The following is a 115,343-nucleotide window of genomic DNA, read 5'->3' as shown; positions in this document are numbered from 1 at the left end:
CGTCGACTCGTTGCGCACCTCGTGCACATGGTGCGGCCCGAAAGCCCGCCCCTTTCCGGCCTCCACGCTCCGTGAACGGTCGAGGTCCTCGGCGAGTTCCAGCGTCTTCCACCCCTCGGACGGCAGCCGGGCCGCCAGGGAGTCCTCCCTGAGCGTCCCGGCCGCCGTCGCGAAAGCGCCGTGGGAGCCGCCGTGGTCGTGCCAGCCGGTGCCGGTGCCAGGAGGCCAGCCGATCAGCCAGGCCTCGCTGCCGCCGGGGCCGTCGAGCCGGATCCAGGTCCTGCCCTGCGGATCGAGCGGCAGGGAGGCGACGAGCGAGGCGTCGGCGGCGGTGCGGCGGACGAAGTCGAGCAGGTCCGCCTGGCTCGGCGCACAAGGGGAAGCGGGTCCGGGCAGCGGGACGCGGGTGGAAGCGGGCGTGGTGGGGTGTGCGGAAGGTGACACGGGGGCCGTCCTGGGAGTTCGCGTGTGCGCGCGTACGCCGGACAGCGGCCCGGCGGCGCGAGGTAGGGAGGCGAATCAGCAGGACGGGCGACACACGCAGCCCGCGTAGCGGACGAGGTCCATATGGACCCTCCGCCACAGGCGCACATCGGTGTCGGTCACGTTCCGGAGTACACCATGTGCGTCCGTGCCGGTCAATTGATGTCCGCGGTGCGGTCCTCCACGCGCGCGTGGACGACGGGCCCGCCGCGCGCCGCGTCGGCCGCCGTGTACAACTCGCCCGGCCACACCCCGCCGAAGGCGGCGACCAGGTGGCCGTCGGGACGCACGAGCAGCACCGTGTGGGCGGCCGCTCCCGGGTACTCCTCGGCCACCAGCAGCTCGGCGTCGGCGGGCAGCGCGTTCACCGCGGCCGCCAGGCGCGGCATCACCCCGGCGGTCTGCCAGTGCCGCCGGTCCCAGACGCGGGTGCCGGGCGCGATCAGGACCACCAGGAGCCGCCCCCGGTCCAGCCGGTCGCGCAGAGCCACCGTGGACCCGTCCGGAGCCGTGACCGGCACGTCCTCGACGGGTGCGCCCGCTTCCGTGCCGACCGGCGCGTGCGCCTCGGCGGGTGGGGGCGCGAGGGGGGAGTGCGGGTAGGCGGCAGGCGCGCCGAGCGGGCCGTGCCCCAAGTGGCCGTCGGCGAGCAGCGCGTCGTGGCCGCGCGCGGCGCCCGGGATGTACGAGCGCAGTCCTCCGCCGCCCCGCAGGACCGGCATCGCCTGGTCGGCGGCGCGCAGCCGGGCGGCGACGCTCGCGCGGCGCTCCGTCTGATAGCTGTCGAGCAGCACCTCGGAGGCGCCGTGGTGCCAGGCCTGCGCCAGCTTCCAGGCCAGGTTCGAGGCGTCCCGCAGGCCCTCGTCGAGGCCCTGGATGCCCACCGCGCCCAGCAGATGGGCGGCGTCCCCGGCGAGGAAGGCGCGGCGCACCCGCCAGCGGCGGGCGAGGCGGTGGTGGAGCGTGTACACCCCGGTGTCCAGGAGCTCGTACGGCGGGGTCGTGCCGCACCACCCGGCCAGCGTGTCGCGCAGCCGGCCCAGCAGCGCGTCGGGGGTGACGAGTTCGGCGCGGGCGGGCAGCAGCCAGTCGATGCGCCAGGTCCCGTCGGGCAGCGGACGGGCCGTCACCTCCTCGCCGCCGGTGCGCCACGGCGGCAGCCGGTGCAGCAACGCCTCGCCGGGCCAGGGGAGTTCGGTGCGCAGGGCGACGACGGCATGGCGCTCCACCGCCGTACGCCCGGCGAAGCGGACGTCGAGGAGTTTGCGCACGGTGGAGCGCGCGCCGTCGCAGCCCACCAGATAGCTGCCGCGCCACCAGGTGGCGCCCGGGCCGCCGGTGTGGGCGGCGACGCCGCTGTCGTCCTGCTCCAGGGCGTCCAGACGGCCCCCGGGCGCCAGCTTCACCAGCCGGGAGGCGGCCGCCGCGTCCCGCAGGCCACGGGTGAGGGCGTGCTGGGGCAGATGGACCGGCGACGGGCCGCCGTCGAGACCGTCTCCGAAGGAGACCTGTCGTTGCGGGGTGCCGCGTCGCATGGCCCGCCAGCCCGTCCAGCGGGCGCCCTCGTCGCGTACCGCGGCGCAGCCCAGCCGTTCCGCGAAGGCGGCCGTGTCGGGCCGCAGGACGGCCGTACGGACCGGGCGGGGCTCCTCGACGCCGGACCCCTCGTCCAGGACGACGGAGGGCACCTTCTGGGCGGCGAGCGAGAGGGCGAGCGCGAGTCCGACCGGACCGGCGCCGACGACGATCACCGGGTCCACGACGTGGCTCCCTGGGCCCGGCGGGACGGCTGACAGGTGGCGCTGAGGACCCGGTGCACGATCACAGAACGTATGCAACCCACTGCGGGTGCTTGCGTCAAGTGACGGAGGCAGTGACGCGAGCGCCACTGCCTCATGGTTCGTCAGTTTGTCGTACCGCCAGGCCCGTCGGGCCCTTCGGCCCCGGCACCCACGACCGCACCTACCGGGTCGGCGGCGGTCACCGGGGCCGCTGCCGTGCCCATGGTGATGCCGGTCTTCGCGCGCCGGCCGCGCCGCTCGATCCAGGTGGCGAGCCCGGACAGCGCCAGGCACATCGCCACGTAGATGGCGCCGATGACAACGATCGTCGACACGTACGGGTACTGGCCGTTGACCTGGGTGTTGCTCGCGATCAGACGGGCCGTCTGGAGCAGCTCGGGGTAGAGGATGATGAAGCCGAGCGAGGTGTCCTTGAGGGTGACCACCAGCTGGCTGATGATCGTCGGCAGCATCGCCCGGACCGCCTGCGGCATCAGCACGCTGGTCATGACCTGGGTCTTGCTCATGCCGAGCGCGTACGCCGCCTCGCGCTGGCCCTTGGGCACGGAGTTGATGCCCGCGCGCAGCACCTCGGCCTGGACGCAGCCGTTGTAGATCGACAGGCCGAGCGCCAGCGCCCACATCGAGTAGTCGGTCAGGAAGCCGACCCAGACGGCGTAGATGGTGATCAGCAGCGGGATCGACCGGAAGAGCTCGATGAAGCCCGTCGCGGCCCAGCGGACCGGCTTGTGGTCGGAGAGCCGGGCGACCGCCAGGAGCACACCGAGGACCAGCGAGCCGACCGCCGCCAGGCCGAAGGCCTTCAGGGTGGCGACGACGCCGTCGGCGATGTTCTGCCGGATGCCCGAGTAGTTGAAGATGTCCCACATCTCGGGGGCCAGATGGCCCTTGTCCGACAGCCGCACGATGCTCACGGCGAGCAGCGCGAGGATGGCGAGCGAGCCGAGGACGGCGTAGATCCGGTTGCGTACGACGGCCTTGGGGCCCGGGGCGTCGTAGAGAACGCTGGCGCTCATCGGGCGACCTCCATACGGCTCTCCAGCAGGCGGAAGGCGCCGCTGATGGAGAAGGTGACGACCAGGTAGCCCAGGGCGACCCAGAGGAAGACGGGGACGATGTCGTAGCCCTGGTCGCTCATCAGCTTCTGCCAGCCGAAGAGTTCGGTGACGCTGAAGGCGCCCGCGATCGCCGAGTTCTTGGTGAGCGCGATGAAGATCGAGCTCAGCGGCGGGATGACGGTCCGGGTGGCCTGCGGAAGCACGATCAGGCGCAGGGTCTGCGTGAACGTCATGCCGATCGAGCGGGCGGCCTCGGCCTGGCCCAGCGGGACGGTGTTGATGCCGGACCTGACGGTCTCGCACACGAAGGAGGCGGTGTAGAAGCCCAGGGCGAGCGAGCCGAGCAGGAAGGGGCTCATCCCCGGGAAGAAGATCTCCGGGACGACGAAGAAGAAGACGAGGAACAGCAAGGTCAGCGGGGTGTTGCGCAGCAGCGTCACCCAGGCGGTGCCGAAGAAGCGCAGCGGCGGCACCGGCGAGACCCGGAATCCGGCCAGCAGCAGCCCGAGGACCAGGGCGATGACCGAACTGACGGCGGTGATCTCCACGGTTCCTATGAAGCCGTCACGGAATTCCGAGAAGTTGTCGAGCAGTACGTTCATGAGGTCTCCGCGTCGGCGGGCGGCTGGCTGGGCGGGCAGGGCCGGGAGCGCCCTCTACGCGCGCGTAGAGGGCGTCTCGCACGGGGGGGATCAGTAGCGCTGGACGGCCGGCGGGTCGACGTACCCGGCGCCGGACAGGCCGAGGGTCGCCTCGTAGATCTTCTTGTAGGTGCCGTCCTTGACGTGCTTCTCGATCGCGTCGTTGACGAAGTCGCGCAGCGCCTTGTCGTCCTTGTTCATGCCGACGCCGTACGGCTCCTGCGTGAAGGGGTGACCGGCGACCTTGAGCTTGCCGGAGTTGGCGGCCGCGTAGCCCTTGAGGATCGAGTCGTCGGTGGTGACCGCGTCGACCTGCTTGGTCAGCAGCTGCTGCACGCAGTCGGAGTACTTGGCGAGCTCGACGACCTTCGCGCCGTACTCCGGCTTCTTGATCTCCTGGAGCGGGGTGGAGCCGACGATCGAGCAGACCTTCTTGCCCTTGACCGTGCTCTTGTCGGTGATCGCGGTCTCGTCCTTGCGGACCAGCAGGTCGGCGCCCGCCTTGTAGTACGGACCAGCGAAGCCGACGAGCTTCTTGCGCTTGTCGTTGATCGTGTAGGTGCCCACGTAGTAGTCGACCTGGCCCTTGGAGATCGCGGTCTCCCGGACGCCGGAGTCGACGGTCTTCCACTCGATCTGGTCCTTGGTGAAGCCCAGGTCGGCGGCGATCATCCTGGCGAGCTCGATGTCGAAGCCGGAGCGCTCGTTGGTCGCCTGGTCCTGGAAGCCCAGGTACGGCTGGTCGGCCTTGGCGCCGATGATCAGCTTGCCGCGCGCCTTGGCGGCCTTGAACGTCGGGGAGTCGAGGGCGACGTCCTTGGCGACGGTGTACGTGGGCAGCTGCGGGGCGCCCGACTGGCCGGGCTTGGCGGCCTGCTTGTCACCCGCGGAACCCGACTTGCCGCCACAGGCGGTCGCGGTCAGCGCGAGCACAGCGATCGCCGCGAAGGCGGCGGACTGGCGGAGCTTCATGTGAACATCCCTCGTATCGCTTGAATCGCTCAGATGTGGGGCCGTCGGCCCGTCGGGGAGGAACGGCGCGGGGGCGGCCGTTCCGGGTCCTCGGCAGCCTCAGTGGTGAAGGATCTTCGACAGGAAGTCCTTGGCCCGGTCGCTGCGCGGGTTGCTGAAGAACTGGTCGGGCGTGGCCTCTTCGACGATCTTTCCGTCGGCCATGAAGACGACGCGGTTGGCGGCGGAGCGGGCGAAGCCCATCTCATGGGTGACGACGACCATCGTCATTCCGTCGCGCGCCAGCTGCTGCATGACTTCCAGGACCTCGTTGATCATCTCCGGGTCGAGCGCGGAGGTGGGCTCGTCGAAGAGCATGACCTTCGGGTCCATCGCCAACGCGCGCGCGATGGCGACGCGTTGCTGCTGTCCGCCGGAGAGCTGCGCGGGGTACTTGTCGGCCTGGGTGCCCACGCCGACCCGGTCGAGCAGGGCGCGGCCCTTCTCCTCGGCCTGCTTCCTGTCCGTCCTGCGGACCTTGGTCTGGCCCAGCATGACGTTCTCCAGCACGGTCTTGTGCGCGAAGAGGTTGAACGACTGGAAGACCATGCCGACGTCGGCGCGGAGCCGGGCCAGCTCGCGGCCCTCCTGCGGCAGCGGCTTCCCGTCGATCGTGATCGCCCCGGAGTCGATCGTCTCCAGGCGGTTGATGGTGCGGCACAGCGTGGACTTTCCGGACCCCGACGGTCCGATCACCACCACGACCTCGCCGCGCGCGATCGTCAGGTCGATGTCCTGGAGCACGTGCAGCGCGCCGAAGTGCTTGTTGACGTTGCTCAGCACGACCAGGTCGCCCGACGCGGGTGCCGCGTCCTCGGCGTCCTTGGTCACTGATACTCCGCTCATCGGCTTCCAGCTCCGCTCTTCCTCGGTTGGGGAGGAACGTAGTGCGCCGCTACGACCAGCGTCATTACATCTGAGCGGAAATTGAGCATCACGATCGGGTAGCGGCGTGGCACTCTCCGTTAAGGGGGCGCGTGGTGCAATACCGGCTGCGTAACGGATGCCGCGCTCCGCTGGGTGTCCCCTTGACGCACACCCGCGGCATGGGCGTGGATGCGGGAGTACATGCCTGGCGACGACTACGGAGGGGGGACGATGAGACTGCTGCTCGTCGAGGACGACGACCACGTCGCCGCGGCCCTGTCCGCCGTACTCGCCAAGCACGGCTTCGCCGTGGTGCACGCGCGCAACGGCGAGGAGGCGCTGCGGGCGCTGCTGCCCGACGACCGCGCCCCCAAGGAGCCCTTCGGGGTCGTCCTGCTCGACCTCGGACTGCCCGACCAGGACGGCTACGAGGTCTGCGGGAAGATCCGCAAGCGCACCGCCATCCCGGTGATCATGGTCACCGCGCGCGCGGACGTGCGCTCGCGCATCCACGGCCTGAACCTCGGCGCCGACGACTACGTGGTCAAGCCGTACGACACCGGCGAGCTGCTCGCGCGCATCCACGCGGTCAGTCGGCGCACCACGGCGGGCGAGGACAGCGGCGCCCTCCCGGCGGTCGCCCTGCGGCTGGGCCGCGTCCAGATCGAGCTGCCCACCCGCCGGGTCAGCGTCGACGGCGAGTGCGTCCAGCTCACCCGCAAGGAGTTCGACCTGCTCGCGCTGCTCGCCCAGCGGCCCGGCGTGGTCTTCCGGCGCGAGCAGATCATCAGCGAGGTGTGGCGGACCAGTTGGGAGGGCACGGGGCGCACCCTCGAAGTGCACGTCGCGTCCCTGCGCTCCAAACTGCGGATGCCGGCCCTGATCGAGACCGTGCGCGGCGTCGGCTACCGGCTCGTCGCACCGGCCGCGCTGTAAGGACCGACGCCCCCGGTGCGTACGCGACTCCTGCCGCTGCTGATCTTCCTGCTCGCCCTCGTGCTGATGGCGCTGGGCTTCCCGCTCGCGATCAGCGTCGCCTCCGCCCAGCAGCAGAAGGTGGTCGTCGACCGGATCGACGACACCGCGCGCTTCGCGGCGCTCGCCCAGTTCGTCACCGCCGCCGACGACAAGGACACCAGCAGCAGGGAGCGCCTGGCGACCCTGGAGGAGGAACTCGCCCGCTACCACGAGCTGTACGGGATCCGCGCGGGCGTCTTCTTCCGCAACGGCGCCGCCATGGCGAGCGCCCCCAGGGGCTGGGGCGTCCCGGACGACACCAAGGGCGGTGACGCCTTCCAGGAGGCGCTGGCGGGCCGCAGGAGTCACGATCCGCCCCAGGTGTGGCCGTGGCAGCGCGGACGGCTCGTGGTGGCCTCCCCGGTGGTGCGCGAGGGCGATGTGATCGCCGTGGTGGTCACCGACTCGCCCACCGGCCACATGCGTTCGAAGGTGCTGCGCGGCTGGCTGCTGATCGCGGCGGGCGAGGTGGCCGCGATGCTGCTCGCGGTCGGCGCGGCCTTCCGGCTGACCAGCTGGGTGCTGCGGCCCGTACGCGTCCTGGACGCGGCCACCCACGACATCGCGACCGGGCGCATGAAGTCACGTGTCGCGGTCGCCGGCGGACCCCCGGAACTCAGAAGGCTGGCCCGGTCGTTCAACGAGATGGCGGACAACGTCGAGGACGTGCTGGACCAGCAGCGCGCCTTCGTCGCCGACGCCTCCCACCAGTTGCGCAACCCGCTCTCCGCCCTGCTGTTGCGCATCGAACTCCTCGCGCTCGAACTGCCCGAAGGGAACGAGGAGATCGCCTCGGTGCGCGCCGAGGGAAAGCGCCTCGCCCAGGTGCTCGACGACCTGCTGGGCCTGGCGCTGGCCGAGCACGCCGAGGCGGACCTGCGGCTCACCGACATCGGCGCGCTGGCCGGCGAGCGGGTGGAGGCCTGGCGTCCGCTCGCCGAGGACAAGGGCGTGCGGCTCACCGAGCAGCGGGCCGCCGTCACCGCCTGGGCGGACCCCGTGGCGCTCTCCAGCGCCCTGGACGCCGTCATCGACAACGCACTGAAGTTCACTCCGGAGGGTGAGGAGGTCACGGTCGCCGTCGCCGCCGAGGGCGACTACTCGAGGATCACTGTGAGCGATCGCGGACCCGGCCTGACCGACGACGAACTGAGCCGGATCGGGGACCGGTTCTGGCGCTCGGGCCGGCACCAGAACATCAAGGGCTCGGGCCTGGGCCTGTCCATCTCGCGGACACTGCTGGCGGCGGGCGGCGGCACCATCGCGTACGCCCGCCACGAGCCGCACGGGCTGCGGGTGACGCTCCGGGTGCCGCGCAGCTCGCCGACGGGCTGAGGACGCCAGACCGCCGGTGGCCGCTCGTGGGTCAGGGCTTGGTCGAGAGGTAGTAGCGGCGCGCGCCGTCGTGCAGCGGCAGCGGTTCCGTGTAGATCGCGGTGCGCAGGTCCACCAGCTGCGCGGCGTGCACCTCGCGTCCGATGGCGTCCCTGCTGCGGATCACCGTGTGGGTGAACTCCTCGGTCAGGCCCGGGGCGGTCCGGTCCGTGGTGACCAGCAGGTTCGCCACCGCGATCGTCGGTACGGCGACGCCCCGCTGCGCCTGCGGATACGCGTCGGCGGGCATGGTCGCCGCCCGGTAGAAGCCGGTGAGGCCGTCCTCGGCGTGCAGCGCGGTGACCAGGTCGCCCAGTGGCACCAGACGGATCTGGTCCTGCTCCGACAGGCGCAGCACCGCCGTGGTGGGCAGCCCGCCCGACCAGAAGAACGCGTCGATCTTCCCGGTCCGCAGCAGCTCCGGCATGGTGTCGATGCCCGCCGACACCGGCGTGATGTCGTGTGCCGGATCCAGCTTGGCGGCCTTCATCAGCCGCTCCGCGAGCAGCCGCACCCCCGACCCGGGCTGGCCTATGCCGACGCGCTTGGAGCGCAGGTCCGCCGTCGTGCGCACGGACGAGTCGCGGGGCACCACCAGCTGGACGTAGTCGTCGTAGAGGCGGGCGCAGCCGCGCAGCCGGTCGGCCCCGACGGAGCCGTCGCGGAGGTATTTGGCCACCGCGTCGGCGGTCGCGATGGTGAAGTCGGCCTTGCCGGTGGCCACCCGCTGGAGGTTCTGCTGCGAGCCCTCGCTGGTCTGGAGCCGGACGTCCACCTCGGGCAGGTCGTCGGCCAGCGCCCGCTCCAGCAGCTCGCCGTACCGCTGGTAGACCCCGGTCCGTACGCCCGTACTGAACGTGATCGTCCCCGACGGCGGCGAGGCCCCCAGCGACAGCAGCCACCACAGCAGCAGCCCGAACACCACCAGGGCCGCGGCCGCACCCTGGAGGGCACGGCGGCGGCTGACACGGGGGAGGGCCTGGAGCATGGCGCGATCCTGCCAGCTCACTCCCCGTGATGGCCAGGCCCGGGGTCGGGGAAGGCGGGACGGTGTGCCGGTACGACCTCGTACCCTGGTGTACGAGATGAGCGAGGTAGAGGGTTTGAAAACGTACGAGGTGCGCACCTACGGGTGCCAGATGAACGTGCACGACTCCGAGCGGCTGTCCGGCCTCCTGGAGGGCGCGGGCTACGTACGCGCGCCCGAGGGCAGCGACGGCGACGCCGACGTCGTCGTCTTCAACACCTGCGCGGTGCGCGAGAACGCCGACAACAAGCTGTACGGCAATCTCGGTCGGCTCGCCCCGATGAAGACGAAGCGGCCCGGGATGCAGATCGCCGTCGGCGGCTGTCTGGCCCAGAAGGACCGCGACACCATCGTCCAGCGGGCGCCCTGGGTGGACGTCGTCTTCGGCACGCACAACATCGGCAAGCTGCCGGTGCTCCTCGAGCGCGCCCGCATCCAGGAAGAGGCGCAGGTCGAGATCGCGGAGTCGCTGGAGGCGTTCCCCTCGACGCTGCCGACCCGGCGCGAGTCCGCCTACGCGGCCTGGGTCTCCATCTCCGTCGGCTGCAACAACACCTGCACCTTCTGCATCGTCCCCGCGCTGCGCGGCAAGGAGAAGGACCGCCGCCCCGGCGACATCCTCGCCGAGGTCGAGGCGCTGGTCGCCGAGGGCGTCTCCGAGATCACCCTGCTCGGCCAGAACGTCAACGCGTACGGCTCGGACATCGGCGACCGCGAGGCCTTCTCCAAGCTGCTGCGCGCCTGCGGCACGATCGAGGGTCTGGAGCGGGTCCGCTTCACCTCGCCGCACCCGCGCGACTTCACGGACGACGTGATCGCCGCGATGGCCGAGACGCCGAACGTGATGCCGCAGCTCCACATGCCGCTGCAGTCCGGTTCGGACACCGTTCTGAAGGCGATGCGCCGCTCGTACCGGCAGGAGCGTTTCCTCGGGATCATCGAGAAGGTCCGCGCCGCCATTCCGCACGCGGCCATCTCCACCGACATCATCGTGGGCTTCCCCGGCGAGACCGAGGAGGACTTCGAGCAGACCATGCACGCGGTCCGCGAGGCCCGCTTCGCGAACGCCTTCACCTTCCAGTACTCCAAGCGCCCCGGCACCCCCGCGGCGACCATGGAAGGCCAGATCCCCAAGGAGGTCGTGCAGGCGCGGTACGAGCGTCTGGTGGCCCTCCAGGAGGAGATCTCCTGGGAGGAGAACAAGAAGCAGGTCGGCCGCACGCTGGAGGTCATGGTCGCCGAGGGCGAGGGCCGCAAGGACGGCAGCACGCACCGGCTCTCCGGCCGCGCCCCCGACAACCGTCTGGTGCACTTCACCAAGCCGGAGCAGGACGTGCGCCCCGGCGACGTGGTGACCGTCGAGATCACCTACGCCGCCCCGCACCACCTGCTGGCCGAGGGCCCCACGAACACCGTGCGCCGCACCCGCGCGGGCGACGCCTGGGAGAAGCGCAACGCGGCCCCGGCGCAGCCCGCCGGAGTGATGCTGGGCCTCCCGAAGATCGGCGTCCCGGAGCCGCTGCCGGCCGCCACGAGTGGGTGCAGCGTCGTCTGAGCCCATCACTGGGTTCCTTCACGTTCACGCGCGCGTAGGCGAAGCGAACACCCCCGCGCCGGCGGGAGAGCAGCGCCGGTTCCTTCACGCGCGCGTAGGCGAAGCCGCTTGCGGGCAGTCACCCACGCGCGCGTGGCAGTTCCGGCTCGCGTCGCGTTCGAGCTGCTCGTACGGGTTGGGCCCACCCGCGCGTGGCCGGCTCGGGGCGCCCGCGCCGCGCCGGGCCGCGGCGCGGCGCACCCACTACGCTGCGGATCATGCTCGTAGCCGCCGCCGTCTGCCCCTGTCCGCCGCTCCTGGTGCCCGCGGTCGCCTCCGGCGCCGCGCCGGAGCTCGCTGCCGCGCGGGAGGCCTGCGCCGACGCCGTGGGGCTGCTGGCCGCCTCCCGGCCCGATCTGCTCGTCGTGGTCGGGCCCGCCGACCAGGCGGCGCGCGGCCCGCACCCCCAGGGCACCCCGGGGTCCTTCGCGGCCTTCGGCGTGGACCTTCGGGTACGGCTCGGCGCGGCGCCGGCCGACACCGAGGGCGGCGAGCGCGAACTGCCGCCCTCGCTCGCCGTCGGCGCATGGCTGCTGGAACGGTTCGGCTGGTCGGACACCCCGGTCGAGGGGCTGGGAGTCGGCGAGCCGCTGGAGGCCGAACGCTGCGCCGAGGCGGGCCGGGGCCTGGGCTCCAGGACCGAGCGCGTCGCCCTCCTGGTGATGGGCGACGGCAGCGCCTGCCGCACCCTGAAGGCCCCCGGCTACCTCGACGAGCGCGCCGCCGACTTCGACGCGGGGGTGGCGAGGGCGCTGGGCGCCGCGGACACGCGCGCGTTGCTGGAGCTGGACGCGGAGCTCGCGTACGAGCTCAAGGCGGCAGGCCGGGCGTCCTGGCAGGTGCTGGCGGGCGCCGCCGAAGGGGCGGATCTCGCGGGCCGGCTGCTGTACGAGGACGCGCCGTACGGCGTGGGGTACTTCGTCGCTGTCTGGTCCTGAGCCGCGCCGCCGGGGTTCCGGGCCGGGGTTCCGGCCGCCCGCGCCGCATCACCGCGCGCGTGGCGGCAGGCACAGCCGTTACGTCACGCCATCACACGGGGACGGCCGCGGAGCTCGGTCGCTCCCCGGCCGTCCCCGAGGTGATCAGGCCGTCGGTGGCGGGGTGCCGCCGTCGTCCTTGTGCGAGATCCGGTCCAGGGCGTCCTTGGCCTTCCCCGTACCCGATTGGATCTTGTCGCTGTACTTGCCCTTGGTCTTTTCGTCGACCGTCTTGGCGACCTTGTCCAGCCCCTGTCCGATCTTGTCCTCGTGCTGCTGCGCGAAGTCGGACACCTTGTCCTTGGCGGGGGCCAGCTTGGCCTTCAGGTTGTCCAGGAAGCCCATGTGGTCACCTTCCCTCTGCCCTCATCCCGGCGCCTGCGCGCCGTTGACCAGGGAAACGTACGACATGCATGCGTACGCCACGCTATTTCCGCGCGCTCTCGCCCGCCTCGTTGTCCGCCGCTTCCTCCGCCGACTGCTGCTTGGGAATCTCCACGCCCTCCGCGGCGGCCGCCCCGACCTCCTCCGCCGCCGAGGCTTCCGGGGCGGGCCCTGACCCCTCCGACTCGGCGCCGGTCTCCGGCTCGCCCTCCACGGCCTCCTCGGCCGTCGGGGTGGCGGACTTCGCCTCCTCGGTTGACTCCGTCACGGCCTCCGCGGCCTTACGGCGAAACCTCGAAAAAACGCCCATATCTACTCCATAGCGTACTCGTGTGGGCGAAATCCCACCCCGTCCGGAGCGCCTCATTGCGTCGCCCGGGGGCACCGGTTCGGCAAACCGGCGGTCGGAACCTCGCAACAGGCAACGAACCCGGATGCACCCCGTCACGTAGCTCGTTCGGGGACGGCCGCCGAGGTTTGCGAGACTGTGACCGTGAGAACTGCAGCTCCCGCACCGCGGGTCATCGCCGTCGTCGGCCCGACAGCGGCCGGAAAGTCCGATCTGGGTGTCTTCCTGGCCCAGCAGCTCGGCGGCGAGGTCGTCAACGCCGACTCGATGCAGCTCTACCGGGGGATGGACATCGGCACCGCCAAGCTGACGCTCGACGAGCGCGGCGGGGTGCCCCACCACCTCCTCGACATCTGGGACGTGACCGAGCCCGCCAGCGTCGCCGAGTACCAGAGGCTCGCCCGCGCCGAGATCGACCGGCTGCTCGCCGAGGGCCGCACGCCCGTCCTGGTGGGCGGCTCCGGCCTCTACGTACGCGGCGCGATCGACGTGCTCGACTTCCCCGGCACCGACCCCGAGGTACGCGCGCGTCTGGAGCGCGAGCTGGAGCAGGACGGGCCCGGCGCGCTGCACCGGCTCCTGGCCGAGGCGGACCCCGAGGCGGCGCGCGCGATCCTCCCCAGCAACGGCCGCAGGATCGTGCGGGCCCTGGAGGTCATCGAGATCACCGGCAAGCCCTTCACGGCCAACCTGCCGGGCCATGACTCCGTGTACGACACCGTGCAGATCGGCGTCGACGTCGGCCGCCCCGAGCTCGACGAGCGGATCGCCGTCCGGGTCGACCGGATGTGGGAGGCGGGCCTGGTGGACGAGGTGCGCGCGCTGGAGGCCCAGGGGCTGCGGGAGGGGCGTACCGCATCGCGCGCGTTGGGCTACCAGCAGGTGCTCACCGCGCTGGCGGGGGAGTGCACCGAGGACGAGGCGCGCGCCGAGACCGTACGCGCCACCAAGCGCTTCGCGCGCCGCCAGGACTCCTGGTTCCGCCGGGACCCGCGCGTGCACTGGCTGAGCGGCGCGGCCGAGCACCGCGGGGAACTCCCGCAGCAGGCGCTGACGTTGGTCGAACGAGCGGTTACAGCCTGATCACGTGATGGCATCGGGACGCACCGCCGGTCATTGAGGCACCCGCGCGCGTGCCATCATCGACCTCGATCGACCAGTGGAGTCCGAGTTGGGAGGGCGCGTGGCGATGGAGGCCGGCCCTCGCGACAGAGAGCACGGAACGCGGGACGAGCCCGCGCAACCGGGTCCTTCGGAAGTGACGGCAGTGTCGGAAGGGCCGGACGTGAGCGACGCCGGACGGGAGTCCGCCCACCGCGACGCCCCGGAGCCGAGCCCCGCCGAGCTGAGCGTCGGCGCCCTGGGACTCGCCGTGCCGGGAGCCGTCGGGCTCACCCCCGACGGGCCGCAGGACGACGGCGTGCTCGCCGAGGGCGGCGAGGTCGAGGTCGAGATCCGCCCGCAGCGCAGACTGCGGATCTGGCAGCTCGCGCCGATCGTGATGCTCGCGGCCGTGGGCTCGCTGATGTTCGCCTTCCCGCTCGCCTTCGAGTTCGGCGACGGCGGCCCGGTCGTGGCCATGCTCGGCCTCCTGATCAGCTGCTGCGCGGCCGGCTGGGGCATGATGGCCGCCCGCCGGGTCGGCTACACCTGGCCGGGGCTGCCCGTGCGCGGCTCCGGCGAGCGCCCCGACTGGCGGGTGATCGGGCTGTACGTGGGCGGCCTGGCCGCGGCCGTGGCGCTGGCGGTCTGGCGCGTCGCCCGGCTGCGCTGAGCGCCGCGGGTCGGCGTGGCCCGGCAGAGTCCGGTGCCCGCCGACTCCGACGAGGCCCCGTCGACCTCGCCCACCCCCGCCCGGGGACCCATCGAGCCGGCCCACCCCCGCCCTGGACACGTCGTCCCGGAGCGTCCCGGCCCGTTGTCAGTGGGCACCCGTACGATTGACGGCGTGAACAACACCTCGCCGCTCACCTTCCTCAAGGGCCACGGGACCGAGAACGACTTCGTGATCCTCCCCGACCCGGACAACGCCCTCGACCTGCCCGCCTCCACGGTCGCCCGCCTCTGCGACCGCCGGGCCGGCATCGGCGGCGACGGGCTGCTGCACGTCGTGCGCAGCGCCGCGCACCCCGAGGCGAAGACCATGGCCGGCGAGGCCGAGTGGTTCATGGACTACCGCAACTCGGACGGCTCGATCGCCGAGATGTGCGGCAACGGCGTGCGCGTCTTCGCCGGGTACCTCCAGCGCGCCGGGCTCGTCGAAGAGGGCGACCTGGCCATCGCCACCCGGGGCGGGGTCAAGAAGGCGCACATCGCCAAGGGCGGCGACGTCACGGTCTCCATGGGCCGCGCCGTCCTGCCGGAAGAGGGCGTGACCGTCGAGCTCGACGGCCGCAGCTGGCCCGCCCGCAACGTCAACATGGGCAACCCGCACGCGGTCGCCTTCGTCGAGGACCTGGCCCACGCGGGCGAGCTGCGGTCGGTGCCGCCGTACAGCCCGGCCGCCGTCTACCCGGAGGGTGTCAACGTCGAGTTCGTCGTCGACCGCGGCCCCGGCCACGTGGCGATGCGGGTGTACGAGCGCGGCTCCGGCGAGACCCGCTCCTGCGGCACGGGCGCGTGCGCGGTCGCCGTCGCGGCGGCGCGCAGGGACGGCGCGGACCCCACCGTCACCGGCGCCCCCGTGACGTACACGGTGGACCTCCCGGGCGGGACCCTGGTGATCACGGAGTTCCCCGACGGCGAGATCGAGATGACCGGCCCGGCCGTGATCGTGGCCGAAGGCGTGATCGACCCGGTGCTCCTCGAAACAGTTGAAACGGCCATGGCCTGAACCTTCGCTCGAATGGGTGATCCGGTTCACGCTGAGCGAGAGCCGGACTGCTCCACGTGGTGGGGTCGGTAGCATCAAGCACCGGCCCGGAGGGCACGCCTGCCTTTCCACCGCCGGTCGATGCTGCCGGAGGTGCCCCATGAGTGCAGAGGCCACGAATCCTGACGCGCAGAGTCGCCGGCGCGGCCTTCCCAGGATCGACCTCCGCAGGCTGGGCCGGGCCGCCCTGCTGGGCCCCACCTCGCGCGACCGGCTGCCCGATGCCATCGGGCACGTCGCCGAGGCGCACCGGGCCCACCACCCCGACGCCGACCTGGCGGTGCTGCGGCGGGCGTACGTGCTCGCGGAAACGTCCCACCGGGGGCAGTTCCGCAAGAGCGGCGAGCCGTACATCACGCATCCGCTGGCCGTCACCCTGATCCTCGCCGAACTGGGCGCCGAGACCACCACGTTGACGGCCTCGCTGCTGCACGACACCGTCGAGGACACCGAGGTGACGCTCGATCAGGTCCGGGCGGAGTTCGGCGAGGAAGTCACCTATCTGGTCGACGGCGTCACCAAGTTGGAGAAGGTCGACTACGGGGCGGCGGCCGAGCCCGAGACCTTCCGCAAGATGCTCGTCGCCACCGGCAACGACGTACGCGTGATGTCGATCAAACTCGCCGACCGGCTGCACAACATGCGCACCCTGGGCGTGATGCGCCCGGAGAAGCAGGCGAGGATCGCCAAAGTCACCCGTGACGTGCTGATTCCGCTCGCCGAACGGCTGGGGGTGCAGGCCCTCAAGACCGAACTGGAGGATCTGGTTTTCGCCATCCTCCACCCCGAGGAGTACGAGCACACCCGGGCCCTGATCGCGGCCAACTCGGGCTCCGAGGACCCGCTGACCGCCATCGCGGACGGCGTCCGGGCCGTACTGCGCGAGGCGGGCATCAGCGCCGAAGTCCTCATCCGGCCACGGCACTTCGTCTCCGTCCACCGCGTCCAGCTCAAACGCGGCGAGCTGCGCGGCACCGACTTCGGGCGGCTGCTCGTCCTGGTCGCCGAGGACGCCGACTGTTACGCCGTCCTCGGCGAGCTGCACACCTGCTTCACCCCGGTGATCTCCGAGTTCAAGGACTTCATCGCCGCGCCCAAGTTCAACCTGTACCAGTCGCTGCACACGGCGGTGGCGAGCTCCGACGGCGCGGTCGCCGAAGTCCTCATCCGGACCCACCAGATGCACAAGGTCGCCGAGGCCGGCGTCATCGCCCTCGGCAACCCGTACGCCGGGGGCGGCCCCGGCGACGGTGCCGACCCGGCGGCCGACGAGCGCGAGGACCCCACCCGGCCCGGCTGGCTCTCCCGCCTCCTGGACTGGCAGCAGAGCGCGCCGGACCCCGACACCTTCTGGTCCTCCCTACGGGAGGAACTGGCGCAGGACCGCGAGATCACCGTCTTCGGCGCCGACGGCCACACCCTGGGCCTGCCGGCCGGCGCGAGCTGTGTGGACGCCGCGTACGCCCAGTACGGCGAGGCCGCCCACCGCTGTATCGGCGCGCGCGTCAACGGCCGTCTGGCGACGCTCAGTACGGTGCTGAGCGACGGCGACACCGTCCAGGTGCTGCTCGCCCAGGACGCCGCCTCCGGGCCGTCCCCGGACTGGCTCGACCACGCCAGGACCCCCGCCGCGCGGATCGCGATCACGGGCTGGCTCAACGCCCACCCCGAAGGGGTCAAGATCCCGGCGGCCGCGCCCCGCCCGCAGGTCACCTTCACCACCGACAGGCGCAGTGCCGCCAACGCCGTCACCGACCTGCCGGACGCGACGGTACGGCTCGCGGGGTGCTGTACGCCGGTGCCGCTGGACGCGGTCACCGGCTTCGCGGTGCGCGGCGGCGCCGTGACCGTCCACCGCGAGGAGTGCCCCGCCGTGGCCCGTATGACGGCCCTGGGGCGGGCCAGGGTCGGGGTGCGCTGGGGCGACACCGCCGCCTGCCGGGTCACGCTGGTCGCCGAGGCGTTCGGGCGCCCGCGCCTGCTCGCCGACGTCACCGAGGCCATCGCCACGGCGGGCGCCGCGATCGTCTCCGCCACCGTCGAGCCGCCCAGCGAGCAGCGTGTGCGGCACACCTACACGCTCCAGCTGGCCGATGCCGCCGAGCTGCCCGCCCTGATGCGCGTGATGCGCGATGTGCCGGGGGTGTACGACGTGACCCGCGCGCAGCACCCGGCCGCGGCCGGCTGAACCGACGGGCCGACGCTTGTTCGGGCCGACGCTCGTTCGGGTGGGGGTGGTGCGCGTCGGCCCCCGCCCTCGCACGGTGTGCTGGTAGCGGTAGGGCATGTTGCTCTCCTCGCGCCGTGTGCGTGCCGCTCTACTGGCCACCGCAGCCGCCTGTGTCCTGGCCGCCGTTCCGCCACCCGCCCCGGCCGGAATCGGCGATCCGCTCTTCCCGCGTCTGGGCAACCCCGGGTACGACGTCCTCTCGTACGACATCGGATTCACCTATCAGGGCGACAACAGCAAGCCGCTTGAGGCCGTCACCACCATCGATGCCCGCGCCACCGCCCGGCTCGACCGGATCAACCTGGACTTCGCGCGCGGCACCGTCCACAGCGTCGAAGTGAACGGGAAGCAGGCCGAGTTCGCGAGCGCCGACGAGGATCTGGTGATCACCCCGCGCCACCCGGTGTACGGAGGACAGAGGCTGCGGATCACCGTCCGGCACACCAGCGAACCGGGCGACGCCGAGGACGGCGGCTGGGTGCGCACCACCGACGGCCTGGTGATGGCCAACCAGGCCGACGCCGCGCACCGCGTGTTCCCGTGCAACGACCACCCCTCCGACAAGGCGATGTTCACCTTCCGGGTGGACGCCCCCAAGGAGTACACGGTCGTCGCCAACGGGCTGGAGACCGGCCGGACGCGGGCGGGCGGCCGGGCCGTCTCCAAGTACCGCACCGAGCACCCGATGGCGACCGAGCTCGCCCAGGTCTCCATCGGCCGCTCGGCCGTGGTACGCCGCCGGGGGCCGCACGGGCTGCCCGTGCGCGATGTCGTCCCGGCGGCCGACCGGCAGCAGCTGGAGCGCTGGCTGAAGAAGACGCCGGCCGAGATCGCGTGGATGGAGAAACAGGTCGGGCCGTACCCGTTCGAGACCTACGGCGTCCTGATCGCCGACGCGGACACCGGGTTCGAGCTGGAGACCCAGACACTGTCGCTCTTCGAGCGGTCGCTGTTCCTGCGCACCGGCTTCCCGGAGTGGTACGTGGACTCGGTGATGGTGCACGAGCTGGCGCACCACTGGTTCGGCGACAGCGTCTCCCCGCGCGCGTGGTCCGACCTCTGGCTCAACGAGGGGCACGCCACCTGGTACGAGGCGCTGTACGCGCAGGAGCACGGCAAGCTGCCGATGGAGACGCGGATGCGCGAGGCCTACCGCCAGTCCGACGGCTGGCGCGCCGCCGGCGGGCCGCCCGCGGCGCCCGAGCCGCCCGCCCCCGGCCAGAAGATCGGCATCTTCCGGCCGGTCGTCTACGACGGGAGCGCGCTGGTGCTGTTCGCGCTGCGGCAGGAGATCGGCACGGCGAGGTTCCGCGAACTGGAACGGCGCTGGGTGAGCGACCACAGGGACGGCACGGCCACCACCGCCAACTTCGTCGGCCTCGCCTCCAAGGTCGCCGGGCGGGACCTCGGAGGGTTCTTCCAGGGCTGGCTGTACGGGGCGAAGACACCGCCGATGCCCAGGCACAAGGACTGGCGCAGCGTCGCACCCCCGCGGGCCTAGGGGCGCGGCAGCCGTCCCCTGCCTCGGGCGCCGGAAAACCGGGGTGACGGCCCTGGTGGCACCGTGCGACCATCGTCGGGTCGGCGGCGCTGCCAGGGCCGGATTTCCCGTCGGGAATCTTTCGGGTCCACTACGCGTTGTGACCGACGTAACCGCAATTCCAACGACGTAAGGATCCAATGACCTCCTCTTCATCCCCTTCCCAGGACGAGCAGAGCTTCGCGGAGAAGAACCGCACGGAGAGCCTTCGGGCCGATGCCCTGATGGAAGAGGACGTCGCCTGGAGCCACGAGATCGACGGCGAGCGGGACGGCGAGCAGTTCGACCGCTCCGAGCGCGCCGCCCTGCGGCGCGTGGCGGGCCTCTCCACCGAGCTCGAAGACGTCACCGAGGTCGAGTACCGCCAGCTGCGGCTGGAGCGCGTCGTGCTGGTCGGCGTCTGGACCACGGGCACGCTGAAGGACGCGGAGAACTCCCTGGCGGAGCTCGCCGCACTCGCCGAGACGGCGGGCGCGATGGTGCTCGACGGCGTCTACCAGCGCCGTGACAAGCCCGACCCGGCCACCTACATCGGCTCCGGCAAGGCGCAGGAGCTGCGGGACATCGTCCTGGAGTCCGGCGCCGACACCGTGGTCTGTGACGGTGAGCTCAGCCCCGGCCAGCTCATCCATCTGGAAGACGTCGTCAAGGTCAAGGTGGTCGACCGGACCGCCCTGATCCTCGACATCTTCGCCCAGCACGCCAAGTCCCGAGAGGGCAAGGCCCAGGTCTCGCTGGCCCAGATGCAGTACATGCTGCCCAGGCTGCGCGGCTGGGGCCAGTCGCTCTCCCGGCAGATGGGTGGTGGCGGCTCCGGTTCGTCCGGCGGCGGCATGGCTACCCGTGGTCCCGGTGAGACCAAGATCGAGACGGACCGGCGGCGGATCCGCGAGAAGATGGCGAAGATGCGCCGGGAGATCGCGGAGATGAAGACCGGCCGCGAGATCAAGCGCCAGGAGCGCCGTCGCAACAAGGTCCCCTCGGTGGCCATCGCGGGGTACACCAACGCCGGCAAGTCCTCGCTGCTCAACCGCCTCACGGGCGCGGGCGTGCTGGTGGAGAACGCGCTGTTCGCCACCCTCGACCCGACCGTGCGCCGGGCCGAGACGCCCAGCGGCCGGCTGTACACGCTGGCCGACACCGTCGGGTTCGTCCGGCACCTGCCGCACCACCTGGTCGAGGCGTTCCGCTCCACCATGGAGGAGGTCGGCGACTCCGACCTCATCCTGCACGTGGTGGACGGCTCGCACCCCGCCCCGGAGGAGCAGCTGGCCGCCGTGCGCGAGGTGATCCGCGAGGTGGGCGCGGTCGACGTGCCCGAGATCGTGGTGATCAACAAGGCGGACGCGGCCGACCCGCTGGTCCTGCAGCGCCTGCTGCGGATCGAGAAGCACTCCATCGCGGTCTCCGCCCGTACGGGCATGGGCATCGAGCAGCTGCTCGGCATCATCGACGCCGAACTGCCGCGCCCCGAGGTCGAGATCGAGGCCCTCGTTCCGTACACGCACGGACAGCTGATCTCGCGGGCGCACGCCGAGGGCGAGGTGATCTCCGAGGAGCACACCCCGGAGGGCACGCTGCTCAAGGCGCGGGTGCACGAGGTGCTGGCGGCGGAGCTCGCTCCGTACGTACCGGCCAAGCACTGACCGCAGGCGCGGCCGGGCACTGACCGGCCCGCAGGTGCGAACAAGGCCCGCCCCCTCCGTACGAGGGGGCGGGCCTTGTCGTCGTCAGGTGTCAGCAGCCCTACCGGCCGCCGTACTTCTGGCTCATCTGCGTGAAGATCTGCTGCGCGCCGGCGCCCAGCTGGGGTCCGGCCAGCCAGCCCGAAGTGACCGGGCCGATCGAGGTGTTGGACACCAGCTCCGCCTTGCCGCTCGTGCCGGTGATGAACCAGCCGCCACCGGAGGAACCGCCGGTCATCGTGCAGCCGATGCGGTACATCGCGGGCGTGCCGGGGCTGACCGAGAGCCGGCCCGGACGGTCGACGCACTTGAACATCTTGAGGCCGTCGTACGGCGGCGCCGCCGGGTAGCCCCAGGCGCCCATCGCGGAGACGGAGTGCGCGGCGGGCGTCGAGAAGTTGACGGTCAGGGCGTTGCCGACGGTCTCCTCCAGCGACTTGCCGCCGTTCTCCGGCTTCACGTGCAGTACGGCGTAGTCGTACGGGGCGCCGGTGCCGCCGGTGGGGCCGCCACCGCTGATCCACTCGCCCGAGGTCGAGGCCCAGTCGGCCCAGTACGCGCCGTAGGGGGCGACCTCCTGCGGCTGCGCGTTCTGCAGCTGCGCCGCCGACTTGCCCTTGTCGTTGTAGGCCGGGACGAAGGCGATGTTGCGGTACCAGCCGCCGCCCGCGCCCGCGTGGACGCAGTGGCCCGCGGTCCAGACGAGGTTGGACTTGCCGGGGTGGGCGGGGTCCTTCACGACGGTGCCCGAGCACACCATGGAGCCCTTGGGGGAGTCGAAGAACACCTTGCCGACCGGGGCGGCGTAGTTGTGGTACGGCACGCTCTCGGCCTTGGCCTGCACCGGACGCGGCTCCGGGTCGCTGATGCCCGGGTCGCCGTTGACGTCACCGGCGGCCATAGTCTTCTGCGGGTCCTTGGCGGACTTCATCCGCTCGGGCTTCCACAGTCCGGCGATGACCGGGTTGACGAAGTCCTTGGCCTCGCGCAGCCACTTGGACTTGTCCCAGTTCTTCCAGTCGCCGCTCTTCCACTTGTCGAGGTCGACGCCGTGCTTCTTGAGGGCGCCGGCGACGTCGTCGGGAAGGGCTTGGCCGTCCTTGCCCTGGGCGGTGCTGGACGCGGACGGCTTGCTGTCCGCGTTGTCGTCGCCGGGGCCGCACGCGGTGGCCGTCAGCGCGAGTGCCGCCGCGAGGCCGGTGGAGGCCAGCAGCGGACGTATGGATCGCATGGAAACGATTCCCCCTGTGTTCTTGCTCGTACCTTGTTCAGTTGCGCGTGCCGGGCGGTACGCCGTGGGGTGTATTGCCATGGGCACGTCATTTCGCGAAACGGGGGCTTCCGGGACCGCTCGCTTCGCAGCCCCCCACTATGCCGGTAGCGCGTGGGGGTCTCGCACAGAGGTCCGGGAGCTCTCGTGGAGAGCTCCCGGACCCTGACAGGCCCTAGCGGCCCGCGTACTTGTTGCTGACCGAGTCGTACACGCCCTTGGCCTCCGGGCCCAGACGCGGGCCCGCCAGCCAGCCGGCCGTCACCGGGCCGATGGAGGTGTTGGAGACCAGCGCGGGCTTGCCGTCGGCGCCCGCGGCGATCCAGCCGCCGCCGGAGGAGCCGCCGGTCATGGTGCAGCCCAGGCGGTACATCGTCGGGGTGCTGGCGTCGAGCGAGAGCCGGCCCGGCTTGTCCTTGCACTGGTACAGCTTCTGGCCGTCGTACGGCGGCGCCGCCGGGTAGCCGTTCGCCGTCATGCTCGCGATCTTCGGCACGGCCGGGGCGTTGAAGTCCACCGGCAGGGCAGCGCCGACCGTCTCCTCCAGGGACTTGCCGCCCTTGCCCTTCTCGGCGGTGACGTGCAGCACCGCGAAGTCGTACGGAGCGCCCTGGCCGCCGGTCGGGCCGCCGCCCTGGATCCACTGCTGCGAGGTCTGCGCCCAGTCGGCCCAGTACACGCCGTACGGCGCGATCTGCTGCTTGGTCGCCTTCTGCAGCTGCGCGAGCGACATGTCGGCGTTGTTGTACGAGGGCACGAAGGCGATGTTGCGGTACCAGCCGCCCTTGGCGCCCGCGTGGACGCAGTGGCCCGCCGTCCACACCATGTTGGACTTGCCCGGGTGCGCCGGGTCCTTCACGACGGTCGCGGAGCAGACCATCGAGCCCTCGGGGCCGTCGAAGAAGAGCTTGCCGAGCTCCGGCAGGCTCTGGTGGTACGGGGCCTTCTGGGCCTTGGCCTTGACGGGCGCCGGGGTCGGGTCCGTCACGCCCTTGTCGCCCGAGATGTCGTTCGGGACGGGCTTCTGCGGAGGCTTGTCGGCCTTCCGCATCCGGTCCGGGTCCCACAGGTCCTGGATGATCGGGTTGACGAAGTCCTTGGCCTCACGCAGCCACTTGGACTTGTCCCAGTTCTTCCACTCGCCGTTCTTCCACTTGTCCGGGTCGATGCCGTGCTTCTTGAGCCGGTCCTTGATGTCGTCCGGGATCTGGAGGCCGTCGTCGCCGGTGGTCGCCGAAGCGGTCGGCTTGGCGTCGGCCTTGTCGTCGCCGCCCGGGCCGCACGCGGTGGCGGTCAGGGCGACAGCGGCCGCGAGGCCGAGCGCGGCCAGCACGGGGGAGGTCCGGCGATGTGCGCCCCTCCCACCACGAGCCGTTGAGTTCGGACGTGTCGGTCGCATGTTCTTGATCCCCCTGGGACTTCGGTACTGAAACTACTGGAACCACTGAAACTGCTGATGAGCGGCGCAGCCACGGTGCTTCACCACCGGTGCCTTGCTGCCTGCGGTTACTCAAGCGAAGCCGTCGGCTTGCTCGAAGCCGTCGGCTCACCTCGCTCCGGCCGAAAAGTACCGGCCGAAGCGCGGCCCCCACTATGCCGGTGCCGGTTGGGACGGTGTGCGGCAGGGCCGCGGTTCCGCTCCGTAAGGATCTTCACGGTTGCCCGTGATCCTCCGGCCCCGGCGTCGTTGGTACGTACGGGGGACGACACGCCAGCGTCCAGCCCCACCGTTCGCACCGGGCAACGGGCGTGCCACGGGACCGTCACAGGGTTCCGGCGCGGCTGGCACAGCAGGCACAGCGGAGCGCGCACCGTGGGAGGACCAGAACTCGTGGCCGTGACCGAATCCGCGCCGGTACCACCGCCGGCCGAGCTTCCGACCACATCGCCGCGGACACCCGGCCACGAGGGCATCCTGCGGCGGCAGTCCCTGCGCGAGTCCGCCGCACGGACGTACGCCCGCTCGTTGCCGATCGTGCCCGTGCGGGCCCGCGGGCTGACCATCGAGGGGGCGGACGGGCGGCGTTACCTCGACTGCCTCGCGGGCGCGGGCACCCTCGCCCTCGGGCACAACCACCCGGTTGTGCTCGAAGCCATCCGCAAAGTGCTCGACTCCGGCGCCCCGTTGCACGCGCTCGATCTGGCCACCCCGGTCAAGGACGCCTTCACCACGGAGCTGTTCACCACCCTCCCGCGCCTCCTGGCCGACCACGCGCGCATCCAGTTCTGCAGCCCGGCCGGGACCGACGCGGTCGAGGCCGCGCTGAAGCTGGTCCGCACCGCGACCGGCCGGAGTGGACTGCTCGCCTTCACCGGGGCGTACCACGGCATGACGGCGGGCGCCCTCGACGCCTCGGGCGGCGCCTCCCACGCCCGGGTGACGCGGCTGCCCTACCCACTCAACTACCGCTGCGCGTACGGCGTGGGAGGCGAACGCGGCGCCGAGCTCGCCGCCCGCTGGACCGAGAGCCTGCTCGACGACCCCAAGGGCGGGGTGCCCGCCCCGGCCGGGATGATCGTCGAGCCGGTGCAGGGCGAGGGCGGAGTGAACCCCGCGCCCGACTCCTGGATGCGGCGCATGCGCGAGATCACCGCGGCCCGCTCCATCCCGCTCATCGCCGACGAGGTGCAGACCGGCGTGGGGCGCACCGGCGCCTTCTGGGCCGTCGAGCACAGCGGGATCGTGCCGGACGTGATGGTCCTGTCCAAGGCCATCGGCGGCTCGCTGCCGCTCGCCGTGATCGTCTACCGCGACGACCTCGACGTCTGGCAGCCCGGCGCCCACGCGGGCACCTTCCGGGGCAACCAGCTCGCCATGGCCGCGGGCACGGCGACCCTCGCCTACGTACGCGAGAACCGGCTCGCCGAACGCGCCGCGGTGCTCGGCGGCCGCATGCTCGCCCGGCTCCAGGGCCTGGCCGCCGACCACCGCAGCATCGGTGACGTCCGCGGCCGGGGCCTGATGATCGGCGTCGAGCTCGTCGACCCCGAGCGCGAGGACCCCCGGACCGGCACCGTGGCCGCCGCGCCCGCGCTGGCCACCGCCGTCCAGCGCGAGTGTCTGCGCCGGGGGCTCATCGTCGAACTCGGCGGCCGCCACTCCAGCGTCGTGCGGCTGCTGCCTCCCCTCACGCTCACCGACGAACAGGCGGCCGCCGTCCTCGACCGGCTGGCCGACGCCCTGGCCGCCGCGGAGCGCGCGACCCGCCACCGGACCGACGCCGGGCCGTCCCACTGACCCGGTCCACGACACAAGGAAGCCCACCGTGAACCGCACCCCCGCACCCGACGCGCCCGACAGCCCCGGCCGCCCCACCGCCCCTTGCGGGCCCCTTGTGGCAGAGACGACGACGGTGCCGCGCCAGAAGGCGGGGATCCACGGCGACCGGCTGCCCGACGACGAACCGTCCGAGCGCGGCCAGGCCTCCTGGGACCAAGTCGACCTTGTGGCTCAGGGCCTTGTGGCTCAGGGCCCTGTGGCTCAGAACCTTCCGGACCGCGAGCTTCTGGACCACCCGGACCCGGAAGCCGCCGCCGAAGCCGCGGCCGTCGAGAACCTGCTCCGCTGCTGGGTACGGGAGAACGACCTCGCCGCGCCCGAAGGCCCCGTGCTGCGCATCCCGCTCCCCGCCAGCGGCACCGCACTGCTCGTCCCCGTCCGGTACTGGTCCGCCACCGGATGGCACCGCTTCGGCATGCCGGAGCTGGAGGGCGCCCCGCACGGCGCCCCGGCCGTCGACGCCGTCACCGTGGCCGCCCTCATCAACCGCGAGTCCGGCCGCAGCGAAGGCGCGGACCTGGTCGGCCGCGTGGCGGATTCGGTCCGGCGTACGGCCGAGTTCATCGCGGAGCGCCGCCGCCACCCCGGGCCTTCGGACGAGGCCGACCTCTTCCTCGCCGCCGAACAGTCCCTCCTCCTCGGTCACCCCCTCCACCCCACACCGAAGAGCCGCGAGGGACTCTCCGAGGCCGAAGTGCGCCGCTGTTCACCGGAGTTGTACGGCTCCTTCCCGCTCCACTGGATGGCCGTCGACCGCACCGTCCTCGCCGCCGACTCGGCGTGGACGGACGGCGGCCATCCCGTCACCGCCGACGAGCTCACCGCCCGGCTCTCCGCCGGACTCCACCTCCCGGCGAACACCGTGGCGCTGCCCCTGCACCCCTGGCAGGCGCGCGAGCTCGCCCACCAGCCGGCCGTCGTCGAACTGCTCGACGCCGGGCTCCTGCGCGACCTCGGCCCGCACGGCGACCCCTGGCACCCCACCTCCTCCGTCCGTACCGTGCACCGGCCCGGCGTCGACGCCATGCTCAAGCTCTCCCTCGGCCTGCGCATCACCAACTCCCGCCGGGAGAACCTCCGCAAGGAGCTCCACCGGGGCGTGGAGGTCCACCGGCTGTTGCGCACCGGCCTCGCCGAGCAGTGGCAGGCGGCGCACCCCGGGTTCGACATCGTCCGCGACCCGGCCTGGCTCGCCGTCGACGCCCTGGACGGCCGGCCGGTGCGCGGGCTCGACGTGATGATCCGGAACAACCCCTTCGGCCTCAGCGACGACGCCGTCTGCATCGCCGCGCTGACCGCGCCGCGCCCCCTGCCCGGCCGCCCCGACGCCACGATGTGCTCGCGGCTCGCGGACATCGTGGCCAAGCTCGCCGCCCGCACCGGCCGTCCGATCCCGGCCGTGGCCGCCGAGTGGTTCCTGCGCTACCTCGACCAGGTCGTCCGCCCTGTGCTCTGGCTGGACGCCACGGCGGGGATCGCGCTCGAAGCCCACCAGCAGAACACGCTGGTGCTGCTCGACCCCAACGGCTGGCCCGTCGGCGGCCGCTACCGCGACAACCAGGGCTACTACTTCCGCGAGTCGCACCGGGCCGCCCTCGAACGCCGACTGCCCGGAGTGGGTGCCCTCAGTGACACGTTCGTCTCCGACGCCGTCACCGACGAACGCTTCGCCTACTACCTCGGCATCAACAACGTCCTCGGCCTCGTCGGGGCCTTCGGCGCCCAGCGCCTGGCCGACGAGCGCGTACTCCTCGCCGCCCTGCGGCAGTTCCTGGCCAAGGCCACCGCGCTCGGCTCACCGCTGCCCACGTATCTGCTGGACAGCCCGACCCTGCGCTGCAAAGCCAACCTCATGACCCGGTTGCACGGCCTCGACGAACTCGTCGGCCCGGTCGACACCCAGTCCGTCTACGTCACCATCGCCAACCCCCTTCACGCCACCGGAACCTGATCCCCGACGAATTCCCCGTGAACAGCTGAATGACGAGAGAGGAGCGTCGCCGTGCCTCCCACCGATGCGAGCGCCGACGCGGACGCCGGAGCCGGTCCCTCCCCCCAGCCCGGCGGCGCCGAGGACACGCTGGACCTGCGGCTGCCCTACGAACTCATCGCGCTGTTCGGAGAGGCGAGGACCGGCAGGAGCGGCCGGCCCGGCAGGAAAGACAGGACCGGGGCGGCGGACCTGGGCGGTGGCGGCGGGGGTGAGTGCGGTGGGGGGGACGGCAGCCGGGGAGAGGGCAGTGGTGAGGACGGCGTCCCGGACACCGCCGTCGCGGGCGTCCGCACCCCGTCGCGCCTCCACCCCACGGCCGACCGCGCCGATGCGGCCCCCGGCAACGCACCCGGGCCGCTACTCGGGCCGCCCCCCGTCCCGCCCCCTGAGCGGGCGTCCGAGCGGGCATCCACGCAGCAGCTCGCAGCCCCGCCCGCCCAGCAGCCCCGGCAGCCCGCCGCCCAGCCCTCCGCGCGGCGGCCCCTGCAGCCGTCCGTCCCGTACGGCCCGGTCGGCGCGTCCGGCATCGACGCCCACATCACTTCCCGCGTCACCTCCCGCACCGCCTCCCACCCCGGCGAGGACGACCTGCTCGACTGCCCCGCGGCGTGGGGACCGGTCACCACACCCGTCGGCGTCTTCCAGCTCGTACCCGTCCGTGTCGCACGTGACCTCTCCCTTCTGAGTACCTGGATGAACGATCCCGCCGTGGCCGCCTTCTGGGAGCTGGCCGGGGACGAGTCGGTCACGGCGGCCCACCTCCGCCCTCAACTCGACGGCGACGGGCGGAGCGTGCCGTGCCTCGGCCTGCTCGACAACGCCCCCATGAGCTACTGGGAGATCTACCGGGCCGACCTCGACCCGCTGGCCCGGCACTATCCGGCCCGTCCGCACGACACCGGTATCCACCTCCTCATCGGCGGTGTCGCCGATCGCGGGCGCGGGGTCGGGACCGCGCTGCTCCGGGCCGTCGCCGATCTCGTACTCGACAACCGGCCGCTCTGCCCCCGTGTGGTCGCTGAACCCGATCTGCGCAACACCCCGTCCGTCTCCGCCTTTCTGAGCGCCGGATTCCGGTTCTCCGCGGAACTCGACCTTCCCGACAAGCGGGCCGCACTCATGGTTCGTGATCGCGCGCTCAGGAACCTGCTGTGAACCGCCCGCTGCCCTACATACACCGCTCGAACCGCATCGGTTCCACCCCGAGGAGTCGCCTTGCCGAACCCGTTTGTCCCCGATGATTCCGAGGAACGGGAGGAGCCGCCCACACCACCCGAGCTGCTCGCGCCACCCGAGCTGAACCGCGAAGCCTGGGACCGCGCGGCCCGCCGGCTGCTCGCCAAGATGCTCGCGGCCTTCGCGTACGAAGGGATCATCGAGCCGGTCACGCAGCGGGACGGCGGCGGCGAGGACTCCGAGCCGGAAGGCGGGTCCGGGCCCTGGCGGACAGCCGGGCCCCAGCGGCAGCACAGCACCTACACCCAGCCCCTGGACGACGGCTCCGCCCTCTCCTTCCGGGCCCGGCGCGGCGCGTACGACGACTGGCTCGTCGACGCCGACTCCGTCCGCCACGGCGGCCGGCCCTTCACCGACCCGCTCGCCTTCCTCGTGCGCGCCCGCCGCACGCTCGGGCTCGACGGCGCCACCTTCGGTCACCTCGTCGGCGAGCTCACGGCCACGCTCGCCGCCGACACCCGCCTCGACCACAGCGCGCTGCCGGCGGCCCGCCTCGCGGAGCTCGGGTACGCGGAGCTGGAAGGCCACCAGACCGGGCACCCCTGGCTCGTCCTGAACAAGGGGCGGGTCGGGTTCTCGGCCGTCGACGCCGCCCGATGGGCCCCCGAGGCCCGCAGGCCCGCCCGGCTGCCCTGGATCGCCGTCCGCACCGACCTCGCCCGCTACCGGGGCGTCGGCGCGCTCGCCACCCCCGACCGGCTCTACGCCCGGGAGCTCGACCCGGCGGTCCGCGAGGGCTTCGCCGCCGCGCTACGCGCGCGTGGTGTCGCCCCGGACGACTACCTCTACCTGCCGGTGCACCCCTGGCAGTGGGAGGAAGTGGTGCTGCCGCTCTTCGCCCCGGCCGTCGCCGACGGCGCGATCGTCCCGCTGCCGGGCGACACCGACCTCCGGCTGCCGCAGCAGTCGATCCGCACCTTCGTCAACACCTCGCGCCCCGACCGACACACCGTGAAGCTGCCGCTGTCCATCCTGAACACGCTGGTGTGGCGAGGGCTGCCGACAGAGCGCACGCTCGCCGCCCCGGCCGTCACGGCCTGGGTCCACGCCATGCGCGACGCCGATCCGTTCCTGCGCGACGAATGCGGGGTGATCCTGCTCGGAGAGGTGGCCTCCGTTGCGGTCGAGCACCCGCTGTACGACCGCCTCGCCGAGGTTCCGTACCAGTACAAAGAGCTGCTCGGGGCGATCTGGCGCGAGCCGCTGCAGACCCGCCTCGCGGTCGGCGAACGCGCGCGGACCCTCGCTTCGCTGCTCCACACCGATCCCCAGGGGCGTGCCTTCACCGCCGAACTCGTCGCCCGCTCGGGCCTGGCCCCCCAGGTCTGGCTGCGGCATCTGTTCCGGGCACTGCTGCCGCCGCTGTTGCGGTTCCTCTACCGCTACGGGACGGTCTTCTCGCCGCACGGTGAGAACGCGATTGTCGTCTTCGACGACCACGACGTACCCGTACGCCTGGCGATCAAGGACTTCGTGGACGACGTCAACATCAGCGCGGAGCCGCTGCCCGAGCACGACTCGATGCCCCAGGACGTCCGGGACGTCCTGCTGACCGAGCCGCCCTCCTTCCTCACCCAGTTCATCCACTCCGGGCTCTTCGTCGGCGTGTTCCGCTATCTGGCGCCGCTGTGCGAGGAGCAACTGGACGTTCCGGAGGGCGACTTCTGGGCGCTGGTGCGCGACGAGGTCCTGCGCCACCAGGCGCGGTTCCCCGAGCTCAAGGAGCGGTACGAGACGTTCGACCTGCTCACGCCGCGTATCGAGCGGCTCTGCCTCAACCGGAACCGGCTGCACCTGGACGGCTACCGGGACCGCCCCGAGCGCCCGCACGCGGCCGTCGCGGGCACCGTCCCGAACCCGCTCGCACCTCCGACGTGATCGGATTGTCAGTGGTGCCCCGTAGGGTGGACGGGCTATGACGAAGCCATCTCTCCCCGAGCTCCTGCACGCCGCCGTCGCCGCCGTCGGCGGTCTGGAGCGCCCCGGCCAGGTCACCATGGCCACCGCCGTCGCGGACGCCATCGACAGCGGTTCCCACCTGCTCGTCCAGGCCGGCACCGGCACCGGAAAGTCCCTGGGCTATCTGGTGCCGGCGCTGGCGCACGGCGAGCGCGTGGTGGTGGCCACCGCGACCCTGGCGCTTCAGCGACAGCTCGTGGAGCGCGACCTTCCGCGTACGGTCGACGCGCTGCACCCGCAGCTGCGCCGCCGCCCGGAGTTCGCCATGCTCAAGGGCCGCTCCAACTATCTCTGTCTGCACCGCCTCCACGAAGGCGTGCCGCAGGAAGAGGAGGAGGGCCTCTTCAACCAGTTCGAGGCGGCCGCGCCCACCAGCAAGCTCGGGCAGGACCTGCTGCGGATGCGGGACTGGGCGGACGAGACGGAGACGGGCGACCGGGACGACCTGACGCCCGGCGTCTCGGACCGTGCCTGGGGCCAGGTGTCCGTCTCCTCCCGGGAGTGCCTGGGCGCCTCGAAGTGCGCGTACGGGGCGGAGTGCTTCGCGGAGCTCGCCCGCGAGCGCGCCAAGCTGTCCGACGTGGTGGTCACCAACCACGCGCTGCTCGCCATCGACGCCATCGAGGGCGCCCCGGTGCTCCCGCAGCACGAAGTGCTGATCGTGGACGAGGCGCACGAGCTGGTCTCCCGGGTCACCGGCGTCGCCACCGGCGAGCTCACCCCGGGGCAGGTCAACCGGGCCGTGCGGCGAGCCGCCAAGCTCGTCAACGAGAAGGCGGCCGACCAGCTCCAGACCGCCGCCGAGGGCTTCGAGCGGCTGATGGAGCTGGCGCTGCCCGGTCGTCTGGAGGAGATCCCGGAGGACCTCGGGTACGCCCTGATGGCGCTGCGCGACGCGGCTCGTACGGTGATCTCGGCGCTCGGCTCCACCCGCGACAAGTCCGTCCAGGACGAGGACGCGGTACGCAAGCAGGCGCTGGCGGCGGTGGAGAACGTCCATAGCGTGGCGGAGCGGATCTCCAACGGGTCCGAGTACGACGTCGTCTGGTACGAGCGGCACGAGCCCCGCGGCGGAGCCGCATATCGGCCCAGTGGGGCGTCTCTGCGGGTCGCCCCGCTCTCCGTGTCGGGGCTGCTGCGGGAGAAGCTCTTCGCGGAGCGTTCGGTGGTGCTCACCTCGGCCACGCTCAAGCTCGGTGGGGACTTCAACGGCGTCGGCGCGTCGCTGGGCCTCGCGCCGGAGGGCACCGAGGGCGAGGACGTGCCGCAGTGGAAGGGCATCGACGTCGGCTCGCCTTTCGACTACCCCAAGCAGGGCATCCTCTACGTCGCCCGGCATCTGGCCACGCCGGGCCGTGAGGGCTCGCGCGGCGACATGATGGACGAGCTGGCGGAGCTGGTCGAGGCGGCCGGGGGCCGGACGCTGGGCCTCTTCTCCTCGATGCGGGCCGCCCAGGCCGCCGCCGAGGAGCTGCGCGGCCGGCTGGACAAGCCGATCCTGCTCCAGGGCGAGGACACGCTGGGCGAGCTGATCAAGACGTTCGCGGGTGACCCGGAGACCTGTCTGTTCGGCACGCTCTCCCTCTGGCAGGGCGTGGACGTGCCGGGGGCGAGCTGCCAGCTGGTGGTCATGGACCGGATCCCGTTCCCCCGGCCCGACGACCCGCTGATGAGCGCTCGCCAGAAGGCGGTGGAGGAGGGCGGCGGCAATGGCTTCATGGCGGTCGCCGCGACGCACGCCGCGCTGCTGATGGCCCAGGGGGCGGGCCGGCTGGTCCGGGCGACGGGGGACCGGGGCGTCGTCGCCGTCCTCGACCCCAGGCTGGCCAACGCGCGCTACGGCAGCTATCTGCGGGCCTCGCTGCCGGACTTCTGGTACACCACGGACCGCAATCAGGTACGGAGGTCGCTGGCCGCGATTGATGCGGTGGCCAAGGCGGAGGGTCGGTAGGGCGCGGTCTTCGGCCGCGGACCGTGGGTGGTCGAGCCCACGTGGCGGAGCCGCACGTTGTCGCAGCCCCGCGCCCCTTGCGCCGCGTTCGGCCGCGGACCATGGGTGGCTGGTCGCGCCCGCGCTGGGGAGCCGCACATTGTCACAGCCGCGCCCCTTGGAAGCCTAGGCACAGCAGGGCCCCGGGACCGGCGCAGGGGGTCCCGGGGCCGGTCCTCGCCGGCGGGTCGGTCAGACCCGCCGCAGCACTGCCACCACCTTGCCGAGGATGGTGGCCTCGTCGCCGGGGATGGGCTGGTACGCGGCGTTGTGCGGGAGCAGCCAGATGTGGTTGTCCTCGCGCTTGAACCGCTTCACCGTGGCTTCGCCGTCCAGCATCGCCGCGACGATGTCGCCGTTCTCCGCGACCGGCTGGCGGCGCACCGTGACCCAGTCGCCGTCGCAGATCGCGGCCTCGATCATCGAGTCACCCACGACCTTCAGGACGAAGAGCTCGCCGTCGCCGACCAGCTGGCGCGGGAGCGGGAAGACGTCCTCGACCGACTCCTCGGCGAGGATGGGGCCACCGGCGGCGATCCGGCCGACCAGCGGCACATAGGAGGCCGCGGGCTTGCCGGTGGTGTCGGTCGGCTGCGTGCTGGGCTGGTCCGAGCCGCGCACCTCGTACGCCCGCGGGCGGTGCGGGTCGCGGCGGAGGAAGCCCTTGCGCTCCAGGGCCATGAGCTGGTGGGCGACGGAGGACGTGCTGGAGAGACCCACCGCCTGACCGATCTCCCGCATCGACGGCGGGTACCCCCGCCGCTGGACGGAGTCCCGGATGACCTCGATGACCCGCCGCTGCCGGTCGGTGAGACCGGAGCTGTCCGCCCTGATGCCCGGAGGTCGGCCGGGCAGCGAGCGCGTGGCCCGCGCCGGGTCGCCGCCCTCCTGGTTCGTGACTGCGTCATTCATGGCATGCACCGGCTCAAGTCGGGTCTGGGAGCGGTCCTGGGCAGTGATGGTGGCACTGTCTGCGGTGGTGGTCACGTCGGCCCCTCTCGAAATGGTCTCCCTAGCTGGACAACGGTAGTTGCTTTCGAAAGGTTGCGCCAAACACACGTTCGAGTGAAAAATCGCAGAAAGCGTGACGTGATGATGGAGACGGGTGTATGCGGGCACCCTTGCCGGGGCCGGTGGGCAGGCAATTCGGTCGATTACGGTACCCTTCACCACTGGATACCGGAGCCCGAGGGCGCCGCCCGGGAGCGTCGCCGACGGCCGCCGGGCCGTGCGTACGTACGACCGCGACGCGATGGCCGGTACCGGCTCCCAGTCTGCCATCCGGTCGCCCGGAACCGGCGTCGGGCGCGCCCGGCGCGCGGCTCCGGGCCGGTGCTCCGTCGCCCTCCGGGCCCGCGTGGACACGGGCGGGAATCGCGCCCCTCGACTCTGTTCCCTGCGCGACCGCTCCGCGACACGCGGTAGTGGGCAGTTGGCGGCAAAACCCAAGATCTAGTGGTTGGATTGGCACCGCCACCCAGAAGTTGTGGTCGCTGGTCCCCCGGACCGCGGCCATCGCCTATGCTTGTGGCTGCTTCGCGGGGCCTGTTCAGGCCCGGCGGGGCTATTCAGTCGTGCTGCGAAGGAGGGTTGGGATCCATGCACTGCCCCTTCTGCAGGCACCCCGACAGCCGTGTCGTCGACAGCCGGACCACCGACGACGGCACGTCGATCCGCAGGCGCCGTCAGTGCCCCGACTGCTCCCGTCGCTTCACGACGGTGGAGACGGCCTCGCTGATGGTGATCAAGCGGTCGGGCGTCACCGAACCCTTCTCGCGCACCAAGGTCATCTCTGGCGTCCGCAAGGCGTGCCAGGGGCGGCCGGTCACCGAGGACGCCCTCGCCAAGCTCGGCCAGCGGGTCGAGGAGGCGGTGCGCGCCACCGGCAGCGCCGAGCTGACCACCCATGACGTGGGTCTGGCCATACTCGGCCCGTTGCAGGAGCTCGACCTCGTCGCGTACCTGCGCTTCGCGTCCGTGTACCGGGCGTTCGACACCCTTGACGACTTCGAGGCCGCCATCGCGGAACTGCGCGAACAACGGCCTCCCGCGGACGACGCGGACGCGCGCGTGGCCGGAGTGACCCCCGAGGTCCCCGTGCCCGCCACCGCCGCCGACTGACCGGCGCACCCCGGTCGCCGATCGGCGGCAATCCAGACCTGTCACGGGCGCTCTGCGCGGTGCCCGGGACACCAGACACACACCGTGCCACGGGAACATTCGGGCACTTTTGGGCGTTTTCGCCCGCGTATGGGAGGCGGCATGACAGAGACGACGAGCGGCCCGGCACGAGGATCCCGCACCAAGGGTTCCAAGGCGAGCAAGGGTCTGCGCATCGAGCGCATCCACACCACCCCCGGCGTGCACCCGTACGACGAGGTGGCCTGGGAGCGTCGTGACGTCGTCATGACCAACTGGCGCGACGGCTCGATCAACTTCGAGCAGCGTGGCGTCGAGTTCCCCGACTTCTGGTCGGTGAACGCGGTCAACATCGTCACCAGCAAGTACTTCCGCGGGGCCGTCGGCACCCCGCAGCGCGAGACCGGCCTCAGGCAGCTCATCGACCGGATCGTGAAGACGTACCGCAAGGCCGGGGAGGACCACGGCTACTTCGCCTCGCCCGCGGACGCCGAGATCTTCGAGCACGAGCTGGCGTACGCCCTCCTGCACCAGGTCTTCAGCTTCAACAGCCCCGTGTGGTTCAACGTGGGCACCCCGCAGCCCCAGCAGGTCTCCGCCTGCTTCATCCTGTCCGTCGACGACTCCATGGAGTCGATCCTCGACTGGTACAAGGAAGAGGGCATGATCTTCAAGGGCGGCTCCGGCGCCGGCCTGAACCTCTCCCGCATCCGCTCCTCCAAGGAGCTGCTGTCCTCCGGCGGCAACGCCTCCGGCCCGGTCTCCTTCATGCGCGGCGCGGACGCCTCCGCCGGCACCATCAAGTCGGGCGGCGCCACCCGCCGCGCGGCCAAGATGGTCATCCTCGACGTCGACCACCCCGACATCGAGAACTTCATCGAGACCAAGGTGAAGGAGGAGGAGAAGATCCGCGCGCTGCGCGACGCGGGCTTCGACATGGACCTGGGCGGCGACGACATCACGTCCGTCCAGTACCAGAACGCCAACAACTCCGTACGGGTGAACGACGAGTTCATGAAGGCCGTCGAGACCGGCGGCAAGTTCGGGCTGCGCGCCCGGATGACCGGTGACGTCATCGAGGAGGTCGACGCCAAGTCGCTCTTCCGCAAGATGGCCGAGGCGGCGTGGGCGTGTGCCGACCCGGGCATCCAGTACGACGACACGATCAACCACTGGCACACCTGCCCGGAGTCCGGCCGCATCAACGGCTCGAACCCCTGCAGCGAGTACATGCACCTGGACAACACGTCCTGCAACCTCGCCTCGCTGAACCTCATGAAGTTCCTCAAGGACGACGGCGAGGGCCACCAGTCCTTCGAGGTCGAGCGGTTCTCCAAGGTCGTCGAGCTGGTCATCACCGCGATGGACATCTCCATCTGCTTCGCGGACTTCCCGACGCAGAAGATCGGCGAGAACACCCGGGCCTTCCGCCAGCTGGGCATCGGCTACGCCAACCTCGGCGCCCTGCTGATGGCCACCGGCCACGCGTACGACTCGGACGGCGGCCGCGCCCTCGCCGGCGCCATCACCTCGCTGATGACCGGCACCTCGTACAAGCGCTCCGCCGAGCTGGCCGCGGTCGTCGGCGCGTACGACGGCTACGCCCGCAACGCCGAGCCGCACCAGCGCGTCATGAAGCAGCACGCCGACGCCAACGCCACGGCCGTGCGCATGGACGACCTGGACTCCCCGATCTGGGCCGCCGCCACGGAGGCCTGGCAGGACGTGGTCCGCCTGGGCGAGAAGAACGGCTTCCGCAACGCGCAGGCGTCGGTCATCGCCCCCACCGGCACCATCGGTCTCGCGATGTCCTGCGACACCACCGGCCTGGAGCCCGACCTCGCGCTGGTCAAGTTCAAGAAGCTGGTCGGCGGCGGCTCGATGCAGATCGTCAACGGCACGGTCCCGCAGGCGCTGCGCCGCCTCGGCTACCAGCCGGAGCAGATCGAGGCGATCGTCGCCCACATCGCCGAGAACGGCAACGTGATCGACGCCCCCGGTCTGAAGACCGAGCACTACGAGGTCTTCGACTGCGCCATGGGCGAGCGCTCCATCTCCGCGATGGGCCACGTCCGCATGATGGCGGCCATCCAGCCGTGGATCTCCGGCGCGCTCTCCAAGACGGTCAACCTGCCGGAGACGGCGACCGTCGAGGACGTCGAAGAGGTCTACTTCGAGGCGTGGAAGATGGGCGTCAAGGCGCTCGCGATCTACCGCGACAACTGCAAGGTCGGCCAGCCTCTCTCCGCCAAGACCAAGGAGAAGGAGAAGACCGAGGTCACCGAGAAGGCCGAGGCGGAGATCCGCAAGGCCGTCGAGAAGGTCGTCGAGTACCGCCCGGTCCGCAAGCGTCTACCCAAGGGCCGTCCCGGCATCACCACCTCCTTCACGGTCGGTGGCGCCGAGGGTTACATGACCGCCAACTCCTACCCGGACGACGGCCTGGGCGAGGTCTTCCTGAAGATGTCCAAGCAGGGCTCGACCCTGGCGGGCATGATGGACGCCTTCTCGATCGCCGTCTCGGTCGGCCTCCAGTACGGCGTGCCGCTGGAGACGTACGTCTCGAAGTTCACCAACATGCGCTTCGAGCCGGCCGGCATGACCGACGACCCGGACGTGCGGATGGCGCAGTCGATCGTCGACTACATCTTCCGCCGCCTGGCGCTGGACTTCCTGCCGTTCGAGACCCGCTCGGCGCTGGGCATCCACTCCGCCGAGGAGCGTCAGCGTCACCTGGAGACCGGTTCGTACGAGCCGACCCTGGAGGACGAGGAGGTGGACGTCGAGGGCCTGGCCCAGTCCGCCCCCCGCCAGACGGAGACCCTGAAGGCCGTCGCCGCGCCCAAGCCGGCGGTCGTCGAGCCTCCGAAGGCCGTGCACAACTCGGCCGAGCTCGTCGAGATGCAGCTCGGCGTCAGCGCCGACGCGCCGCTCTGCTTCTCCTGCGGTACGAAGATGCAGCGGGCCGGCTCCTGCTACATCTGCGAGGGCTGCGGCTCGACCAGCGGCTGCAGCTGATCACGGGCGCTCGTGGGCCCGAGCGCTCCTGAGGGCTGAGAGGCCCTGCCCCGTGGGGACCGGTGAACTGCCGGTCCCCACGCGGGCGTTCAGGGGGTTCCCCTGTGCTTCACCTACGTACTACGTACGTAGGAGTCAAACGGCCCGTGCGCCCATTGCGGCGGTGAACGCGTCCGGGTCCAGGTCGAAGCCGCGCACGGCCGGGTGGAACACCCAGGCGCCGCCCTCGGTCCGGACGAACTCCGCGACGGTGGCGGCCGTGCTGTCGGGGACGGCGGAGAAGTCGGCGCGCGCCAGCTCCGTGTAGCCCTCGCGGATGTGCACCTCGGGGTTGGCCACGTCGGCGAAGACGAGCCGCTCCGGGCGCTGCTGGATGACCACGCCGACCACGATCCGGGCGTGTGCCTCCGGCTGGCGGTCGAACTCCAGCGTCAGCACCTCGTCGTCCCCGAAGCCCATTCCGGTGGTGCTGTCGCGGCTCATATAGACCGTGCCGTCGGGGGAGCGGCTGTCGAAGTGCACCAGATAGGCGGGGCTGCCGTACGGATCGGACGCCGTGTAGACGGCGGCGATCACATCGAGGTCGTGGGCCGGGGTGCCGAACGGGCTCGGGTCCCACCGCAGCGCCACCTCGACCTTGCCGAGGCCCTTGCTGAATCCGCTCATCCCCAAACCCCTCCCCATGACGGCCCGTTGTCGGCCGCTCACTGACCATGCTGCCACGCGCGCGGGGGGAGCCGGTCGGCCGGAGTGGGGTCTTCGCCGTGCGCGCGGGCCGTACGATGGCGCGGTGCTGGTCAAGTGGATTCGCTGCACGGTGGTCGACCGTCCCGGCTTCGACCGGGGGCAGCGGAAGTGGGCGGGGCTGCTGGGGGAGCCGGGATTCCGGGGCCAGGGCGGCGGGTGGAGCCGGGGGCGGCCCGATGTCGCGCACGTCTTCTCGTTCTGGGAGAGCCGCCCGTTCTACGACTCCTTCATGGCGCGCTCGCACGACCGGCTCGCCGCCGCGCAGTCCGGCACGTACAGGGACGCGCGCGCCAAGCTGTTCGACCACCGCTTCGACGTGAAGACCGGCTTCGAGCCGCGCTTCACCGACGCCGACGTGGTGCGGGTGGCGCACTGCCGGGTGCACGCCGACCGCGTCGAGCACTTCAGAAACGCGCAGGAGCGGATCTGGAACCCGGCGATGGCCGGGTCGCCGGGGATGCTGCGAGGGATGTTCGGGGAGGCGCCGGGCCACGAGTTCCTGGTGCTCTCCATGTGGCGGTCGGCGGCCGAGCACGGCAAGTACCGGGCCGACCGGGTCGAGCGGCTCTCGCTGCGCGCGGGGACGGAGGCCGACGTGGCGGGCCTGACCGGGGCCGTCGTCGACCTGAATCCCAGCTGGACGGTGTGAGCGATACGCCGGATGGCGGCCGGACGGCTGCTCGAATGTCGGACCGGCGATCTAGGGTTGACGCATGGCAAGACCGCGTCGCATCGTCCTCGTCCGGCACGGCGAGTCGGAGGGGAACGCCGATGACACCGTGTACGAGCGCGAGCCCGACCACGCGCTGCGGCTCACCGCGGCCGGGCGGCGCCAGGCCCGGGCGACCGGGGAGGGGCTGCGCGAGATATTCGGCCGCGAGCGCGTCAGCGTCTACGTCTCGCCCTACCGGCGCGCGCACGAGACGTTCCAGGCGTTCGGGCTCGACCCGGAGCTCGTGCGGATCAGGGAGGAGCCCAGGCTCCGCGAGCAGGACTGGGGGAACTGGCAGGACCGCGACGACGTACGTCTGCAGAAGGCCTACCGGGACGCGTACGGACACTTCTTCTACCGCTTCGCACAGGGCGAGTCGGGGGCGGACGTCTACGACCGGGTGGGCTCGTTCCTGGAGAGCCTGCACCGCAGCTTCGAGGCGCCGGACCACCCGCCGAACGTCCTGCTGGTCACCCACGGCCTGACGATGCGGCTCTTCTGCATGCGCTGGTTCCACTGGACGGTGGCGGACTTCGAGTCGCTCTCCAACCCGGGCAACGCGGAGACGAGGACGCTGCTCCTGGGCGCGGACGGGCGGTACACGCTGGACCGGCAGTTCGAGCGGTGGCGCGTCCCCGAGCCGTACGGCATCACCGGTTAGAGTGGGTGTGCGATGACCGCTGACTCCACACTCGACGCACGCTTCGAACGCGCGCTGGCCAGCCTGCGCGGGCTGTCCGTGGGAGACGCCCTGGGCTCCCAGTTCTTCGTCCCCGCCCACTATCCGCTGCTCAAACGGCGCGAGCTGCCCGCCGGCCCGTGGCAGTGGACCGACGACACCGAGATGGCCTGCTCGGTCCTCGCCGTACTGGCCGCGCACGGCCGGATCGACCAGGACCGGCTCGCCCGCTCCTTCGCCGAGCACCACGACTTCGACCGGGGATACGGCCCGGCCGTCAACCGGATGCTGCGGCTGATCCGGGAGGGCGGGGACTGGCGGGAGCTGGCCGCCGCGCTCTTCAACGGGCAGGGCTCCTGGGGCAACGGCTCCGCGATGCGGATCGCGCCCCTGGGCGCCTGGTACGCGGACGACCCGGAGCAGGCGACCCACCAGGCCGAGATCTCCTCGTACACCACCCACCAGCACCGCGAGGCCGTGGTGGGCTCGATGGCGGTGGCCGCGGCCACCGCGCTCGCCGCCGATCCGGCGGGCCCGCCGACCCCGGCCGACCTGCTCGACGGTGTCGTGGCGCTGGTGCCGCGCAGCGCGGTCGGCGCGGGGCTGCGGAGGGCGCGGGACATGCTGGACTACGGGGACGCGGGGACGGTGGCCGCGGTGCTCGGGTGCGGGCGCCGGACCAGTGCGCACGACACGGTGCCGTTCGCCCTGTGGTCGGCGGCGCGCTCGCTCGGGGACTTCGAGAAGGCGTTCTGGACGACCGCGCAGGCGGGCGGCGACGTGGACACCACCTGCGCGATCGTCGGCGGGGTGATCGCGGCTTGCAAGGCCGGGGCGCCCCCGGCCGAGTGGCTGGCGCGGACCGAGGAGCTGCCGGACTGGGTCCCGACGACGGCCGCGCGCTGAGCCGGTTGGCGCTGGGCCGGTTCGCATTGGGCCGGTTCGCATCGGGCGGGCCTGCGCCCGGCGCCGCCGGGCCGGCGGTGGTCGCCGTCAGCCCGCCGGTGCCCCCGCCTTGCCGCTCAGCGCCTCCAGGTCGCTCTTGCGGACCTGGATGACGAAGAGGGCGACCAGCGCGGCGAGGGACACCAGGGCCACGGCGGCGATGAAGGCCGTGCCGATGCCGTGGGCGAGGACCTCGTCGCTCCAGGGCGCGGGCAGCTGGTGGGACTTGGCGAAGGTCGCCTTCTGCTCGGGCGAGCCGTGTGCGAGGAAGTCCTTGAGCTGGGTCTTGCCCTCGTCGCGGCTCGCGGTGCCGAAGACCGTGGTCAGGATGGACAGACCGAGCGCGCCGCCGACCTGCTGGGTGGTGTTGAGCAGGCCGGACGCGGCTCCCGACTCGCTGTCGGCGATGCCGGAGACGGCGGTCAGCGTCAGGGTGACGAAGTTGAGGCCCATGCCGAAGCCGAACAGCAGCAGCGGGCCGATGATGCCGCCGGTGTAGGTGCTGTCCGGGTCGATCAGGGTCAGCCAGGCCATGGCTCCCGCCGTGATCAGCGAACCGGTGACCACGATCGGCTTGGGGCCGATGCGGGGCAGCAGGTTGGTGGCGAGCCCCGCCGCGAGGACGATGGCCAGGGTCGAGGGGAAGAAGGCCACTCCGGCCTTGACCGGGCTGTAGTGCAGCACGTTCTGCACGAAGAGCACGATGAAGAAGAACATGCCGAACATGGCCGCGGCGAGGCTCAGCATGATCACGTACGTACCGGAGCGGTTGCGGTCGGCGAACATCCGCAGCGGGGTGATCGGCTGCGCGGAGCGGCGCTCCACCGCCACGAAGGCGAGGAGCAGGACCACGGCCGCGCCGAAGGACGCCAGGGTGAGGCCGTCGCGCCAGCCGTCGCTCGCGGCCCGGATGAACCCGTAGACCAGCGCGGCCATGCCGCCGGTGGAGGTGAACGCCCCGGCGAGGTCGAAGGTGCCGGAATGGCGTTCGGACTCACGGATGTACCGGGGCGCGAGCGCGGCGATGACCAGGCCGATGGGGACGTTGACGAAGAGCACCCAGCGCCAGTTGAGCCAGTCGGTGAGCATGCCGCCGGCGATCAGGCCGATGGCGCCGCCGCCCGCGGAGACCGCCGAGAAGACGCCGAACGCCCGGTTGCGCTCGGGGCCTTCGGGGAACGTGGTCGCGATCAGGGCGAGCGAGGTGGGGGAGGCGATCGCGCCGCCGATGCCCTGCAGGGCGCGAGCGGCGAGCAGCTGCCAGGGCTCCTGGGCGAAGCCGCCGAGCAGCGAGGCGAGGGTGAAGACCAGGATGCCGGTGATGAACATCCGGCGCCGGCCGAGGAGGTCACCGGCGCGGCCGCCGAGCAGGAGTAGCCCGCCGAAGGTCAGCGCGTAGGCGTTGATGACCCAGGTCAGGTCGTTGGTGGAGAAGCCGAGGGAGGTCTGGATGTGGGGGAGCGCGATGTTCACGATCGTCGCGTCCAGGACCACCATCAGCTGGCACATCGCGATGACCGCGAGGGCGATGCCGGGGCGGTCCGGGCGCGAGGGGTGCGGTTCGGGTGCGTGGGCGCCGGGCTTCGCGTCTATCTGATCTGACGTCATAAAGGATCCCCTTGAGACGTACCAGGAAACGGCGTTGTAGGAACGCCACCGTTCACTATGGGAGACCCTAGCGAGCCGGAAAGAGTGAACACAAGCGTTCACTAAGGGGAGTTGGGGCAGGCAGGCGGCGGGGTGGCGACCCTCGTACGGGGTGTTCCGGGACGCCGTGCCTGGTCAAACGGCTGGTCGGCGACCACCATGGAAGGCGGTCCCGTCCCCAACGGAGAGAAGACGATGGCTACTTCGCGCTGGACTGCTGCCGTCGAGGCCCCGCAGGTCTCGCCGCGCCGCCGGGGTCCCGTCCTGGAGCGGGCGATCCTCGACGCGGCCCTGGAGCAGTTGAGCACGGTCGGCTGGAACGCCCTCACCATGGAGGGCGTGGCCGCCGGCGCGCAGACCGGGAAGGCCGCGGTCTACCGGCGCTGGTCCTCCAAGGCGGAGCTGGTGGCCGACGCGCTGCGGTCCGGGCTGCCGGATCTGGACCGGGCCGACGACCACGGCTCGGTGCGCGAGGACCTCTACCAGCTCTGTCTGCGGCTGCGCGAGGCGATGTACTCACGGTCGGGGTTCGCGCTGCGCTCGGTGCTTTACGAGTGCGACGCCGCCAGCGCCGAGCGGTTCCACGGGATGGTGCTGCGGCGCCTGGTCGAGCCCGCCCAGCGGCTCTTCCAGGAGGCCGTGCAGCGCGGAATCGAGCGGGGCGACGTGCGGCCCGACGCCACGGCGGAGGTGATCTTCGATGTGATCCCCGGGCTGATGATGTTCCGCGCGAAGGTACGCGGAAGCGAATGGCCGGACGAGGCGGTCGCGGAGATGATCGATCACGTGATGGTGCCGCTGCTGCGGGCCGGAACGGCCTGATCACCGGGTCCGGGCGCGGTCATCGTGTGGCACGGGGTGGCCGGGGTGTCCTCGGCGGCCCGGGCGGCGTAACCTTGCTGGCGCCATGCCGTACGAACCACCCACCCACACCGTCGAGCGCTCGCTTCGCGCCACCACCGGATTCAAGATCATTGCCGGTGTCGACGAGGTCGGACGCGGGGCGTGGGCCGGTCCCGTCACGGTGTGCGCCGCCATCACGGGGCTGCGCCGACCGCCCGAGGGCCTGACCGACTCCAAGCTGATCAGCCCCAAGCGCCGCCTCGAACTGGCCGGGGAGCTGGAGACCTGGGTGACGTCGTACGCGCTCGGGCACTCCTCGCCGCAGGAGATCGACGAGCTCGGGATGACCGCCGCGCTCCGTCTCGCCGCCGTCCGCGCGCTGGACGCGCTTCCGGTACGGCCGGAGGCGGTGATCCTCGACGGCAAGCACGACTACCTCGGCGAGCCGTGGCGGGTCCGTACCGTCATCAAGGGGGACCAGTCCTGCATCGCGGTCGCGGCCGCCTCGGTGATCGCCAAGGTGCGCCGGGACGCGATGATGGCCGAACTCGGGGCAGTGGCCGGGGAGTACGAGGTGTTCGGCTTCGCCGACAACGCCGGTTACCCCTCGCCCACGCACAAGACGGCGCTGGAGGAGCGGGGGCCGACCCCGTACCACCGGCTGTCCTGGGCGTACCTCGACGCGCTGCCGCGCTGGCGGCACTTGAGGAAGGTCCGGGTCTCCGCGGCGGCGGCCGCACTGGAAAGCGGGGGCCAGCTCGGCTTCGACTTCTGAAATCCCTGGACTTTCCCCGCCCTTTACGGGGAGACTCCGCCCCGATCGCACTTTTGTGCCCACCCGGTGGTGCCCCATTCACCGGCGTTTGATAGACCTTTACCCATGCCTCTCATCCCCGAGGAGCCTCAGATTCACGAGAGCGCCCAGGGTCCCCGCGTCACTCCGGCCGCCGGCCGCACCGCGCCGACCCCCCGTCCCGTTCCTGGTCCGCGTACCGCGGCCGCGCCGCGTCCCGGAACTCCGGGCCCCGGTCCCGCCCGGCCCACGCCCCCCGCGCAGCGCACGCACGCCGCCGCGCAGCCCCAGGCCCCCCGTCCGGAGACCGCTTCCGGGCCGCAGGTCCAGCTGATCCCGGCCCCGGCCGAGGGCGCGGTCGACGCCGCGGGCGAGGCGGTGGACCTGCTGCTCGACACCGGCCGCGCGCCGGGCGACATCCTGGTCCTCACCACCGGCGACCCGCACCCGTGGGCGGCGCACGAGCTGTCCTTCGGCGAGGAGTCGTACTGGGCGCAGCACGACGCCCGCGACGACGTCTTCTACGCGGACGCCGCGTCCGCTGCGCGTGCGGCCGGCCGGCCCGTGGTGATCGTCGCCGTCAACGGCGGGGATGACGCGGCCGTCGGCGCGCTGCCGCTCGCGCGCGAGCGCGCGGGGGCGCTGCTGATCGTCTGCGGTGACCCGCAGCGGATCAACACCGCGCTCGGCGCAGGGGTCTGAGCGGGGCGCTCCGCCGGACGCTTCGCAGGGGCTCCGCGGGGGGCGGTTCTTCGTGTGCGGGCCGGTGGGGGCTGGTCGCGCGCGCGTGGCGGAGCCGCACATGTCACAGTCCCGCGCCCCTTACAGGGCGCTGGTCGCGCTCGCGCGGCGGCGACACGCACCGCACCACCCCCGCGCCCCCATCGGCGCGCTAGCGCGCTGCCACCCTGCGTAGGGCCTCCGCCGAGCCGCTGCGCAGGGGCAGCGGGTCGGGGTCCGTGTCCGACAGGGAGCCGGGGCGGCTTGTGGAGCTGGGGCGGCGGCCGCCGCGGCCCTCGCCCAGCACCTGCCAGCCGCCGCGCGTCAGCGTGATGTACGCGCCGCAGCGCAGCCCGTGCAGGGTGCAGGCGTCCCGCAGGCCCCACATCCAGGCGCCGTCCTCCTCGGTCCAACGCTCGTCGCCGTCACGGCAGTAGAGCAGCACGGCGGTGCGCACCGGGGTCCGGCGGCGCAGGTCGTGCGGGATCACCCGGCGCAGGTGCGCGAGGAGCGCGTTGCGGAACTCCCAGCCGTCGGCGGCGCCCGGACGCCGCGCGAACGAGGCGCTGGCGGCGAGGCGTTCCTCGTGGTCCAGGACGGCGATCACGGCCGTCGACAGGGTCGGGCGGTGCCGGGTGTGCAGCCCGCTGACCACCTCGCGGGGGTTGCGCAGCAGCGGAATACCCGCCGCCGCCCACTCCGCGGGCTCCAGCATCCTGGCGAGACGGTTTCCCGAGGCCGCCGACACGAGGGACGACGCGCCTGCCGAGGCTGCGGACGGAGCGAATCCGAAGGTCACGGTCCTCCCTTCCGGATACGCGCCCACAGTGCGGGCAGGGTCGGGTGAGGGCGCAGCACGGCACGGCCCGGGAGAGCGGGTCCACCGTTGTGGCGCGGCTCCAATTCTCGCTGGCTCGCGGGCACGCGGCAACGAGCAAATGGAGCCGCTGACTGGAATCGGAGGGTATGACGCTCATATCCCTGCCCAGCCGCACCCCCGGTCACGCACCGGACCTCAAGTGGTCACCCCTGCACGGCGAGGACCAGCGGAAACACCCCCTGAGCTCCCGCCCTGCGCAGCAACCTCGCCGCCACCGCCAGCGTCCAGCCGGTGTCCGAGCGGTCGTCGACGAGCAGCACCGGGCCACCCGCCTCCCGCACCGCCCGCGCCAGCTCGTCCGGCACCGTGAACGCGTGGTGCAGGGCGCGCACCCGCTGGGCGCTGTTGGAGGCGGGCACGCGGACCCCGGCGGCCTCCTCCCCGTACTCCACGCGTCCGAGCAGGGGCATGCGGCCGACCTCCGCGATCCGGGCGCCCAGCGACTCCACGAGCCGGGGCCGGGTGAGCGAGGCGACGGTGACCACTCCCGCGGGCCGGGGCGGCGCGTCGGGGCCGCCGGCCGCCCAGCCGCCGGGGCCCTTGGCCCAGTCGGCCAGGACGGTCACCACGGCGTCGACCACATCGTCCGGCACCGGTCCGTCCGGGGTCTGGGGGGCGAGCATCGGGCGCAGCCGGTTGCCCCAGCCGATGTCCGAGAGGCGGCCGAGCGCCCGGCCGGGGAAGGCCTGTTCGCCCGCGGGGATACGGCCCTTGAGGTCGACGCCGACCGCCGCGAGTCCGGTTGGCCACATCTTCCGGGGCTCGACCTCGACGCCCGGCCTGCCCAGCTCGCCCCGGGCCGTGTCCAGCGCCTTCCCGGAGACGTCGGCGGTGAAGCGGGCGCCCGCGCAGTTGTCGCAGCGGCCGCACGGGGCCGCCTGTTCGTCGTCGAGCTGGCGGCGCAGGAACTCCATCCGGCAGTCCGTCGTCGACGCGTAGTCCCGCATCGCCTGCTGTTCGGCGGAGCGCTGGCGGGCCACCCACGCGTACCGCTCCGCGTCGTACACCCAGGGCTGTCCGGTGGACGTCCAGCCGCCCTTGACGCGGTGGACCGCGCCGTCCACGTCGAGGACCTTGAGCATGGTCTCCAGCCGGGTGCGCCGCAGCTCGACCAGCGGCTCCAGGGCGGGCAGCGAGAGCGGGCGGCCGGCCTGCGCCAGCACGTCCAGGGTGCGGCGGACCTGCTCCTCGGGCGGGAAGGCGACCGAGGCGAAGTAGCGCCAGATCGCCTCGTCCTCCTGGCCGGGCAGCAGCAGCACCTCCGCGTGCTCCACCCCGCGGCCCGCGCGGCCCACCTGCTGGTAGTAGGCGATGGGGGAGGAGGGCGAGCCCAGGTGGACCACGAAGCCCAGGTCCGGCTTGTCGAAGCCCATGCCCAGGGCCGAGGTGGCGACCAGCGCCTTGACCCGGTTGGCCAGCAGGTCGTCCTCGGCCTGCTGGCGGTCCGCGTTCTCGGTGCGGCCCGTGTAGGAGGCGACCGTGTGCCCGCACTGACGCAGATACGCGGTGATCTCCTCGGCGGCCGCCACCGTCAGCGTGTAGATGATCCCGGAGCCCGGCAGCTCGTCCAGGTGGTCGGCGAGCCAGGCCAGCCGGTGCGCCGCGTCCGGCAGCGACAGCACGTTCAGACTCAGGCTCTCGCGGTCGAGGGGGCCGCGCAGCACCAGCGCGTCGGTGTCCGCGCCGGTGCCCAGCTGCTCCGCCACGTCGGCCGTCACGCGCGCGTTGGCCGTCGCCGTCGTCGCGAGGACCGGGACGCCCGGGGAGAGCTCGGCGAGCATGGTGCGCAGCCTGCGGTAGTCGGGGCGGAAGTCGTGGCCCCAGTCCGAGATGCAGTGCGCCTCGTCCACCACGAGCAGGCCGGTCGCGGCCGAGAGCTTGGGCAGCACCTCGTCGCGGAAGTCCGGGTTGTTGAGCCGCTCCGGGCTCACCAGGAGGACGTCGACCTCGCCCGCGGCCACCTCGGCCTGGACGGTCTCCCACTCCTCGGTGTTCGACGAGTTGATCGTGCGGGCGCGGATGCCCGCGCGGGCGGCGGCCTCCACCTGGTTGCGCATCAGCGCGAGCAGCGGCGAGACGATCACGGTCGGGCCGCTGCCGCGCTCGCGCAGCAGCGAGGTCGCCACGAAGTACACCGCGGACTTGCCCCAGCCGGTGCGCTGGACGACCAGCGCCCGCCGCCCGGCGAGGAGCGCCTCGATGGCGCGCCACTGGTCCTCGCGCAGCCGGGCCGCTCCCGTGGGGTCGCCGACGAGGCGGGCCAGGACGGCGTCGGCCTGGGTGCGCGGATCCGTGGTGCTCGTGTCGTTCATGCCCCCATACAACAGGACGGGTCTGACATCCGGCCCGCCCACGGGCGCCACCGGCCGCGCCGCACGCCCCTGGGCCGGCCGCTACGGCGTGGCGTGGTCCGAGCGCAGGCCGTCGAGCACGATGTCGATGTAGCGCCGCCAGTCGCCGCTGCGCCGGTGCACGATCGAGGTGAGGCCGCAGGTCAGGGCGAGGATGTCGGCGCCCGCGATGTCACGCCGGATGGAGCCGGCCGCCTGGCCCTTGCCGACCAGGTCCACCAGCTCGGCCTCCAGGTCGGCCCGCATGGTGCTGGGCGGACCCTCGGAGCCGAGCGTGCCGCCGACGACGCTGGCGAAGCCCCGGTCGCGCGCCTCCACCTCGCCGACCCGGGTGAGCAGCATCTGGAGCGCCTCAAGCGGCTCGGCCGACTCGCGGCACACCGTGCGGTAGTACGTGAGGATCTCGCCGAAGCGCTGCTGGGAGGCCGCCACCACCATGGCTTCCTTGGTGGGGAAGTGGCGGTAGAGCGTGCCCACGCCGACCTCGGCGTGCCGGGCCACCTCGTCCATGGACACGTTGGCGCCGCGTTCCGCGAAGAGCTCGCGCGCCGCGTTCAGGACCCGGGCCCGGTTGCGCTCCGCGTCAGCCCGGAGCCGGCGAGGACCACTCTCACTGACTGGCGTTGACGTTGGCATACGGAACCTCCCTCCGCTTGACTCTACTATGCCCTGCCGCAACCCACTCAACCAGCCCCGACTTCCCGCCAGTTGGGGTATGCGGTTCGCAGTTGCCCAGTCGGTTCCCCAGGTCGGCCCCGGGTGTTGACAATGGCCTGGTAGTCGCAGTGAGACGGAAGGAAGAACACGATGTCGTTGCCCCTGGGGCGTACGAGTGCGCCGGAGGTGTCGGCGTCGGTGGAGGCATTCCTGTCGGAGCCGCACATCGGCACGCTGACCACCATCCGGCCCGACGGGTCCCCGCACGTGGCGCCGGTGCGGTTCACCTGGGACGCGGAGGCGGGGCTCGCCCGAGTGATGACGGTGTCCTCGTCCCGCAAGGCCCGCAACCTGATCGCGGCTCCCGGCGGCCGGGTCGCCATCTGCCAGGTGGCCGGGTTCAGTTGGGTCACCCTGGAGGGCTCGGCGGTGGTGTCCGAGGAGCCGGCCCGGGTCACCGAGGGCGCGCGCCGCTACGCCCGCCGCTACCGCTCGGGCCCGCCCAACCCGCCCGGCCGCGTGGTGGTCGAGATCCGGGTCGACCGGGTGATGAGCCTGAACGTATAGGTCCTGAACGTGTAGGTCCTGAACGTATAGGTCCTGAACGTATAGGCAAGACGCGGGCAGCAACTGCCAAGCAGAGCGCGGCGGTACGGGGAGGCGCTCCCCGTACCGCCGCGCTCTGCGTGTCGTGGGCGGTCAGCCCTTGCGGGGCGGGGTGCCGGTCACCCAGATCATGCGCAGCGACAGCAGGCTCAGGCGCCAGCCGTCCGGGGTGCGGCGGGCCTCGGCGCTCACCAGGCTGCCGTTGGCGAATATCGGGGCGCGGTCGGCGTCCTCCGGATGGTCGGAGGGGTGGTGCACGTGCGTGGAGACGATGTTGGCGCGCAAAGAGGCCCGGTCGCCGTCGATTTCGACCACGGCGGGCGAGTTGATGTGCTGGGTGCGGGCGAACGCCGCCAGCGCCGTGCTGTGGTACTCGGCCAGGCCCGCGATCCCCTCGTGCCGGCTCATCGGGAACTCGACCACGGCGTCCTCGGTGAACAGCCCCCGGGCCCAGGCGTCGTCGAGCTTGTCGTCGTCCAGATTGATCAGGTAGCGGTCCAGGAGTCCCGCCACATCGGCGGTGGATTGGCTTGAGGTCATGGTTGAGGATGACTCCGGAACAGGCCTCTGACCAAGACTCCTTGTAGCAGAGTTGACGTACTTGTCAAAGGCCTGTACTAGCAGCTATTTACGCTCGCCGGACCCCTCGGGATACTGGAGAAACGCCAGTCGGAAGAGGGTAGATGGATAACTTTGACGCGGACGTAATTATCGCGGGAGCCGGCCCCACTGGACTCATGCTCGCAGGCGAACTGCGCCTGAACGGCGTGTCCGTGATTGTCGTCGATCGCCTTGCCGAGCCGATACAGCAGTCGCGCGCTCTGGGATTCTCGGCGCGTACCATCGAGGAATTCGGCCAGCGCGGACTGCTGGAGCGTTTCGGTGGTGTGGACGTCATTCCGGTCGGCCATTTCGGCGGAGTGTCCATCGATTACCGGTTGGTCGAGGGCGGTTCGTACGGCGCCCGGGGCATCCCCCAGTCGCGCACCGAGGGCGTGCTGGCCGGCTGGGCCGGGCAGCTGGGCGCCGAGGTCCGCCGCGGGGTCGAGGTCACCGGTCTTGAGGACGGCGCCGACGGGGTCACCGTCGAGGTCACCACGCCCGACGGGCCGGCCACGCTGCGCGGCCGTTACCTGGTGGGCGCGGACGGCGCCCGCAGTGCGGTGCGCAAGCTCGCGGGCATCGACTTCCCGGGCACCGACCCGGCCATCGAGCTCCGGTTCGCCGACATCAGCGGGGTGCCGCTGCGCCCGCGCTTCAGCGGCGAGCGGGTGCCCGGCGGCATGGTCATGGTGCTGCCGCTCGGCCCGGAGCGCTGCCGGATCGTCTACTTCGACCGCAGCGAGCCGCTGCGCAAGAGCCCGGACCCGATCACCTTCGACGAGGTGGCCGAGACGTTCAAGCGCCTGTCCGGCGAGGACATCAGCGGCGCCACGGTGCACTGGGTCTCCACCACCACGGATGTGAGCCGCCAGGCCGCCGAGTACCGCAAGGGCCGGGTCTTCCTGGCCGGCGACGCCGCGCACATCCATCTGCCCATCGGCGCCCAGGGAATGAGCGCCGGCGTGCAGGACGCGGTGAACCTCGGCTGGAAGCTCGCCCTGGAGATCAAGGGCCAGGCCCCCGAGGGCCTGCTCGACACGTACCACTCCGAGCGCCACCCGGTCGGTGCCCGGGTCCTCACCAACACGCTCGCCCAGCGGATCCTCTACCTGGGCGGCGACGAGATCACCCCGCTGCTCGACGTCTTCACCGAGCTCACCGGGTTCGAGGACGTCCAGAAGACGCTGATCGGGATGGTCACCGGACTGGACATCCGCCATGACGTGGGCGAGGGCGACCATCCGCTCCTCGGCCGCCGTCTCAAGGACGAAGAGCTGGTGGTCGAGGGCAAGAAGACCACCAACTTCGAGCTGCTGGCGGCCGGCAAGGCCATCCTGTTCGACCTCGCCGACGACTCCCGCCTGCGGGAGCTCGCCGCGGGCTGGGCCGACCGGGTCACCACGGTCACCGCCGAGCCACACGACTGCGACGCCGGTCTGGACGCCTTCCTTGTGCGTCCCGACGGTTATGTCGCCTGGGTCGCCTCCTCCGCGTCGCGCACGGAGGGGCTCGCCGAAGCCCTCAACCGATGGTTCGGCCGGCCCAACTGAGCAGGGCCTCATTCCCTTTCATCCGAACACCCGAAGGAAGCGAAGAACATGCCCAAGATTTCCTCCGATGACAAGAACCTGACCGTCCTCAACCTCTTCTCGACGGACGCCCCGGAGAAGCAGGAGGGGCTGCTCGGAGCGATGCGCGAGATCGTGGACTCCGCCGCCTACCCGGGCTGGATGTCCTCCACCGTGCACGCCGGTGTGGACAAGCCGGGCACGGCCAACTTCATCCAGTGGCGCAGCCGCGCCGACCTGGAGGACCGGTACGACGGTGAGGAGTTCAAGCACCGTACGCTGCCGCTCTTCGGCGAGCTGACCACCTCGATCCGCCTGCTGCAGAACGAGATCGCGTACTCGCAGACCAAGTCGGGCGACGGCGTCGAGATCTCCCCGGCCCGCTCCGACTACACGGTGATCGCGGTCTTCGGTGTCGAGGAGAAGGACCAGGACGACCTGGTCGACGCGCTCGGCCCGTCGATGAAGTTCCTGAGCGACGTTCCCGGCTACGTCTCCCACACGATCCTCAAGGGCATCGCCGCCCGAGGGCTCGAGGGCTCCTTCGTGGTCTCGTACTCGCAGTGGGAGAGCAAGGAGGCGTTCGACGCCTACCAGGCCGTGCCGCAGGCCGACAAGCCCGCCGCCCGCCAGGACGCCGAGAAGCGCACCGGCTCGCTCCTGACGTCGGTGGACTCCAACACCTACCGCGTGGTCCACACCCGCGCGGCCGGCGAGTAACACCTCGCGCCACCACAGCACCACAAAGCGCCCGGCTCCTCTCCAGGAGCCGGGCGTTCCGGCTTTCCGGGACCGGGCGCACAGGGGAGACGCTCCGGTTCGCGACCTGACGACATCTGACGCCGACGTGACAATTCCGCTGCGCTCAGCTGCTCATCGCTGCCGGTTCTCTGACATGGCTGCGGTGTATTTGCGGAACCTGACCGAACCGGACGTAGACCTGAACCGGGGCGCCTTGAACGGCGAGCGGGATCAGAAGACCCTTGAATACATGATCCGGGGCGTGGTTCGCCACCGCTGATCCTCTCGCTCAACTCCCGTTCATGGCCCTCGTATCCGGGCGCGTCCGACGTCGTACGCGCCAAGAACGCGGCCAGTGCCGGATCAACCGCAACCGCTGAGGAGCGAAAACGTATGCACAGCACGCTGATCGTCGCCCGCATGGAACCCGGTTCGAGCACCGACGTCGCCAAGCTGTTCGCCGAGTTCGACGCGACGGACATGCCGCACCGGATGGGAACGCGGCGCCGCCAGCTGTTCTCGTACCGGGGCCTCTACTTCCACTTGCAGGACTTCGACGCGGACAACGGCGGTCAGCTGATCGAGGCCGCGAAGAACGACCCGCGGTTCGTCGGGATCAGTGAGGACCTCAAGCCGTTCATCCAGGCGTACGACCCGGCCACCTGGCGCTCGCCCGCCGACGCCATGGCCGCCCGCTTCTACAACTGGGAGGCGGGCGCGTGACAACGCCTCGCAGGGTCGTCATCACGGGGATGGAGGTGCTCGCCCCGGGTGGAATCGGCACCAAGAACTTCTGGAGCCTCCTCAGCGAGGGCCGTACGGCGACGCGCGGGATCACGTTCTTCGACCCCACGCCGTTCCGCTCCCGGGTGGCCGCCGAGATCGACTTCGATCCGTACGAGCACGGTCTGAGCCCGCAGGAGGTCCGGCGCATGGACCGTGCCGGGCAGTTCGCGGTGGTCGCCTCGCGCGGCGCGGTCGCCGACAGCGGGCTTGAGCTCGCCGGCCTCGACCCGTACCGCATCGGCGTGACCGTCGGCAGCGCGGTCGGCGCGACCATGGGCCTCGACGAGGAGTACCGGGTCGTCAGTGACGGCGGCCGGCTCGACCTGGTGGACCACCAGTACGCCGCCCCGCACCTCTACAACCACCTGGTGCCGAGCTCGTTCGCGGCCGAGGTGGCCTGGGCCGTCGGGGCCGAGGGCCCCAGCACCGTGGTCTCCACCGGCTGCACCTCCGGCATCGACTCGGTGGGCTACGCCGTCGAGCTGATCCGCGAGGGCTCCGCCGACGTCATGATCGCCGGGTCCTCGGACGCGCCGATCTCGCCGATCACCATGGCGTGCTTCGACGCGATCAAGGCGACGACCAACCGTTACGACGAGCCCGAGACGGCGTCGCGGCCGTTCGACAACTCCCGCAACGGCTTCGTGCTCGGCGAGGGCACCGCCTTCTTCGTCCTCGAGGAGCTGGAGAGCGCGCAGCGGCGCGGCGCCCACATCTACGCGGAGATCGCGGGCTACGCCACGCGCTCCAACGCGTACCACATGACCGGACTGCGCCCCGACGGCGCGGAGATGGCCGAGGCGATCCGCGTGGCGCTCGACGAGGCGCGGATGAACGGCGAAGAGATCGACTACATCAACGCCCACGGCTCCGGCACCAAGCAGAACGACCGCCACGAGACGGCGGCCGTCAAGCGGATCCTCGGCGACCACGCGTACCGGACGCCGATGAGCTCCATCAAGTCGATGGTCGGGCACTCGCTCGGCGCGATCGGCTCGATCGAGATCGCCGCGTCGGCGCTGGCCATGGAGTACAACGTCGTGCCGCCCACGGCGAACCTGCACACGCCCGACCCCGAGTGCGACCTGGACTACGTCCCGCTGACCGCCCGCGACCGGAAGACCGACGCGGTCCTCTCGGTCGGCAGCGGCTTCGGCGGTTTCCAGAGCGCCGTGGTGCTCGCCCGTCCCGAGAGGAAGCTCGCATGACGTCGTCCGTGGTGGTCACCGGCCTGGGGGTGGCGTCCCCCAACGGGCTCGGCATCCAGGACTACTGGGCGGCGACCGTCGGTGGCAAGAGCGGCATCGGCCGCATCACCCGCTTCGACCCGTCGTCCTACCCGGCCAAGCTGGCCGGTGAGGTCCCCGGCTTCGTCGCGGAGGACCTGCTGCCGAGCCGGCTGCTCCCGCAGACCGACCGGGTCACCCGGCTGGCGCTGGTCGCGGCCGACTGGGCGCTCGCCGACGCGGGCATCACCCCGGCCGAACTCCCCGACTTCGACATGGGCGTGGTGACCGCGAGCGCGGCCGGCGGCTTCGAGTTCGGCCAGGGCGAGCTCCAGGCCCTGTGGTCCAAGGGCAGCCAGTACGTCTCGGCGTACCAGTCCTTCGCCTGGTTCTACGCGGTCAACAGCGGTCAGATCTCCATCCGCAACGGGATGAAGGGCCCCAGCGGCGTGGTCGTCAGCGACCAGGCCGGCGGGCTCGACGCGGTGGCGCAGGCGCGGCGGCAGATCCGCAAGGGCACCTCGCTGATCGTCTCCGGCGCCATCGACGCCTCGGTCTGCCCCTGGGGCTGGGTGGCCCAGCTGGCCAGCGACCGGCTCTCCACCAGCGAGGAGCCGGACCGCGCCTATCTGCCCTTCGACCGCGACGCCGCCGGATACGTACCCGGCGAGGGCGGCGCGATCCTGATCATGGAGGACGCCGAGGCGGCCCGCGCCCGCGGCGCCCGGATCTACGGCGAGGTCTCCGGCTACGGCTCGACCATCGACCCGAAGGCCGGCTCCGGCCGCCCGCCCGGGCTGCGCAAGGCCATCGAACTCGCCCTGGCCGACGCGGGGGTGGCCCCGGGCGACGTGGACGTGGTCTTCGCCGACGCGGCCGCCGACCCCGAGCTCGACCGCCAGGAGGCCGAGGCCCTGGGCGCGGTCTTCGGCACCCGGGGGGTCGCGGTGACCGCGCCCAAGACGATGACCGGACGGCTCTACTCGGGCGCGGCCCCGCTGGACCTGGCCGCGGCCCTCCTCGCCATCAAGGACGGGGTCATCCCGCCCACCGTGCACATCGACCCGGCCGCCGAGTACGACCTGGACCTGGTCCTGGGGCAGCCGCGTACCGCGCCGGTGCGCACCGCGCTGGTCCTGGCCCGCGGCTACGGCGGCTTCAACTCGGCCGTGGTCGTACGCGCGGCCGAGTAGCCGGTACGCGCCGCCCCGGCCCACCGCACAGACGACACGCCGTACTTACCTAGGAAAGGGAAATCCCATGGCCACCACGTTCACCCTCGACGACCTCAAGCGCATCCTCCTTGAGGCAGCGGGCGCCGACGAGGGCGTCGACCTGGACGGCGACATTCTGGACACCGAGTTCGAGGTCCTGGGATACGAGTCGCTCGCTCTCCTGGAGACCGGCGGCCGCATCGAGCGCGAGTACGGCATCTCGCTGGACGACGACGCGCTGACCGACGCCACCACGCCGCGCGCCCTCATCGAGGTCGTCAACGCCCAGCTCTCCTCCGCGTCCGCCGCCTGAGCCATCGACCCGAGCCACAGACAAGGAAGAACGACATGACCAAGAACACCGCACGGGTCGCTCTGGTGACGGGTGCCACCAGCGGCATCGGGCTCTCCGTGGCCCGGCTGCTCGCCTCCCAGGGCCACAAGGTCTTCATCGGCGCGCGCAACGCCGACAACGTCACCGAGACCGTCAAGCAGCTCCAGGGCGAGGGCCTGGAGGCCGACGGCTCGGTGCTGGACGTCTGCGACGCCGACAGCGTCAAGGCCTTCGTGCAGGCGGCCGTCGACCGCTTCGGCACCGTCGACGTGCTGGTCAACAACGCCGGCCGGTCCGGTGGCGGCGTCACCGCCGACATCGAGGACGAGCTGTGGGACGCCGTCATCGACACCAACCTGAACAGCGTCTTCCGGATGACCCGCGAGGTCCTCAACACCGGTGGCATGCGCCACAAGGACCGCGGCCGGATCATCAACATCGCCTCCACCGCGGGCAAGCAGGGCGTCGTGCTCGGCGCCCCGTACTCGGCCTCCAAGCACGGCGTGGTCGGTTTCACCAAGGCGCTCGGCAACGAGCTCGCGCCCACCGGCATCACGGTCAACGCCGTCTGCCCGGGGTACGTCGAGACGCCGATGGCGCAGCGCGTGCGGCAGGGCTACGCGGCCGCGTACTCCACCTCCGAGGACGCGATCCTGGAGAAGTTCCAGGCCAAGATCCCGCTCGGCCGTTACTCCACCCCGGACGAGGTCGCGGGTCTGGTCGGCTACCTGGCCTCCGACACCGCCGCCTCCATCACCGCGCAGGCGCTCAACGTCTGCGGCGGCCTCGGCAACTTCTGATCCGCCAAGTACCCCAAGGAGGAGCGGTTATGACGACCCGTGAGGTCGAGCACGAGATCACCATCGAGGCCCCCGCCGCCGCGGTGTACCGGCTGCTGGCGGAGGTGACCAACTGGCCGCGGATCTTCCCGCCCACGATCTACGTGGACCAGGTCGGCGAGCACGACAACCACGAGCGCATCCGGATCTGGGCCACCGCCAACGGCGAGGCCAAGAACTGGACCTCGCACCGTGAGCTGGACCCGGAGGGCCTGCGCATCACCTTCCGCCAGGAGGTCACCACGCCGCCGGTCGCGGCGATGGGCGGCACCTGGATCATCGAGACCCTGGCCGAGAACTCCTCGCGCGTGCGGCTGCTGCACGACTACCGGGCGATCGACGACGACCCCGAGGGCCTGGCCTGGATCGACGAGGCCGTCGACAAGAACAGCCGCTCGGAGCTGGCCGCGCTCAAGCAGAACGTCGAACTGGCCCACGCGAGCGAGGAGGTGACGTTCTCGTTCACCGACACCGTCATCGTCCAGGGCTCGCCCAAGGACCTGTACGACTTCATCAACGAGGCGAACCTCTGGTCCGAGCGGCTGCCGCACGTGGCCGTCGTCCGGCTCACCGAGGACACCCCCGGACTCCAGACCCTGGAGATGGACACCCGCGCCAAGGACGGCTCGGTGCACACCACCAAGTCGTTCCGGGTGACCTTCCCGCACCACAAGATCGCGTACAAGCAGGTCACGCTGCCCGCGCTGATGACCCTGCACACCGGGATCTGGACGTTCGAGGAGACCCCCGAGGGCACGGCCGCCTCCTCGCAGCACACCGTCACGCTCAACACGGACAACATCGCGAAGATCCTCGGCCCCGAGGCCACCGTCGCGGACGCCCGTGAGTACGTGCACACCGCGCTGTCCACCAACAGCCTGGCCACGCTCAACCACGCCAAGACGTACGCCGAGCAGAAGGGCTGACCCACCCATGACCCCGGACCGCCTGGACACACAGGTCATCGTCGTCGGCGCCGGCCCCGTCGGGCTTCTGCTCGCCGGTGAGCTGCGTCTTGGCGGCGCCGACGTGGTCGTACTGGAACAACGGGCCACGCCCACCACGGAGTCGAGGGCCTCCACGCTGCACGCCCGCACCATGGAGCTCCTCGACAGCCGCGGCCTGCTCGACGTCTTCGGGACGCCGCCGAACGAGCCGCGCGGCCACTTCGGCGGCATCCCGATGGACCTCACGCTGCCCAGCCCCTTCCCCGGGCAGTGGAAGATGCCCCAGACCCGGACCGAGGCCCTGCTCCAGGAGTGGGCGCTCTCGCTGGGCGTGGACATCCGGCGCGGCCGCGAGCTGCGCGAGGTGTCCGACCGGGGCGGTTTCGTCGAGGCGACGGCGGCCGGGCCCGAGGGCACGGTCGTGGTGCGCGGTGGCTTCCTCGTCGGGTGCGACGGCGAGGACTCCACCGTGCGCCGCCTCACCGGGGCCGAGTTCCCGGGCAACGACGCCGGTCGCGAGCTGCTGCGCGCCGACGTCGCGGGCGTCACCATCCCCAACCGTCGCTTCGAGCGGCTGCCCGCCGGGCTCGCCATCGCGGCGACCCGCGACGGGGTGACCCGGGTGATGGTGCACGAGTTCGGCTCGAAGGCCGAACCCCGCACCTGTGACCCGGAGTTCGGCGAGATCGCGGCGGTCTGGAAGCGCGTCACCGGCGAGGACATCAGCGGCGGGACCCCGCTGTGGGCGAACTCGTTCGGCGACGCCAACCGCCAGCTCACCCGGTACCGCAGCGGCCGGATCCTGTTCGCCGGGGACGCGGCCCACCGCCAGATGCCGATCGGCGGCCAGGCCCTCAACCTCGGCCTCCAGGACGCCTTCAACCTCGGCTGGAAGCTGGCCCTGCACCTGGGCGAGTCGGCCCCCGAGGGCCTGCTCGACACCTACCACACCGAACGCCACGAGGTCGGCCGGCGGGTCCTGTCCAACATCAAGGCGCAGGCCATGCTGCTGCTCGGCGGCCCCGAGGTGGAGCCGCTGCGCTCGGTGCTCACCGAGCTGCTCGGCCACGACGACGTCCGGGCGCACCTCGCCGGGATGATCAGCGGCCTCGACATCCGCTACGACGTAGGCGGCCCCGGGCACCCGCTGCTCGGCGCCCGGCTGCCGGACGCGGGCCTGACCACCGGCGAAGGCCCGGTGAACACGGCCCAGTTGCTGCGCACCGCACGCGGTGTGCTCCTCGATCTGTCCGGCGGCGGTGCGGCGCTGCCGGACACCTCCGGCTGGGCCGACCGGGTCACCGTGCTGCCGGCCGTGCCGGAGAAGGACGGCGCCCTCGCCGGCGTGGGCGCCGTCCTGGTGCGGCCCGACGGGTACGTCGCGTGGGCCGCGGCCCCCGGCACGGACGGCACCGGGCTGCGGGAGGCCCTGGAGCGCTGGTTCGGCCCCGCGCGCTGACTCCCGTACCACCCCACCCCCGCGCACGACCGCACGACTCCACAGCAGGACAGGGAACCACCGGGCACGTCCAGGAAAGGGAACACTATGGAGGGGACAGCCGTGGACACCGATGTCATCATCGTCGGCGCGGGTCCGACCGGTCTCATGCTCGCCGGCGAGCTGCGCCTGGGCGGGGCGCGTGTCGTCGTCGTCGAACGGCTGGCGAAGCCCACCGGGCAGTCCCGGGGCCTCGGCTTCACGGCCCGCGCCATGGAGATCTTCGACCAGCGCGGACTGCTGCCCCGGTTCGGCCAGGGCGAGACGCTGGAGATCAGCCCGATGGGCCACTTCGGCGGGGTGCAGTTCGACTACACCGTCCTGGAGGGCGGGCACTTCGGGGCGCGCGGCATCCCGCAGTACAAGACCGAGGCGGTCCTGGAGGAGTGGGCGGCCGGTCTCGGCGTCGACATCCGGCGCGGCTGGGAGTTCCTGGGGCTGACCGACGGCTACCTGGACGGCGACGACGTCGAGATCACCGTCCAGACGCCCCACGCGGTACGCAAGCTGCGCGCCTCCTATCTGGTGGGCGCCGACGGCGGCCGCAGCCTGGTGCGCGAGGCCGCCGGGTTCGACTTCCCGGGCACCTCCGCGACCCGGGCGATGTTCCTCGCCGACGTCACCGGCTGCGAGCTGCGCCCGCGCTTCCTGGGGGAGCGGCTCAACAACGGCATGGTGATGGCGGCCCCGCTCGCCCCGGGCGTGGACCGCATCATCGTCTGCCCCGACAACGCGGCCGCCCGCACCAGCGGCGAGTCGGTCTCCTTCGAGGAGGTCGCGGCGGCCTGGCAGTCGATCACCGGTGAGGACATCTCGCACGGCGGCGCCGAGTGGGTCAGCTTCTTCAGCGACGCCACCCGCCAGGCCTCCGAGTACCGGCGCGGCCGGGTCCTCCTCGTCGGCGACGCCGCCCACATCCACCTCCCGGCCGGCGGCCAGGGCCTCAGCACCGGTGTCCAGGACGCGGCCAACCTCGGCTGGAAGCTGGCCGCGGAGATCGCCGGGACCGCGCCCCAGGGGCTGCTCGACACGTACCACGGCGAGCGCCACCCCGTGGGTGCGCGGCTGCTGATGAACACCCGCGCCCAGGGCATGGTCTTCCTCGGCGGACCCGAGGCCGACCCGCTGCGCCAGCTCTTCGGCGAGCTCATCCAGTACGACGACGTCAAGCGCCACCTCGCCGGGATCGTCAGTGGTCTGGACATCCGGTACGAGCTGGGGGACGGGCATCCGTTGGTGGGGCGGCGGATTCCGCCCCGCGCCCTGGTCCTGGCGGACGGTGAGACCAGCACCACCGAACTGCTGCACCCGGCTCGCGGTGTGCTGCTCGATCTGGCCGACTCCGGTGTGGTCCGGGCGGCCGCGGCCGGGTGGACGGGGCGTGTCGACGTCGTCACCGCCTCGGTCAAGCCGGTGGACGGCGGGGTCGATCCGCTCGCGGGTGCGGGCGCGCTGCTCGTACGGCCCGATGGATACGTCGCCTGGGCCGGGGACGACGTTTCGGCCCTGGAGGCCGCGCTCGGGCAGTGGTTCGGCCCGGCCGGGTCGTGACGCCGAAGAGCTCGGTCCAGAGGGCTGTGAAGCGTCTGCGGGCCGTCTCCGGCTGGTCGCGCAGTTCCCCGCGCCCCTATCGGGGCGCGGGGCCGCAGCGAAACGAACCTCAACGCAAACGGGGGCATTGAATGGAAAGCACGCTCGCACCGGGCGCCGTCTCCCAGGGCGTTCGCAGGATCACCCTGGACGCGGGCGGTGTCACCCTGTCCGCGCTGCTGTGCGAGCCGGAGGGCACCCCCCGTGCGACCGTCGTCGCCGTCCACGGCGGGGGCATGAGCGCCGGGTACTTCGACGGTCAGGCCCACCCCGAGCTCTCCCTGCTCACCCTCGGCGCCCGGCTCGGCTACACCGTGCTCGCCGTCGACCGGCCCGGGTACGGGCACTCCGCCGCCCAGCTGCCCGAGGGACTGACCGTCGCCGAGCAGACCGACGTGCTGCGCGCCGGGATCGACGACTTCACCGCCAAGTACCCGACGGGCGCGGGCATCCTGCTCGTCGCCCACTCCTTCGGCGGCAAGCTGGCGCTCTCCGCCGCCGCCCACTGCACCGGCGACGGCCTCCTCGGCCTCGACATCTCCGGCTGCGGCCACCGCTACGCCGTCACCCCGGGCGTGATCCGCAAGGGCCTCAAGCACATCGCCCGGCACTGGGGGCCGTTGCGGCTGTACCCGCCGGACACCTTCCGCAGCAGCGGCTCCCTGGTGGCGCCGATGCCGGAGCGCGAGGCGGGCGAACTGCCGCGCTGGCCCGAGCTGTTCGCGACCCTCGCGCCGCGCGTCCGCATCCCCGTCCGGCTCACCTTCGCCGAGCACGAGGGCTGGTGGCTGCACGGCGACAAGGACCTCGCCGACCTCGCCGCCCAGCTGACCGCCGCGCCCCGCATCGTCGTCGACCGCCAGCCGGACGCCGGCCACAACATCAGCCTCGGCTGGGCGGCCCGCTCCTACCACCTGCGCACGCTCGCGTTCCTGGAGGACTGCATCACCAGGGCGGGACGCGGTGCCTGACCATCCGAGCCTATGACCAGCACCTTCGCCCATCCCTTCCGCTCCCTGGCGGTACGCAACTTCCGGCTCTTCGCGGCCGGACAGGTCGTCTCCGTCGCGGGCACCTGGATGATGGTCGTGGCCCAGGACTGGATCGTCCTGGGCCTCGCCGACAACTCCGGGACCGCCCTCGGCGTCGTCACCGCGCTCCAGTTCACACCGCTGCTGCTGCTCACCCTGTACGGCGGCCGCCTCGCCGACCGCTACGACAAGCGGCTGCTGCTCACCTGCGCCAACCTGGCGTCCGGCGCGCTGGCCCTGGTCCTGGCGCTGCTGGCGTTCGCGGACGCCGTCCAGCTGTGGCACATCTGGCTGTGCGCGTTCGGCCTCGGCGTCGTCAACGCCGTCGAGGTGCCGACCCGGATGTCGTTCGTGAGCGAGCTGGTCGGGCCCGAACTGCTGCCGAACGCCTCGGCGTTGAGCGCCGCGTACTTCAACACCGCCCGCGTCGTCGGCCCGGCCCTCGCAGGGCTGCTCATCACGGGCTTCGGCACCGGCTGGGTGATGCTGTTCAACTCCGTCAGCTATCTGGCGACCGTGGTCGGGCTGCGGATGATGCGGCCCGGCGAGCTCCTCCTCGGCGCACGCCAGGACACCCGGCCCCGGGTGGTCGACGGGCTCAAGTACGTCGCCGGGCGCCCGGACCTGAAGCTGCCGCTCCTCCTCGTCGGGGTGATCGCGCTCTTCGGGCTCAACTTCCAGCTCACACTGCCGCTGTATGCCAAGACCGTCTTCCACGCCGACGCCGCCTCGTTCGGGCTGCTCACCACCGGGTTCGCGGCGGGCTCGCTGATCGCCGCGTTCGCCACCACCGCGCGGCGCGGCCGTCCCTCCAGCCGTCTGGTGGTGGGCGCGGCGCTGGCCTTCGCGGTCCTGGAGACGGTGGCGGGCTGGGCGCCGGACTTCGCGGCCGCCATCGTGCTGCTCTCGCTCACCGGCGGCGCCACCATCTTCTTCGTCCAGGCGGTCAACCACCGCGTCCAGCTCGGCAGCGACCCGCAGTACCGGGGCCGGGTGATGGCGCTGTACACCCTGATCCTCCAGGGCTCCACCCCGCTGGGCTCGCTGCTCATCGGCTGGCTCGCCGAACACCTGGGCGCCCGCTCGGGCTTCTACGTGGGCGGTCTGGTCTCGCTCGCGGCGGCGCTCACCGCGCTGGCGTACGACCGGCGGGGCGGGCGCGTGGAGCCCGTCGAGGAGCCCGAGGGCGACCCGGAGCAGGACGGCCCCGTCCACGAGGCGGTGGGCCGGTGAACGCGACCCGTACGCCGCTGCGGGCGGCCCCCGCGGCGGGCCGGCTGCACCTGCTGGTGTTCCGGCCGCCCGCCGAGGAGGTGGCGGCGGTGTGCCCGCTGATGCGGGCCCTGGACGAGATGGAGTCGGCGCGCGCGGCGTCCTATGTCTCCGTGCGCGACCGGATCCAGTACGTGGCCGCGCACGCCACCCTGCGGGGTCTGCTCGCCGCGTACACCGGCCTCGAACCAGGAAGGATCGTCCTGGGCCGGGGCGAAGAGCCGTACGGGAAACCGCAGTTGATCGATCCGCCCGTGCCGCTCCACTTCAACCTCTCGCACAGCCACGGCCTGATCGCCATCGGGGTCGCGGCGGACCCGGTGGGCGTCGACGTCCAGCGCGTCCCGTCGCCCGAGGCCGTCGAGATGGTGCTGCCCCGGCTGCACCCGCAGGAGCGCGAGGAACTGCGCGCGCTGCCCGACACCGAGCGGGCGGAGGCGTTCGCGCGGCTGTGGACCCGCAAGGAGGCCTATCTCAAGGGCCTGGGCACCGGCCTCACCCGCTCACCCGCGGCGGACTACCTGGGCGACCGCGACGCCCCGGGCCGCCCGCACGGCTGGACGGTGCGCAACGTGCCCGTACAGCCGGGCTACGCCGCCGCGGCCGCACTCCGCAACCACCCGACGTGACCGTGAAGGCAGTCCCTTCCGCACCAGGGATCCGCAACCTACAGGGGGAACAGAACACCATGCCGACCACGCCGACCACACAGTCCTCCGCCGAGGTCTCCGACCGGCTGGACGAACTCAGCGAACGCAAGGAACAGGCCGTCCGCGGCCCCAGCGACAAGGCGACCGAGGCCCAGCACGCCAAGGGCAAGCTCACCGCGCGCGAGCGGATCGAACTCCTCCTGGACAAGGGCAGTTTCACCGAGGTCGAGCAGCTGCGCAGGCACCGCGCCACCGGGTTCGGCCTGGAGGCGAAGAAGCCGTACACCGACGGTGTGATCACCGGCTGGGGCACGGTCGAGGGCCGTACGGTCTTCGTGTACGCGCACGACTTCCGCATCTTCGGCGGCGCGCTGGGCGAGGCCCACGCCTCCAAGATCCACAAACTGATGGACATGGCCATCGCGGCCGGGGCGCCGCTGGTGTCCCTGAACGACGGCGCCGGCGCCCGTATCCAGGAGGGCGTCTCGGCGCTGGCGGGCTACGGCGGCATCTTCCAGCGCAACACCAAGGCCAGCGGGGTGATCCCGCAGATCAGCGTGATGCTCGGCCCGTGCGCGGGCGGCGCGGCCTACAGCCCGGCGCTGACCGACTTCGTGTTCATGGTCCGCGAGACCTCGCAGATGTTCATCACCGGCCCGGACGTGGTGCAGGCGGTGACCGGCGAGGAGATATCCCAGAACGGCCTGGGCGGCGCGGACGTGCACGCCGGGATCTCGGGCGTGGCGCACTTCGCGTACGACGACGAGGAGACGTGCCTCGCGGAGGTGCGCTACCTCCTGTCGCTGCTGCCTTCCAACAACCGGGAGATGCCGCCGCCGGCCCAGACCTCGGACCCGGTGGACCGCGAGGGCACGGCCCTGCTCGACCTGGTGCCGGCCGACGGCAACCGCTCCTACGACGTGCGCTCGGTGATCGAGGAGATCGTCGACGAGGGCGAGTACATGGAGATCCACGCCAACTGGGCGCCCAACCTGGTGGTCGCGCTGGCCCGGCTCGACGGCCATGTGGTGGGCGTCGTCGCCAACCAGCCCTCCGCCATGGCGGGCGTGCTGGACATCAAGGCGAGCGAGAAGGGCGCGCGGTTCGTCCAGTTCTGTGACTCGTTCAGCATCCCGCTGATCACCCTCGTCGACGTCCCCGGGTTCCTGCCGGGCGTCGACCAGGAGCACGACGGCATCATCCGGCGCGGCGCCAAGCTGTTGTACGCGTACTGCAACGCCACCGTTCCGCGCATCTCGGTGGTGCTGCGCAAGGCGTACGGCGGTGCCTACATCGTGATGGACTCGCGCTCCATCGGCGCCGACCTCTCGTTCGCCTGGCCCACCAACGAGATCGCGGTGATGGGCGCCGAGGGCGCGGCGAACGTGGTGTTCCGCCGGGAGATCGCCGCCGCCGAGGACCCCGACGCGATGCGCAGGCAGAAGATCGACGAGTACAAGAGCGAGCTGGTGCACCCGTACTTCGCGGCCGAGCGCGGCCTGGTCGACGACGTCATCGACCCGCGCGAGACCCGCTCGGTGCTGTGCCGCTCGGTCGCGATGCTCATCGCCAAGGACGCCGAACTGCCCCGCCGCAAGCACGGCAACCCGCCCCAGTAGGCGCGGCTCCCGCAGCGACCCGTAGGCCCGACTTCCCTAGAGAGGGGACCGACATGAGCGAGATGACCCAGATCACCGAGCCCGCAGAGACCGCCGCCGAGACCGCCGCCGAGCCTGCCGAGATGACCCTGGAGCACTGCCGTGAGCTGCTGAGAGTCGAACGCGGCAATCCCGATCCGGAGGAACTGGCGGCGCTGGCCGCGCTGTTCTTCGCGCACTTCTCCGCCATGGAGGCCCGGGCGGAGGCGGCCCGGGTCATGATCCCGCGCCAGCGCTCCGCGAGCTGGCGCCGCACCGACCGGGCGCCGGGCTTCGACGGCCCGCGTACCTGGCGGGCGGGCGGCCCGGTGCACGCCTGACGAAGATGCCTGACGATCCGTCAATTCCTGGTCGGTACCGTGCATTTCCCTCGCGGTGAGCGCAGCGCAGCGCCCCGAGCGGGCCGCCCCCACCCGGCGGCCCCGCCCGGGGCGCGCCGCTGTTCAGGGCCCCCGGACTTTACTTGACACGCACTCTCCCGGACGACCATTCTGTGCGGTGAATGGGGGTCTTCGTCATGCAGGTGTTGCCGTACTGCAAGCTACAGCCCGATCACAGGGAGCGGTGGGAGCCGCGAGACGCGCCCGACTGAGGTGCAGTACAGGCGAATTCCAGCCAACGGCCACCGCGACGCCACTTGGGCACCTGTTATTTAACTTGTTGTCAGCAGACCGGCCCGAATTCCGTAAACCTCCAGGCCGATGTGGCGAACATCATGTCATGGCAGCGTCAACGTCAGAGGCGCGCCAAGATGGCCGGATTATGTAAGTCGCGGCGAGTTACTCTTGGTTGAATCAACGGACCTTCCAGTGTTCCGCTTCCGCATGGCGAGGCCTGGTTGACGGGGACTCCCCGCCGTGATCACGTAGGGAAACGAAGAGGCGCTCGCTCTGTCCGATCTCGCTCAATAAACGACACAGTTTATTTGTTATTTGCTCGAACCTCTTTGAATTCCCTACCAGCGGTCTGTAGGTTCGTCGGTGTTCGTCGGTGAGATCCGGTCCGGATCTCATATTGGACTCACTCAGATGGGGGAGGGACATGACTCGCGGGGGAGGCATGACTCAGAGTTCGTCGGAGGCAGTGCTGGAGCCTCATATACCTGTCCAGCGTGGTCCGGGTGGACCACACCTGATCGAAGAGGGCGTGTCCGAAGCGGTACGCAGGGTGGCGGGCCTCTCCCGGGGCCGGCGGATCCTCGTGGTCGACAGCGACGTCGACGGCGCGGAGTCCCTGGTGTGCCGCCTGCGCAGGCACGGCCACGAAGCCATCGGCGTAAAGAGCGGCAGCACTGCCCTGCAGGCCTACGAGGACGTCGACCTCGTCCTGCTCGACCTCGAACTCCCGGACCTGGACGGCCTGGAGGTCTGCCGGGCCATCCGCTCGGTCAGCGGCATCCCCGTGATCATCGTCACGGCCCGCGGCTCCGAGCTCGACTGCGTCCTCGGCCTCCAGGCCGGCGCGGACGACTATGTGGTCAAGCCCTACGGCTTCCGGGAATTAATGGCACGGATCGAAGCCGTCATGCGCCGAGCCAGGTTCCAGCCGCCTGTTGCCAGAGAGATCTTGCACGGGCGGTTGCGCATTGACGTGAGCTCCCGCGAAGTGAGCCTGGACGGCCGCGAGGTGGGGCTGACCCGCAAGGAATTCGATCTGCTCTGCCTGCTCGCCTCCCATCCGGACACGGTCATTCCGCGCAAGCGCCTGCTTCAGCAGGTCTGGGGCGACTCGTGGTCGCGCCGCACTGTCGACACCCATGTCAGCAGTCTCCGCGGCAAGCTCGGTGACAGCGGATGGATCATTACCGTGCGCGGGGTCGGTTTCAAGCTGGGCAACGGCTGAATCTTCGCCTTTTCACGCGCCCGCAACAAGAGAGAAACAAGTTGAACAACCGTCATATGGCCGAGAAATTCTTTGGCGCAGTGGTCATTGACGACCATCAAGCGTAAGACGGTTTTCGGCCGGGGCCTGCGAGGTGATGACATTACCTCGCAGGCCCCGCTGCATTACCAGTGATTCCCCGGAATAGCCATTGTGCAACACCCGCACTCGCACACCCCCGGGGCATGCGAAAGGCCCCCGCGACCGGCCGAGCCGGACCGCGGGGGCCTTCGGGTCAACTGCCCCTTGTTTCCTACGGGTTGAGGACCCAGGCGGAGTTGTGCTGGGTGAAGCCGATGTGCGGGTAGTACTCCACCGCGGCCGGCGCCGACAGCAGGATGACCTTGGCCTGCGGCGCCTCCTTCTGCGTGGCGTCGATCAACGCCCGCCCGATGCCGGCGCGTTGGTAGTCGCCGCTCACCGCGATGTCCGAGAGGTACGTCGCGTAGCTGAAGTCCGAGATGCTGCGGGCGATGCCGATGAGCCTGCCCTCCGCACGGGCCACGACCACGAGATTGGCGTTGCGCACCATGGCGGCGAACCGCGTCACGTCCTCGATCGGACGGCGCTCACCGAGCCCGGAGGAGCGGTAGACCTCAAGGACCTCCTCCAGGTCCAGGTCGGCACCCTCCACACGCTCAATCTTCCAGGTCACGAAGCTGCTCCAATCGATCGAGAATCACGCCGTGGTTGACGAGGAAACGCTCCGGGCGCAGCTGGCCGATGTCCATGCCCTCCTGGCGCAGCGTGTCCCCGAAGTGCTCGCCGGTGGCGATCGTACGGTTCGCGGCGGCCTGGACCGCCCGGTAGGCCTTCTCCCGCTCCACACCGTCCGCCAGCAGGTCGGCGAGGACCGCCGAGCTGTAGACCAGGCCGTCGGTGCGGTCGATGCCCTCGCGCATCCGGTCCGGGAACACCTTGAGGTCACGGACGAGCTGAGTCGCCATGGTGGCCTGGAAGTGGCCCACCGACAGTGCGTCCGGCAGGATCACCCGCTCCACCGACTGGTGCGCCAGATCGCGCTCGTGCCACAGCGCCACGTTCTCCAGGGCGGTGGCTGCGTAACCGCGCAGCAGCCGCGCCAGACCGTTGAGCCGCTCGCTGGTGGTCGGGTTCCGCTTGTGCGGCATGGCGCTGGAGCCCTGGTACGCCAAGGTGCGCTGCTCCTCCACCTCGCGGACCTCGGTGCGCTGGAGCAGCCGCAGCTCCAGGGCGATCTGCTCGATGCTCGCGCCGAGCAGCGCGACGGCCTGGAGCAGCTGGGCGTGCCGGTCGCGGGCGACGACCTGACTGGGCGCGGGCTCCACCCCGAGCCCGAGCTCCTCGCAGACGTACGCCTCCACCGAGGGGTCGATCAGCGCGTACGTGCCGACCGAGCCGGAGATGGTGCCCACCGCCACGGCCTTGCGGGCCGCCTTGAGACGGGTGAGCGAGCGGTCCACGGCGAAGGCGAACTGGGCCAGCTTGTGGCCGAACGACGTGGGCTCGGCGTGCACCCCGTGGGTGCGGCCGACGATCACGGTCTCCCAGTGCTCCAGGGCCCGCTCGACGAGGACCTTGCGCAGCTCCACCCCGGCGGCGAGCACCAGGTCGGTGGCGCGGGCCAGGTGGTGGCCCAGCGAGGTGTCGACGAGGTCGTAGCTCGTCATGCCGAGGTGGACCCAGCGGGCCGACTCGTCGGGGATGCCCTCGCAGTAGGCGGCGAGGAACGAGAGCACTTCGTGGTCCCGCTCCCGCTCGATCTCCCGCACCCGCTCGGGCGTGGGGACCGCGGCCCGCCGCATGTCCTCGACGGCGTCCTCGGGCACCCGGCCCAGGCGCACCTGGGCCTCGGAGGCGAGGATCTCCACCCGGACCCAGGTCGCGTACCGCGCCTGGTCCGAGAAGATGTCCGCCATCGCGGGCAGGGTATAGCGGGGAATCATATGGGCCAGCACCCCCAGGGTGAGCTTGTCGACAGGTGGTCCGGACGGGCCATCAGTAGGCCTCGAAGTATTCGCGCTGCTCCCACTCGGTGACCTGGCCCTCGGCGGGCCGCTCCTGGGCGCGCCAGGCCTCGAAGCGGGAGACCTCGCTCTCCTTGAGCTTGGCCAGCGTCGCGGCCAGCGGCTTACCGAGCAGCTCGGCGGCCTGACCGGCCCGGAAGGCCTCCAGGGCCTCGTCGAGGGACTGCGGCAGGGTCTCGTACGCGTCCTCGCCGCCGGCCGGGCGCGGGGCCGCGCCCACGGTGGAGGTGAGCCCGTCGAAGCCCGCGGAGAGCTGGGCGGCGATGGCGAGGTATGGGTTGGCGGTGGGCTCGCCGGTCCGGTTCTCGATGTGGGTCGCGGAGCCGCCGCCGACCACGCGGAGCATCACGCTGCGGTCCTCGTAACTCCAGCCGATCCGGGTCGGCGAGAGCGAGAACTCCGAGCTGAGGCGGCGGTAGCCGTTGACCGTGGGAACGGAGAGCAGACACAGGTCGCGGGCGCGGGCCAGCAGACCGTCGATGTACGCCCGGCCCTCGTCGGAGATGCCGCCTTCGGTGGCCGCGAAGATGTTGCGGCCGCTCTTCGCGTCCATCACCGACTGGTGCAGGTGCCAGCCGCTCGGGTCGAAGCTGTCGACGCGCGGCAGCGACATGAAGGTGGCGTGGTAGCCCTGGCGCGTCGCGGTCTGCTTGACCATGGTGCGGAAGAGCAGCATCGCGTCGGCGGTGTCCAGCGCGTGCATCGGGTTGAAGGTCGTCTCGATCTGGCCCGGGCCCGACTCGTGCTCGATCGACCGCAGCGGCAGGCCGAGTTCGAGCAGTTTGAGGGCGAGCGGGCTGGTGAAGTGGGCGACCGAGTCGTAGTTGGAGTCCAGGTTGAACTGGTAGCCCGAGTTCACCGCCTCCACCTCCGGAGCGGCGCCCTGGAGACCGAAACCGTTGCCCGCGTTTCCGGGGGGACCGGGCAGGCGCTTGGTCAGGTACCACTCGACCTCCAGGCCGAGCACCGGCGTCAGGTCGCGGGCCGCGTACCGGGCGACGACCTGGCGCAGCACGTTGCGCGCGGAGAGCGGGTGCGGGGAGCCGTCGCGCAGGTACTCGTCGCCGAGCACCCAGGCGGTGCGCGGCCCCTCGTGCGGCAGCAGCTGGAAGGTCAGCGGATCCGGCACCAGGACGAAGCTGCCCGCGCCCGCGATCTCGTCGACGCCGACGCCCGGGTCGGAGAGGTAGTCGAGCGCGGCCGCGTGGCCGGTGTCGAAGATGAAGGGCCCCGAGCTGAAGTCCATGCCGTTGCGCAGGACGGAGCGGAACGCGTCGACGGTGAGCGTCTTGGAGCGGGCCAGACCGTGCGGGTCGCCGAAGACCAAGCGGACGAGGTCGACCTCGTCGAGCGACGCCTCGATCTGCTCGGCGGCGGCGGCCTGTTCATCGGTCCAGAGGCCGAACTCGGTGACGAACGCGGGGCGTCCCACACCGCCCGACTCGGAGAAGGGGCGGGACCACGACCGGGAGAACATGGGTTACAGGATCCTTTCGGTTACTCGGTCCGGTGCGGCCGGCAGGGGCCCGAGGTCCGCCTCAAGACGGCGTGCGGCTGACAGGACCAGATCGTCCGCCCCGAACGGGCCCACGAGTTGGAGCCCCACCGGGAGTCCGGCGCGGGTGAGCCCGGCCGGGAGGGAAACGGCCGGCTGGCCAGTCATATTGAAGGGATACGTGGCGGGTGTCCACGCCAGCCAGAGCAGGTCCTCCGGACGGCTCGCCCACTGGGGGCCGATCGCGTGCGGGTCGAACGGCTCGATGGGCACGGTGGCCATGGCCAGCAGGTCGTACCGGTCGAAGATCTCGTGCAGTCTGGTGCGCAGCGCGAGCCGCACCTCCTCGGCCCGCATCACGGTCGCGCCGCTGAGCGTGCGCCCGTGCCGGACGATCGCGAGGCGGCCCGGGTCGCACCACTCCTCGTCGGCGGGCGAGGTGGAGGCGGCGTCGCTGGCGGCGAGGATGTCGACGAGGGCCGGATACGGGTCACGGAAGGGCACCTCGATCCGCTCGACGCGGTGGCCCCGCGCGCTGAGCGCGGGCAGCGCCTGCTCGCTGACCCGGCGGATCTCCGGGGAGGTGCCCGGGAACTCGATCCAGCCGATGCGCAACGAGCGCCGCTCGACCGGCACTTCGAGAGCTCCGATCAGCGAGTCCGGGTCGCCCGGGTGCCCTCCGGTCATCACCGAGGCGAGCTCGACGACGTCCGGCACGGTCCGCGCGATCGGCCCCTGGTGGGAGAGCCGGTCGGCGCACGCGGGTACATAGGGCACCTTGGCGAACGACGGCTTGTAGCCAACGACCCCGCAGAACGCCGCGGGGATACGGATCGAGCCCGCGCCGTCGGTGCCGAGCGCCCCCGAGCCGAGGCCCGCCGCGACCGCGGCCGCGGCGCCGCCGCTGGAGCCGCCGGCGGAGAGCTCGGGGTCCCACGGGTTGCGGGTGGGCGGGGCGACCCGGCTCACCGTGGAGGCGCTCCAGCCGTACTCCGACGTCGTGGTCTTGCCCACCACGATGGCGCCGGCGGCCCGCAGCCGCGCGACCGAGGGCGCGTCGGCGCGGGCCCGCCGGTTCTCCAGCAGGGATCCGCGGGCGGTGGGCAGGTCCCCGGTCTGGATGAGGTCCTTCACCGAGACGGTGATCCCGAGCAGCGGCTGCCGCTCGAACGCCGCCCGGCCCAGCTCGCGGATCCGGGCGTCGGCCAGCTCGGCCTCCCGTACGGCCTCGTCGCCCGCGACCGAGACGAAAGCCCCGAGCTCGATGTCGGTCTTCTGGATCGCGGTGAGGACCGACTGGACGTGCTCGGCCGCGGTGAGCTCTCCCCGGGCGAGGAGCTCGCGTATGTCACCGATGGAGGTCAACGGATCTCCTTGCAAGGACAGGTGGGACGCCGGTCACGACACCTGGTGCGGCTGTCTGGCGCTCGCCGCCGCGGCCTGGACCGACTTGAGGTGCCACTCGGAGTCGAAGGCGGTGACCTCGATGTCCTCGCCCTCGGCCACCAGCGCGGCGGCGGCGCTCATGGCACCGGCGATGAACCCGGAGGTCCGGTGGGCGGCGAGCAGGTCGCTCTCGTCGAACGGCCTGCCCTCGCAGCGCAGCAGGCGCAGGTCCATGAAGCCGTTGAACTTCCGGCCCATCACCTCGACCGCCTGCGGGCTGCGGATGCTGAAGCGCACCTTCGCCGCGACGTGGCCGTGGTGGTGCTGGTCGGAGTAGAAGGCGACATCGGGGATGGTCGGCGGGATGAAGTGGTCGCGCTCCACCACGGCGGGCACCTTGGGCAGGTTGCCGGCGATGAAGTGCCAGGAGTTGTACTGCATCCGCGAGGACATCGCCCAGGCGGTGTCGGCGAGTTGGGGCACCGAGTCCTCGAAGTAGCGCTTGGCCGCCGGGGCGGGCACCACGCAGCAGAAGAAGTCGGTGATGTCCCACTTGGTTATCTCGGCCCAGCTCTGCTCCCGCAGGGCGCGCATGAGTTCGGGGATGGAACGCATGCCGCGGCTCATCGCGAAGTCGGCCTCGAAGACGTCGGTCGCCCCGGCCACCGTCTCGTACACCAGGGCTTCCAGGCCGGTGCCGAACTCGCCGTACGGGCGGGCCAGCCAGCCGGGCGCCGCGGTCAGACTCGCGCTCAGCTCCTCGAAGGTGGCGCCGGTGACCGGCAGCCGGTCGCGCAGCCGCTCGGTGAGGTCCGCCTCGCGCTGCCGCGACACCTCGCCGTACGGCCCGGCCAGGCGCTCGATCTTGTGCATCAGCGCGCCGTGGATCTCGCGGTAGAGCTGGGCGTTGGGCAGCACGTGCCCGACGCGGCGCTCGCGCAGGGCCGTCGCGAGGGCGTTGAGCGCCTCGACGCGGTGGGTGGGGGCGGCCGGGACCGGCTCGCCGCCGGGCACCGCGTTGTAGTTGCGGCGGGTGCGCTCCAGCATGTACGCGAGGTGGTCCAGGGTGAGCTGGGTGCCGTTGGCCTCCTCGATGCGGCCGGCGCCCGCCGACCGCACGAGCAGGGTGAGGCAGACGACCAGCATCGCGTCGTGGTCGGACCAGCGCTCCATCTCGACGCCCAGCAGGCTGCTGAACGTCTCGCTCGGGTGGCCCGCCCAGAGGGTCTTGCCGATGAGGTTGTTGCCCTCGCGGAAGTTGGTGTAGAGCTTCCCCTCCTGGTGGAGGACGAAGGGGGCGGTCCGCAGCGCGGACTCCCGTACGGTTTCGAGGAGTTCGTCGCGGGCGGGGGTGCCGAGCGCGGCCAGCCACTGGCGGCAGTCGACGACCTGGTCGGCGTAGCGGGCGGCCGCGCGGTTCACCTCGCTCTCGTAGTCGAGCAGGTCCTGCGCCGACCACGGCACGTCGATCACGCCGTCGACCAGGTTCTCCTCGTCGGCGAGCGAGCCCTGGGAGGGGACGCGGACGACGATGCGGCCGGTGGTGGTCAGGCCCAGCTCGCCCAGGAACGCCGGGCGCTCCAGGGTGTCGCGGACCGGGGCGGGCAGGTTCTCCTCGCGCCACGAGATGCCGCAGAGCACCTTGAGGGCGGCCTCGTCCGCGGTGCGCAGCGCACGCAGCTGGACGTCGGCGGGGACATGGCCGTCCAGCGTGAGCAGGGCGTTCACCGCGGTCCGCAGGTCGGGGGCCTCGACGGCCTTCTCCCAGGCGCGCTTGAGGAGGGTGGGGAAACCGGCGTCCTCGTCCTTGAGGCGGTCCGGCTTCGGCGTGGCACCGGCCAGCAGGCCCAGCCGGCTGGGACGGCGGCTCTGGCGCTTCTTGGCGTTGATGGCCCGGCGCGAGGTGCCGTTGCGCTCAGCGGAACTCGTCATGACACACCCTCAGCGGTAAGCCCGATGTGGTTCCACATCTCGTCGGATGTCGGGGTCCAGTCCTCGTCCACGTAGATGCAGTCGACGGGGCACTCCAGGACGCACTTGGGGCAGCCCGAGCAGAGTTCGGGGATGATGACGACGTCGAGCCCGTTGTCGAAGATGGCGTTGAACTCGGGCGGGCAGGCACGCAGGCAGGTGTCGCAGGTGATGCACTCGGCCCGCTCGATGCGGCGCGGCGGCTTCTTCCACGTCTCGCTGCGCCTGCGCTCGGCGATCACCTTGTTGCGTCCGGATACCGAGCCTTCCACCTCGTCGAGTGAGTCGTCCGAAGTATTCGTGGGCATGTGGGCCCCCTCTTGTCCTGTTTCGCTCGTGACCACGTAAGAGACCATCAATAGCGCGCCGCGACCTGGGCGACGTCGGCCAGAATTACACGGAGGCCCGCTTCATGGGAACGGCGGGCGAGCGGTGTGCAGGCGCGGATCAAAACGTGCGGTGGATTCCTGCTGGAGGGAATCTTGAATCGCGCGGACAGTTGATAATCCCCGGTTCCGCAAGGGGACGCAATATGCTCAAGTCACCGCGCCACAGACGTGCGGACAGGCCCGGAGGACCTCACGATGGCCCCGCTGACCTGCGAGGGCTACGGAATCGCGGTGCAGGGCGCGGCCGGTCCGGCCGGGCCGCGGCGGCCACACCGTGCGAAGGTATACGCGAAGGGCGCCCGTGCAACCGCGGAACTTTCGCAGTCGAACACCTTGCCCGCCCGCTGCCGCGCGGCAAGTCCACGCACGGCCGCTTACTGGTGTCACCATACCGTTTTCCGGGATTTGTGTCCGTTATTCCTGCCGTGCACATTCCCCTATCGCCCGGCCTATGGGTGAAGCAAAGGGAATCCCGCCGGGCGGCTGATTGGCGGGCGGGTGAAGGCGTTCTCGGAACGTCAATACGTTCAACGAGAAGCGGCGCGCCACCGGGCCCGGAGGCCGGTGGCGCGCCGCTGTCACGTGGGGTGCTGTTCGCTGTCGCCCGGGATGCTGTTCAGTCGCCCAGGATCGTCAGATCGGTCTGGCTGAGCCGGTCCGGAGCGGCCCGCATGTCGATGCCGGTGATCCGCTCGTCCACGATCGTGAAGCCGAAGACCACCCGCGGCCGGCCGCGCGGCGCCCACACCGCACCCACCGACCCGTCCACCAGGGCCAGTTGGGCGTAGCGGGCCCGCCCCGAGAACGTCTTCGCCACCGAGTCCGCCCCCCGCACCTCCGTCGGCGCGCCCGCCGCCACCGCCTCCGGGTCGGCGTGCAGCACCACGTCCGGGTCGAGCATCGCGATCAGCGCGCCGAAGTCGCCGCCGCGTGAGGCGGTGAGGAAGGAGTCCACGATCCGGCGCTGCCGGTCCGGGCCCTCGTCCGGCAGCGGGTCGACGCTCTGCACCCGCACTCGCGCCCGGCCCGCGAGGTCGCGCGCCGCGTCCGGCCCGGCGGCGCCGACGATCGGCGCGATCTCCGCGTACGGCAGACCGAAGAGGTCGTGCAGGACGAACGCCATCCGCTCGGCCGGGTCCAGCGTCTCCAGGACCACCAGCAACGCCAGGCCCACCGAGTCGGCCAGCAACTCCTCGTGGGCCGGGCCCATCCGGGCCAGGTCCGCCGCCAGCGCGTCCGGCACCGGGGACTCCAGGTCGTCCGGCGCCCGGCGCGCGGCGGGCACCCGCGGCAGCAGGGCCGTCTCCGGGGAAACCGTTCTGCGCGAGCGCAGCCGGTCGAGGGAGACGTTCGCGACCACCGTCATCAGCCAGGCGGGCAGGCCCCGGACACCCTCGTCCGTGGCGTCGTCCCCGCTGTCGATGATCTGTAACCACGCTTCCTCGACGGCTTCGTCGGCCTCGTTCAGCGTCCCCAGCATCCGGTACGCCACGGCCCGCAGATGCGGTCGGTTCTCCTCGAAACGCCGCGCCAGCCATTCGCCGTCGTCCATCGGTCACATTCCTTCGTCGCGCTCCGTCAGTGAGTGACGAACGCGTCACGGTCACACCCTCTGGCCACGTTCCGTCATAGCAGTGACGAACAAAACCCAGCTCATGTGACAGGAAGAGGTACCCCGATCGAGTCGAGGCGATCGGGTCGTACAGGGGAGGCCCCTCGAACAGCCCGAGTTCGACCGAGCCCTGAGCGCCGCACGGCCGCGCAGGACTCCCGACCCTTAGCGAGCAGTCATGACGACGCATCCTCCATCACCGAGGCAGTCCACCGAGGAGCCGCCGCCCCCGTCCACGACGTCTTTCGCCCACAGGTACGCGAGGGTGGTCGCCGGCCGCCGCGCCAAGTGGGCCGTCCTCGTGCTCTGGGTGCTGCTCATCGGCGTGGGCGGCTCCCTTGCGGCCAAGCTCGGTGACGTCCAGAACAACGAAGCCCAGACCTGGTTGCCGAAGAACGCGCAGGCCACGAAGGCGGTGAAGATCGCCGAGGACTACTTCCAGGACAAGGGCCGGCTCGGGGCCGTCGTGGTCTACGCGCGCGAAAGCGGCCTGACCGACGCCGACTTGGCCAAGGTCAACAGCGACCGCGCCCAGTTCGTCTCGGACAAGATCGCGGCGGCCGAGGTCCCCCAGGTCACCGTCGCGTCCGACAAGAAGGCCGCGTTCCTCAGCGTGCCCATCAAGGCGGACAAGAGCGACAACAGCGTCCTCGGCGACGGGGTCAAGGACCTCCGCAAGGCGGCCGAGAAGAACGCGCCGGACGGCCTCGACGTCAAGATCACCGGCCCGGCCGGCAGCATCGGCGACTTCATCGATGTCTACTCCGGCATGGACGGCGCCCTGATGGGTGCCACGCTCGGACTCGTCGCGATCTTCCTGCTGTTCACCTACCGCAGCCCCATCCTCTGGCTGATCCCGCTGCTCTCGGTGGGCCTGGCCAGCCAGGTCGCCAGCGCCGTCGTCTACCTCCTCGCCAAACACGCGGGGCTGACGGTCAACGGACAGAGCGCGTATGTGCTGATCGTCCTGGTCCTGGGCGTCGGCACCGACTACGCGCTGCTGCTGATCGCGCGATATCGCGAGGAACTGCACCGCCACGAGGACCGCCACGAGGCGATGGTGTACGCGCTGCAACGCTGCCTGCCCGCCATCACCGCCTCCGCGGCGACCGTGGGCATCGCCACCCTCTGCCTGGTGTTCGGCTCGATGAACTCCACCCGGGGTCTCGGCCCGGTCGTCGCCCTCGGCGTCGTCATCGTCTACTTCGCGATGACCACGCTGCTGCCCGCGTTCCTGGTGATCCTCGGCCGCTGGGTGTTCTGGCCGTTCACCCCGCGCTACTCGGCGGAGTACGTGGACGCGAGCGTCGAGAAGGAGCACGGCTTCTGGGGGAAGATCTCCGGCTTCGTGGGCCGCAGGCCGCGCCCGATCTGGATCGGTACGGTGATCGTCCTCGGGGCGCTGGCGTTCGGCGCGATGTCGCTGACCACCGGTCAGACCCAGGCCGAGCAGTTCACCAAGAAGGTCGACTCGGTCTCGGGCCAGGAACTGCTGGCCAAGCACTTCCCGGCCGGCTCCTCGGCGCCCGCCGACGTGTACGTCAAGGACTCGGGCGCGGCCGCCGCGCTCTCCACGGTCCAGGGCGTCCCCGGCGTCACCAGCGCGACCAGCGTGGCGTCCAAGAACGGCTGGACGCACATCGAGTCCGTCCTGAAGGACGCGCCGGACACCCAGGCCGCCCGGAAGACCGTCGACCGTATGCGCACCGCGCTCGACGGCAGCTCCGGCGAGGCCAAGGACGCGGTGGTCGGCGGTCAGACCGCGATCGCGCTGGACACCTCCGACGCCCAGGGCAAGGAGGAGAAGGTACTGATCCCGCTCATCCTCGCGGTGGTCCTGATCATGCTGATCATCCTGCTGCGGGCCCTGGTGGCGCCGCTGATGCTGCTGCTGTCCGTGGTGCTCTCGTACACCGCGGCCGTCGGCAGCGCGGCGCTGCTCTTCCACGCCGTCGGATATCCGCGGATCGACCGGGGGCTGCTGCTGTTCGGCTTCCTCTTCCTGGTCGCCCTCGGTGTCGACTACACCATCTTCCTGATGACCCGGGCCCGCGAGGAGGTCGGCAAACGCGGCCACCGCGACGGCGTCCTCACCAGCCTCACCGTCACCGGTGGTGTGATCACCTCGGCGGGGCTCGTCCTCGCCGCCACCTTCAGCGTGCTGGCGGCCATCCCGACGGTGGCCTCGCTCCAGCAGGGCCTGCTGGTCGCGGTCGGCATCCTGCTGGACACGTTCATCGTCCGCAGCCTGCTGATCCCGGCGCTCGCCCTGGAGCTGGGCCCGAAGTTCTGGCGCCCGGGCCATCCCGAGCGCGACGAGGCGGACCTTCCGGTCAGGCCGCGGGCGGAATCGGCGCGTCTGGGCTGACCCCGTACGTACGACACACGCACCGGCTCGTATGTGCGGTCCTCGATCGCGGGCGCATCGCTTCCTGGGGGAAGCGGTGCGCCCGTGGCGTGTCCGGGGCCGGTCCGGAACCGCGACGTCACACTTTCGCGGGCCGGCTCGTCAATGTGGCGACACTTCAACCAAGGAGGATCCATGACGTCGCCCATCCTGGTGACCGGCGGCACGGGCACGCTGGGACGACTGGTCGTCTCCCGGCTGCGGGACGCCGGTGCCGACGTCCGGGTGCTCAGCAGGAAGAGCCGCCCGGACGAGAACGGCATCGCGTACGTGACCGGCGACCTGGCCAAGGACCAGGGCATCGGCCCCGCGGTCGACGGCGTCCGGGCGGTCGTGCACTGCGCCAGCGACAAGAAGGGCGACGCCGACGCCACCCGCAACCTGGTGCGCGCGGCCGAGAAGGCCAAAGTCGCCCATCTCGTCTACATCTCCATCGTCGGCGTCGAGGACGTCTCCTTCGGCTACTTCAAGTCCAAGCTGGAGTCGGAGCGGGTGGTCACCGAGTCCGGCGTGCCGTGGACGCTGCTGCGGGTCACCCAGTTCTACGACTTCGTCCTCAACGGGGCCCAGAAGGCGCGGAAGCTGCCGCTGGTCCCGGTGCCCGCGGGCTTCAGGGTGCAGCCGATCGACCCCGAGGAGGTGGCGGACCGGCTCACCGAACTGGCCCTGGATGAGCCGGCCGGGCGGGTGCGCGACCTGGTGGGGCCGCAGGCCACCGACGCGGTCGCGATGATCCGCGCGTATCTGAAGGCCGTCCACAAGGGTTCCCCGGTGGTCCCGGTGTGGATGCCGGGCATCGGGAAGATCCGGGCCGGCGGGCTGCTGCCGAAGGGCCCCGAGGGCGGATACGACACGGCCCGGGTGAGCTGGGAGGAGTTCCTGGCCGCGAAGCTCGGCTGACGGCGACCGGTGACGGACCAACGGGCGAGGGGGCCCTGTCCCGGATGCCGGGCGGCGTCCGGGGCAGGGAATGGCCGACAAGGCCGACAGCCGGACAATTTCATAGGGAATGACCGAACTGGATACCGAACATCCAAGATCAGAACGTGATGTGACTTGTCCCATAGGCTGGGTTTCGCAGTGTGTGACGACGGGCCCGGTGGAGGAATGTGACCGATGGACGAGACCGAACGGCTGGCGGAGCGCTTCGAGGCGCACCGCCCCCATCTGCGGGCCGTCGCCTACCGGATGCTGGGCTCGCTGAACGAGGCCGAGGACGCCGTGCAGGAGTCCTGGTTCCGGCTCAGCCGCTCGGACGTGAGCGCGGTGGAGAACCTGGGCGGCTGGCTGACCACGGTTGTCGCGCGGGTCTGCCTGGACATGCTGCGCTCGCGCGAGTCGCGGCGCGAGGACCTGCTGGGGGAGCGGCCACCGCCCGTCCACCACGCTGAGCACGAGAGCGCCGACCCCGAACAGGAGGCCGTGCTGGTCGACTCGGTCGGCCCGGCGCTCCTCGTGGTGCTGGACACGCTCTCCCCGGCCGAGCGGCTCGCCTTCGTGCTGCACGACATGTTCGCCGTCCCCTTCGACGACATCGCCCCGGTCGTGGGGCGCTCCACCATCGCGACCCGCCAGCTCGCCAGCCGGGCGCGCCGCCGGGTCCAGGGCGCCGAGGCCGCGCCCGTCGCCGACCGGGGGCGCCAGCGGCAGATCGTCGACGCCTTCCTCGCCGCCTCGCGCGGCGGCCGGTTCGACGAACTGCTCGCCCTGCTCGACCCGGAGGTCGTCGTCCGTGTCGACGGCGCCGCCCTGGCGATGGGCGCGAGCGGTGCGTTGGGTGCCCAGGCGGTGGCCAAGACGTTCTCGGGCCGGGCCCAGGTCGCCCAACTCGCGCTGGTGGACGGGGCGCCGGGCATGGTCTGGGCACCGAACGGCAGCGTGAAGGTCGTCTTCGACTTCATCGTCGTGGACGGACGGATCGCCGCGATCGACATGCTGGCCGACCCCGGGCAACTGGACGAAATGGACGTGAAGGTGCTGGCGGAGTAGCCGCCCGGCACCCGGATGGAGTCATGAAAACCGGGAACCTCCCCGGTTTCTCGTGGCCCACACCCCCCGGAAACACCGCTCGACGCGACACGCTCCATGCAACACCAAGAGGCGCAGCACGGCCATCGGGCCGGGCTGCGCCTCTGTCGTTCCTTTTTCGTTTCTTGAGCGGATTCCGAGTCGGCGACTACGGAACGGTGAAATCAGCCGCGCCGTACCGACATTCGCTGGCGCGCCGCTTCCGCGAGCGCCGTGAACGGGCTGTCGTCGTCGGACTCCTCGGCATGCCACTGCACACCGACCGCGAACGGGTGGTCGTTGACCTCGATGGCCTCGATCGTCCCGTCCTCGGACCAGGCGGTCACCGTCAGGCCCTCGCCCACCTGGTCGATGACCTGGTGGTGATGGCAGGGCACGACGTCCTTGGCGAGGAACTTGGCCAGGTGGCTGCCGGGTTCGAGCCGCACCTTCTGCTGTCCGTACTCCTTGCCGCCGGGGGAGTGGTTGTCGTGGCCGACGATGTCCGGCAGGTGCTGCTGGAGCGTGCCGCCACGCAGGATGTTCATCAGCTGCTCGCCCCGGCAGATGCCGAGAGTGGGCAGGTCGGATGCCAACGCGGCTTCCAGCAACGCCAGTTCGTGCCGGTCACGGACCTTGTCGTTCCAGCCGGTCTTCTCGTGCTTCTCCTGGCCGTAGAGCGCCGGGTCCGCATCCGGGCCGGCGAGCATCAGCAGACCGTCGAGTCCGTCGACGGCCTGCTCGATCCCGGGCTGCGGGGCCAGCAGAACCGGTATGCAGCCGGCGTCGGCGACCTTCTGGACGAACGTCTGGGGTACGAACGTCGCGTCCATCTCGAAGATCGCGAATTTGATCTGGGTCACGACGGCCGTGATGCCGATGACGGGCCGACGTGTGCGGTCCAGCGAGTTCAAGGTCTCATTGACGGCGGAATGCACAGTGCACCTCACAAAGTGTCAGAGCTGGAGTACGGGGCGGAACTCCGCCTCGTGGTGGGTGATCCACTCGGCGTACGTGTAGGCGGGCCGGCCGGTGACGACGTCGACGGTGGGTAGCACCTCCGCGACCTCGCCCTGGGTCTGCTCGCGCCGGTCGAGGATCTGGTCGGCCACGTACCCGGAGAGGTACCTGACCATCTGGGCGCGGACGCGTTCGCGCGGCACTTCCTGGAAGCGGGTGGGGATGCCGAGCGCGGCGCCGAGCATGCGCACCCGTTCCGCCGGGCTGAGCGACTGGGGCCCGGTGATGGCATGGATGATTCCGGATTCCGCCGCGAGCAGGGACTTCACCGCGACCGCCGCGATGTCGCGCTCGTGGATCGGCGCCATCGCGGAACTTCCGTACACACCGTGGACCACTCCGTCTTCGGCGATCTGGGGTATCCAGAGGAGATCGTTGGACATGAACGCGCTCGGCCGCAGGAACGTCCACGACATTCCCGACTCGACGACTGCCTTCTCGCACGCGATGTGCGGCTCTTCGGCAGCATAGGTGACCGCCTCGGAAGACAGCATGACGACATGTTGCACCCCGGCTCGGGCGATGACCTCGACGGCTCCGTGGAGCTCGCCGAACACGGGCCAGAGGTAGAGGCGTTCGACCCCGCGCAGTGCGCGGGTCAGGGTCTCGGGCCGGCTCAGGTCGGCCGCGAGGACCTCCACCTCGCCCGGCAGTACGCACTTGGAGGGGTCGCGGGCGATGGCCCGTACCTGCTCCCCCGATTTCACCAGCTCGTCGACGATGTTTCTGCCGACGTTACCGGTCGCGCCGGTTACCAAGATCATGTGCTCTCCCGTGGTCAGTGGGATGTTCGACGGATGTCTTGCATTTTGCGAAGGCAACGCGAAACGGGCACAGGAATCCGGGCAGGGGGGAAACCCGGTACAGCAAAATGAGCGGTGGACAAAAAGGGCGGTGAGCAAACGGTCAGCGGGCAGCCGAGCGGCGGGCGCCGGGGTAAGTAACTGACCGGTAAGTAATAAGAGCGATATGGAAAAACGTTTCCGCGCAGTGGTGCGTCGGCCATGAGGCAGCAGTACCTCATGGCCGACGGTGACACAGGGGGGCGGTTACCCGACCTGGCTCGTCACTTGACCCAGCTCGTCACTTGACCTTGCTCTCGGAAAGATTGATCCGCCAGGAGACCCCGAAGCGGTCGTTGACCCAGGCGAACTTGGCGCTGAACCCGTACGTGCCCACCGGCATGATCACCTCGCCCTTCTCGGAGAGGCCCTCGAAGACCCGGTCGAACTCCTCGTCCGAGTCGCACTGCACATACACCGCCATCGCGGGAGAGAACGCGTAACTGTCCCAGGGGGCGTGGTCGGAGCCCCGGGCGCCGTCCGGCGGGATGTTGATGCACATGAACTGCTGGCCGGCCAGCGTGAAGACCGCGTGCTGCAGGGTCCCCTCCACCCAGCCGGGCTCACCGGCTCGGGCGCGGATGGTGTTGACCACCTCGGAGTTGTCGAAGAGGGACGTATAGAACGTCACCGCCTCCTCGGCATCCTGCGGGAACGCCAGAAAAACCGTGAGTTTTTGAGTAGCTGCGGAGGACATCGTGGCTCTCCTTATTAAGTCTGGTGTTCTGCGCGGATCACCTTTCCAACATCCAAATATCCCAGTCAAGAGGGCAACCGCGGAAAGTCGATGTCGCGCGACGTAGTGGATCTTGATCCGCCCGTCGGCCATCCGGAATGAGACCATTCGGTTTCATTCGGCGTGCTGAATGAGTTATTCCTATTCCGTTTTGCTGACCGTTTCCGACGGATGGGAATGGATCACTGGAGAGGGAGTGGGGGAAATTTAGCTAAGGGTTGCCTCAGTGGCTGAGGGGGCCATCGGAAAAGATCAAGAAAAAACAGCAGGACCCATTCCCCTTGACGCCCCTGATCGTTGAGTTGCAGACTTCTTCGGCGGCCCGAAAGGTCTTTTCTGTGAGCCGCTGAGCATGATCACATCCAACGCTCCGTTTTCGAGCTCGACGGGCCGTTCGATCGGCGTCGAGAGGCGTTGTGGGTTGATTCCCGAAGTGCTGAATTCGATCTCGCATATCTCATCCAGGAGGGCAAAAATGGGAACTGGCGTGATCATTGCCGGTGCCGGACCCGTCGGGCTGATGCTGGCCGGCGAACTCCGGCTGAACGGTGTCGACGTCGTTGTCTACGAGCAGAGAGCCACCCCGAGCGGTGAGTCCCGCGGCGTCGGCTTCACCCGGCGTGCCGCCGAGGTGTTCCACCAGCGGGGACTGCTGGCCCGCTTCGGTGACATCGAAATAGGCAACGAGGGCCACTTCGGCGGGGTGCGCATCGACTTCACCGCCCTGGAGGACAACCACTTCGGCATCCGCGGAGTGCCCCAGTACCGCATTGAGGAGATCCTGGAGGCATGGGTCCGCGACCTGGGCGTGGACGTGCGCCGCGGATACGAGGTGGTCGACTACCGGGAAGGGCCGGACGACATCACGGTCGTGGTCGACGGGCCGGACGGCCGCATCGAGCACGCCTCCCAGTACCTGGTGGGCTGTGACGGCGGGCGTTCCAGGATCCGCAAGCTGGCCGGCATCGACTTCCCCGGACGCGAGGCCACCCGCGGCATGTACGTGGCCGATGTCGTCGACCGCCCCGACATCAAGCCGCGCGTGATCGGCGAGCGGGTCGACGGCGGCATGGTGATGGCGATCCGCCTGGAGGAGGGGGTGACCCGGATCATCATCCACCCGGCGAAGCTCACTCCCCGCGACAGCAGCAAGCTGACGTTCACCGAGATCGCGGACTCCTGGCAGGAGCTCACCGGGCAGTCGCTGCACGGCGCCGAGACGAAGTGGGTCAGCGCGTTCACCAACGCCACGCGCCAGGCCGCCGAGTACCGGCGCGGCCGGGTCCTGCTCTCCGGCGACTCCACCCACATCCACATCCCGGCCGGTGCCCAGGGGCTGAGCGTCGGTGTCCAGGACGCGGTGAACCTCGGCTGGAAGCTGGCCGCCACCGTCAACGGCTGGGCGCCCGAGGGCCTGCTCGACACGTACCACGCCGAACGGCACCCGGTGGGCGAGAAGTTGCTGCGCAACACCCTCGCCCAGGCCTCCCTCTATCTCACCGGTGACGAGATGGAGCCGATGCGCCAGGTGATGCGCGAGCTGGTGCAGTCGCCCGACGCGGCGCGGCGCCTCGCCGGGCATGTCAGCGGGCTCGGCATCCGCTACGACATGGGCGGCGCCGTCGGCCACCCGCTGCTCGGGCTGCGCATGCCCGACCGCGAGGTCAAGCTCGGGGACGGCTCCACCACCCGTATATCGGAGTTGCTGCACCCGGCGCGCGGGGTACTCGTCACCGCCGACGGCAGCACCGAGGCGGCCAGGCTCGCCGCCGGCTGGTCCGACCGGATCGACATCGTCACCGACGCGAGCTGGTCGGACCGGGTGGACATCGTGCCGGACGGCTGGGTTCCGGCGGACACGGCCGAGGGGACGACGCCGGACGCCGTCCTGCTCCGTCCCGACGGACACGTCGCCTGGGTCGCCCCGGACGGCGGTGAACTGCTCGACGCGCTCGCGCGCTGGTTCGGCTCGCCGCGCTGATCCGGCGCCCCGGCTCATTCCGCCGACGCACAGGAGGTCCAGTGATCGCATTCGTGGAGGCCGACGAGACCACTCCTTATACAGAGCAGCTCAAGGAGAGCACCGGCCCGGTCGTGCTCATCAACACCTTCACCGTGCCGGAGGGCAGGGCCGAGGAGTTCCTGGCGCTCTGGCGCACGGACGCCGCATACTTCCAGCGGCAGCCCGGCTTCATCTCGACCCAGATGCACCGGGGCATCGCCGGCAGCCGCATCCTGGTGAACGTCGCGGTCTGGCAGTCCGCCGCCCATCTGGCGGCGGCGCACAGCAACCCCGGCTTCCGCCCGGGCGGTGAGGGCTACCCGGAGGGGTGCACCGTCTCGCCCCATCTGTACGAGAAGGTCGCGGTCGACGGCATCTGCGTCGGCTGATCTTCGCAGGCCCGGGGCCCGTCACGCCGGTGTGACGGGTTCCGGGGCTGTTCTCGGACAACAAATCGGCCAACTTCGCGCCAGTCGGGTGGAGTTGGGCCAGCGCTCCGCGCCGGATGTGCGACCGGGGGTTACCCCAGGGGTCGGCGACGACCCCGGGCGCATCACGAGTGCGAACCCGATCGGCCCGGCTGAATGTGTGATTCCGCCCCCTCTTCTGACGGTCCCTGACGTCCGGCGCCACCCGGTGGGCCGATTCCCCCGCCTGTTCACCTTCGACGGTACAGAAGGTTGTCCGCGCTTGACGGAACCTGAACTTCCGCTCCTGTGGAACGACGTTTGCCCCCGTACAGCAGTGCGGTACGCGCCGCTCCGGAGGCCCTTCGGGCTGCCCCCGTGGGCGGCTCGCGCGCGCGTGAACGGCCTTGTCCCGCAAGGGAATCCGGGCTCGGCGAGCCTGCGCCGGGGTGGTTGACAAGGCTTCGCCCGTCGCCTTTCATTTCGCACACCGGAAGTGGATTCCGGTTCCGATTCATTGCGAGGGGGCGCAAAGTGAGTCTGGCCGAGCAATCAATTGACGATCAGTTGCTGAAGATCCACGCGGCGGACCTCGACGAGGTCGTGACCTCCATGGTCTGGATCGAGTCGCATCCCGCCGGTGAAGTACGCATCGACTCCCTGGTCTTCGAGGACTCGCCCCGCCTCGGCGGAGCGGACGAGGACCATGTGCGCGTGCTCGCCGAGGCCGGCGACTCGCTGCCGCCGATCACCGTCCACCGCTCGTCGATGCGCGTCATCGACGGGACCCACCGGGTGCGCGCCGCGCTCCTCAACGGCCGTACCACCATCCAGGCGCGGATGGTCGACTGCGACGAGGGCGCCGCATACGTCCTGGCGGTCAAGGCCAACGTCACCCACGGTCTGCCGCTGTCGCGGTCGGACCGCTCGGTGGCCGCCGCGCGCATCATCATGACCCACCCGCAGTGGTCGGACCGGGCGGTCGCCGCCGCCGTCGGCCTCTCCGACAAGACCATTTCCCGGATCCGGTCCCGCTCCTCGGCGGACGCTCCGCAGTCGAACGCGCGCCTCGGCCGCGACGGCCGCCTGCGCCCGCTGGACAGCGGATACCGCCGCCAGCAGGCCGCCGCGATGATCCACGAGCGGCCCAACGCGGGGCTGCGCGAGGTGGCCAGGGCGACCGGCCTCTCCCCGGCCACCGTGCGGGACGTGCGCCAGCGCATCGACCGGGGCGAGGACCCCGTGCCGGGCCGCTACCGCGCGGCCGCGGGCCAGAGCCCGGCGCCGGGCACGCCCGTGGTGCCCCGCCAGACGCAGCGCGCGGTGAGCGCCCGCAGCGAGCGGCGGGAGGTGACCGTCGACCGGCAGAAGCTGTTGGCCAAGCTGAGCGAGGACCCCTCGCTGCGGCTCAACGAGGCGGGCCGGCGCACCCTGCGCTGGCTCCACCACTACACGGTGGACGGCGAGGGCATGGAGACCCTGGGCCGTGGCCTGCCCGGCCACTGGGCGCCCGAGGTCGCCGACCTCGCGCGCAGCTGCGCGGCCGCCTGGCAGACCCTTGCCGAGCAGCTCCAGCAGCGGGCCGAGTGACCCGGCCGGGCGCCGGCCGTGACAGCGCCGGTGAGCGCTGAACACCGCGCACAAGTGATGAGCGACGAGGCAGGAGTGCTGGTCACGGGCCGAAAGCCCGGGCCGGCACTCCGCCCGTTGACCCGTGCAACTGCGGCACACCCCCATCGATCCACCGGCGGGCGGATCATCGATACGTTCGAACAGCTGCCCAACCAGCCGCCCTTACCGTCAGGTTGGAAAGGCTTCAACGCGCTGACGTAACCAGGAGGCTGTCCGTGTCCCCTTACGCAGATACCCGCGACCACGGCCCCCGGACGGGGGTCTGGTTCATCGGAGCCCGCGGCTCCGTCGCCACCACGGCGGTCGCCGGATGCGCCGCCGTCGCCGCCGGGCTCCAGCCCGCCACCGGCATGGTCACCGAGACCGCCGACTTCGCCGGCGCCGGGCTTCCCGAGCTGTCGTCCTTCGTCTTCGGCGGCCACGACGTGGCCAGCAGCCCGCTGCCCAAGCGCGCCGAGGAGCTGGAGGCCGGCGGAGTGCTCCCGCACGGGCTGCCCGCCGCCGTGCGCGCCGAACTCGCCGCCGCCGACGAGGAGATACGCATGGGCGGCCCGCTGCCCGGCGACACCCGCGACGACGAGGAGCTCATCGCCGCGTTCGCGGCCGACATCACCGGCTTCGCCCACCGCACGGGCGTGGCCCGCACCGTCGTCGTCAACGTCTCCTCGACCGAGCCCGCGCCCGCCGAGGGCGACACCCGGCTGCCCGCCTCGTCGCTGTACGCGGCGGCCGCGCTGCGCGCCGGGTGCGCGTACGTCAACTTCACCCCGTCGACCGGTCTGCGCCACCCGGACCTGGAGGCCGCGGCCGACGCGGCCGGCGTCCCGTACGCGGGCCGCGACGGCAAGACCGGCCAGACCCTGCTCCGCGCGGTGCTCGCGCCGATGTTCCGCCAGCGCGCCCTGGCCGTACGGGCCTGGTCCGGCAGCAATCTGCTCGGCGGCGGGGACGGGGCCTCGCTCGCCGACCCGGCGGCCGCGGCCGCCAAGAACGCGGGCAAGAACCGCGTCCTGGAGGACACCCTCGGCACGCTGCCCGAGGGCGAAGTGCACATCGACGACGTCCCGGCGCTAGGCGACTGGAAGACCGCCTGGGATCACATCCTCTTCGAGGGCTTCCTCGGCTCGCGGATGGTGCTCCAGACGATCTGGCAGGGCTGCGACTCGGCGCTCGCCGCACCGCTCGTCCTGGACCTGGCCCGCCTCACCGCCCGCGCCCACGAGGCCGGGCTGACCGGGCCCCGCCCCGAGCTGGGCTTCTACTTCAAGGACCCGGACGGCGGTTCGTCGGCGCTGGCCGAGCAGTACGGGGCCCTGCTGTCGTTCGCCGAGCGGCTGCGGGAGGGCCGGTGAAGCCGGTGCTGCGGGACTGGGCCGAACTCCTGCGCGTCTCCGCCCTGTTCACCGTTCCCGGCGACGCCCTCGCGGGGGCGGCGTCCGCCGGGCTGCGCCCCAACCGGCGCACCGCGCTCGCCGTGGGCTCCTCGCTCTGTCTGTACGAGGCGGGCATGGCCCTGAACGACTGGGCGGACCGCGAGGAGGACGCCGTCGACCGCCCGCACCGCCCGATCCCGTCCGGCCGCGTCAAGCCGGCCGCGGCCCTGGCTGCGGCGGCCGGGCTCACCGGCGCGGGCCTGGCGCTCGCCTACCGCGCGGGCCGCCCGGCTGGGCTTGTGGCGACGGCGCTGGCGGGCACGGTGTGGGCGTACGACCTGCGCCTGAAGCACACGGCGGCGGGCCCGGCCGCGATGGCGGCGGCCCGCTCCCTGGACCTCCTGCTGGGTGCGACGGCGACGACGGGCAAGGTCACGAAGCACCCGCTGCTCCCGGCGACGGCCCTGGGCGCGCACACGTACGCGGTGACGACGGTGTCGAGGAACGAGACGCAGGGGGGTGTGGCGGGGGCACCCCTGGCGGCGCTGGGTCTGACCACGATCCTGGGCGCGCTGACTGGCGGCCGTACGCCGTTTCCGGGTGCCGTCACCGACCGTCCCGTACGCGGTGGGCAGCCGTTCCGCCGGGGCAGCCGAACCCGTGCCCGGGGCGGAGCCCCAGTAGCGCCACACGACTTGGCCCGTGCGGCCCTCGCCGCGACCTACCTGGCCACCGCGGCCAAGCCCTACTTCCACGCCGCCCTCAACCCTTCACCCCCGCTCACCCAGCGGGCGGTCGGCGGCGGCATCAAGGCCATGATCCCGCTCCAGGCGGCCCTCGCGGCGCGGGCCGGATCCGTTCGTACCGCCGCCGCCCTGACCGCCCTCATCCCCGTAGCCCGCAAGCTCGCACGAAAGGTCAGCCCCACATGAGCCTCCGCCTCGGCTACGGCACCAACGGCCTCACCGACCTCCGCCTCGGCGACGCCCTCGGGCTCCTCGCGGACCTCGGGTACGAGGGCGTGGGGCTGACCCTCGACCACATGCACCTGGATCCGCTCGCCCCGGAACTTCCGGCCCGTACCCGTAAGTTGGGCCGTCGTCTCAACGCGCTCGGTCTGGACGTGACCGTGGAGACGGGCGCCCGGTACGTACTCGATCCGACGCGCAAGCACGGCCCGTCCCTCCTCGACCCGGACCCGGACGCCCGCGCCCGCCGCACCGAGCTGCTCGTCACGGCCGTCCGTGTCGCCGCCGACCTCGGCGCGCACGCCGTGCACTGCTTCAGCGGCGTCACCCCCGACGGCACCGACGACGACACCGCCTGGAAGCGCCTCGGCGAGGCCCTCGCACCGGTCCTGGACGCGGCCGCCGGCGCGGGCGTCCCGCTCGCCATCGAGCCCGAGCCCGGCCACCTGCTCGCCACCCTCGCCGACTTCCACCGGCTGCGCGAGCAGCTGGGCGATCCGGAGCCGCTCGGGCTCACGCTCGACATCGGGCACTGCCAGTGCCTGGAGCCGCTCACGCCCGCGGAGTGCGTACGCGCCGCCGCCCCCTGGCTGCGGCACGTCCAGATCGAGGACATGCGGCGCGGGGTGCACGAACACCTGCCGTTCGGGGACGGCGAGATCGACTTCCCGCCCGTCCTGGAGGCGCTCGCCGCCACCGGCTACCGCGGTCTGACCGTCGTCGAGCTGCCCCGCCACTCCCACGCGGGCCCCGAACAGGCCCGCCGTTCCCTGGAGTTCCTGCGCCCGCTGATCGCGGGTGCCGCCTCGCCCCTGAAGGGAGCGTAGCCCGTGATACCTCGTGCGGAACTCGACGCCCGCTTGGGCGGCGCCGCCCGTGCCTGGCTGGACGAGGCGCTCGCCGAGGCGGCGCACACCGCCGACCGCCCGGCCGCCGGATACGGCACCGCGCCCTGGGAGCTGCGGTTCGCCTCGGCCGGCCGCCACCTCGGCGCCGACGCCGTGGACGACGCCCGCGTCCTGCTGCTGCACACCGCCCGCGTCGACGCGCCCACCGCGACCCGGATCTACCAGCAGGGCAGTGCCGCCGAGCGCCGGGCCGTCCTGCTGGCGCTTGCGGACCTCGGCCTCGACCCGGCCGCCGGGGTGCCGCTCGTCGAGGACGCCCTGCGCGCCAATGACACCCGGCTGGTGGCGGCCGCCGTCGGCCCCTACGCGGCGGCCCACCTGGACCCGCACGCCTGGCGGCACGCCGTACTGAAGTGCCTGTTCACCGGCGTGTCCGTGGCCGCCGTGGCCTCCTTGCGGGAGCGCGCGCAGGGCGACACGGAACTCGCCCGGATGCTCGGCGACTACGCGAAGGAACGCGTCGCCGCCGCCCGCCCCGTCCCCGACGACCTGCACCGCGTACTGGCCCTCACCGGGGCCGAGGAGTCCTGACCATGCGTATCTTCGACCCGCACATCCATATGACGTCCCGCACCACCGACGACTACGAGGCCATGTACGCGGCGGGCGTGCGCGCGGTCGTCGAGCCCGCGTTCTGGCTGGGCCAGCCCCGCACATCCCCCGCGAGCTTCTTCGACTACTTCGACGCGCTGCTCGGCTGGGAGCCGTTCCGGGCCGCCCAGTACGGCATCGCCCACCACTGCACGATCGCCCTCAACCCCAAGGAGGCGAACGACCCGCGCTGTACGCCCGTCCTCGACGAGCTGCCGCGCTATCTGGTCAAGGACGGCGTGGTGGCGGTCGGCGAGATCGGCTACGACTCGATGACACCCGCCGAGGACACCGCGCTCGCCGTCCAGCTCCAGCTCGCCGCCGAACACGGGCTGCCCGCCATGGTGCACACCCCGCACCGCGACAAGCTGACCGGTCTGCGCCGCACGATCGACGTCGTACGCGAGTCCGCGCTCGCCGCCGACCGAGTGCTCCTCGACCACCTCAATGAGACGACCGTCCGCGAGGCCAAGGACAGCGGCGCCTGGCTCGGCTTCTCGGTCTATCCGGACACCAAGATGGACGAGGACCGGATGGTCGCGATCCTCGACGAGTACGGCCCCGAGAAGGTGCTGGTCAACTCGGCGGCGGACTGGGGCAAGAGCGATCCCCTCAAGACCCGCAAGGTGGCCGACGCCATGCTGAAGGCCGGGTTCGACGAGGACGCGGTGGACCTGGTGCTGTGGCGCAACCCGGTCGCGTTCTACGGGCTGAGCGGCCGTCTCGACCTGTCGGTGGCGGCGCCGGAGGCCCAGCACGAGGGCAACTCCATTCTCCGCGGCGGAGAGTGAGCCGATGCGACTGCGCCATCCTGACGGCTCCACGGTCCACCTCGCGTACTGCACCAACGTCCACCCCGCCGAGACCCTCGACGGCGTCCTCGCCCAGCTGCGCGACCACTGCGAGCCGGTGCGCCGGCGCCTGGGCACCGACCGGCTCGGCATCGGCCTGTGGCTGGCCCGGGGCGCGGCCGACGAGCTGAGCGCCGACCCGGCCGCGCTGCGCGGGCTGCGCTCGGAGCTCGACGGACGCGGCCTGGAGGTCGTCACCCTCAACGGCTTCCCGTACGACGGCTTCGGCGCCGAGGAGGTCAAGTACCGCGTCTACAAGCCGGACTGGACCGACCCGGAACGCCTGGAGCACACCGCCGACCTGGCCCGGCTGCTCGCCGCGCTGCTCCCCGACGACGTCACCGAGGGCACCATCTCCACCCTGCCGCTCGCCTGGCGCACCGGCTTCGACGCGGCGGCGCAGGAGACGGCGCACTCCGCGCTCCGCGCGCTGGCGGCGCGCTTGGACGCGCTGGAGGAGGAGACCGACAAGTCCGTCCGGATCGGCCTGGAGCCGGAGCCCGGGTGCACGGTCGAGACCACCGCCGACGCGATCGCCCCGCTCACCGCGATCGGCTCGCCGCGCATCGGCATCTGCGTCGACACCTGCCATCTGGCGACCTCGTTCGAGGACCCGTCCAGGGCCCTCGCCGCGCTGGACGCCGCCGGGATCGCGATCCCGAAAGTCCAGCTGTCGGCCGCGCTGCACGCCGAGGAGCCGCACAGGGCCGAAGTGCGCGCCGCGCTCGCCGAGTTCGCCGAGCCGCGCTTCCTCCACCAGACCCGTACGAGGAGCGGCGCCGGGCTCCTCGGCACCGACGACCTCGACGAGGCGCTGGCCGGGGACGCCCTGCCGGACACCGCGCCCTGGCGCGCGCACTTCCACGTACCGCTGCACGCGCGGCCCGTGGCGCCGCTGACCTCCACGCTGCCCGTACTGCGCGAGGCGCTGGAGTCCCTGGTCGGCGGCCCGGTCGCGCGCACCCGCCACCTGGAGGTCGAGACGTACACCTGGCAGGCCCTGCCCGCCGAACTGCGCCCGCGCGACCGGGACCGGCTCGCCGACGGCATCGCCGCCGAACTCTCCCTCGCCATGGACCTGTTGACCGACCTCGGCCTCAAGGAACTGCCATGACCGACGCCAACGCCGGCGCCCCGACCCCGCTCCTCGTCCTGGACGTCGTCGGCCTCACGCCCAAGCTGCTTGAGCACATGCCGCGCCTCAGGAAGCTGGCGGGTTCCGGCTCCCGGGCCCGGCTCGGCACCGTGCTCCCGGCCGTGACCTGCGCCGCCCAGTCCACCTTCCTGACCGGTACGCTCCCCGCCGAGCACGGCATCGTCGGCAACGGCTGGTACTTCCGCGACCTGGGCGAGGTCCTGCTGTGGCGCCAGCACAACGGCCTGGTCGAGGGCGACAAGCTGTGGGACGCGGCCCGCCGCGCCCACCCGGGCTACACGGTCGCGAACATCTGCTGGTGGTACGCTATGGGCGCGGACACCGACATCACGGTCACCCCGCGTCCGGTCTACTACGCCGACGGCCGCAAGGAGCCCGACTGCTACACCCGGCCCCCGGCGCTCCACGACGAACTCCACGGAAAGTTCGGAACGTTCCCCCTCTTCAACTTCTGGGGACCCGGCGCGAACATCGTCTCCTCCCAGTGGATCGTCGACGCCACCCGCCACATCCTGGCGACCCGCGAGCCCGACCTGGCGCTCTGCTATCTCCCGCACCTGGACTACGACCTGCAGCGGTACGGACCCGACGACCCGCGCTCCTACCGCGCGGCCGCCGACCTCGACGCGGCCATGGCGCCGCTGCTCGACGACGCCGAGGCGGCGGGCCGCACGGTCGTGGCGCTCTCGGAGTACGGCATCACCCGGGTCAGCCGGCCCGTGGACATCAACCGCGCCCTGCGCCGCGCCGGGCTGCTCGACGTCCACACCCAGGACGGCATGGAGTACCTGGACCCGATGGCGTCCCGCGCCTTCGCGGTCGCCGACCACCAGCTCGCGCACATCTACGTCCGCAGGCCCGAGGACCTGGCCGCCACCCGCGAGGCCCTCGCGGACGTGGCGGGCATCGACCAACTCCTCGACGACGAGGGCAAGAAGAGCTTCGGCCTCGACCACCCGCGCTCGGGCGAACTGGTCGCGGTCGCGGAGCCGGACGCCTGGTTCACGTACTACTACTGGCTGGACGACGATCGCGCCCCCGACTTCGCCCAGCTCGTCGAGATCCACCGCAAGCCCGGGTACGACCCGGTCGAGCTGTTCATGGACCCGCTCGACCCGTATGTGAAGGTCAAGGCCGCGAAGGCGCTGGCGCGCAAGAAGCTCGGGATGCGCTACCGGATGGCGGTCGTGCCGCTGGACCCGTCGCCGGTGCGGGGCAGCCACGGACGGCTGCCCGACGACCCGCGGGACGGGCCGCTGCTGCTGTGCTCGGCTCCGGACGCGGTGGGCGACGCGGTGGAGGCCACCGAGGTGAAGGGGCTGCTGCTGCGGCTGGCGGGGCTGGAGTAGCTCCGCGTTGCGCCTGTTGTACGAAGAAGCTCCTCTGTACGAAGAAGCTCCTGGCGGAACGATCCGCCAGGAGTTTCGTCGTATGCGTACGTGAGGTGACGTAAGGTCAGACCGGGCGCGCCTCGACGATCGAGACGCCGGCGGCGGTCTGCACCACCCGGTCGAGCTGGAAGCCGGTGGCGCGCAGGATCTCCGAGTACTGGCGGGCGGTGCGCTCCTTGCCGCCGACCAGGATCATCAGCCACAGGTCGACGAGCTTCGCCGGGTGCGCCCCGTTGCCCTCCGGAGGCACGAATTCCATGACGAGCAGCCGGCCGTCGGGGCTGATTGCCTCACGAGTGTTCTTGAGGATCTCCAGCGCCTTCGGCTCCGGCCATTCATGCAGAATGTGCTTCAGCAGATAGGCGTCCGCACCGGTCGGCAGTGGACCGAAGAGATCGCCCTTGTCGATCTCGACCCGGTCGACCACGCCCTCTTCCGTGAGAAAACCGTGGGCGCCCAGCTCGTCCGCCCGGGAATCGAAGAGGATGCCCTTCGACTCGGGCGTCTTCTTGAGGATCGCCGACAGCAGACCGCCGCGACCGCCGAACACGTCGACGAGCGTCTTGTACTTGGAGAAGTCGTACGCCGCGAGAATGGGCTCGGTCTCCATATTCGAGAGCGTGCCCATGCCGTTGAGGAAGATCTCCGCGAATTCCGGGTTCTGGCCCAGGTACTCGTACGCGTGCATGCCGCGGTTCTTCTCGAGGCTCGGCTGGCCGGTGCGCACGGTGTGGATGAGCGCACCCCAGTCCTCCCAGCTCGCGGGGTGACCTGTCAACAGAGCCATGTCGCGCATCGACGTCGGCGTGCCGGTGCGCAGCGCGTCGGCCATCGGCGTCAGCTTGAAGCGTCCGTCGCTCTGCTCGCTGAATATCCGGTAGCTGGCGAGGGCGCGCAGCAGGCGGTGGACCGCGTCCGGGTCCGCCTCGATCCGCCGGGCGATCTCCTCCGAGGACAGCGGGCCGTCGGCGAGCTGGTCGGCGATCTTCAGCTCGGCCGCCACGTAGATCGCCTGGGAGACCCAGGCGCCCTGGGCCAGTTCGAGGACGGCGATCGGTGCGGGCACCATCAGCTGGGCGAGGCGCTGCACCCGCGCGCGCACCCCTTCGACGATGCGGACGACTCGGGCGGGCGGAATTGGGGGCATGCGTATCCTCCGTGGGCGGTTGCGCAGCAGTAACAAGAGTCTCAATTACCGGGATACCGGAAACGATGGGCGTCGCCCGGCAGACTCTAGAGCCGCTCCCGGCGGCGAACAACCACTCAACGCGCGAGAAGCAGCCCGGTGTTGGCCGAAATCGATACGGGAGATCATCGCGCGAGTTCGGCGCTGGTGAATTCCGAGCGCGAATCAAGTGTGCAACTGCGGAAAGGGCGCAGTCGGACAGGGCTTACAACTTACCTGTGAATACAGGACGGTTGAGGTAGAAGCGTCTATCGTGGCGCCGGTTGAGTCGGCTCCCAATGACGGGGGCACGCCATGATGAGGGAGAGACATGTCGAGAATACGCAGGTCTTGGAGCGGGGCCTTCGTGGCAGCGGCGGCTGTGGGCACCCTGGCTGTCACGCTGATCCCCGGCCCGGCACAGGCCTCGCCGAAGGAGGCGAAGGCCGCTGCCACCACGAGCGCCAACATTGAGGTCATTGCGAGCAAGCTCAACAACCCCCGCGGCCTCTCCGTCCAGGCGGACGGGACGATCCTGGTCGCCGAGTCGGGCGTGGGCAAGCCGGGCTGCGCGCCGGGCACCAAGTGTGTCGGACTGACCGGTTCCGTCTACCGCGTCAAGGGCGCACAGCAGGGCCGCGTCGTCACCGGCCTGCCGTCCGCCGCGGTGGCCCCGACCAACCCGTACGAGCCGATCTCGGCCGCCGGCCCCAACGACGTGGAGGCCAACGGGTCGGGCTACCTCGTCCTCAACGGCTTCGGCGGCGGTACGGACGACCGTGCCAAGCTCGGCGCGGACGCCGCCAAGCTCGGCACCCTCCAGACGGCGAGCGGCTGGGTCGTCGGCGACCCGGTCAAGCACGAGACGCTGCTCGACCCGGACTGGGTCCTCGGCCACCCGGCCAACGGGGAGGAGGCGTCGATCCACAGCAACCCGTGGCGCTTCGCCCGCAACGGCCGCGGCTTCCTGGTCACGGACGCCGGTGCCAACGACCTGATCGGCGTCGGCTTCGGCGGCCGTACCACGACCGAGGCGATCTTCCCGGACAACGAGCTGCCCGCCCCGGGCGGCGCCGCGGCTCCTTCGGCCAAGGAGAAGAAGGCGCTGGAGTCCCTCGCCCCGCAGACCAAGTCGGTCGCCGCCGACGGGACGGTCAAGGTCCAGTCGGTGCCCAGTGGCATCGTCAAGGGCGCGGACGGCGCGTTCTACATCGCCGACATGGGCGGTCTGCGTCCGGGCGGCTCGCGCATCTGGCGGATCGTGCCGGGCCACCGCGCGGAGGTCTTCGCCAGCGGTCTGACCGCGGTGACCGACCTGGCCGCCGACAAGAACGGCAATCTGATCGCGCTGACGCTCACCGGCGGCTTCCAGCAGCAGGGCCCGCCGCTGCCGGGCAAGCTGAGCCGGATCGACGTCAAGACCAAGGCGGTCACCGAGATCCCGACAGACGGCAAGCTGGCGATGTCCACCGGCCTGGCCGTTGGCCCGGACAACGCGATCTACGTGACCAACAACTCGGTCGGCACGGAAGGTCAGCTGATCAAGATCACCGAGTAGTCCGGACCCGTCCCGTCGGCCCGGTGGGTGACGCGCGGCCCCGCAAGGCTCCTGACGGCCTTGCGGGGCCGCTTCGTCGATCGCCTGCAAAATTCTTCTTCTCCTTCGGTCACACTCCTGCGCCGGGACCCGTCAGACCAGTGACGCGGGATCCCGAGCGATGGGATCGAGCCGCCGTCACCACGGAAAGATCGCTGCAGATCTCTGGTAGATCTCTGAAGGAGAGCAGTCATGGAAGCACGGATGCAGAACCCGGCGATGGTCCTCCCGGACGCGATGCAGGCCATCCAGAGCCTGTACAAGGCCACATACGCGGGCGGCGTCCCGGCGGGTCTGCTCGCGCTGAGCCACCTGCGCGCGAGCCAGATCAATGGCTGCAGCCCCTGTGTGGAGTCGGCTTCCGGCCAGGCGCGCAAGGCGGGCGAGAGCGACGAGAAGATCTTCTCCGTCGGTGCCTGGCGGGAGACCCCCTTCTACACCGACGCCGAGCGCGCGGCGCTGTCGCTCACCGAGCACGTCACGCGGCTCAGCGACCGCGAGGACCCGGTCCCGGACGCGGTGTGGAGCGAGGCCACCAAGCACTTCAACGAGCAGGAGCTCGCGTCGCTGGTGCTGCACATCGCCGTCAGCAACCTGTTCAACCGCCTCAACGCGACGACGAAGCAGCAGGCCGGCCAGAAGTGGTAGGCGCGGCTTAGCGAGGTGTTCGGTACGGCCCGGCGGGACCTGGGCCCGAACCCGAACCCGGACCCCGACCGAGTGGGCGGTGTGGCGGTCGCGAGACGACACGCGACGGTCACACCGCCCCCCGGTGCGCGCACGCAGGTCGCCGCGCACCACAGCGCGCAGATCGGTATGCCGCTCAGTATGCAGATCTTCGGGGTGGCTTGTTTTCGCCTGTGGGCAACGTTATCCACAGGGGTGGTGAGGGGTGGCCGGGCGCGGGACCGTCGAGGCATGAACAAGCGCAACAAGCACCACGAATCGCACGGTTCCCACGGTTTCCACGGCTCTCGCGGTCTGCCCGACGACGACCCGCAGCTCACCCTGCGCAACCCGGCCGAACTGGCCGATGCCCTGCCGTATTTGATGGGCTTCCATCCGACGGACTCGGTCGTGATGGTCGCCCTCCACGGTCGCCGGGGCCGCTTCGGCGGGCGGCTCCGGCTCGGCATTCCCCGAGCGCCGGGGGAGTGGCCGCACGTCGCCGAGCAACTGGCCGAGTGTCTGGTGACGGGGAGCGAGCGGCGGGGGCCGCGCCCGGACGCGATCATCGTGTTCCTCTGCCAGGACCCTGATCCGGCGGGCGAGGTGACGGGCAGTCAGATCATGGAGAGGCTCCGCCCGTTGGCCCAGCTTCTGCGGACGGCCTGCGGCGCCCTGGACGTTCCGGTCCTGGAGGCGCTGTGCATCTCGGACGGGAGGTACTGGTCGTACTGCTGCCCGGACGCGCGCTGCTGCCCGCCCGAGGGGAATGTGCTGGCCCTGCCCGGTACGTCGGTGCTGGCGGCGGCCGCGACGTTCGCCGGGCTCCAAGTGCGGGGCTCCCTGCGGGAAATGGAGACGCGGCTCGCACCGTGGCGGCGCCCGGCGGCGGCCGACCAGGAGCGGGTGCTCGCGGCGGCGGAGGAGGCGCTCGTACCGCGCATCCTGGACGAGGAGGAGCGGCTGCGGGTCGGCGGCGAGACCCTGGACCTGGCGGGCCGCGTGATGCGCCGCCTCTCCGGCGCGCCCCCGGCCACGGGCCGCACGGACGCGGATGCGCTGGACGACAGTCTGATCGCCCACGACGAGGCGGCGGCCCTGGTCCTCGGTCTCCAGGACCGCACGACCCGGGACCGCGCGGCCGAGTGGATGGAGGGCCCGGACGCGGCCCCGGCCCTGCGCCTGTGGCGCGCCCTGGCCCGCCGCTGCGTGGGCCGGTACGGGGAACACGCGGCGGCCCCGCTCACACTGGCGGGCTGGGTGGCCTGGTCCACGGGCGACGAGCCCGCCGCCAGGGTCGCCCTGGGCCTGGCCCTGCGCGCGGACCCCGAGTACCAGTTCGCCCAACTCCTCCACCAGGCCTGCAACCAGGGCCTGGACCCGGAGTCGCTGCGCAGGTGCCTGCGGGAGGAGAGGCGGGAGCGGGATCGGGAGCGGGAGTGCGAGGCGGGGGTGGGGGCGTCGGCCCCGGGTCCGGGTCCGGCTCCGACCCTGGCTGCGGCTGCGGCTGCGGCTGCGGCTGCGGCTCCGGCTCCGGCTTTGGCTCCGACCCCGGCTCCGGCTTTGGCTGCGACTGGGACCGGGGCTGGGGCTGGGACCGGGGCTGGGACGGGGGATGCGGTCGTGGCCCCGGGGCCTGGCGTCCTGGGCTCGGCTTCTGCCCTCGGGGCCGAGATGGGCGGGGCCGTGCCTGCTGTGCCTGCTGTGCCGTCCGCGCCGGGGCTTGTCGGCCCTGTGGGGCCTGGGGCGGCGGTGGAGGAGGGGACGTCCGCCACGGCCGTGCCCGTAGCGCCCGCTCGACGGCCCAAGCTGCGCCGCAAGTCTTTGCTGAACCGGAAGGACGGAGCTGGTGCCTCGTCCCCGGCGAACAGGAGGGACGCCGCGCCTGCCCCCGTCCGTCCCGAGGGGGTGGAGGGTGGCGGCGCCCCGGAAGCGGGGGCCACCCGACGCGGGGCCCGGCGGACGAGCCGGGCGGGGCAGCGGGACGGGACCGGCCGATGACGCCAAGTCCACGCCACGCCGTGTCGCTCCGTGACCCGTGCACGGCCCGCCGCGTTCACGAGGGGGGCGCCGCGCGAGGGCGGTCCGCCCGATCCACGCATGTGGCCGGAGTGCTCGGAAGGCAAGGTATGGCGTTCAATGTCCCTCCCCGGGCCAATCCCCCGTCTCGGGCCGAAGTGCCTGCTCGGGCGGAAGTTCCGTCTTGGGCGGAAGTCCCCGGTCGGGCCGACGTCCCCGGTTGGGCGGAAGTCCCCGCTCGGGCCGAAGTCCCCGGTCAGGCCGAAGTCCCCGGTTGGGCGGAAGTCCCGGCTCGGGCGGAAGTCCCCGCTCGGGCCGAAGTCCCGGCTCGCGCCCCGGTCGGAGGCGGTCCGACCTTGCCCGGAACGGGTCGAGCGCCCGGCGCGGCCACAGGCGCGGGGCCGGACGCACGCGTCGGCGCAGCCGCAGGCCCTGGCTCAGCCCCAGCCGCAGGCGCACGCGTAGGCCCAGACCCAAGTCCAGCCGCAGGCGCAGGCCCAGGCCCGGCCGCACACGTAGGTCCAGGCCCGGCCGCACACGTAGGCCCAGGCTCAGCCGCACACGTACGCCCAAGCCCAGCCGCAGGCTCAGCCGCACGCGTAGGCCCAGACCCAAGTCCAGCCGCGGGCGCAGGCCCAGGCCCGGCCGCACACGTAGGCCCACGCCCGGACCCAGGTCCAGCCCCCGGCCCAGGATCAGCGCGGCGTCCGGCCCCGCCATCGGTACCCCAGGCGCCCCAGGCATCCCGGGCATCCGGCGGGACCGGATCCTCCGGCTTCCGCCCGGGCCCCGGCTCCGGCTCCGGCTTCGGCCCTGGCCCCCGCTTCGGCTCCGGGCCCGGCTTCGGCGAGCTCCCCCCGCTCCACGCGGCTCTGATCTCCGTCGCCCTCCCCGGGCTCGTCGTCTCGGCGGAGCACGGTCAGCTCACCGGCCACGGCTTGGAGGGCTTCTACCGCAACGGTCGCCGGCTGCTCGCGCGCTGCCAGCTGAAGGTGGCCGGGCGGGAGCCGATCGCCCTCCAGGGCAGACCGATATCAGCCGATCGCGCCCGCTTCTTCGCGGTGGTGCGCACCCCGGCCGACAGCGGCCCCGACCCGGAGATCGCGATCGAGCGGCTGCGCCAGGCCGACGGCAGCGAGCGGATCACCCTGCGCAGCTCGTCGCCCCGCCCCCTGCGACTGCCCGTGGAGATCGCGCTCGGCACCGACCTCGCCGACCTGGGCGCGGTCGCGGCGGGCCGGGCCGGACCCGAACTGCCGGGCAGCGTCCACGACTCGGGCATGCGCTGGACGGCCCCCGGCGCACACGCGGTGGTGAGCGCGCACCCGCCCCCGGCCGACGCGCTCGCCTCGGCGGGCGTGCTGCGCTGGGACGTGGAGCTGCCCCCGGGCGGTTCGTACACGATCGAGCTGCACATCCGCACCGACCGCCCCTCCCGGCCGCCCGGCCAAGCCGCGAGCCACCCGCTGCCCCAGGCCGAGGCGGAGGGCGACGACCCCCGGGTCGGGCCGCTGCTCCAGAGCGGCCTCGACGACCTGCGGGCGCTGCTCGTACGGGACCCGGCTCACCCGGTGGACATGTACGCGGCGGCGGGCGTCCCCTGGCGCACCGGCCCGGCCCCGGCCGAGGCGCTGTGGGCCGCACGAATGGCCCTGCCGCTCTCCACCCGCCTGGCGGCCGCGACCCTGCGCGCCGTCTCGCGTACGCAACTCGCGGGCGGCGAAGGGGACTTCGGCCGCATCCCCGGGCCGTTGCGGGACGCGGGGCCCCATCTGCCGCCCAGCTGCACCGGAGTGGAGGCGACGCTCGCGTTCCCCGTGGTGCTCGCCGAGGCCCGCCGCTGGGGGTTGGCCGAGTCCGAGGTGGCCGAGCTGCTGCCGACGGCGGAGCGGTGTCTGCGCTGGCTGCGCGCGTGCGCGGGCGAGGACGGCTATCTCGGCGAGCCGGGCCCGGTGGCGGGTCTGGCGCGGGCCGAGACCCAGGCCCACGCCCACCGCGCCGGCGTCCTGGGCGCGGAGCTGCTGCGGGAGTGCGGCAGACCGGGGGCCGAGGAGTGTGCGGGCTGGGCGGCGGGGCTGCGCGAGCGGTTCCGGGAGGAGTTCTGGATCGAGGACGTCGCGGGCGGGCGCCCGGCAGCGGCCCGTACCGCCGACGGCCGTCACCTGCCACAGCTCGGCGCGGGCGCCGCCCACCTCCTGGACACCGGGCTGCTCGGCGCGGGACGGCTCGCTCCCGGGCTGCTCGACAAGGTGCAGACGGAACAGCTCGCCCGGCTCCTGGGCGGCCCGGCCATGGACTCCGGCTGGGGCCTGCGCGGCCTCGGCGCCAAGGAGCCGGGCTACAACCCGTTCGGCCACCGCGCCGGCGCGGTGCGGGTGTACGACACGGCCGTCGCCGTCGCGGGCCTCGCGGCCGCCGGGTACGAGAAGGAGGCGAGCGCGCTGCTGCGCGGCCTCCTGGACGCGGCCGAGACGTTCGGCTTTCGGCTGCCCGAGATGTACGCGGGGGAGCAGCGCACCGCGGACAGCGCCCCGTTGCCGCACCCGGCCGCGTGCCGCCCGGCCGCCGTCGCCGCGGCCTCGGCGGTCCAGCTGCTCACCACGCTCGCGGGGATCCGCCCGGACGCCCCGGCGGGCACGGTCGCCCTGTGCCCCGTACGGTCGGCGCCGCTCGGGGCGGTGCGGCTGTCGGGGCTGAGTGTCGCGGGGGAGCCGTTCGCCGTGCGGGTCAGCAGGCTCGGCGTCGGCATGGTCGAGCAGGCCGCCGGCCGGCTCCAGTTGGGAGGGTGAGCGGAGTGCTGAGTGAATCCGGTACCGAGGAAGAGGTCACGCCGGTCGTCGGGCCGGGCACTGCGCCGGTCGTCGCGGCGGGGGCGTCGGGCGGGGAGGGCGTCGGGCGCCATGGGGTGAGGAGCCGTGCCCGGGACGCCTCGGGAGGAACCCGTGGGGAAGGTGGTGAAGATGGTCCGACCAGCCGTGCCCGGGGGCGTGTTTATCGTCAGGGAGACGACTATGATCGCTTCATGTCTCCCTACGACCCGTCGGCCTTCCCGCCCTTCGCCGTGACCGTCGACCTGGTCGTGCTCACCGTGCGGCGTCACGCCCTGTGCGCGCTGGTCGTCCGTCGCGGGGAACCACCGTTCCAGGGGCGGTGGGCACTGCCCGGCGGTTTCGTCCGGGGCGACGAGGATCTGTCGGCCGCGGCGGCCCGTGAGCTGACCGAGGAGACCGGACTCTGCGCCCAGGACCCGGCGGCCACCGCCCCGGCCCCGGGCAACGGTGCCCATCTGGAGCAGCTCGCTACGTACGGCGACCCCCGGCGCGACCCCCGGATGCGGGTGGTCAGCGTGGCGCATCTGGCGCTTGCCCCCGATCTGCCCGCCCCGCGCGCGGGCGGCGACGCGCACAGTGCGCGCTGGGCGCCGGTCGAGGACCTGCTCAGCCAGGACGGCGGCTTCGGCCGCGAGGACGAGCAGCCCGCCCCGCTGGCGTTCGACCACGCCCAGATCCTCGCGGACGGGGTGGAGCGGGCGCGTTCCAAGATCGAGTACTCGTCGCTGGCCACGGCGTTCTGCCCGGCCGAGTTCACCGTCGGGGAGCTGCGGCGGGTGTACGAGGCGGTGTGGGGGGTCGCGCTCGACCCCCGTAACTTCCACCGCAAGGTGACCGGCACCCCGGGCTTCCTGGTCCCGGCGGGCGGCACCACGACCCGCCAGGGCGGCCGCCCCGCGCAACTGTTCCGCGCGGGCGGCGCGACGCTGCTGAACCCGCCGATGCTCCGCCCGGAGGTCTGAGCCGGGGGGCCGGGGCGCCCCCGGGCCTGGCCCGGCCGGGACGCCTCCCGGGGCCCGGCCCCGCACCCCGGGGCCCCTACCTCCACGCGCCCCTGCACCCCGCACCCCGGGGCGCCCCGCATCTCCACGCGCCCCGGCCTCCCTACCTCCACGCGCCCCGCGCCCCGGCGTCCCAGACACGCGCCCAGGCCCTGACGCGCGCGCCCTGCACCAAGCGCCCGTACCCCGTGCCCTGCACCCCGCACCGCCAACCCCGGGCACGCGCGTGCCCGGGGTTGCACAAAAAGTCCTAAATGTCGCGTTATGTTACTCCGGTACCCGTCCTCCCGCCGTGCCGTCGAGCGGTCTCACCCCCGCGAGAGAAGCGATGCTCCAGGCCATTGGACTCACCAGCACACCCCGCCGTGACCGTCCGCCCGAGGTGGACGATCTGACCTTCGAGGCCCGCCCGGGCCTGATCACCGCCCTGCTCGGCGCCCCCGGCTCCGGCAAGACCATGGCTCTGCGCCTGATGCTGGAGCTCGAACCGGGCCGGGGCGTCACCTACTTCCGGGGCCGCCAGCTCCACAAGGTCGCCCACCCGGCCCGCGAGGTCGGCACCCTGCTCGGCGACGTGCCGGGCCACCCCGCCCGTACGGTCCGGGGCCAGCTCCGCCTCATGTGCGCGGTCGCCGGGGTCCCGGCCGCCCGCGCCGAGGAGATGCTCCACGTCGTCGGTCTCGACGGCCTGGGGGACCAGCGGCTCGGCACCCTCTCGGTCGGCATGGACCGCAGGCTCGGGCTCGCCGCCGCCCTCCTCGGCGACCCGCACACGCTGCTCCTGGACGAGCCCGCCGAGGGCCTCTCGCCGCGCGAGAACAACTGGCTGTACGGGCTGTTGCGCGGCCACGCACAGCACGGCGGCACCGTGCTGTGCACCTTCGCCGACCCCAAGGAGGCGGCCCGGGTGGCCGACCGGGTGGTCACCATCGACGGGGGCCGCCTCGTCGCGGACCAGGACGCGACCGAGTTCGCGCGCACCCGGCTGCGCCCCCGGGTGGCCGTCGCCACCCCGCACGCGGCCCGCCTCGGCGCCCTGGTCAGCCGCGAGGCCCGCGCCGCACGCCGCTCCGTGGAGGTGGTGGCCGAGGACGGCAACCACCTCTCCGTCTACGGCACGACCTGCGCCGAGGTGGGCGAAACGGCCTTCCGCCACGGCGTCCTGGTCCATCGCCTCACGGAAGAGACCGGCGATACGGGCCCGACAGCGCCCCCGCCCCGCCCGACCCCGCCGCCCGGGCGGGACGCGTCCCCGCCTCTGGCGTCCGACCACCCTCGCCAGTCCGACTCCCAGCCCCTGTCCCCGCCCCCGGGGTCCTTCGCGAATCCCGGCGCCTGCCCGTCCCCGTCCCAGGACGCCCGCCCGTGCCCGACACCGGCGTCCACCTCCCGCGCCGCCGCCGCAGCCACGGCCCCCGCCCCCCACCCCCCGATCACCCCCGCCCTGCCCCGCACCCCTCTCCGCCCCCTCCGCTACGAGCTCCGCCGTCTGCTCGGTGTGCGCACCACGTACCTCCTCGTCGGTGCCGTGCTCGTCGCGTCGGTCGCGCTCGCCGTGGTGCTCGGGCGAGCCGGGCACACGACGCTGCCGCACCTCGCCGTCGCCTGGCCGGGGCTGTTGCCGCTGCCGCCCGCGGCGATCGGCGCCGGGGTCCTCGGCGCGCTCGCGTTCGGCGAGGAGTACCGCTATCCCGCGCTCGCCGCCGATCGCGGCACCGTCCCGCGCAGGCTCGGGCTGCTGCTCGCCAAGCTCGCCGTGTCGGCCGCCACCGCCCTCCTGCTGGCCGTGCTCACCGTCGCCCTGGACGCGCAGGCCCTGCGGCTGGTGTACGGCGGCGACTTGGTGCGCATCCCGCCGGACTGGCCCTCGCTGGCGGCGAGTTGGGCGGGGCTCACCGTCGGCTGCGCCTGGGCCGGGCTGCTCGCGTCCGGCATCTTCCGGGCCACCGCGGCCGGACTCGCCGCCGTCCTGGCGGTGCCGGTCGCCGTCGTACCCCTCGTACAGAAGGCGCTGTCGGCTCCGCAGGCGCGTTCGGTCGTCGGACTGCCGGCCCGGCTGCGGGACGTGGCCTGGCTGCGCTGGCCGCACATGCTGGACAACGGGCTCGCCGCGGCGCTGCACCTGCTCGCCCGGCCACAGGGCGCGGCCCTCGCGCTGTCGCTCTCCGTGCTGCTCTGCGCCTACGTGGTCACCGGCCTTCGCGGGAGGGCCCGTTGGTGACCCCGTCCTGACCTCGGCGTATGCGGATGGCCGCAACTCCCCAGGGAATGCACGCTTCTTTCCGATAAAGCGTCAATTGCGAGGGGTGCGGCGATCACCCTTTCGTGTGCTTTTCACCAAAGACCTCAAGGGCCGTGGAAGTCCCGCCGACAAAGGATGCGTGAGTACCCTTGCGCACACCATGATGACCACCGCCCGCGCCGCCGACACCGGCCTCGCAGGACCGGGCGAACTCGACCGCTACCCCTTCGCGGAGGCGCGTGGCGCCGACCGCGTCTCCCTCCCCGCCTGGGACGGGGGCGACGCAGACCTCGGCAGGGTGAGCCGCCGCGCGGCGGGCAGCCGCGGGCGAGGACTGCACGGCCAACTCGTCCAGCAGCTCGGCCAGATGATCGTCTCCGGCGATCTCGGAGCCGACCGCCCGCTGGTCCCCGAGGAGATCGGCCAGCGCTTCGAGGTCTCCCGGACCGTCGTCCGCGAGTCCCTCCGCGTACTGGAGGCCAAGGGCCTGGTCAGCGCCCGCCCCAACGTCGGCACCCGGGTCCGCCCGGTCAGCGACTGGAACCTGCTGGACCCCGACATCATCGAGTGGAGGGCCTTCGGCCCGCAGCGCGACGACCAGCGGCGCGAGCTCAGCGAGCTGCGCTGGACGATGGAGCCGCTGGCCGCCCGGCTCGCGGCGGGACACGGCCGCGAGGACCTCCAGCAGCGCCTCGGCGACATGGTCGAGATCATGAGCCACTCCCTCGCCCAGGGTGACGTGATCACCTTCTCGCGCGCCGACGCCGAGTTCCACTCCCTGCTGATCCAGGCCGCGGGCAACCGCATGCTGGAGCACCTCTCCGGCATCGTCGGCGCCGCCCTCCAGGTCTCCGGCGGCCCGGTCACCGGCTGTGACCGCCCCTCGGACGCCGCGCTCACCCACCACGCCCGGATCGTGGACGCGCTGGCGGCCGCCGACGGCCCGGCGGCCGAGGCGGCCATGCGGCAGCTGCTCACCGTCCACCCCGAGGTCGAGCGCGTCGTTCCGGCGCCGCGCGAGCACTGACGGCGGAGCGCGGGCGGGCGCGGGCCCGGAACGCCCCGCCCTCAGGAAGCACGCGTCGCCGGACCTCGGGGGGTCCGGCGACGCGAAAGCGGATAGTTTGGACCCCTGTGGCCGTTCTGTCGTATATGGGGTGTGACTCGGGCCACGTAGATTGGGCGTAACACTCCTCGGAACCGTGCGATGACCTAAGAGGTAACAGCCGAGGAAGGAATACAGCCGCCGCTCGCGGCGCTGTGCAGCTCCGAGGTTCAGCCCGCGCCGTCGGCACAATCCCCAGCCGACGGTCGTCGGCTCCGGCCCGATCATGGGCGGGGCCGGAAGCCGTTTCCATCGTTCCGAGAGGTTGTTCGTGTCGGCCAGCACATCCCGTACGCTCCCGCCGGAGATCGCCGAGTCAGAGTCTGTGATGGCGCTCATCGAGCGGGGAAAGGCTGATGGGCAGATCGCCGGCGATGACGTGCGTCGGGCCTTCGAAGCCGACCAGATTCCGCCAACCCAGTGGAAGAATGTTCTGCGCAGCCTCAACCAGATCCTCGAGGAAGAGGGTGTGACGCTGATGGTCAGTGCCGCGGAATCTCCCAAGCGCACCCGGAAGAGCGTCGCAGCGAAGAGCCCGGCGAAGCGCACCGCCACCAAGACCGTCGCGGCCAAGACGACCGTGACCAAGACGGTCGCGGCCAGCGCGGCCCCGGCCGCCGAGAGCGTGGACGTGTCGGCGGACGACGCCGAGGCGCCCAAGAAGGCCGCCGCCAAGAAGACGGCCGCGAAGAAGACCGTCGCCAAGAAGGCCGTGGCCAAGAAGACGGCCGCGAAGAAGACCGCCGGCAAGAAGGGCGACGAAGAGGTCATCGAGGGCGAGGAGCTCCTCGAGGACGTCGCGCCCGGCAAGGGCGACGAAGAGGAGGCCGAGGGCGAGAACAAGGGCTTCGTCCTCTCCGACGACGACGAGGACGACGCTCCCGCTCAGCAGGTCGCCGTCGCCGGTGCCACCGCCGACCCGGTCAAGGACTATCTGAAGCAGATCGGCAAGGTCCCGCTGCTCAACGCCGAGCAGGAGGTCGAGCTCGCCAAGCGCATCGAGGCCGGCCTGTTCGCCGAGGACAAGCTCTCAGCCGCCGACAAGCTCGCCCCCAAGCTCAAGCGCGAGCTGGAGATCATCGCCGAGGACGGCCGCCGCGCCAAGAACCACCTGCTGGAGGCCAACCTCCGCCTCGTGGTCTCGCTGGCCAAGCGCTACACGGGCCGCGGCATGCTCTTCCTGGACCTGATCCAGGAGGGCAACCTCGGTCTGATCCGCGCGGTCGAGAAGTTCGACTACACCAAGGGCTACAAGTTCTCCACGTACGCCACCTGGTGGATCCGTCAGGCGATCACCCGCGCGATGGCCGACCAGGCCCGCACCATCCGTATCCCGGTGCACATGGTCGAGGTCATCAACAAGCTCGCGCGCGTGCAGCGCCAGATGCTCCAGGACCTGGGCCGCGAGCCCACCCCGGAGGAGCTGGCCAAGGAGCTCGACATGACCCCGGAGAAGGTCATCGAGGTCCAGAAGTACGGCCGCGAGCCGATCTCCCTCCACACCCCTCTGGGTGAGGACGGCGACAGCGAGTTCGGTGACCTCATCGAGGACTCCGAGGCGGTCGTCCCGGCCGACGCGGTCAGCTTCACGCTCCTCCAGGAGCAGCTGCACTCGGTCCTCGACACCCTGTCGGAGCGCGAGGCGGGCGTGGTCTCCATGCGCTTCGGCCTCACCGACGGCCAGCCGAAGACCCTGGACGAGATCGGCAAGGTCTACGGAGTGACGCGTGAGCGCATCCGTCAGATCGAGTCGAAGACCATGTCGAAGCTCCGCCACCCGTCGCGCTCGCAGGTGCTGCGCGACTACCTCGACTAGGTCGAGATCGTACGTACGTCGTACGAGTCGTACGTGAACGAGGGCCCGGTTTCCGTGAAGGAGCCGGGCCCTCGCGCGTGTCCGAGCGGGTGCGGGCCGTCGATTGCTCGTTGACTCTGGGTGTGCCCGTGTCACCCGGAGTCAGGAGACCGTATGCGACGCCCCACCGTCCGAGCGCTGCGCGGGGTGCTGGCGCTCACCGCTGCCGCGACCGCTGTACCGCTGGCCGCGGCCGTGCCCGCCGCCGCCGACAGTGTGGTCATCGGGGGCACGCCCGCCTCCATCGAGGAGAATCCGTACGCCGTCGCGCTCTCCAGCCGTACCCGGTTCGGGGGTACGCGTGCGGGTCAGTTCTGCGGGGGCGCGGTGGTCGAGCCCACCAAGGTGGTCACCGCCGCGCACTGCCTCAGCAAGGAGGTGCTCGGCGCCAACGGGGTACGGGACCTCAAGGTGATCGCTGGCCGCTCCGAGCTGCGCGGCAGCAAGGGGCAGGAGGTCCTCGTGCGGGACACCTGGGTCAACCCCGGCTACGACCCGGTCAGCAACGTCGGTGACCTGGCGGTGCTCACCCTGGCGAGCGCGCTGCCGGAGTCGTACGTCATCGGGCTGGCCGGGCCGGGGGACCCCGCGTACGCGCCGGGCACCGCCGCGACCGTGTACGGCTGGGGCGACACCTCGGGGCGGGGCAGTTACGCCTCGGCGCTGCGGTCGGCCCGGGTCCAGGTCCTGTCGGACGAGGCCTGTGAGCGCGCCTACCCGGGGAACTCGGACGGCAAGTACCTGAGCCCCACCATGCTGTGCGCGGGCGATCTCAGGGGCGGCCACGACGCCTGCCAGGGCGACAGCGGGGGGCCGCTGGTCGCCGGTGGGCGCCTGATCGGTCTGGTCTCCTGGGGCAGCGGCTGCGGGCAGGCGCAGAGCCCGGGGGTGTACACCCGGATCTCCGCCTTCGTCGCCCCGTCACGGAACGCGGCTCCCCTGTAGCGGAGCGCGGGCATGAGAACGGGCGGCCGCCCCCGCGTACGGGGGCGGCCGCCCGTCGCCGGTCCTGGACCGGCCCTGGCTCGTCGTCAGTGCGAGGTTCAGCGATCCTCTTCGCCTGCGGATTCGGGCACCGCGGTGAGGCGGTCCGTCTCGTCCTGTATCTCAGCGGCGATCTTCTTCAGTTCCGGCTCGAACTTGCGTCCGTGGTGAGCACAGAAGAGCAGTTCGCCGCCGCTGGTCAGAAGGACACGCAGGTATGCCTGTGCGCCGCAGCGGTCGCAACGGTCAGCGGCCGTCAGGGGGCTCGCGGGGGTCAGAACAGTAGTCACGTCGCCTCTTCTCTAGCTCGACGAGCTGTCGTACCAGGGTCAACATCCAACCAGGCCGAAAACGTTCCCGCTCGTGCCTTTTCCTCGAAACTTCTTGGTCAAGGTGGCTGTCTGCTGCCGGTTGGCGGCGAATGAGCCGTATTGCGTTGCTTTACGGTTTCGCGTTGCTTGTCTCGGTTTGTCCCTCCCGGCAGGGTTGCCGGTTGTTCATGAGGACGTGCCCGGAGCCTAAATGGTTCATGCCTGGATGGGAACGTGATATCCGCATCACTCCAGCGAGGGATCGAACAGGTATACGACGCTGGACTAGCATGAGTATTGCCGAGGGTGGCGTGACAACGGCTCTACCAGGCCTCGGTACCCTCTGACCGGCGACCGACGCCGGCCCCCTACCCATCAGGGGGCGAATTGAAATTCAGCGAGGAGCGAACTGCGTGACCGCCGAGACGTCCGTTCCGTCCACTGCGCTGCTGTCCGGCGCCGACCGGGACGGCTCCAACTACACCGCGCGGCACCTGCTCGTCCTTGAAGGCCTCGAAGCGGTCCGCAAGCGCCCCGGCATGTACATCGGCTCGACCGACAGCCGCGGCCTGATGCACTGCCTCTGGGAGATCATCGACAACTCCGTCGACGAGGCCCTGGGCGGGTTCTGCGACTTCATCGAGGTGATCCTGCACGACGACGGCTCCGTCGAGGTGCGCGACAACGGCCGGGGCATCCCGGTCGACGTCGAGCCCAAGACCGGTCTGTCGGGCGTCGAGGTCGTCATGACCAAGCTGCACGCCGGCGGCAAGTTCGGTGGCGGCTCGTACGCCGCCTCGGGCGGTCTGCACGGCGTGGGCGCGTCCGTGGTGAACGCGCTCTCGGCCCGCCTCGACGTCGAGGTCGACCGCAACAGCGCGACGCACGCGATCAGCTTCCGGCGCGGCACGCCCGGGATGTTCACCGAGCAGGGCCCCGACGCGCCCTTCGATCCGTCGAGCGGGCTGATCAAGGGCAAGCGGGTGCCCAAGACCCGCACCGGCACGCGCATCCGCTACTGGGCGGACCGCCAGATCTTCCTCAAGGACGCGAAGCTCTCCCTGGAGACGCTCCACCAGCGCGCGCGTCAGACCGCCTTCCTGGTCCCCGGCCTGACCATCGTCGTACGCGACGAGCGCGGCCTGGACGGCGAGGGCAAGACGGAAGAGACGTTCCGCTTCGACGGCGGGATCAGCGAGTTCTGCGAGTACCTGGCGCAGGACAAGGGCGTCTGCGACGTGCTGCGGCTCACCGGCCAGGGCACCTTCAAGGAGACCGTCCCGGTCCTGGACGACCGCGGCCACATGACCCCCACCGAGGTCACCCGCGAGCTGGTCGTGGACATCGCGCTGCGCTGGGGCACCGGGTACGACACCAATCTGAAGTCGTTCGTGAACATCATCGCCACCCCCAAGGGCGGCACGCACGTGACCGGCTTCGAGCGCTCGGTCACCAAGACCGTCAACGAGGTGCTGCGCTCCGCGAAGCTGCTGCGCGTCGCCGAGGACGACGTCGTCAAGGACGACGCCCTGGAGGGCCTCACGGCGGTGGTCACCGTCCGGCTCGCCGAGCCGCAGTTCGAGGGCCAGACCAAGGAGGTGCTCGGCACCTCGGCGGCCAACCGGATCGTCGCCAATGTGGTCGCCAAGGAGCTCAAGGCGTTCCTGACCTCCACCAAGCGCGACGCCAAGGCGCAGGCCCGGGCGGTGCTCGACAAGATCGTGGCCGCGGCCCGGACCCGGATCGCCGCCCGGCAGCACAAGGAGGCGCAGCGTCGCAAGACCGCTCTGGAGTCCTCCTCGCTGCCGGCCAAGCTGGCCGACTGCCGCAGCGACGACGTGGAGCGCAGCGAGCTCTTCATCGTCGAGGGCGACTCCGCGCTCGGCACCGCCAAGCTCGCCCGGAACTCGGAGTTCCAGGCGCTGCTGCCGATCCGCGGCAAGATCCTCAACGTTCAGAAGGCGTCCGTCTCGGACATGCTGAAGAACGCCGAGTGCGGCGCGATCATCCAGGTCATAGGAGCGGGCTCGGGCCGGACCTTCGACATCGACGCGGCGCGGTACGGCAAGATCGTGCTGCTCGTCGACGCCGACGTCGACGGCGCCCACATCCGCATCCTGCTGCTGACCCTCTTCCAGCGCTATATGCGCCCGATGGTCGAGGCGGGCCGGGTCTTCGCCGCTGTGCCGCCGCTGCACCGCATCGAGCTGGTCCAGCCCAAGAAGGGCCAGGACAAGTACGTGTACACGTACTCGGACAACGAGCTGCGCCAGACCCTGCTGGAGTTCCAGCGCAAGGGCGTCCGGTACAAGGACTCCATCCAGCGCTACAAGGGCCTCGGCGAGATGGATGCCGACCAGCTGGCGGAGACCACGATGGACCCGCGGTTCCGCACCCTGCGCCGCATCAACATCGGCGACCTGGAGGCCTCCGAGCAGGTCTTCGATCTGCTGATGGGCAATGAGGTGGCGCCCCGCAAGGAGTTCATCACCAGCTCGGCGGCGACGCTGGACCGCTCGCGCATCGACGCGTAGCCGCAGAGGGTGGCTGGGGTGGCGTGTCCACCCGTGGGTGGAGCCGAGAGCTCCACCCACGTTCAACCCCTGCTCCGATGTGTCCGACCAGGCCGTTTCCGTAACTTCGATGGCGTAGGGAAGTCCTGCCGTCGTCGTTCCGGAGGCCCGAGATGTCCGCGCTCGTGAATGTGCTGGTGGCGGTGGCCGTCGTCGCACTGATCGTCTCGCGCCAGGTGCGGCCCCAGCAGCTGGCCGACGCCAAGCGCTGGTGGCTCGTCCCGGCGGTCCTGGTTTACCTGGCCATAAGGGAAAAGGGCCTGGTCGACCCGGGCCACCACCTGGCCTCGGCGCTGCTGCTCGGCACCGAGATCGCGACCGGGCTGCTCATGGGCGCGGCCTGGGGCTGGACCAGCAAGCTGTGGACCGGGGCGGACGGCTCGGTGTGGACCAAGGGGACCAGGGCGACCGCGGCGGTCTGGGTCGTGGGCATCGCCGTCCGGGCGGGGCTCGCGGGCATCGGCGCCCTGGCGGGGATACGGATGGGCACGGGCGCCCTGCTGCTGGGCCTGGCGGCCTCGCTCCTGGTCCGCAGCGGGATCCTGGTGTGGCGGGCTCAGTCACTGCCCGCGTCGTACGGTGTTGCTGCCGACGGCCCGGCCCGGCCGCTGTGGAAGGACCGCGTGTGACCACCGACGTCTGGTTCACCTGGCCCTCGCGGGAGGCGCTCTCCCACGAGGGGCTCAGCCGCGCACGGCTGGGCATCATGTGGGGCGTGCGCGGGGTGCTGCTCGGCGGGATGCTGTGGACGGCGATCAGTGAGAAGGGGCCGGGAGGCTGGTCCTGGGCCGTGGGCATCGCCATGGTTCTGGTCCTGGTCGTGCTGGCCCGGGCCTTCTGGCAGCAGACGCTCGCCCACCGGCTGTGGCCCTCGCTGGGGCTGCTCGCGCTGCTGATGGCCTCGGCGCTGGCGGCGCAGCAGACCGACTGGCACATCTTCGCGATCATCGTGTGGTGCGGCTGCGCGGTCTCCGCCCTGGAGCGGCTCCCACTGGGCGCCGCAGTCCCCTGCACCCTGGTGGCCCTCGGGGCGTACGCGGTGGTGAACACCGACGGCTGGCTGACCAGCGCTCTCACCACCGCGGGCCTGGGGCTCGCCGGATATGTGCTGCGGCTGGACGCGGAGGCGCGGGGCAGCGCCCAGCGGCTGCTCGCCCAGGAGCGGGCCGCCCGGGCCGCCGAGGCCGAGTCGGCCGCGCTCGCCGAGCGGGCCAGGATCGCCCGCGAGATCCACGATGTGCTGGCGCACAGCCTCTCCGCCCAGCTGGTGCACCTGGAGGCGGCCCGGCTGATGATCGAGCGCGAGCCCGCCGGGGACTTCCGGGACAGGATCCTGGAGCGGGTGGTCGCGGCCCGGTCGATGGCGCGGGAGGGTCTGGCCGAGACCCGGCAGGCGCTCTCCGCGCTGCGCGGCGAGATCACGCCGGTCGAGGACTTCCTGCACACGCTCGTCGACGGGGGCGGCCCCGGCGGCTCGGCCGGGGTCGAAGTGGCGGGGGATCGGCGGCCGTTGACGGCGGAGGCGTCCCAGGCGGTGCGGCGTGTGGCGCAGGAGGCCCTGACCAATGTGCGCAAGCACGCGCCGGGTGCCGCCGTGGCCGTCCGGCTGGAGTATCTGCCGGACGAAGTGGCCCTGGAGGTACGGGACTCGGGCGGCGGCCGGGTCGCCGAGGAACTGGCAGTCAGCGGTTCCGGATACGGTCTGCTGGGGATGAGGGAACGCGCCGAACTGCTCGGCGGGACCCTGGAAGCGGGACCGGAGGAAGAGGGCTTCGTGGTGCGGCTGAGGGTGCCGGCATGACCGGTGAAGGGGGCGGTGTGACCGAGGGCGGTTTTGGGGGCGGGCCCGGAGGCGGGAGCCGCGCGATCCGCGTGGTCGTGGCGGACGACCAGTCGGTGGTGCGCGAGGGGATCGTGATGCTTCTCGGGCTGCTGCCCGGGGTCGAGGTGGTGGGCGCGGCCAGGGACGGCGAGGAGGCGGTGACGCTGGTCGCCGAAGTGGCCCCGGACGTCGTCCTGATGGACCTGCGGATGCCGCGCTGCGACGGGGCCGAGGCCACCCGCCGCATCCGCTCCGCGTATCCGGGTACGCAGGTCGTGATCCTGACGACCTACGCCGACGACGACTCGCTCTTCCCGGCGCTGCAGGCTGGGGCGCGCGGGTATCTGACCAAGGACGCGGGCGGCGACGAGATCGTCAAGGCGATACAGGACGTGCTGGCCGGGCAGGCCGGTCTGGCGCCCTCGGTGCAACGGCGACTGCTCGAACGGGTGACGGCGCCCCCGTCCCCCGCGGCTCCGGCGGTGCTGCCCGACGGGCTCACCGGCCGCGAGGGCGAGGTGCTCGGCCTGGTCGCGGAAGGCCTGTCCAACCCGGAGATCTCCCGCGCGTTGCACATCTCCACCGCGACGGTGAAGACGCACATCAACAACATCTTCGCCAAGACCGGAGCGAGGGACCGGGCGCAGGCCGTGCGGTACGCCTATCAGCACGGCCTCACGCGGCCACCCGGTTCGGACATCACCTAATGGGGTGAAGAGGGGGCGTTGAAGAGTGCGGGGGCGTCCCGTCTGCCCATCCTTGGGCACGCGGCCGAAGAGGGCCGTGGACTAAGGAGTGTTGTTCGGTG

At 71.5% G+C, this 115,343-nt stretch carries 98 protein-coding genes (2 of these 98 cut by a window edge); 67 read left to right on the top strand and 31 right to left on the bottom strand.

Translation table 11 applies throughout. The annotated features are described in order from the left end of the window. From AB0G17_RS18595 to AB0G17_RS18565, 7 genes are all read right to left on the bottom strand, one after another. Positions 1 to 396: the 5' portion of a cysteine dioxygenase gene (locus AB0G17_RS18595; RefSeq protein WP_361383371.1), read on the bottom strand. The gene continues 120 nt to the left of window position 1, outside the view; only the first 396 of its 516 coding nucleotides appear in the window; it begins with the start codon at positions 394 to 396; the stop codon falls past the left edge of the window. 123 nt (positions 397 to 519) lie between these two features. Next, positions 520 to 591 (bottom strand): putative leader peptide, encoded by a 72-nt coding sequence (locus AB0G17_RS18590; RefSeq protein ID WP_309544753.1) that lies wholly within the window; start codon positions 589 to 591, stop codon positions 520 to 522. Between the two features lie 47 nt (positions 592 to 638). Continuing rightward, positions 639 to 2,243: an FAD-dependent monooxygenase gene (locus AB0G17_RS18585; protein ID WP_361383300.1), complete on the bottom strand. Its 1,605-nt coding sequence runs from the start codon at positions 2,241 to 2,243 to the stop codon at positions 639 to 641. Positions 2,244 to 2,386: 143 nt separating this feature from the next. Continuing rightward, positions 2,387 to 3,301: an amino acid ABC transporter permease gene (locus tag AB0G17_RS18580; RefSeq protein ID WP_361383297.1), complete on the bottom strand. Its 915-nt coding sequence runs from the start codon at positions 3,299 to 3,301 to the stop codon at positions 2,387 to 2,389. After that, the gene (locus AB0G17_RS18575) at positions 3,298 to 3,945 is read right to left on the bottom strand and encodes an amino acid ABC transporter permease (RefSeq protein WP_361383294.1); all 648 of its coding nucleotides are present in this window, start codon (positions 3,943 to 3,945) and stop codon (positions 3,298 to 3,300) included. Before AB0G17_RS18575 ends, AB0G17_RS18580 begins: the two co-directional genes overlap by 4 nt. Before the next feature lie 90 nt (positions 3,946 to 4,035). Further along, on the bottom strand, positions 4,036 to 4,956 hold the full coding sequence (locus AB0G17_RS18570; RefSeq protein ID WP_361383291.1) for a glutamate ABC transporter substrate-binding protein: 921 nt from the start codon (positions 4,954 to 4,956) through the stop codon (positions 4,036 to 4,038). A 99-nt stretch (positions 4,957 to 5,055) separates the two neighbouring features. Continuing rightward, positions 5,056 to 5,841 (bottom strand): amino acid ABC transporter ATP-binding protein, encoded by a 786-nt coding sequence (locus AB0G17_RS18565; protein ID WP_361383288.1) that lies wholly within the window; start codon positions 5,839 to 5,841, stop codon positions 5,056 to 5,058. Between the two features lie 252 nt (positions 5,842 to 6,093). On the opposite strand from AB0G17_RS18565, the gene AB0G17_RS18560 reads away from it, so the two are divergent. Both AB0G17_RS18560 and AB0G17_RS18555 read left to right on the top strand, forming a co-directional pair. Continuing rightward, positions 6,094 to 6,798, top strand: a complete 705-nt coding sequence (locus AB0G17_RS18560; protein ID WP_361383285.1) for a response regulator transcription factor — start codon at positions 6,094 to 6,096, stop codon at positions 6,796 to 6,798. 15 nt (positions 6,799 to 6,813) lie between these two features. Next, positions 6,814 to 8,214 carry a HAMP domain-containing sensor histidine kinase gene (locus AB0G17_RS18555; RefSeq protein WP_361383282.1) on the top strand — a complete coding sequence of 467 codons (1,401 nt, stop codon included), beginning with the start codon at positions 6,814 to 6,816 and terminating at the stop codon, positions 8,212 to 8,214. Positions 8,215 to 8,245: 31 nt separating this feature from the next. Here AB0G17_RS18555 and AB0G17_RS18550 read toward each other — a convergent pair whose 3' ends face one another. Further along, positions 8,246 to 9,241 carry a TAXI family TRAP transporter solute-binding subunit gene (locus tag AB0G17_RS18550; protein ID WP_361383279.1) on the bottom strand — a complete coding sequence of 332 codons (996 nt, stop codon included), beginning with the start codon at positions 9,239 to 9,241 and terminating at the stop codon, positions 8,246 to 8,248. 97 nt (positions 9,242 to 9,338) lie between these two features. Between AB0G17_RS18550 and miaB the strand changes: the two genes are divergently transcribed. Together miaB and AB0G17_RS18540 are read left to right on the top strand one after the other, a co-directional pair. Further along, positions 9,339 to 10,835, top strand: coding sequence for a tRNA (N6-isopentenyl adenosine(37)-C2)-methylthiotransferase MiaB (gene miaB / locus AB0G17_RS18545; protein WP_361383276.1), 1,497 nt, complete (start codon positions 9,339 to 9,341; stop codon positions 10,833 to 10,835). A gap of 257 nt (positions 10,836 to 11,092) precedes the next feature. Then, positions 11,093 to 11,812 (top strand): class III extradiol dioxygenase subunit B-like domain-containing protein, encoded by a 720-nt coding sequence (locus tag AB0G17_RS18540; RefSeq protein ID WP_361383273.1) that lies wholly within the window; start codon positions 11,093 to 11,095, stop codon positions 11,810 to 11,812. Between the two features lie 144 nt (positions 11,813 to 11,956). Here the strand turns inward: AB0G17_RS18540 and AB0G17_RS18535 are convergent, their stop codons facing one another. Continuing rightward, positions 11,957 to 12,196 carry an antitoxin gene (locus AB0G17_RS18535; protein ID WP_361383270.1) on the bottom strand — a complete coding sequence of 80 codons (240 nt, stop codon included), beginning with the start codon at positions 12,194 to 12,196 and terminating at the stop codon, positions 11,957 to 11,959. A gap of 82 nt (positions 12,197 to 12,278) precedes the next feature. Then, complete coding sequence (locus AB0G17_RS18530) at positions 12,279 to 12,503, bottom strand: gliding motility protein (RefSeq protein ID WP_361383267.1); 225 nt, start codon at positions 12,501 to 12,503, stop codon at positions 12,279 to 12,281. 225 nt (positions 12,504 to 12,728) lie between these two features. Between AB0G17_RS18530 and miaA the strand changes: the two genes are divergently transcribed. The 6 genes from miaA to hflX all read left to right on the top strand — a co-directional run bounded on the left by miaA (position 12,729) and on the right by hflX (position 20,872). Continuing rightward, positions 12,729 to 13,667, top strand: a complete 939-nt coding sequence (gene miaA, locus AB0G17_RS18525) for a tRNA (adenosine(37)-N6)-dimethylallyltransferase MiaA (protein WP_361383264.1) — start codon at positions 12,729 to 12,731, stop codon at positions 13,665 to 13,667. 100 nt (positions 13,668 to 13,767) lie between these two features. Then, complete coding sequence (locus AB0G17_RS18520) at positions 13,768 to 14,358, top strand: hypothetical protein (RefSeq protein WP_361383261.1); 591 nt, start codon at positions 13,768 to 13,770, stop codon at positions 14,356 to 14,358. 165 nt (positions 14,359 to 14,523) lie between these two features. Next, positions 14,524 to 15,417, top strand: a complete 894-nt coding sequence (gene dapF, locus AB0G17_RS18515; protein WP_361383368.1) for a diaminopimelate epimerase — start codon at positions 14,524 to 14,526, stop codon at positions 15,415 to 15,417. Between the two features lie 139 nt (positions 15,418 to 15,556). Continuing rightward, entirely contained in the window at positions 15,557 to 17,644 is a 2,088-nt protein-coding gene (locus AB0G17_RS18510; protein WP_361383258.1) for an HD domain-containing protein, read from the top strand. 97 nt (positions 17,645 to 17,741) lie between these two features. Further along, the gene (locus AB0G17_RS18505) at positions 17,742 to 19,187 is read left to right on the top strand and encodes a M1 family metallopeptidase (protein WP_361383255.1); all 1,446 of its coding nucleotides are present in this window, start codon (positions 17,742 to 17,744) and stop codon (positions 19,185 to 19,187) included. A 179-nt stretch (positions 19,188 to 19,366) separates the two neighbouring features. Continuing rightward, complete coding sequence (hflX, locus tag AB0G17_RS18500; protein ID WP_361383252.1) at positions 19,367 to 20,872, top strand: GTPase HflX; 1,506 nt, start codon at positions 19,367 to 19,369, stop codon at positions 20,870 to 20,872. 100 nt (positions 20,873 to 20,972) lie between these two features. Here the strand turns inward: hflX and AB0G17_RS18495 are convergent, their stop codons facing one another. Together AB0G17_RS18495 and AB0G17_RS18490 are read right to left on the bottom strand one after the other, a co-directional pair. Beyond that, complete coding sequence (locus tag AB0G17_RS18495) at positions 20,973 to 22,142, bottom strand: hypothetical protein (protein WP_361383249.1); 1,170 nt, start codon at positions 22,140 to 22,142, stop codon at positions 20,973 to 20,975. A 214-nt stretch (positions 22,143 to 22,356) separates the two neighbouring features. Next, complete coding sequence (locus AB0G17_RS18490) at positions 22,357 to 23,580, bottom strand: hypothetical protein (protein ID WP_361383246.1); 1,224 nt, start codon at positions 23,578 to 23,580, stop codon at positions 22,357 to 22,359. A 513-nt stretch (positions 23,581 to 24,093) separates the two neighbouring features. On the opposite strand from AB0G17_RS18490, the gene AB0G17_RS18485 reads away from it, so the two are divergent. From AB0G17_RS18485 to AB0G17_RS18465, 5 genes are all read left to right on the top strand, one after another. Further along, positions 24,094 to 25,419, top strand: a complete 1,326-nt coding sequence (locus tag AB0G17_RS18485; RefSeq protein WP_361383365.1) for a diaminobutyrate--2-oxoglutarate transaminase family protein — start codon at positions 24,094 to 24,096, stop codon at positions 25,417 to 25,419. A 28-nt stretch (positions 25,420 to 25,447) separates the two neighbouring features. Further along, positions 25,448 to 27,412, top strand: coding sequence for an IucA/IucC family protein (locus AB0G17_RS18480; protein WP_361383243.1), 1,965 nt, complete (start codon positions 25,448 to 25,450; stop codon positions 27,410 to 27,412). A 567-nt stretch (positions 27,413 to 27,979) separates the two neighbouring features. Beyond that, positions 27,980 to 28,609: a GNAT family N-acetyltransferase gene (locus AB0G17_RS18475; RefSeq protein WP_361383362.1), complete on the top strand. Its 630-nt coding sequence runs from the start codon at positions 27,980 to 27,982 to the stop codon at positions 28,607 to 28,609. Between the two features lie 123 nt (positions 28,610 to 28,732). Next, entirely contained in the window at positions 28,733 to 30,568 is a 1,836-nt protein-coding gene (locus AB0G17_RS18470; RefSeq protein ID WP_361383359.1) for an IucA/IucC family siderophore biosynthesis protein, read from the top strand. A 37-nt stretch (positions 30,569 to 30,605) separates the two neighbouring features. Then, a complete protein-coding gene (locus tag AB0G17_RS18465; protein ID WP_361383240.1) occupies positions 30,606 to 32,600 on the top strand; it encodes an ATP-dependent DNA helicase in 1,995 nt (664 codons plus the stop codon). A gap of 231 nt (positions 32,601 to 32,831) precedes the next feature. On the opposite strand, the gene lexA is transcribed toward AB0G17_RS18465, so the two are convergent. Beyond that, positions 32,832 to 33,626 carry a transcriptional repressor LexA gene (gene lexA, locus AB0G17_RS18460; protein WP_067165097.1) on the bottom strand — a complete coding sequence of 265 codons (795 nt, stop codon included), beginning with the start codon at positions 33,624 to 33,626 and terminating at the stop codon, positions 32,832 to 32,834. 612 nt (positions 33,627 to 34,238) lie between these two features. Between lexA and nrdR the strand changes: the two genes are divergently transcribed. Beyond that, positions 34,239 to 34,760 (top strand): transcriptional regulator NrdR, encoded by a 522-nt coding sequence (nrdR, locus tag AB0G17_RS18455; protein ID WP_361383237.1) that lies wholly within the window; start codon positions 34,239 to 34,241, stop codon positions 34,758 to 34,760. Positions 34,761 to 34,901: 141 nt separating this feature from the next. After that, on the top strand, positions 34,902 to 37,796 hold the full coding sequence (locus AB0G17_RS18450; protein ID WP_361383234.1) for a vitamin B12-dependent ribonucleotide reductase: 2,895 nt from the start codon (positions 34,902 to 34,904) through the stop codon (positions 37,794 to 37,796). A gap of 135 nt (positions 37,797 to 37,931) precedes the next feature. On the opposite strand, the gene AB0G17_RS18445 is transcribed toward AB0G17_RS18450, so the two are convergent. Next, the gene (locus AB0G17_RS18445; RefSeq protein WP_361383231.1) at positions 37,932 to 38,462 is read right to left on the bottom strand and encodes a TerD family protein; all 531 of its coding nucleotides are present in this window, start codon (positions 38,460 to 38,462) and stop codon (positions 37,932 to 37,934) included. Between the two features lie 124 nt (positions 38,463 to 38,586). On the opposite strand from AB0G17_RS18445, the gene AB0G17_RS18440 reads away from it, so the two are divergent. The 3 genes from AB0G17_RS18440 (at position 38,587) to AB0G17_RS18430 (ending at position 40,840) form a co-directional block, all read left to right on the top strand. Continuing rightward, on the top strand, positions 38,587 to 39,192 hold the full coding sequence (locus AB0G17_RS18440; protein WP_361383228.1) for a YdbC family protein: 606 nt from the start codon (positions 38,587 to 38,589) through the stop codon (positions 39,190 to 39,192). A 64-nt stretch (positions 39,193 to 39,256) separates the two neighbouring features. Continuing rightward, positions 39,257 to 39,916, top strand: a complete 660-nt coding sequence (locus AB0G17_RS18435) for a histidine phosphatase family protein (protein WP_361383225.1) — start codon at positions 39,257 to 39,259, stop codon at positions 39,914 to 39,916. 12 nt (positions 39,917 to 39,928) lie between these two features. Continuing rightward, positions 39,929 to 40,840 carry an ADP-ribosylglycohydrolase family protein gene (locus AB0G17_RS18430; RefSeq protein WP_361383222.1) on the top strand — a complete coding sequence of 304 codons (912 nt, stop codon included), beginning with the start codon at positions 39,929 to 39,931 and terminating at the stop codon, positions 40,838 to 40,840. Positions 40,841 to 40,927: 87 nt separating this feature from the next. Here the strand turns inward: AB0G17_RS18430 and AB0G17_RS18425 are convergent, their stop codons facing one another. After that, a complete protein-coding gene (locus tag AB0G17_RS18425; RefSeq protein WP_361383219.1) occupies positions 40,928 to 42,487 on the bottom strand; it encodes an MFS transporter in 1,560 nt (519 codons plus the stop codon). 234 nt (positions 42,488 to 42,721) lie between these two features. Between AB0G17_RS18425 and AB0G17_RS18420 the strand changes: the two genes are divergently transcribed. The 3 genes from AB0G17_RS18420 (at position 42,722) to AB0G17_RS18410 (ending at position 44,864) form a co-directional block, all read left to right on the top strand. After that, positions 42,722 to 43,348: a TetR/AcrR family transcriptional regulator gene (locus tag AB0G17_RS18420; protein ID WP_361383216.1), complete on the top strand. Its 627-nt coding sequence runs from the start codon at positions 42,722 to 42,724 to the stop codon at positions 43,346 to 43,348. 85 nt (positions 43,349 to 43,433) lie between these two features. Next, positions 43,434 to 44,144, top strand: coding sequence for a ribonuclease HII (locus AB0G17_RS18415; protein ID WP_361383213.1), 711 nt, complete (start codon positions 43,434 to 43,436; stop codon positions 44,142 to 44,144). A gap of 105 nt (positions 44,145 to 44,249) precedes the next feature. Next, entirely contained in the window at positions 44,250 to 44,864 is a 615-nt protein-coding gene (locus AB0G17_RS18410) for a hypothetical protein (protein ID WP_361383210.1), read from the top strand. Positions 44,865 to 45,054: 190 nt separating this feature from the next. Here AB0G17_RS18410 and AB0G17_RS18405 read toward each other — a convergent pair whose 3' ends face one another. The 3 genes from AB0G17_RS18405 to AB0G17_RS18395 form a co-directional block, all read right to left on the bottom strand. Beyond that, complete coding sequence (locus tag AB0G17_RS18405; protein ID WP_361383207.1) at positions 45,055 to 45,681, bottom strand: hypothetical protein; 627 nt, start codon at positions 45,679 to 45,681, stop codon at positions 45,055 to 45,057. Positions 45,682 to 45,905: 224 nt separating this feature from the next. After that, a complete protein-coding gene (locus AB0G17_RS18400; protein WP_361383204.1) occupies positions 45,906 to 48,074 on the bottom strand; it encodes a RecQ family ATP-dependent DNA helicase in 2,169 nt (722 codons plus the stop codon). Positions 48,075 to 48,155: 81 nt separating this feature from the next. Continuing rightward, on the bottom strand, positions 48,156 to 48,749 hold the full coding sequence (locus AB0G17_RS18395; protein ID WP_361383201.1) for a helix-turn-helix domain-containing protein: 594 nt from the start codon (positions 48,747 to 48,749) through the stop codon (positions 48,156 to 48,158). Between the two features lie 171 nt (positions 48,750 to 48,920). Here AB0G17_RS18395 and AB0G17_RS18390 point away from each other — a divergent pair, with 171 nt between their 5' ends. Then, on the top strand, positions 48,921 to 49,337 hold the full coding sequence (locus tag AB0G17_RS18390; protein WP_361383198.1) for a TIGR03618 family F420-dependent PPOX class oxidoreductase: 417 nt from the start codon (positions 48,921 to 48,923) through the stop codon (positions 49,335 to 49,337). Between the two features lie 132 nt (positions 49,338 to 49,469). Here the strand turns inward: AB0G17_RS18390 and AB0G17_RS18385 are convergent, their stop codons facing one another. Further along, entirely contained in the window at positions 49,470 to 49,916 is a 447-nt protein-coding gene (locus tag AB0G17_RS18385; protein WP_361383195.1) for a nuclear transport factor 2 family protein, read from the bottom strand. 143 nt (positions 49,917 to 50,059) lie between these two features. On the opposite strand from AB0G17_RS18385, the gene AB0G17_RS18380 reads away from it, so the two are divergent. The 16 genes from AB0G17_RS18380 (at position 50,060) to AB0G17_RS18305 (ending at position 67,175) form a co-directional block, all read left to right on the top strand. Then, on the top strand, positions 50,060 to 51,529 hold the full coding sequence (locus AB0G17_RS18380; RefSeq protein ID WP_361383192.1) for an FAD-dependent monooxygenase: 1,470 nt from the start codon (positions 50,060 to 50,062) through the stop codon (positions 51,527 to 51,529). Positions 51,530 to 51,577: 48 nt separating this feature from the next. Continuing rightward, a complete protein-coding gene (locus tag AB0G17_RS18375; protein ID WP_361383188.1) occupies positions 51,578 to 52,267 on the top strand; it encodes an antibiotic biosynthesis monooxygenase family protein in 690 nt (229 codons plus the stop codon). A gap of 414 nt (positions 52,268 to 52,681) precedes the next feature. Beyond that, the gene (locus AB0G17_RS18370; protein ID WP_361383184.1) at positions 52,682 to 53,011 is read left to right on the top strand and encodes a TcmI family type II polyketide cyclase; all 330 of its coding nucleotides are present in this window, start codon (positions 52,682 to 52,684) and stop codon (positions 53,009 to 53,011) included. After that, on the top strand, positions 53,008 to 54,282 hold the full coding sequence (locus tag AB0G17_RS18365) for a beta-ketoacyl-[acyl-carrier-protein] synthase family protein (RefSeq protein ID WP_361383181.1): 1,275 nt from the start codon (positions 53,008 to 53,010) through the stop codon (positions 54,280 to 54,282). The genes AB0G17_RS18370 and AB0G17_RS18365 overlap by 4 nt, the downstream gene beginning before the upstream one ends. Next, positions 54,279 to 55,493 carry a ketosynthase chain-length factor gene (locus tag AB0G17_RS18360; protein WP_361383178.1) on the top strand — a complete coding sequence of 405 codons (1,215 nt, stop codon included), beginning with the start codon at positions 54,279 to 54,281 and terminating at the stop codon, positions 55,491 to 55,493. The genes AB0G17_RS18365 and AB0G17_RS18360 overlap by 4 nt, the downstream gene beginning before the upstream one ends. 67 nt (positions 55,494 to 55,560) lie before the next feature. After that, positions 55,561 to 55,827, top strand: coding sequence for an acyl carrier protein (locus tag AB0G17_RS18355; protein ID WP_358832637.1), 267 nt, complete (start codon positions 55,561 to 55,563; stop codon positions 55,825 to 55,827). Positions 55,828 to 55,862: 35 nt separating this feature from the next. Then, positions 55,863 to 56,648 (top strand): 3-oxoacyl-ACP reductase FabG, encoded by a 786-nt coding sequence (gene fabG, locus AB0G17_RS18350; RefSeq protein ID WP_361383175.1) that lies wholly within the window; start codon positions 55,863 to 55,865, stop codon positions 56,646 to 56,648. Positions 56,649 to 56,677: 29 nt separating this feature from the next. After that, positions 56,678 to 57,613, top strand: a complete 936-nt coding sequence (locus AB0G17_RS18345; RefSeq protein WP_361383172.1) for an aromatase/cyclase — start codon at positions 56,678 to 56,680, stop codon at positions 57,611 to 57,613. Between the two features lie 7 nt (positions 57,614 to 57,620). Further along, the gene (locus AB0G17_RS18340) at positions 57,621 to 59,093 is read left to right on the top strand and encodes an FAD-dependent monooxygenase (RefSeq protein ID WP_361383169.1); all 1,473 of its coding nucleotides are present in this window, start codon (positions 57,621 to 57,623) and stop codon (positions 59,091 to 59,093) included. A gap of 87 nt (positions 59,094 to 59,180) precedes the next feature. After that, on the top strand, positions 59,181 to 60,683 hold the full coding sequence (locus AB0G17_RS18335; RefSeq protein ID WP_361383166.1) for an FAD-dependent monooxygenase: 1,503 nt from the start codon (positions 59,181 to 59,183) through the stop codon (positions 60,681 to 60,683). Positions 60,684 to 60,814: 131 nt separating this feature from the next. Next, entirely contained in the window at positions 60,815 to 61,693 is an 879-nt protein-coding gene (locus AB0G17_RS18330) for an alpha/beta hydrolase family protein (RefSeq protein WP_361383163.1), read from the top strand. 12 nt (positions 61,694 to 61,705) lie between these two features. After that, positions 61,706 to 62,986, top strand: a complete 1,281-nt coding sequence (locus AB0G17_RS18325) for an MFS transporter (RefSeq protein ID WP_361383160.1) — start codon at positions 61,706 to 61,708, stop codon at positions 62,984 to 62,986. After that, complete coding sequence (locus tag AB0G17_RS18320; RefSeq protein ID WP_361383157.1) at positions 62,983 to 63,654, top strand: 4'-phosphopantetheinyl transferase superfamily protein; 672 nt, start codon at positions 62,983 to 62,985, stop codon at positions 63,652 to 63,654. Before AB0G17_RS18325 ends, AB0G17_RS18320 begins: the two co-directional genes overlap by 4 nt. 59 nt (positions 63,655 to 63,713) lie before the next feature. After that, on the top strand, positions 63,714 to 65,294 hold the full coding sequence (locus tag AB0G17_RS18315) for an acyl-CoA carboxylase subunit beta (protein ID WP_361383154.1): 1,581 nt from the start codon (positions 63,714 to 63,716) through the stop codon (positions 65,292 to 65,294). Between the two features lie 53 nt (positions 65,295 to 65,347). Then, positions 65,348 to 65,653 carry an acyl-CoA carboxylase epsilon subunit gene (locus tag AB0G17_RS18310; protein ID WP_361383151.1) on the top strand — a complete coding sequence of 102 codons (306 nt, stop codon included), beginning with the start codon at positions 65,348 to 65,350 and terminating at the stop codon, positions 65,651 to 65,653. Between the two features lie 739 nt (positions 65,654 to 66,392). Next, positions 66,393 to 67,175, top strand: a complete 783-nt coding sequence (locus AB0G17_RS18305; protein ID WP_067166387.1) for a response regulator transcription factor — start codon at positions 66,393 to 66,395, stop codon at positions 67,173 to 67,175. A 292-nt stretch (positions 67,176 to 67,467) separates the two neighbouring features. On the opposite strand, the gene AB0G17_RS18300 is transcribed toward AB0G17_RS18305, so the two are convergent. The 7 genes from AB0G17_RS18300 to AB0G17_RS18270 all read right to left on the bottom strand — a co-directional run bounded on the left by AB0G17_RS18300 (position 67,468) and on the right by AB0G17_RS18270 (position 76,013). After that, positions 67,468 to 67,869 carry a GNAT family N-acetyltransferase gene (locus tag AB0G17_RS18300; protein WP_361383147.1) on the bottom strand — a complete coding sequence of 134 codons (402 nt, stop codon included), beginning with the start codon at positions 67,867 to 67,869 and terminating at the stop codon, positions 67,468 to 67,470. Further along, a complete protein-coding gene (purB, locus tag AB0G17_RS18295; RefSeq protein ID WP_361383144.1) occupies positions 67,853 to 69,139 on the bottom strand; it encodes an adenylosuccinate lyase in 1,287 nt (428 codons plus the stop codon). The genes AB0G17_RS18300 and purB overlap by 17 nt, the downstream gene beginning before the upstream one ends. A gap of 52 nt (positions 69,140 to 69,191) precedes the next feature. Then, on the bottom strand, positions 69,192 to 70,697 hold the full coding sequence (locus tag AB0G17_RS18290; protein ID WP_361383141.1) for a glutamine synthetase family protein: 1,506 nt from the start codon (positions 70,695 to 70,697) through the stop codon (positions 69,192 to 69,194). Positions 70,698 to 70,700: 3 nt separating this feature from the next. After that, positions 70,701 to 72,080 (bottom strand): amidase family protein, encoded by a 1,380-nt coding sequence (locus AB0G17_RS18285; protein WP_361383138.1) that lies wholly within the window; start codon positions 72,078 to 72,080, stop codon positions 70,701 to 70,703. 33 nt (positions 72,081 to 72,113) lie between these two features. Next, positions 72,114 to 74,033 (bottom strand): hypothetical protein, encoded by a 1,920-nt coding sequence (locus AB0G17_RS18280; protein ID WP_361383135.1) that lies wholly within the window; start codon positions 74,031 to 74,033, stop codon positions 72,114 to 72,116. Beyond that, positions 74,030 to 74,380 (bottom strand): 4Fe-4S dicluster-binding protein, encoded by a 351-nt coding sequence (locus AB0G17_RS18275; RefSeq protein ID WP_361383132.1) that lies wholly within the window; start codon positions 74,378 to 74,380, stop codon positions 74,030 to 74,032. The genes AB0G17_RS18280 and AB0G17_RS18275 overlap by 4 nt, the downstream gene beginning before the upstream one ends. Before the next feature lie 697 nt (positions 74,381 to 75,077). Further along, positions 75,078 to 76,013, bottom strand: a complete 936-nt coding sequence (locus tag AB0G17_RS18270; protein ID WP_361383129.1) for a sigma-70 family RNA polymerase sigma factor — start codon at positions 76,011 to 76,013, stop codon at positions 75,078 to 75,080. 238 nt (positions 76,014 to 76,251) lie between these two features. Here AB0G17_RS18270 and AB0G17_RS18265 point away from each other — a divergent pair, with 238 nt between their 5' ends. From AB0G17_RS18265 to AB0G17_RS18255, 3 genes are all read left to right on the top strand, one after another. Continuing rightward, positions 76,252 to 78,441 carry an MMPL family transporter gene (locus tag AB0G17_RS18265; protein WP_361383126.1) on the top strand — a complete coding sequence of 730 codons (2,190 nt, stop codon included), beginning with the start codon at positions 76,252 to 76,254 and terminating at the stop codon, positions 78,439 to 78,441. A 174-nt stretch (positions 78,442 to 78,615) separates the two neighbouring features. Then, positions 78,616 to 79,380, top strand: coding sequence for an NAD(P)H-binding protein (locus AB0G17_RS18260; protein WP_361383123.1), 765 nt, complete (start codon positions 78,616 to 78,618; stop codon positions 79,378 to 79,380). A 216-nt stretch (positions 79,381 to 79,596) separates the two neighbouring features. After that, positions 79,597 to 80,469, top strand: coding sequence for a sigma-70 family RNA polymerase sigma factor (locus AB0G17_RS18255; protein WP_361383120.1), 873 nt, complete (start codon positions 79,597 to 79,599; stop codon positions 80,467 to 80,469). 203 nt (positions 80,470 to 80,672) lie between these two features. Here the strand turns inward: AB0G17_RS18255 and AB0G17_RS18250 are convergent, their stop codons facing one another. The 3 genes from AB0G17_RS18250 to AB0G17_RS18240 form a co-directional block, all read right to left on the bottom strand. After that, entirely contained in the window at positions 80,673 to 81,401 is a 729-nt protein-coding gene (locus AB0G17_RS18250; RefSeq protein ID WP_361383117.1) for a gamma-glutamyl-gamma-aminobutyrate hydrolase family protein, read from the bottom strand. Between the two features lie 42 nt (positions 81,402 to 81,443). Continuing rightward, positions 81,444 to 82,271 (bottom strand): NAD(P)H-binding protein, encoded by an 828-nt coding sequence (locus AB0G17_RS18245; protein ID WP_361383114.1) that lies wholly within the window; start codon positions 82,269 to 82,271, stop codon positions 81,444 to 81,446. A gap of 319 nt (positions 82,272 to 82,590) precedes the next feature. Further along, a complete protein-coding gene (locus tag AB0G17_RS18240; protein WP_361383111.1) occupies positions 82,591 to 83,046 on the bottom strand; it encodes a VOC family protein in 456 nt (151 codons plus the stop codon). 514 nt (positions 83,047 to 83,560) lie between these two features. On the opposite strand from AB0G17_RS18240, the gene AB0G17_RS18235 reads away from it, so the two are divergent. The 10 genes from AB0G17_RS18235 to AB0G17_RS18190 all read left to right on the top strand — a co-directional run bounded on the left by AB0G17_RS18235 (position 83,561) and on the right by AB0G17_RS18190 (position 94,322). Then, entirely contained in the window at positions 83,561 to 85,066 is a 1,506-nt protein-coding gene (locus tag AB0G17_RS18235) for an FAD-dependent monooxygenase (protein WP_361383108.1), read from the top strand. Between the two features lie 41 nt (positions 85,067 to 85,107). Next, entirely contained in the window at positions 85,108 to 85,476 is a 369-nt protein-coding gene (locus tag AB0G17_RS18230; protein ID WP_361383105.1) for an antibiotic biosynthesis monooxygenase family protein, read from the top strand. Between the two features lie 552 nt (positions 85,477 to 86,028). After that, entirely contained in the window at positions 86,029 to 87,084 is a 1,056-nt protein-coding gene (locus AB0G17_RS18225) for a ParB/RepB/Spo0J family partition protein (RefSeq protein ID WP_361383102.1), read from the top strand. Positions 87,085 to 87,335: 251 nt separating this feature from the next. Beyond that, entirely contained in the window at positions 87,336 to 88,478 is a 1,143-nt protein-coding gene (locus tag AB0G17_RS18220; protein WP_361383356.1) for an inositol-3-phosphate synthase, read from the top strand. Next, positions 88,475 to 89,431, top strand: coding sequence for an SCO3242 family prenyltransferase (locus tag AB0G17_RS18215; protein WP_361383099.1), 957 nt, complete (start codon positions 88,475 to 88,477; stop codon positions 89,429 to 89,431). The genes AB0G17_RS18220 and AB0G17_RS18215 overlap by 4 nt, the downstream gene beginning before the upstream one ends. Then, entirely contained in the window at positions 89,428 to 90,294 is an 867-nt protein-coding gene (locus AB0G17_RS18210; RefSeq protein WP_361383096.1) for a sugar phosphate isomerase/epimerase family protein, read from the top strand. The genes AB0G17_RS18215 and AB0G17_RS18210 overlap by 4 nt, the downstream gene beginning before the upstream one ends. A 3-nt stretch (positions 90,295 to 90,297) precedes the next feature. Further along, positions 90,298 to 90,906, top strand: coding sequence for an EboA domain-containing protein (locus AB0G17_RS18205; protein WP_361383093.1), 609 nt, complete (start codon positions 90,298 to 90,300; stop codon positions 90,904 to 90,906). A gap of 2 nt (positions 90,907 to 90,908) precedes the next feature. Further along, on the top strand, positions 90,909 to 91,757 hold the full coding sequence (locus AB0G17_RS18200) for a TatD family hydrolase (RefSeq protein ID WP_361383090.1): 849 nt from the start codon (positions 90,909 to 90,911) through the stop codon (positions 91,755 to 91,757). A 4-nt stretch (positions 91,758 to 91,761) separates the two neighbouring features. Further along, a complete protein-coding gene (eboE, locus tag AB0G17_RS18195) occupies positions 91,762 to 92,931 on the top strand; it encodes a metabolite traffic protein EboE (protein WP_361383087.1) in 1,170 nt (389 codons plus the stop codon). Further along, positions 92,928 to 94,322, top strand: coding sequence for a nucleotide pyrophosphatase/phosphodiesterase family protein (locus tag AB0G17_RS18190; protein WP_361383084.1), 1,395 nt, complete (start codon positions 92,928 to 92,930; stop codon positions 94,320 to 94,322). The genes eboE and AB0G17_RS18190 overlap by 4 nt, the downstream gene beginning before the upstream one ends. A 106-nt stretch (positions 94,323 to 94,428) precedes the next feature. Here the strand turns inward: AB0G17_RS18190 and AB0G17_RS18185 are convergent, their stop codons facing one another. Further along, positions 94,429 to 95,511, bottom strand: a complete 1,083-nt coding sequence (locus tag AB0G17_RS18185) for a methyltransferase (RefSeq protein WP_361383081.1) — start codon at positions 95,509 to 95,511, stop codon at positions 94,429 to 94,431. A gap of 385 nt (positions 95,512 to 95,896) precedes the next feature. Between AB0G17_RS18185 and AB0G17_RS18180 the strand changes: the two genes are divergently transcribed. The 9 genes from AB0G17_RS18180 to AB0G17_RS18140 all read left to right on the top strand — a co-directional run bounded on the left by AB0G17_RS18180 (position 95,897) and on the right by AB0G17_RS18140 (position 109,790). Next, positions 95,897 to 97,087, top strand: coding sequence for a ScyD/ScyE family protein (locus AB0G17_RS18180; RefSeq protein ID WP_361383078.1), 1,191 nt, complete (start codon positions 95,897 to 95,899; stop codon positions 97,085 to 97,087). 231 nt (positions 97,088 to 97,318) lie between these two features. Beyond that, positions 97,319 to 97,774, top strand: a complete 456-nt coding sequence (locus AB0G17_RS18175; protein ID WP_361383075.1) for a carboxymuconolactone decarboxylase family protein — start codon at positions 97,319 to 97,321, stop codon at positions 97,772 to 97,774. A gap of 270 nt (positions 97,775 to 98,044) precedes the next feature. Next, positions 98,045 to 99,793: a DUF4192 domain-containing protein gene (locus AB0G17_RS18170; RefSeq protein ID WP_361383072.1), complete on the top strand. Its 1,749-nt coding sequence runs from the start codon at positions 98,045 to 98,047 to the stop codon at positions 99,791 to 99,793. A gap of 890 nt (positions 99,794 to 100,683) precedes the next feature. Continuing rightward, positions 100,684 to 102,600: a glycogen debranching N-terminal domain-containing protein gene (locus AB0G17_RS18165; protein WP_361383353.1), complete on the top strand. Its 1,917-nt coding sequence runs from the start codon at positions 100,684 to 100,686 to the stop codon at positions 102,598 to 102,600. 233 nt (positions 102,601 to 102,833) lie between these two features. After that, on the top strand, positions 102,834 to 103,604 hold the full coding sequence (locus tag AB0G17_RS18160) for an NUDIX domain-containing protein (RefSeq protein ID WP_283141088.1): 771 nt from the start codon (positions 102,834 to 102,836) through the stop codon (positions 103,602 to 103,604). Positions 103,605 to 103,971: 367 nt separating this feature from the next. Then, positions 103,972 to 105,864, top strand: a complete 1,893-nt coding sequence (locus tag AB0G17_RS18155) for an ATP-binding cassette domain-containing protein (RefSeq protein WP_361383068.1) — start codon at positions 103,972 to 103,974, stop codon at positions 105,862 to 105,864. A 106-nt stretch (positions 105,865 to 105,970) separates the two neighbouring features. Next, positions 105,971 to 106,912: an FCD domain-containing protein gene (locus tag AB0G17_RS18150; RefSeq protein WP_361383065.1), complete on the top strand. Its 942-nt coding sequence runs from the start codon at positions 105,971 to 105,973 to the stop codon at positions 106,910 to 106,912. Between the two features lie 349 nt (positions 106,913 to 107,261). Continuing rightward, positions 107,262 to 108,806, top strand: a complete 1,545-nt coding sequence (locus tag AB0G17_RS18145; protein ID WP_361383062.1) for an RNA polymerase sigma factor — start codon at positions 107,262 to 107,264, stop codon at positions 108,804 to 108,806. A gap of 153 nt (positions 108,807 to 108,959) precedes the next feature. Further along, a complete protein-coding gene (locus AB0G17_RS18140) occupies positions 108,960 to 109,790 on the top strand; it encodes a serine protease (RefSeq protein WP_361383059.1) in 831 nt (276 codons plus the stop codon). Positions 109,791 to 109,888: 98 nt separating this feature from the next. On the opposite strand, the gene AB0G17_RS18135 is transcribed toward AB0G17_RS18140, so the two are convergent. Beyond that, on the bottom strand, positions 109,889 to 110,119 hold the full coding sequence (locus tag AB0G17_RS18135) for a hypothetical protein (RefSeq protein ID WP_067165114.1): 231 nt from the start codon (positions 110,117 to 110,119) through the stop codon (positions 109,889 to 109,891). A gap of 434 nt (positions 110,120 to 110,553) precedes the next feature. On the opposite strand from AB0G17_RS18135, the gene AB0G17_RS18130 reads away from it, so the two are divergent. The 5 genes from AB0G17_RS18130 to AB0G17_RS18110 form a co-directional block, all read left to right on the top strand. Next, a complete protein-coding gene (locus tag AB0G17_RS18130) occupies positions 110,554 to 112,674 on the top strand; it encodes a DNA topoisomerase IV subunit B (RefSeq protein WP_361383056.1) in 2,121 nt (706 codons plus the stop codon). Positions 112,675 to 112,826: 152 nt separating this feature from the next. Further along, the gene (locus AB0G17_RS18125) at positions 112,827 to 113,342 is read left to right on the top strand and encodes a DUF1453 domain-containing protein (RefSeq protein WP_361383053.1); all 516 of its coding nucleotides are present in this window, start codon (positions 112,827 to 112,829) and stop codon (positions 113,340 to 113,342) included. Next, positions 113,339 to 114,514 (top strand): histidine kinase, encoded by a 1,176-nt coding sequence (locus AB0G17_RS18120; protein WP_361383050.1) that lies wholly within the window; start codon positions 113,339 to 113,341, stop codon positions 114,512 to 114,514. Before AB0G17_RS18125 ends, AB0G17_RS18120 begins: the two co-directional genes overlap by 4 nt. After that, complete coding sequence (locus AB0G17_RS18115; RefSeq protein WP_361383047.1) at positions 114,511 to 115,242, top strand: response regulator transcription factor; 732 nt, start codon at positions 114,511 to 114,513, stop codon at positions 115,240 to 115,242. The genes AB0G17_RS18120 and AB0G17_RS18115 overlap by 4 nt, the downstream gene beginning before the upstream one ends. Positions 115,243 to 115,340: 98 nt before the next feature. Further along, on the top strand, positions 115,341 to 115,343 hold the 5' end (the start) of the coding sequence (locus AB0G17_RS18110; RefSeq protein ID WP_361383044.1) for a DUF485 domain-containing protein. The gene runs 474 nt beyond the window's last position; only the first 3 of its 477 coding nucleotides appear in the window; the start codon lies at positions 115,341 to 115,343; its stop codon lies beyond the right edge, outside the window.

The sequence above is a fragment of the Streptomyces sp. NPDC023838 genome, from assembly GCF_040639555.1.
Classification (GTDB): Bacteria; Actinomycetota; Actinomycetes; order Streptomycetales; family Streptomycetaceae; genus Streptomyces.
Note: the sequence above shows the minus strand (reverse complement) of the source record. Positions and strands in the feature narration are given on the sequence as shown.

Excerpts from the sequence above, each read along its gene's own strand:
- AB0G17_RS18385 (WP_361383195.1), bottom strand. The coding sequence starts at position 49,916 with ATGACCTCAAGCCAATCCACCGCCGATGTGGCGGGACTCCTGGACCGC.
- AB0G17_RS18160 (WP_283141088.1), top strand. The coding sequence starts at position 102,834 with ATGTCTCCCTACGACCCGTCGGCCTTCCCGCCCTTCGCCGTGACCGTC.
- AB0G17_RS18395 (WP_361383201.1), bottom strand. The coding sequence starts at position 48,749 with ATGCCAACGTCAACGCCAGTCAGTGAGAGTGGTCCTCGCCGGCTCCGG.
- AB0G17_RS18280 (WP_361383135.1), bottom strand. The coding sequence starts at position 74,033 with ATGACGAGTTCCGCTGAGCGCAACGGCACCTCGCGCCGGGCCATCAAC.
- AB0G17_RS18560 (WP_361383285.1), top strand. The coding sequence starts at position 6,094 with ATGAGACTGCTGCTCGTCGAGGACGACGACCACGTCGCCGCGGCCCTG.
- AB0G17_RS18190 (WP_361383084.1), top strand. The coding sequence starts at position 92,928 with ATGACCGACGCCAACGCCGGCGCCCCGACCCCGCTCCTCGTCCTGGAC.
- AB0G17_RS18185 (WP_361383081.1), bottom strand. The coding sequence starts at position 95,511 with ATGCCCCCAATTCCGCCCGCCCGAGTCGTCCGCATCGTCGAAGGGGTG.
- AB0G17_RS18265 (WP_361383126.1), top strand. The coding sequence starts at position 76,252 with ATGACGACGCATCCTCCATCACCGAGGCAGTCCACCGAGGAGCCGCCG.
- AB0G17_RS18330 (WP_361383163.1), top strand. The coding sequence starts at position 60,815 with ATGGAAAGCACGCTCGCACCGGGCGCCGTCTCCCAGGGCGTTCGCAGG.
- AB0G17_RS18510 (WP_361383258.1), top strand. The coding sequence starts at position 15,557 with ATGAGTGCAGAGGCCACGAATCCTGACGCGCAGAGTCGCCGGCGCGGC.
- AB0G17_RS18155 (WP_361383068.1), top strand. The coding sequence starts at position 103,972 with ATGCTCCAGGCCATTGGACTCACCAGCACACCCCGCCGTGACCGTCCG.
- AB0G17_RS18125 (WP_361383053.1), top strand. The coding sequence starts at position 112,827 with ATGTCCGCGCTCGTGAATGTGCTGGTGGCGGTGGCCGTCGTCGCACTG.
- AB0G17_RS18255 (WP_361383120.1), top strand. The coding sequence starts at position 79,597 with ATGGACGAGACCGAACGGCTGGCGGAGCGCTTCGAGGCGCACCGCCCC.
- AB0G17_RS18430 (WP_361383222.1), top strand. The coding sequence starts at position 39,929 with ATGACCGCTGACTCCACACTCGACGCACGCTTCGAACGCGCGCTGGCC.
- AB0G17_RS18415 (WP_361383213.1), top strand. The coding sequence starts at position 43,434 with ATGCCGTACGAACCACCCACCCACACCGTCGAGCGCTCGCTTCGCGCC.
- AB0G17_RS18240 (WP_361383111.1), bottom strand. The coding sequence starts at position 83,046 with ATGTCCTCCGCAGCTACTCAAAAACTCACGGTTTTTCTGGCGTTCCCG.
- AB0G17_RS18200 (WP_361383090.1), top strand. The coding sequence starts at position 90,909 with ATGCGTATCTTCGACCCGCACATCCATATGACGTCCCGCACCACCGAC.
- AB0G17_RS18580 (WP_361383297.1), bottom strand. The coding sequence starts at position 3,301 with ATGAGCGCCAGCGTTCTCTACGACGCCCCGGGCCCCAAGGCCGTCGTA.
- AB0G17_RS18425 (WP_361383219.1), bottom strand. The coding sequence starts at position 42,487 with ATGACGTCAGATCAGATAGACGCGAAGCCCGGCGCCCACGCACCCGAA.
- AB0G17_RS18465 (WP_361383240.1), top strand. The coding sequence starts at position 30,606 with ATGACGAAGCCATCTCTCCCCGAGCTCCTGCACGCCGCCGTCGCCGCC.
- AB0G17_RS18270 (WP_361383129.1), bottom strand. The coding sequence starts at position 76,013 with ATGGACGACGGCGAATGGCTGGCGCGGCGTTTCGAGGAGAACCGACCG.
- AB0G17_RS18235 (WP_361383108.1), top strand. The coding sequence starts at position 83,561 with ATGGGAACTGGCGTGATCATTGCCGGTGCCGGACCCGTCGGGCTGATG.
- AB0G17_RS18360 (WP_361383178.1), top strand. The coding sequence starts at position 54,279 with ATGACGTCGTCCGTGGTGGTCACCGGCCTGGGGGTGGCGTCCCCCAAC.
- eboE (WP_361383087.1), top strand. The coding sequence starts at position 91,762 with ATGCGACTGCGCCATCCTGACGGCTCCACGGTCCACCTCGCGTACTGC.
- AB0G17_RS18290 (WP_361383141.1), bottom strand. The coding sequence starts at position 70,697 with ATGTTCTCCCGGTCGTGGTCCCGCCCCTTCTCCGAGTCGGGCGGTGTG.
- AB0G17_RS18495 (WP_361383249.1), bottom strand. The coding sequence starts at position 22,142 with ATGCGATCCATACGTCCGCTGCTGGCCTCCACCGGCCTCGCGGCGGCA.
- AB0G17_RS18140 (WP_361383059.1), top strand. The coding sequence starts at position 108,960 with ATGCGACGCCCCACCGTCCGAGCGCTGCGCGGGGTGCTGGCGCTCACC.
- AB0G17_RS18445 (WP_361383231.1), bottom strand. The coding sequence starts at position 38,462 with ATGAGCGGATTCAGCAAGGGCCTCGGCAAGGTCGAGGTGGCGCTGCGG.
- miaB (WP_361383276.1), top strand. The coding sequence starts at position 9,339 with ATGAGCGAGGTAGAGGGTTTGAAAACGTACGAGGTGCGCACCTACGGG.
- AB0G17_RS18260 (WP_361383123.1), top strand. The coding sequence starts at position 78,616 with ATGACGTCGCCCATCCTGGTGACCGGCGGCACGGGCACGCTGGGACGA.
- AB0G17_RS18305 (WP_067166387.1), top strand. The coding sequence starts at position 66,393 with ATGACTCAGAGTTCGTCGGAGGCAGTGCTGGAGCCTCATATACCTGTC.
- AB0G17_RS18345 (WP_361383172.1), top strand. The coding sequence starts at position 56,678 with ATGACGACCCGTGAGGTCGAGCACGAGATCACCATCGAGGCCCCCGCC.
- AB0G17_RS18490 (WP_361383246.1), bottom strand. The coding sequence starts at position 23,580 with ATGCGACCGACACGTCCGAACTCAACGGCTCGTGGTGGGAGGGGCGCA.
- AB0G17_RS18435 (WP_361383225.1), top strand. The coding sequence starts at position 39,257 with ATGGCAAGACCGCGTCGCATCGTCCTCGTCCGGCACGGCGAGTCGGAG.
- AB0G17_RS18565 (WP_361383288.1), bottom strand. The coding sequence starts at position 5,841 with ATGAGCGGAGTATCAGTGACCAAGGACGCCGAGGACGCGGCACCCGCG.
- fabG (WP_361383175.1), top strand. The coding sequence starts at position 55,863 with ATGACCAAGAACACCGCACGGGTCGCTCTGGTGACGGGTGCCACCAGC.
- AB0G17_RS18375 (WP_361383188.1), top strand. The coding sequence starts at position 51,578 with ATGCCCAAGATTTCCTCCGATGACAAGAACCTGACCGTCCTCAACCTC.
- purB (WP_361383144.1), bottom strand. The coding sequence starts at position 69,139 with ATGATTCCCCGCTATACCCTGCCCGCGATGGCGGACATCTTCTCGGAC.
- AB0G17_RS18575 (WP_361383294.1), bottom strand. The coding sequence starts at position 3,945 with ATGAACGTACTGCTCGACAACTTCTCGGAATTCCGTGACGGCTTCATA.
- AB0G17_RS18275 (WP_361383132.1), bottom strand. The coding sequence starts at position 74,380 with ATGCCCACGAATACTTCGGACGACTCACTCGACGAGGTGGAAGGCTCG.
- AB0G17_RS18380 (WP_361383192.1), top strand. The coding sequence starts at position 50,060 with ATGGATAACTTTGACGCGGACGTAATTATCGCGGGAGCCGGCCCCACT.
- AB0G17_RS18535 (WP_361383270.1), bottom strand. The coding sequence starts at position 12,196 with ATGGGCTTCCTGGACAACCTGAAGGCCAAGCTGGCCCCCGCCAAGGAC.
- AB0G17_RS18315 (WP_361383154.1), top strand. The coding sequence starts at position 63,714 with ATGCCGACCACGCCGACCACACAGTCCTCCGCCGAGGTCTCCGACCGG.
- AB0G17_RS18550 (WP_361383279.1), bottom strand. The coding sequence starts at position 9,241 with ATGCTCCAGGCCCTCCCCCGTGTCAGCCGCCGCCGTGCCCTCCAGGGT.
- AB0G17_RS18210 (WP_361383096.1), top strand. The coding sequence starts at position 89,428 with ATGAGCCTCCGCCTCGGCTACGGCACCAACGGCCTCACCGACCTCCGC.
- AB0G17_RS18505 (WP_361383255.1), top strand. The coding sequence starts at position 17,742 with ATGTTGCTCTCCTCGCGCCGTGTGCGTGCCGCTCTACTGGCCACCGCA.
- AB0G17_RS18390 (WP_361383198.1), top strand. The coding sequence starts at position 48,921 with ATGTCGTTGCCCCTGGGGCGTACGAGTGCGCCGGAGGTGTCGGCGTCG.
- AB0G17_RS18175 (WP_361383075.1), top strand. The coding sequence starts at position 97,319 with ATGGAAGCACGGATGCAGAACCCGGCGATGGTCCTCCCGGACGCGATG.
- AB0G17_RS18245 (WP_361383114.1), bottom strand. The coding sequence starts at position 82,271 with ATGATCTTGGTAACCGGCGCGACCGGTAACGTCGGCAGAAACATCGTC.
- AB0G17_RS18170 (WP_361383072.1), top strand. The coding sequence starts at position 98,045 with ATGAACAAGCGCAACAAGCACCACGAATCGCACGGTTCCCACGGTTTC.
- AB0G17_RS18540 (WP_361383273.1), top strand. The coding sequence starts at position 11,093 with ATGCTCGTAGCCGCCGCCGTCTGCCCCTGTCCGCCGCTCCTGGTGCCC.
- AB0G17_RS18450 (WP_361383234.1), top strand. The coding sequence starts at position 34,902 with ATGACAGAGACGACGAGCGGCCCGGCACGAGGATCCCGCACCAAGGGT.
- AB0G17_RS18325 (WP_361383160.1), top strand. The coding sequence starts at position 61,706 with ATGACCAGCACCTTCGCCCATCCCTTCCGCTCCCTGGCGGTACGCAAC.
- AB0G17_RS18370 (WP_361383184.1), top strand. The coding sequence starts at position 52,682 with ATGCACAGCACGCTGATCGTCGCCCGCATGGAACCCGGTTCGAGCACC.
- nrdR (WP_361383237.1), top strand. The coding sequence starts at position 34,239 with ATGCACTGCCCCTTCTGCAGGCACCCCGACAGCCGTGTCGTCGACAGC.
- hflX (WP_361383252.1), top strand. The coding sequence starts at position 19,367 with ATGACCTCCTCTTCATCCCCTTCCCAGGACGAGCAGAGCTTCGCGGAG.
- AB0G17_RS18340 (WP_361383169.1), top strand. The coding sequence starts at position 57,621 with ATGACCCCGGACCGCCTGGACACACAGGTCATCGTCGTCGGCGCCGGC.
- AB0G17_RS18400 (WP_361383204.1), bottom strand. The coding sequence starts at position 48,074 with ATGAACGACACGAGCACCACGGATCCGCGCACCCAGGCCGACGCCGTC.
- AB0G17_RS18115 (WP_361383047.1), top strand. The coding sequence starts at position 114,511 with ATGACCGGTGAAGGGGGCGGTGTGACCGAGGGCGGTTTTGGGGGCGGG.
- AB0G17_RS18420 (WP_361383216.1), top strand. The coding sequence starts at position 42,722 with ATGGCTACTTCGCGCTGGACTGCTGCCGTCGAGGCCCCGCAGGTCTCG.
- AB0G17_RS18310 (WP_361383151.1), top strand. The coding sequence starts at position 65,348 with ATGAGCGAGATGACCCAGATCACCGAGCCCGCAGAGACCGCCGCCGAG.
- AB0G17_RS18335 (WP_361383166.1), top strand. The coding sequence starts at position 59,181 with ATGGAGGGGACAGCCGTGGACACCGATGTCATCATCGTCGGCGCGGGT.
- AB0G17_RS18570 (WP_361383291.1), bottom strand. The coding sequence starts at position 4,956 with ATGAAGCTCCGCCAGTCCGCCGCCTTCGCGGCGATCGCTGTGCTCGCG.
- AB0G17_RS18410 (WP_361383210.1), top strand. The coding sequence starts at position 44,250 with ATGCCTCTCATCCCCGAGGAGCCTCAGATTCACGAGAGCGCCCAGGGT.
- AB0G17_RS18355 (WP_358832637.1), top strand. The coding sequence starts at position 55,561 with ATGGCCACCACGTTCACCCTCGACGACCTCAAGCGCATCCTCCTTGAG.